This window comes from Paenibacillus sp. J5 (assembly GCF_054955055.1).
Genome location: NZ_JBUEDD010000004.1, coordinates 173,015 through 288,357 on the forward strand (window position 1 = coordinate 173,015; position 115,343 = coordinate 288,357).

101 protein-coding genes (2 of these 101 running past the window's edge) are annotated in these 115,343 nt (G+C 53.3%); 84 read left to right on the forward strand and 17 right to left on the reverse strand.

Translation table 11 applies throughout. From position 1 onward, the window contains the following. From ACY1JZ_RS08230 to ACY1JZ_RS08240, 3 genes are all read left to right on the forward strand, one after another. Positions 1–489: the 3' end of a hypothetical protein gene (locus ACY1JZ_RS08230; protein ID WP_462628813.1), read on the forward strand. 669 nt of this gene lie to the left of the window's left edge; the window shows 489 of its 1,158 coding nt (coding positions 670–1,158); its start codon lies beyond the left edge, outside the window; the stop codon is at positions 487–489. Between the two features lie 170 nt (positions 490–659). Further along, positions 660–2,783, forward strand: a complete 2,124-nt coding sequence (locus ACY1JZ_RS08235; RefSeq protein WP_462628814.1) for a methyl-accepting chemotaxis protein — start codon at positions 660–662, stop codon at positions 2,781–2,783. A 104-nt stretch (positions 2,784–2,887) separates the two neighbouring features. Next, on the forward strand, positions 2,888–4,597 hold the full coding sequence (locus ACY1JZ_RS08240) for a family 10 glycosylhydrolase (RefSeq protein WP_462628815.1): 1,710 nt from the start codon (positions 2,888–2,890) through the stop codon (positions 4,595–4,597). 153 nt (positions 4,598–4,750) lie between these two features. On the opposite strand, the gene ACY1JZ_RS08245 is transcribed toward ACY1JZ_RS08240, so the two are convergent. Beyond that, positions 4,751–4,960: a DUF2536 family protein gene (locus ACY1JZ_RS08245; RefSeq protein WP_270165370.1), complete on the reverse strand. Its 210-nt coding sequence runs from the start codon at positions 4,958–4,960 to the stop codon at positions 4,751–4,753. 307 nt (positions 4,961–5,267) lie between these two features. Between ACY1JZ_RS08245 and ACY1JZ_RS08250 the strand changes: the two genes are divergently transcribed. From ACY1JZ_RS08250 to ACY1JZ_RS08335, 18 genes are all read left to right on the forward strand, one after another. Beyond that, a complete protein-coding gene (locus tag ACY1JZ_RS08250) occupies positions 5,268–6,197 on the forward strand; it encodes a M15 family metallopeptidase (RefSeq protein ID WP_462628816.1) in 930 nt (309 codons plus the stop codon). A gap of 244 nt (positions 6,198–6,441) precedes the next feature. After that, positions 6,442–7,776, forward strand: coding sequence for an LLM class flavin-dependent oxidoreductase (locus ACY1JZ_RS08255; RefSeq protein ID WP_270165368.1), 1,335 nt, complete (start codon positions 6,442–6,444; stop codon positions 7,774–7,776). Between the two features lie 18 nt (positions 7,777–7,794). Continuing rightward, positions 7,795–9,465: an ABC transporter substrate-binding protein gene (locus tag ACY1JZ_RS08260; RefSeq protein ID WP_462628817.1), complete on the forward strand. Its 1,671-nt coding sequence runs from the start codon at positions 7,795–7,797 to the stop codon at positions 9,463–9,465. A 76-nt stretch (positions 9,466–9,541) separates the two neighbouring features. After that, complete coding sequence (locus tag ACY1JZ_RS08265) at positions 9,542–10,468, forward strand: ABC transporter permease (protein ID WP_462628818.1); 927 nt, start codon at positions 9,542–9,544, stop codon at positions 10,466–10,468. 101 nt (positions 10,469–10,569) lie between these two features. Then, positions 10,570–11,466, forward strand: coding sequence for an ABC transporter permease (locus ACY1JZ_RS08270; RefSeq protein WP_462628819.1), 897 nt, complete (start codon positions 10,570–10,572; stop codon positions 11,464–11,466). Between the two features lie 73 nt (positions 11,467–11,539). After that, on the forward strand, positions 11,540–13,741 hold the full coding sequence (locus ACY1JZ_RS08275; RefSeq protein ID WP_462628820.1) for an ABC transporter ATP-binding protein: 2,202 nt from the start codon (positions 11,540–11,542) through the stop codon (positions 13,739–13,741). A 110-nt stretch (positions 13,742–13,851) separates the two neighbouring features. Next, a complete protein-coding gene (locus tag ACY1JZ_RS08280; protein ID WP_462628821.1) occupies positions 13,852–15,207 on the forward strand; it encodes a M20/M25/M40 family metallo-hydrolase in 1,356 nt (451 codons plus the stop codon). 708 nt (positions 15,208–15,915) lie between these two features. Then, positions 15,916–17,691: a response regulator gene (locus ACY1JZ_RS08285; protein WP_462628822.1), complete on the forward strand. Its 1,776-nt coding sequence runs from the start codon at positions 15,916–15,918 to the stop codon at positions 17,689–17,691. Positions 17,692–17,695: 4 nt separating this feature from the next. Further along, a complete protein-coding gene (locus ACY1JZ_RS08290) occupies positions 17,696–19,498 on the forward strand; it encodes a cache domain-containing sensor histidine kinase (protein WP_462628823.1) in 1,803 nt (600 codons plus the stop codon). A gap of 97 nt (positions 19,499–19,595) precedes the next feature. Next, a complete protein-coding gene (locus ACY1JZ_RS08295; protein ID WP_462628824.1) occupies positions 19,596–20,975 on the forward strand; it encodes an ABC transporter substrate-binding protein in 1,380 nt (459 codons plus the stop codon). Positions 20,976–20,995: 20 nt separating this feature from the next. Next, the gene (locus tag ACY1JZ_RS08300) at positions 20,996–21,937 is read left to right on the forward strand and encodes a carbohydrate ABC transporter permease (protein ID WP_462628825.1); all 942 of its coding nucleotides are present in this window, start codon (positions 20,996–20,998) and stop codon (positions 21,935–21,937) included. Next, on the forward strand, positions 21,934–22,737 hold the full coding sequence (locus ACY1JZ_RS08305) for a carbohydrate ABC transporter permease (protein WP_462628826.1): 804 nt from the start codon (positions 21,934–21,936) through the stop codon (positions 22,735–22,737). Before ACY1JZ_RS08300 ends, ACY1JZ_RS08305 begins: the two co-directional genes overlap by 4 nt. A 284-nt stretch (positions 22,738–23,021) precedes the next feature. Further along, complete coding sequence (locus tag ACY1JZ_RS08310) at positions 23,022–23,405, forward strand: VOC family protein (RefSeq protein WP_462628827.1); 384 nt, start codon at positions 23,022–23,024, stop codon at positions 23,403–23,405. A 231-nt stretch (positions 23,406–23,636) separates the two neighbouring features. Next, positions 23,637–24,803 (forward strand): sn-glycerol-1-phosphate dehydrogenase, encoded by a 1,167-nt coding sequence (locus tag ACY1JZ_RS08315; RefSeq protein WP_462628828.1) that lies wholly within the window; start codon positions 23,637–23,639, stop codon positions 24,801–24,803. 52 nt (positions 24,804–24,855) lie between these two features. Beyond that, positions 24,856–25,776 (forward strand): ArsR/SmtB family transcription factor, encoded by a 921-nt coding sequence (locus ACY1JZ_RS08320; protein WP_462628829.1) that lies wholly within the window; start codon positions 24,856–24,858, stop codon positions 25,774–25,776. Further along, positions 25,773–26,636, forward strand: a complete 864-nt coding sequence (locus tag ACY1JZ_RS08325) for an AraC family transcriptional regulator (protein ID WP_462628830.1) — start codon at positions 25,773–25,775, stop codon at positions 26,634–26,636. Before ACY1JZ_RS08320 ends, ACY1JZ_RS08325 begins: the two co-directional genes overlap by 4 nt. A gap of 181 nt (positions 26,637–26,817) precedes the next feature. Then, positions 26,818–28,644, forward strand: a complete 1,827-nt coding sequence (locus ACY1JZ_RS08330; protein ID WP_462628831.1) for a tyrosinase family protein — start codon at positions 26,818–26,820, stop codon at positions 28,642–28,644. Continuing rightward, positions 28,644–29,387, forward strand: coding sequence for a hypothetical protein (locus tag ACY1JZ_RS08335; protein WP_462628832.1), 744 nt, complete (start codon positions 28,644–28,646; stop codon positions 29,385–29,387). The genes ACY1JZ_RS08330 and ACY1JZ_RS08335 overlap by 1 nt, the downstream gene beginning before the upstream one ends. 166 nt (positions 29,388–29,553) lie before the next feature. Here the strand turns inward: ACY1JZ_RS08335 and ACY1JZ_RS08340 are convergent, their stop codons facing one another. Further along, positions 29,554–30,726 carry an ROK family protein gene (locus ACY1JZ_RS08340; RefSeq protein ID WP_462628833.1) on the reverse strand — a complete coding sequence of 391 codons (1,173 nt, stop codon included), beginning with the start codon at positions 30,724–30,726 and terminating at the stop codon, positions 29,554–29,556. A gap of 428 nt (positions 30,727–31,154) precedes the next feature. Between ACY1JZ_RS08340 and xylA the strand changes: the two genes are divergently transcribed. Both xylA and xylB read left to right on the forward strand, forming a co-directional pair. Next, positions 31,155–32,468, forward strand: a complete 1,314-nt coding sequence (gene xylA, locus ACY1JZ_RS08345) for a xylose isomerase (protein ID WP_270165342.1) — start codon at positions 31,155–31,157, stop codon at positions 32,466–32,468. 151 nt (positions 32,469–32,619) lie between these two features. Then, entirely contained in the window at positions 32,620–34,116 is a 1,497-nt protein-coding gene (xylB, locus tag ACY1JZ_RS08350) for a xylulokinase (protein ID WP_462628834.1), read from the forward strand. A 378-nt stretch (positions 34,117–34,494) separates the two neighbouring features. Here xylB and ACY1JZ_RS08355 read toward each other — a convergent pair whose 3' ends face one another. Further along, on the reverse strand, positions 34,495–34,680 hold the full coding sequence (locus ACY1JZ_RS08355) for a type II toxin-antitoxin system antitoxin (protein WP_270165340.1): 186 nt from the start codon (positions 34,678–34,680) through the stop codon (positions 34,495–34,497). A gap of 14 nt (positions 34,681–34,694) precedes the next feature. Next, the gene (locus ACY1JZ_RS08360; RefSeq protein WP_270165339.1) at positions 34,695–35,561 is read right to left on the reverse strand and encodes an SPFH domain-containing protein; all 867 of its coding nucleotides are present in this window, start codon (positions 35,559–35,561) and stop codon (positions 34,695–34,697) included. 233 nt (positions 35,562–35,794) lie between these two features. Between ACY1JZ_RS08360 and ACY1JZ_RS08365 the strand changes: the two genes are divergently transcribed. From ACY1JZ_RS08365 to ACY1JZ_RS08375, 3 genes are read left to right on the forward strand one after another with little or no spacing between them, the layout of a single operon-like run. After that, on the forward strand, positions 35,795–36,514 hold the full coding sequence (locus ACY1JZ_RS08365) for an ABC transporter ATP-binding protein (RefSeq protein ID WP_462628835.1): 720 nt from the start codon (positions 35,795–35,797) through the stop codon (positions 36,512–36,514). Next, positions 36,514–37,764 (forward strand): ABC transporter permease, encoded by a 1,251-nt coding sequence (locus ACY1JZ_RS08370; protein WP_462628836.1) that lies wholly within the window; start codon positions 36,514–36,516, stop codon positions 37,762–37,764. The genes ACY1JZ_RS08365 and ACY1JZ_RS08370 overlap by 1 nt, the downstream gene beginning before the upstream one ends. Before the next feature lie 33 nt (positions 37,765–37,797). Next, on the forward strand, positions 37,798–38,139 hold the full coding sequence (locus ACY1JZ_RS08375) for a hypothetical protein (protein WP_270165336.1): 342 nt from the start codon (positions 37,798–37,800) through the stop codon (positions 38,137–38,139). Between the two features lie 68 nt (positions 38,140–38,207). On the opposite strand, the gene ACY1JZ_RS08380 is transcribed toward ACY1JZ_RS08375, so the two are convergent. After that, entirely contained in the window at positions 38,208–39,479 is a 1,272-nt protein-coding gene (locus tag ACY1JZ_RS08380; protein ID WP_270165335.1) for a BaiN/RdsA family NAD(P)/FAD-dependent oxidoreductase, read from the reverse strand. Positions 39,480–39,653: 174 nt separating this feature from the next. Here ACY1JZ_RS08380 and ACY1JZ_RS08385 point away from each other — a divergent pair, with 174 nt between their 5' ends. The 9 genes from ACY1JZ_RS08385 (at position 39,654) to mutY (ending at position 47,571) form a co-directional block, all read left to right on the forward strand. Further along, positions 39,654–40,376 (forward strand): HAD family hydrolase, encoded by a 723-nt coding sequence (locus tag ACY1JZ_RS08385; protein ID WP_462628837.1) that lies wholly within the window; start codon positions 39,654–39,656, stop codon positions 40,374–40,376. A 7-nt stretch (positions 40,377–40,383) separates the two neighbouring features. Further along, the gene (locus tag ACY1JZ_RS08390; protein WP_462628838.1) at positions 40,384–41,211 is read left to right on the forward strand and encodes an alpha/beta hydrolase; all 828 of its coding nucleotides are present in this window, start codon (positions 40,384–40,386) and stop codon (positions 41,209–41,211) included. A gap of 220 nt (positions 41,212–41,431) precedes the next feature. Beyond that, complete coding sequence (locus ACY1JZ_RS08395) at positions 41,432–43,087, forward strand: ATP-binding protein (RefSeq protein ID WP_270165330.1); 1,656 nt, start codon at positions 41,432–41,434, stop codon at positions 43,085–43,087. 77 nt (positions 43,088–43,164) lie between these two features. Then, positions 43,165–43,293, forward strand: a complete 129-nt coding sequence (locus tag ACY1JZ_RS08400) for a hypothetical protein (protein WP_270165328.1) — start codon at positions 43,165–43,167, stop codon at positions 43,291–43,293. 148 nt (positions 43,294–43,441) lie between these two features. Further along, positions 43,442–43,876, forward strand: coding sequence for a BrxA/BrxB family bacilliredoxin (locus ACY1JZ_RS08405; RefSeq protein WP_270165327.1), 435 nt, complete (start codon positions 43,442–43,444; stop codon positions 43,874–43,876). A 10-nt stretch (positions 43,877–43,886) separates the two neighbouring features. Continuing rightward, positions 43,887–44,696 carry an NAD(+) synthase gene (gene nadE / locus ACY1JZ_RS08410; protein ID WP_462628839.1) on the forward strand — a complete coding sequence of 270 codons (810 nt, stop codon included), beginning with the start codon at positions 43,887–43,889 and terminating at the stop codon, positions 44,694–44,696. Positions 44,697–44,804: 108 nt separating this feature from the next. Then, entirely contained in the window at positions 44,805–45,206 is a 402-nt protein-coding gene (gene acpS / locus ACY1JZ_RS08415; RefSeq protein ID WP_462628840.1) for a holo-ACP synthase, read from the forward strand. Between the two features lie 64 nt (positions 45,207–45,270). After that, positions 45,271–46,104, forward strand: coding sequence for a helix-turn-helix domain-containing protein (locus ACY1JZ_RS08420; protein ID WP_462628841.1), 834 nt, complete (start codon positions 45,271–45,273; stop codon positions 46,102–46,104). A 39-nt stretch (positions 46,105–46,143) separates the two neighbouring features. Then, a complete protein-coding gene (gene mutY, locus ACY1JZ_RS08425) occupies positions 46,144–47,571 on the forward strand; it encodes an A/G-specific adenine glycosylase (RefSeq protein WP_462628842.1) in 1,428 nt (475 codons plus the stop codon). Positions 47,572–47,710: 139 nt separating this feature from the next. Here mutY and ACY1JZ_RS08430 read toward each other — a convergent pair whose 3' ends face one another. Next, positions 47,711–48,325 (reverse strand): superoxide dismutase, encoded by a 615-nt coding sequence (locus ACY1JZ_RS08430; protein WP_270165322.1) that lies wholly within the window; start codon positions 48,323–48,325, stop codon positions 47,711–47,713. Positions 48,326–48,927: 602 nt separating this feature from the next. On the opposite strand from ACY1JZ_RS08430, the gene ACY1JZ_RS08435 reads away from it, so the two are divergent. From ACY1JZ_RS08435 to folE, 6 genes are all read left to right on the forward strand, one after another. Then, the gene (locus ACY1JZ_RS08435) at positions 48,928–49,350 is read left to right on the forward strand and encodes a GNAT family N-acetyltransferase (RefSeq protein WP_270165320.1); all 423 of its coding nucleotides are present in this window, start codon (positions 48,928–48,930) and stop codon (positions 49,348–49,350) included. 229 nt (positions 49,351–49,579) lie between these two features. Then, positions 49,580–50,134 (forward strand): DUF402 domain-containing protein, encoded by a 555-nt coding sequence (locus ACY1JZ_RS08440; RefSeq protein WP_270165318.1) that lies wholly within the window; start codon positions 49,580–49,582, stop codon positions 50,132–50,134. A gap of 1 nt (position 50,135) precedes the next feature. Then, the gene (lepB, locus tag ACY1JZ_RS08445) at positions 50,136–50,672 is read left to right on the forward strand and encodes a signal peptidase I (protein WP_462628843.1); all 537 of its coding nucleotides are present in this window, start codon (positions 50,136–50,138) and stop codon (positions 50,670–50,672) included. Between the two features lie 24 nt (positions 50,673–50,696). Then, complete coding sequence (gene queG, locus ACY1JZ_RS08450; RefSeq protein ID WP_462628844.1) at positions 50,697–51,893, forward strand: tRNA epoxyqueuosine(34) reductase QueG; 1,197 nt, start codon at positions 50,697–50,699, stop codon at positions 51,891–51,893. 91 nt (positions 51,894–51,984) lie between these two features. Continuing rightward, positions 51,985–52,200: a YneF family protein gene (locus ACY1JZ_RS08455; protein ID WP_270165313.1), complete on the forward strand. Its 216-nt coding sequence runs from the start codon at positions 51,985–51,987 to the stop codon at positions 52,198–52,200. A 26-nt stretch (positions 52,201–52,226) separates the two neighbouring features. Then, positions 52,227–52,820 carry a GTP cyclohydrolase I FolE gene (gene folE, locus ACY1JZ_RS08460; protein WP_270165311.1) on the forward strand — a complete coding sequence of 198 codons (594 nt, stop codon included), beginning with the start codon at positions 52,227–52,229 and terminating at the stop codon, positions 52,818–52,820. Positions 52,821–52,950: 130 nt separating this feature from the next. Here folE and ACY1JZ_RS08465 read toward each other — a convergent pair whose 3' ends face one another. Together ACY1JZ_RS08465 and ACY1JZ_RS08470 are read right to left on the reverse strand one after the other, a co-directional pair. Then, positions 52,951–54,042, reverse strand: coding sequence for a Fe-Mn family superoxide dismutase (locus ACY1JZ_RS08465; protein ID WP_270165309.1), 1,092 nt, complete (start codon positions 54,040–54,042; stop codon positions 52,951–52,953). 95 nt (positions 54,043–54,137) lie between these two features. Beyond that, on the reverse strand, positions 54,138–55,187 hold the full coding sequence (locus tag ACY1JZ_RS08470; protein ID WP_270165307.1) for an alpha/beta hydrolase: 1,050 nt from the start codon (positions 55,185–55,187) through the stop codon (positions 54,138–54,140). 701 nt (positions 55,188–55,888) lie between these two features. On the opposite strand from ACY1JZ_RS08470, the gene ACY1JZ_RS08475 reads away from it, so the two are divergent. From ACY1JZ_RS08475 to ACY1JZ_RS08500, 6 genes are all read left to right on the forward strand, one after another. Beyond that, a complete protein-coding gene (locus ACY1JZ_RS08475) occupies positions 55,889–56,119 on the forward strand; it encodes a lichenicidin A2 family type 2 lantibiotic (RefSeq protein WP_462628845.1) in 231 nt (76 codons plus the stop codon). 12 nt (positions 56,120–56,131) lie between these two features. Beyond that, on the forward strand, positions 56,132–56,320 hold the full coding sequence (locus ACY1JZ_RS08480; RefSeq protein ID WP_462628846.1) for a lichenicidin A2 family type 2 lantibiotic: 189 nt from the start codon (positions 56,132–56,134) through the stop codon (positions 56,318–56,320). A gap of 66 nt (positions 56,321–56,386) precedes the next feature. After that, positions 56,387–59,443 carry a type 2 lanthipeptide synthetase LanM family protein gene (locus ACY1JZ_RS08485; RefSeq protein ID WP_462628847.1) on the forward strand — a complete coding sequence of 1,019 codons (3,057 nt, stop codon included), beginning with the start codon at positions 56,387–56,389 and terminating at the stop codon, positions 59,441–59,443. A gap of 13 nt (positions 59,444–59,456) precedes the next feature. Further along, complete coding sequence (locus tag ACY1JZ_RS08490; RefSeq protein WP_462628848.1) at positions 59,457–60,170, forward strand: flavodoxin family protein; 714 nt, start codon at positions 59,457–59,459, stop codon at positions 60,168–60,170. Continuing rightward, complete coding sequence (locus tag ACY1JZ_RS08495; RefSeq protein ID WP_462628849.1) at positions 60,157–61,242, forward strand: M50 family metallopeptidase; 1,086 nt, start codon at positions 60,157–60,159, stop codon at positions 61,240–61,242. The genes ACY1JZ_RS08490 and ACY1JZ_RS08495 overlap by 14 nt, the downstream gene beginning before the upstream one ends. Then, positions 61,239–63,383: a peptidase domain-containing ABC transporter gene (locus ACY1JZ_RS08500; protein WP_462628850.1), complete on the forward strand. Its 2,145-nt coding sequence runs from the start codon at positions 61,239–61,241 to the stop codon at positions 63,381–63,383. The genes ACY1JZ_RS08495 and ACY1JZ_RS08500 overlap by 4 nt, the downstream gene beginning before the upstream one ends. Positions 63,384–63,795: 412 nt before the next feature. Here ACY1JZ_RS08500 and ACY1JZ_RS08505 read toward each other — a convergent pair whose 3' ends face one another. After that, entirely contained in the window at positions 63,796–64,089 is a 294-nt protein-coding gene (locus ACY1JZ_RS08505) for a hypothetical protein (RefSeq protein ID WP_270165306.1), read from the reverse strand. Positions 64,090–64,309: 220 nt separating this feature from the next. Between ACY1JZ_RS08505 and ACY1JZ_RS08510 the strand changes: the two genes are divergently transcribed. Together ACY1JZ_RS08510 and ACY1JZ_RS08515 are read left to right on the forward strand one after the other, a co-directional pair. Then, positions 64,310–65,377 carry a site-2 protease family protein gene (locus tag ACY1JZ_RS08510; protein ID WP_462628851.1) on the forward strand — a complete coding sequence of 356 codons (1,068 nt, stop codon included), beginning with the start codon at positions 64,310–64,312 and terminating at the stop codon, positions 65,375–65,377. A 273-nt stretch (positions 65,378–65,650) separates the two neighbouring features. Continuing rightward, positions 65,651–66,394: an IclR family transcriptional regulator gene (locus ACY1JZ_RS08515; protein WP_462628852.1), complete on the forward strand. Its 744-nt coding sequence runs from the start codon at positions 65,651–65,653 to the stop codon at positions 66,392–66,394. Between the two features lie 197 nt (positions 66,395–66,591). Here ACY1JZ_RS08515 and ACY1JZ_RS08520 read toward each other — a convergent pair whose 3' ends face one another. Next, a complete protein-coding gene (locus ACY1JZ_RS08520) occupies positions 66,592–67,164 on the reverse strand; it encodes a GbsR/MarR family transcriptional regulator (protein WP_270165303.1) in 573 nt (190 codons plus the stop codon). A 370-nt stretch (positions 67,165–67,534) separates the two neighbouring features. On the opposite strand from ACY1JZ_RS08520, the gene ACY1JZ_RS08525 reads away from it, so the two are divergent. The 5 genes from ACY1JZ_RS08525 to ACY1JZ_RS08545 all read left to right on the forward strand — a co-directional run bounded on the left by ACY1JZ_RS08525 (position 67,535) and on the right by ACY1JZ_RS08545 (position 72,287). Beyond that, positions 67,535–68,734 carry a quaternary amine ABC transporter ATP-binding protein gene (locus ACY1JZ_RS08525; RefSeq protein ID WP_462628853.1) on the forward strand — a complete coding sequence of 400 codons (1,200 nt, stop codon included), beginning with the start codon at positions 67,535–67,537 and terminating at the stop codon, positions 68,732–68,734. Further along, positions 68,731–69,564, forward strand: a complete 834-nt coding sequence (locus ACY1JZ_RS08530; RefSeq protein ID WP_270165301.1) for an ABC transporter permease — start codon at positions 68,731–68,733, stop codon at positions 69,562–69,564. Before ACY1JZ_RS08525 ends, ACY1JZ_RS08530 begins: the two co-directional genes overlap by 4 nt. A 22-nt stretch (positions 69,565–69,586) precedes the next feature. Continuing rightward, positions 69,587–70,468, forward strand: coding sequence for a glycine betaine ABC transporter substrate-binding protein (locus ACY1JZ_RS08535; protein ID WP_270165300.1), 882 nt, complete (start codon positions 69,587–69,589; stop codon positions 70,466–70,468). Positions 70,469–70,878: 410 nt separating this feature from the next. Next, entirely contained in the window at positions 70,879–71,844 is a 966-nt protein-coding gene (locus ACY1JZ_RS08540; protein WP_462629060.1) for a cation diffusion facilitator family transporter, read from the forward strand. A gap of 134 nt (positions 71,845–71,978) precedes the next feature. Continuing rightward, positions 71,979–72,287, forward strand: coding sequence for a hypothetical protein (locus tag ACY1JZ_RS08545; protein ID WP_270165296.1), 309 nt, complete (start codon positions 71,979–71,981; stop codon positions 72,285–72,287). Between the two features lie 259 nt (positions 72,288–72,546). On the opposite strand, the gene acnA is transcribed toward ACY1JZ_RS08545, so the two are convergent. Next, a complete protein-coding gene (gene acnA, locus ACY1JZ_RS08550) occupies positions 72,547–75,258 on the reverse strand; it encodes an aconitate hydratase AcnA (RefSeq protein ID WP_462628854.1) in 2,712 nt (903 codons plus the stop codon). A 215-nt stretch (positions 75,259–75,473) separates the two neighbouring features. Between acnA and ACY1JZ_RS08555 the strand changes: the two genes are divergently transcribed. The 6 genes from ACY1JZ_RS08555 to ACY1JZ_RS08580 all read left to right on the forward strand — a co-directional run bounded on the left by ACY1JZ_RS08555 (position 75,474) and on the right by ACY1JZ_RS08580 (position 81,714). Beyond that, positions 75,474–76,538 (forward strand): amidase domain-containing protein, encoded by a 1,065-nt coding sequence (locus tag ACY1JZ_RS08555; RefSeq protein ID WP_462628855.1) that lies wholly within the window; start codon positions 75,474–75,476, stop codon positions 76,536–76,538. 143 nt (positions 76,539–76,681) lie between these two features. Further along, the gene (locus ACY1JZ_RS08560; RefSeq protein WP_462628856.1) at positions 76,682–77,776 is read left to right on the forward strand and encodes a D-alanine--D-alanine ligase; all 1,095 of its coding nucleotides are present in this window, start codon (positions 76,682–76,684) and stop codon (positions 77,774–77,776) included. A gap of 22 nt (positions 77,777–77,798) precedes the next feature. Next, the gene (locus tag ACY1JZ_RS08565; protein ID WP_270165288.1) at positions 77,799–78,116 is read left to right on the forward strand and encodes a hypothetical protein; all 318 of its coding nucleotides are present in this window, start codon (positions 77,799–77,801) and stop codon (positions 78,114–78,116) included. Next, a complete protein-coding gene (gene uvsE, locus ACY1JZ_RS08570; RefSeq protein WP_462628857.1) occupies positions 78,113–79,102 on the forward strand; it encodes a UV DNA damage repair endonuclease UvsE in 990 nt (329 codons plus the stop codon). Before ACY1JZ_RS08565 ends, uvsE begins: the two co-directional genes overlap by 4 nt. 343 nt (positions 79,103–79,445) lie before the next feature. After that, positions 79,446–80,300: an inositol monophosphatase family protein gene (locus tag ACY1JZ_RS08575; protein ID WP_462628858.1), complete on the forward strand. Its 855-nt coding sequence runs from the start codon at positions 79,446–79,448 to the stop codon at positions 80,298–80,300. Positions 80,301–80,547: 247 nt separating this feature from the next. Further along, positions 80,548–81,714: a metallophosphoesterase gene (locus ACY1JZ_RS08580; RefSeq protein ID WP_462628859.1), complete on the forward strand. Its 1,167-nt coding sequence runs from the start codon at positions 80,548–80,550 to the stop codon at positions 81,712–81,714. Between the two features lie 97 nt (positions 81,715–81,811). Here ACY1JZ_RS08580 and ACY1JZ_RS08585 read toward each other — a convergent pair whose 3' ends face one another. Further along, positions 81,812–82,573, reverse strand: coding sequence for a sulfite exporter TauE/SafE family protein (locus ACY1JZ_RS08585; RefSeq protein ID WP_462628860.1), 762 nt, complete (start codon positions 82,571–82,573; stop codon positions 81,812–81,814). A gap of 216 nt (positions 82,574–82,789) precedes the next feature. Here ACY1JZ_RS08585 and ACY1JZ_RS08590 point away from each other — a divergent pair, with 216 nt between their 5' ends. From ACY1JZ_RS08590 to ACY1JZ_RS08620, 7 genes are all read left to right on the forward strand, one after another. Continuing rightward, positions 82,790–84,286: a hypothetical protein gene (locus tag ACY1JZ_RS08590; protein WP_462628861.1), complete on the forward strand. Its 1,497-nt coding sequence runs from the start codon at positions 82,790–82,792 to the stop codon at positions 84,284–84,286. Positions 84,287–84,534: 248 nt separating this feature from the next. Next, positions 84,535–85,938, forward strand: coding sequence for an NAD-dependent malic enzyme (locus tag ACY1JZ_RS08595; protein WP_270165282.1), 1,404 nt, complete (start codon positions 84,535–84,537; stop codon positions 85,936–85,938). A 363-nt stretch (positions 85,939–86,301) separates the two neighbouring features. After that, a complete protein-coding gene (locus tag ACY1JZ_RS08600) occupies positions 86,302–87,369 on the forward strand; it encodes a protein-glutamate methylesterase/protein-glutamine glutaminase (RefSeq protein WP_462628862.1) in 1,068 nt (355 codons plus the stop codon). Between the two features lie 130 nt (positions 87,370–87,499). Next, the gene (locus tag ACY1JZ_RS08605) at positions 87,500–87,946 is read left to right on the forward strand and encodes a chemotaxis protein CheW (protein WP_270165280.1); all 447 of its coding nucleotides are present in this window, start codon (positions 87,500–87,502) and stop codon (positions 87,944–87,946) included. Beyond that, the gene (locus tag ACY1JZ_RS08610) at positions 87,939–90,029 is read left to right on the forward strand and encodes a chemotaxis protein CheW (protein ID WP_462628863.1); all 2,091 of its coding nucleotides are present in this window, start codon (positions 87,939–87,941) and stop codon (positions 90,027–90,029) included. The genes ACY1JZ_RS08605 and ACY1JZ_RS08610 overlap by 8 nt, the downstream gene beginning before the upstream one ends. A 42-nt stretch (positions 90,030–90,071) precedes the next feature. Further along, positions 90,072–91,658 carry a methyl-accepting chemotaxis protein gene (locus ACY1JZ_RS08615; protein WP_462628864.1) on the forward strand — a complete coding sequence of 529 codons (1,587 nt, stop codon included), beginning with the start codon at positions 90,072–90,074 and terminating at the stop codon, positions 91,656–91,658. A 224-nt stretch (positions 91,659–91,882) separates the two neighbouring features. After that, entirely contained in the window at positions 91,883–92,407 is a 525-nt protein-coding gene (locus ACY1JZ_RS08620; protein ID WP_462628865.1) for an AraC family ligand binding domain-containing protein, read from the forward strand. Between the two features lie 63 nt (positions 92,408–92,470). Here the strand turns inward: ACY1JZ_RS08620 and ACY1JZ_RS08625 are convergent, their stop codons facing one another. Beyond that, positions 92,471–93,853, reverse strand: coding sequence for a Glu/Leu/Phe/Val family dehydrogenase (locus ACY1JZ_RS08625; RefSeq protein ID WP_462628866.1), 1,383 nt, complete (start codon positions 93,851–93,853; stop codon positions 92,471–92,473). Between the two features lie 159 nt (positions 93,854–94,012). Between ACY1JZ_RS08625 and ACY1JZ_RS08630 the strand changes: the two genes are divergently transcribed. Further along, positions 94,013–94,246, forward strand: coding sequence for a YwbE family protein (locus ACY1JZ_RS08630; RefSeq protein WP_462628867.1), 234 nt, complete (start codon positions 94,013–94,015; stop codon positions 94,244–94,246). On the opposite strand, the gene ACY1JZ_RS08635 is transcribed toward ACY1JZ_RS08630, so the two are convergent. Further along, on the reverse strand, positions 94,197–94,796 hold the full coding sequence (locus ACY1JZ_RS08635; RefSeq protein ID WP_462628868.1) for a TetR/AcrR family transcriptional regulator: 600 nt from the start codon (positions 94,794–94,796) through the stop codon (positions 94,197–94,199). The genes ACY1JZ_RS08630 and ACY1JZ_RS08635 overlap by 50 nt on opposite strands. Then, positions 94,765–95,508, reverse strand: a complete 744-nt coding sequence (locus tag ACY1JZ_RS08640; protein WP_462628869.1) for an MBL fold metallo-hydrolase — start codon at positions 95,506–95,508, stop codon at positions 94,765–94,767. Before ACY1JZ_RS08640 ends, ACY1JZ_RS08635 begins: the two co-directional genes overlap by 32 nt. 219 nt (positions 95,509–95,727) lie before the next feature. Between ACY1JZ_RS08640 and ACY1JZ_RS08645 the strand changes: the two genes are divergently transcribed. The 13 genes from ACY1JZ_RS08645 (at position 95,728) to ACY1JZ_RS08705 (ending at position 111,259) form a co-directional block, all read left to right on the forward strand. Continuing rightward, positions 95,728–97,536 (forward strand): sensor histidine kinase, encoded by a 1,809-nt coding sequence (locus ACY1JZ_RS08645; protein ID WP_462628870.1) that lies wholly within the window; start codon positions 95,728–95,730, stop codon positions 97,534–97,536. Further along, entirely contained in the window at positions 97,499–98,653 is a 1,155-nt protein-coding gene (locus ACY1JZ_RS08650) for a response regulator (RefSeq protein ID WP_462628871.1), read from the forward strand. The genes ACY1JZ_RS08645 and ACY1JZ_RS08650 overlap by 38 nt, the downstream gene beginning before the upstream one ends. 131 nt (positions 98,654–98,784) lie before the next feature. After that, on the forward strand, positions 98,785–100,086 hold the full coding sequence (locus tag ACY1JZ_RS08655) for an ABC transporter substrate-binding protein (protein ID WP_462628872.1): 1,302 nt from the start codon (positions 98,785–98,787) through the stop codon (positions 100,084–100,086). Positions 100,087–100,164: 78 nt separating this feature from the next. Continuing rightward, positions 100,165–101,049: a carbohydrate ABC transporter permease gene (locus ACY1JZ_RS08660; protein ID WP_270172605.1), complete on the forward strand. Its 885-nt coding sequence runs from the start codon at positions 100,165–100,167 to the stop codon at positions 101,047–101,049. Further along, entirely contained in the window at positions 101,049–101,873 is an 825-nt protein-coding gene (locus ACY1JZ_RS08665; RefSeq protein WP_462628873.1) for a carbohydrate ABC transporter permease, read from the forward strand. Before ACY1JZ_RS08660 ends, ACY1JZ_RS08665 begins: the two co-directional genes overlap by 1 nt. Positions 101,874–101,914: 41 nt before the next feature. Next, the gene (locus tag ACY1JZ_RS08670) at positions 101,915–103,936 is read left to right on the forward strand and encodes a beta-galactosidase (protein ID WP_462628874.1); all 2,022 of its coding nucleotides are present in this window, start codon (positions 101,915–101,917) and stop codon (positions 103,934–103,936) included. A gap of 222 nt (positions 103,937–104,158) precedes the next feature. Further along, on the forward strand, positions 104,159–104,383 hold the full coding sequence (locus tag ACY1JZ_RS08675; RefSeq protein ID WP_462628875.1) for a DUF1450 domain-containing protein: 225 nt from the start codon (positions 104,159–104,161) through the stop codon (positions 104,381–104,383). A gap of 85 nt (positions 104,384–104,468) precedes the next feature. After that, on the forward strand, positions 104,469–104,972 hold the full coding sequence (locus ACY1JZ_RS08680) for a ferritin (protein WP_270165264.1): 504 nt from the start codon (positions 104,469–104,471) through the stop codon (positions 104,970–104,972). A 307-nt stretch (positions 104,973–105,279) separates the two neighbouring features. Continuing rightward, positions 105,280–108,351 (forward strand): histidine kinase, encoded by a 3,072-nt coding sequence (locus ACY1JZ_RS08685; protein ID WP_462628876.1) that lies wholly within the window; start codon positions 105,280–105,282, stop codon positions 108,349–108,351. Next, positions 108,348–109,355 carry a TRM11 family SAM-dependent methyltransferase gene (locus ACY1JZ_RS08690; protein ID WP_462628877.1) on the forward strand — a complete coding sequence of 336 codons (1,008 nt, stop codon included), beginning with the start codon at positions 108,348–108,350 and terminating at the stop codon, positions 109,353–109,355. Before ACY1JZ_RS08685 ends, ACY1JZ_RS08690 begins: the two co-directional genes overlap by 4 nt. Positions 109,356–109,431: 76 nt before the next feature. After that, positions 109,432–110,163: a hypothetical protein gene (locus ACY1JZ_RS08695; protein WP_462628878.1), complete on the forward strand. Its 732-nt coding sequence runs from the start codon at positions 109,432–109,434 to the stop codon at positions 110,161–110,163. Positions 110,164–110,192: 29 nt separating this feature from the next. Further along, the gene (locus ACY1JZ_RS08700; protein WP_462628879.1) at positions 110,193–110,897 is read left to right on the forward strand and encodes a pirin family protein; all 705 of its coding nucleotides are present in this window, start codon (positions 110,193–110,195) and stop codon (positions 110,895–110,897) included. A 23-nt stretch (positions 110,898–110,920) separates the two neighbouring features. Then, positions 110,921–111,259: a hypothetical protein gene (locus ACY1JZ_RS08705; RefSeq protein WP_462628880.1), complete on the forward strand. Its 339-nt coding sequence runs from the start codon at positions 110,921–110,923 to the stop codon at positions 111,257–111,259. 9 nt (positions 111,260–111,268) lie between these two features. Here the strand turns inward: ACY1JZ_RS08705 and ACY1JZ_RS08710 are convergent, their stop codons facing one another. Further along, positions 111,269–112,225 (reverse strand): D-2-hydroxyacid dehydrogenase, encoded by a 957-nt coding sequence (locus ACY1JZ_RS08710; protein ID WP_462628881.1) that lies wholly within the window; start codon positions 112,223–112,225, stop codon positions 111,269–111,271. Between the two features lie 374 nt (positions 112,226–112,599). Here ACY1JZ_RS08710 and ACY1JZ_RS08715 point away from each other — a divergent pair, with 374 nt between their 5' ends. The 3 genes from ACY1JZ_RS08715 (at position 112,600) to trhA (ending at position 114,738) form a co-directional block, all read left to right on the forward strand. Further along, positions 112,600–113,667 carry an NADH:flavin oxidoreductase/NADH oxidase gene (locus ACY1JZ_RS08715; RefSeq protein WP_462628882.1) on the forward strand — a complete coding sequence of 356 codons (1,068 nt, stop codon included), beginning with the start codon at positions 112,600–112,602 and terminating at the stop codon, positions 113,665–113,667. A gap of 80 nt (positions 113,668–113,747) precedes the next feature. Next, positions 113,748–114,017: a hypothetical protein gene (locus ACY1JZ_RS08720; RefSeq protein WP_462628883.1), complete on the forward strand. Its 270-nt coding sequence runs from the start codon at positions 113,748–113,750 to the stop codon at positions 114,015–114,017. Positions 114,018–114,093: 76 nt separating this feature from the next. Then, positions 114,094–114,738, forward strand: coding sequence for a PAQR family membrane homeostasis protein TrhA (gene trhA / locus ACY1JZ_RS08725; RefSeq protein ID WP_462628884.1), 645 nt, complete (start codon positions 114,094–114,096; stop codon positions 114,736–114,738). 149 nt (positions 114,739–114,887) lie between these two features. Here trhA and ACY1JZ_RS08730 read toward each other — a convergent pair whose 3' ends face one another. Beyond that, positions 114,888–115,343: the 3' portion of an ArnT family glycosyltransferase gene (locus ACY1JZ_RS08730; protein ID WP_462628885.1), read on the reverse strand. 1,149 nt of this gene lie beyond the right edge of the window; only the last 456 of its 1,605 coding nucleotides appear in the window; the start codon falls outside the window, past its right edge; the stop codon is at positions 114,888–114,890.

The window sequence follows — 115,343 nt, forward strand, 5'->3', positions numbered from 1 at the left end:
TATATTATTTATATGAAGCTGTCTAAGGGGTTAATCGTTACCTATTATAAATTCAAGCGTGCAGATTTTACAATTGATGATGATACGTATCAGGATCTGGTTGAAGAGAAGGATATTTATCCAAACGTTTGGTGGCCAAAGCTATTCTTCATTAAATTAGTGCAGTATTTACTGTTTTTTTTAATAGGACTATCAACTCCTATGGTTAATTTTGAAGCTTTAAATGTGAGAGGAATTGTGTTTTTTGGGTTATTTATGCTTCTGCTGACCAAATGGATAAGCGTGTATGAAATTTCAGGGGGCATGAAATATTTGTATGCTGCATTTCTTGGCCTTTCTTGCTTTGGCATAATATTTAATTTTTCCTTTTTTATAATTGATAGCAACCAATTAGAAAATCATAATGCAGTAAAGCACTTCTCGCTTTCACTTTTTCCTATTATCTTTTGGTATTATTTTGATCTGTTCTCCTATCTTCGCAAGAAGTAACATGGCAGCCGGGACTAGTGTTAGATAAATTGAGGCAAACGATTCGTAAATCAACGGCGCCCCAATCAATGATGTAAATAATCTCAACTAGGAATTAAGAACTACTATTACATAAATGTCTGGATATGCCGATAATCTATGAATAACTAAAACGTTAAAGGTGGTAGATGATGGGGATTTTGTTGAAGCCATTTAGCTACGTCATGTCGCGACTCAAATATGCTCAAAAATTTATAGTGCTAAGCGTGATATTGGTAGCGCCGGCATTGCTCCTTATAAATATATGGTTATCCGAGCTGCAAAAAGAAGTTACATTCGCTAGTCAGGAGCAGGCAGGGGTAGCCTTCGCCAGATCGATTATGCCATTTATACTCCAGGTGCAGCAGCATCGCGGGTTGGCGAACGGCTATCTGAACGGCGATGTGGACTCGAAGTCCCGTCTTGAGGAATTGGGACAGCAGGCGAACAGCACCATAGAAAGCTTGTCTCAAGATCAGTCCCGCGTTGCGGCAAAGGCGCATGCTGATGATGAATTGGTTGAAATGGAGCGTCAGTGGAAGGAGCTACAAGCCTCTGTCGAAAGCCTGACGCCAGTCGAAAGCTTCCAGCGCCATGCTGACCTGATTCAATCCCTCATCGATCTGATCAAGCACGCTGCCGATCAGACGGGGCTGATGCTGGATGCGCATGTGGATTCCTATTACGTCATGGATGTCGTGGTGAATCGTCTACCCGTGCTTATCGAGCTGTCTGGGCAGGTACGCGGGCAAGGGAATGGCATATTGGCCAGGAAGCAGATGACCGATAGCGAGCACATCAACATGGTCATCATGCAAAGACAAATTGAGGATGCATTGCAGGGTATAGAAAAGGCTATGGCCAAAATTAAAGAGTATAACTCCGACTCGGCAGTAAAAATCGAGCAAAGCGGCGCAGACAGCATCCAATCGATTCAGCGTTTCCTGACCTCGATGGAGAAGCAGCTTCTACAGGGTGGTGCTCTGACGATGACGCCGGCGGATTTTTTTGCTGAAGGCACGAAAACGATTGAGGACGCAACGGCCTTTTTCCAGAAGGCGACGGATGAGCTGATGAGTTTGCTCGAGGAACGGCAAGATATGCTGGAGTCTGCGCGCAATACGATGCTGGTGATTATTGGCGCCTCGCTGCTGCTGGCGATGATGTTCTATATCGGTTTTTATACCAATGTCCGCCAGTCGATTCAAAGATTGAGAGAGGGCGCGGCTCTGATGGCCAGGGGGGATCTGACGGGGCGATTCGAGCTATACACGCGGGATGAACTGAAGTACGTCGGCGATTCGTTCAATGAAATGGCGGATGCGATGAACGAGCTGTTGCTGCGCAATCAGGAAATTTCTGAACAGGTGGCTGCTGCTGCCCAGCAACTGTCAGCGCTGTCTGTTGAATCGACATCGGTGACACATCAGATCGCACTATCTGTCACTAGCATTTCTGACGGGGCCGAGATGCAGCAGGCGGCTTCTGGAGAGAATGCACATGCCATGAATGAGGTGGCGGCTGCAGTTACGCGGATAGCGGAGACAGCCTCTGAAGCATCCGATTCTGCCTCAGAGGTTACGCAAGGCGCGATGATGGGCGAGGCGAAGCTGCAGGAGACATTCGTCCAGATGAATCATATTCAGTCATCCGTTGGCCGCTCCAGTGAGCTGGCAAGACAACTACAGGAGCAATCTGGAGAGATCGAGTCCATCGCTTCGGTAATTATGGACATCTCGGCACAGACACATCTGTTGGCTCTGAATGCCAATATTGAGGCAGCGCGCGCCGGAGAGCATGGCCGCGGCTTCATGGTTGTGGCGACAGAGGTGCGGAAGCTGGCAGAGCAGGCCACGCAGTCGGCACAGACCATCGGCTCACGGATCGGCACCATTCGGACGCTTGTTGCTCAGGTAACAGCAGCGATGGAGGAATCGACAGAGGTGACCAACAAAGGGATGGAGACGAGCAAGGAGGCGGTGGAGGCGATCGGTGTTATTCTGAACTCAATCGGTCTGATTGCCCAGCATATCCAGGAGGTATCTGCAGCCGCTGAGCAAGTGTCGGCGAGCACGGAGGAGGTTACAGCGGCTGTCAGTGAAATGGCTCAAATCTCCAAGTCAACCGCGGATGAGACGCAGGCTGTATCGGCCTCAGCAGAGGAGCAATTATCTTCGATGGAGGAGGTTCAGGCATCCTCCGAGATGCTCAGCGCGAGTGCCCAGCTACTCCAGGACGAGCTGAGCAAGTTCAAGCTGAAGGCTTCTGACAGATAATTCACTAAAAATCCTGCTGCGAAGTGAAACAAATAAACCGGACTAACGTCTATATTGGGAGGAAAGGTTTACTATATTTCATGGAAGCGGGAGGAAGCTGAAGAATGAAGGCAAGGAAATGGGCAGTATGGCTTGTAATGTCGGCGCTTCTTATGGCGCTGACTGTGCCCGTTACGGAGGCCGCGGGATTGGCCAGCGATGCCCGGCCAATCGAAATTGTGCTGGATGGGAAAGCGATTAACAGCGATGTCTCTCCGTATATCCTCCCTAAGGTATACGTTACGATGGTGCCGCTGCGCATCATTAGCGAGCAACTGGGGGCAACTGTCGGATGGTTGCAGAAGGAGGAGCAGGCCACTATTCGCGGCAGCGCGGGCCAGGTCATCGTGATGAAGCGGGGAGCGCCCAGCGCGCTGGTTAATGGCAGCAGCGTTCCGTTGGATGCCTCTGTGGAGCTCAAGAACGGACGCACGATGGTGCCGCTGCGCTTCGTAAGCGAGCAGCTAGGACTTGGCGTCCAATGGAGTGAGAAGGAGCAGCGTATTACACTGACTACTCGCAGCGGAAGCTCTACTGAAGGCACGGATACTGAAGCAGTGGGTGAGCACATCGGCGGGTCAGAAACGGGAGCTGGCCAATCAGCAGGCGGCTCGGTGGGGAGTCCAGCAGGCCCCTTGCCTGACCAGACAGGCGCTCAAGAAGAAACGGGACAATCGGCACAGGAGCTTAGGGGCGTATGGATCTCAACCGTGTACAATCTAGATTGGCCCTCGAAGGCTTCTTATGGGAAATCATTGCAGCAAATGGCCGAATACCGCACCTTGCTCGATGAGCTGCAGGCGCTTGGGATGAATGCTGTATTTGTTCAAGTACGTCCCGCGGCGGATGCTCTCTATCCTTCCCTGCTCGTTCCATGGTCGAAATATGTGAGCGGTGTGCAGGGACTTGCGCCGGATTATGACCCGCTGGCCTTCATGATTGAGGAGACGCATAAGCGGAAGATGGAGTTCCATGCCTGGTTCAATCCGTTCCGTGCCAGTGTCGATACGAAGACGGAGCAACTGACTTCCAGCCATATCGCCAAACAGCAGCCGGATTGGATCGTCAACGCAGGAGGCAAGCTGTACATTAATCCGGGCATTCCTCAGGCGCGCCAGCATATTATAGACACGATCATGGAGGTCGTGCGCGGCTATAATATTGATGGGGTGCATCTGGACGATTATTTCTATCCGTCCAATACCGAATTTGCGGACGACCAGACATTCAAGACCTATAATCCAGGCAAGACAGCATCCAAGGCCGACTGGCGCCGCGGCAATATCAATGCGTTCGTGCGAGATCTCGGACAGGCGATACATAAGGAGAAGTCTACGATCCGGTTCGGCATCAGCCCGTTCGGTGTCTGGCGCAATCAGTCCGTCGATCCGAGCGGTTCAGATACGAAGGCGGGCGTGACGACTTATGACAGCATGTATGCAGATGTTCGTACCTGGATCAAGCAGGGCTGGATTGATTATATTAATCCACAGTTGTATTGGAGCCTATCATTCCCTGCCGCCCGCTATGACAAGCTCGTCGATTGGTGGGTGCAGGAGGTCAAGGGAACGGGCGTTGACCTGTATATCGGGCATTCGCCTTACAAGCTGGGGACGAAGGAAGCGGGCTGGCAGAGCGCGCAGGAGATCATTAACCAGCTCGAATACAATAAGCGTTACCCAGAGGTCAAAGGGGACATCTACTTCAGCGCGAAGGATCTGCGCAATAATCCACTTGGCATCAAGGAAGCGCTCCGCTCTTATTACATGCCATAATTGATGCGCAGCGCCCGCTTCCGCAACCGTCAGAGCATGACGGTGAGGTAGCGGGCGCTGCTTGTCGCATCGCCTCGGGAAGCTCAGGGGAGAGCAAGATTACTACAACCAAGGGCTTTCGGCTATAGGCCAGGCGAGTTAGACAGAAGCCCTTCAGGTCTTCTGCTTGAAATGAACGACAGCGCTATAGTGCAGCTTGCTGCGGTTCGGGTCAAAGACGACTTGATGGGACACTGCATGTACATCCAGCAGAAGTGCCTTGTTCATCTGAATATGCTCGTCGATCTGTCTCTCCAAGGTCTTCAAGTCGTAGGCTTCAAAGCACTCAATTTTGGTTCCTATCGTCTCTAATATAAAATCCATCTGCTTACCTCACCTATTCCTTTTTGTCCTCTACCTGTTCGACAGGGGCACGGTCATTTCCTCTCTAAACAGCGAGAGCCTTGCAGAGGGAATACGGAAGGAGAAAGTTGCTATTCGCTCAGCATAGAACTGCTATAGCCGGTGGTGTATAATTAATTCGGGTTCAATAGAAGATTTCCCTGATGCTCCAGCCCATGATGCATGAGATATATGAGATACATGAAATACAAGAAATACTTGAGATACATTAGGTACATTTCATATTATTGCGTGATATTGCTTCTGCGATACCTTAGGAGGTTAACCAATGAACAAGCTCCAATCTGTACTATCCATTGTAGCTCTATGCGGCCTGCTGCTATCGGCCTGCTCCAGCCCACCGGCTGCGGATAAGCCTGGCAGCGCCACGACAACAACCGATTCCGGCTCTGGACAGAGCGGTGCGAGCGATAAGCCTGCCCAAGCAGGAACTGTCAGTGAAACGGATCACCCTGATGGTCAGAACAGCCACAGCAGCGGAAACGGCGGCCCGGTAGAGGGGGCGAAGGGCTCTGACGATGAGCAGGGACAGGGCGGAGGAGAGCAGCCTGGCGGGAAGCCGGAGCAGACAGAGGAGCCATCTGGCCAACCGGCTGTTGAGACAGCGGCCGACCCGGAGAGTATCGCAGTGCTGGTGAACAAGCAATTCAGTCTGCCGGAAGATTTTGAGCCTACCGATCTGGTCTATCCCGAGGTGCGCTTCACCTTCACGGAGAAGATTGAGAAGAGGATGCTCCGTAAGGAAGCGGCTGCTGCTCTGGAGAGCATGTTCGCCGCAGCCGAACAGGACGGCATCTATCTGGCCGGCGTATCGGCCTATCGCTCGCACTCTACCCAGACCGCACTATTCAATCGTTATGTGAAGCGCGATGGCGAGGAAAAAGCGAAAACGTACAGTGCAGTACCTGGGCACAGCGAGCATGAGACAGGGCTGGCGATTGACGTATCCGCAAGCGACGGCAAGTGTGCCGCAGAGGACTGCTTCGCCGACACGAAGGAAGCGAAATGGCTCGCCAAGCATGTCCATGAATACGGCTTTATCATCCGTTATCCCAAGGGAAAAGACGATATTACCGGCTATAAATACGAGCCATGGCATCTGAGGTATGTCGGCGATGACATCGCGCGCGATATTCAGGAGCGTGATATTACGCTGGAGGAATATTACGATGCGGTGCCGGTCAATAAGCCTGAATGATTCGAGCAAGAGCCTTGCCCATCCACAACGCCAGTGGAGGGTAAGGCTCTTGCTGTGTTGAGGGGGGCCGCCCGTTCGCTGTACCGTCCCTCATTATCTACGGCCTCTCTCCCTACACATAGACACTTTATTAATATTGGACGTATGAATAGATAATTTCAATTATACATTCTTAGCTTTCTATACTAGAATACCAAGTAAACCAATTTAAATAAGATGAATTAAAAGAGAGGAAGATCGATGAATGACACAACCTAAACAGTTAAAGCTGGGTGCAGCCATTCATGGTGTAGGCTCGAGTGTGTCTACCTGGAAGCATCCCGCGTTGCCGTCCGATGCCAGCATTAACCCTGACTTTTATATGGATCAGGCTCGCAAAGCAGAGGAAGCCAAATTCGATTTTGTATTTATCGCAGACGGGCTGCATATCACCGAGCAATCCATTCCTCACTTCCTGAACCGTTTTGAGCCGCTGACGATATTGTCGGCGCTAGGGGCGGTTACATCGCACATCGGTCTCGTCGGCACCCTATCCACCTCCTACAGCGAGCCGTTCAATGTGGCTCGGCAATTTGCCTCGCTCGACCATATCAGCCGCGGCAGGGCGGGCTGGAATGTTGTCACCTCGCCATCAGAGGGAGCATCGGCGAATTTCAACAAGGGCGTTCATCCTGATCACCAGACACGTTACAGAATTGCCGGCGAATATTTGGAGGTCGTCAAAGGGCTGTGGGATTCATGGGAGGACGATGCATTTATTCGTGATAAGGAGAGTGGTGTATTTTTCGACCCTGCGAAGCTGCATCCGCTGAACCATGAAGGAGAATTTTTCGCTGTAGCCGGGCCGCTCAATATCGGGCGCTCCCGCCAGGGACAGCCTGTAGTCTTTCAGGCGGGCTCATCTGACTCTGGTCGAGAGCTGGCGGCGAAGACGGCGGATGCGGTGTTCACACATCATGGCACGCTGGAGGAATCTCGGCAATTCTATGCGGATGTGAAGCAGAGAGCGGCGGCCTACGGACGTTCTCAGGAGGAGATTCTGATTCTGCCGGGCATTGCTCCGATCGTTGCAGTGACAGAGGAGGATGCTGAGCGCAAATATCAGGAGATTGTTGAACTGGGCTCTGTAGAGGATGCGCTCCAGTATTTAAGCCGTTTTTTTGACTATCATGATTTCACGCAATACCCGCTTGATGAGCCGTTCCCCGACCTGGGCGACTTCGGCGCCAACGGCTTCCGCAGCACGACGGATCACATTAAGAAGACTGCGCAGGAGCAGGGACTGACGCTGCGTGAGACAGCGCTGCGAACGGCGAATCCCAAGCCGGCCTTCTTCGGCACACCCGAGCAGATTGCTGACAAGATAGAGCAATGGTTCAAGCAGCAGGCCGTGGATGGATTTATCATCCTCTCCTCCGTGCCAGGAGGGCTGGAGGATTTTACATCGCTCGTCGTTCCGATCTTGCAAGCACGCGGCATTTTCCGCACGGAATATGAGGCAAGTACACTGCGAGGTCATCTTGGGCTGCCATTTCCAGAGAATCGCTATACGCAGCGGCCAGTGGCTCACCAAATCTAGAAATGGAGTGATTACAGCATGAATAGACGTGCCAGATGGACGCAATGGATGGCATTGATGATGACGATGGCTCTGGTGCTGTCGGCCTGCTCCGCTAGCCGCGGTGCTACAGACGGGGCTGCCCAGGGGAGCCGCTCTGGCGGTGTAGCCGCTAAGGAGGAAGCCGTAGCGTCTGTGGAGGAGAAAGGGGGCGACCTGATCTATGGGCTAGCGACATCACCCGACACTCTGGACCCGGCTCGCAGCGGTCTGGCGGTAGCCATTCGTGTCTACAGGACATTGTACGATAATCTGGTTGTCCGCACAGAGGATGGCACGATCAAGCCTTGGCTCGCTACGGAATGGACAGAGTCGCCTGACCATTTAAGCTACACGTTCAAGCTGCGTCAGGGCGTCACCTTCCACGACGGCACGCCATTCAACGCCGAGGCTGTGAAGTACAGTCTGGACCGAATTCTGGACCCGAATACGAAGGCGAGCAATGCGGCGGCGCAGATCGTCCCGTATGCAAGCTCGGAAATTATCGATGAGCATACGATTAAGCTCCATTTGTCTCGCCCCTCGCGCGCATTTCTTGGCAACCTGAGCCAGGCAGCGCTAAGCATCGTCTCTCCGGCAGCGGCAGAGCAGCACGGAGAACAGTTCGGCAAGCATCCGGTCGGTACCGGACCGTTCAAATTTGTAAAATGGGAAGAGAATGCCGAGCTGCGGGTAGAGCGCAACCCTGATTATAACTGGGCGCCAGAGACAGTGGAGAACCCGTCCGCACCTTATCTGAACAGCATTACCTTCAAGATCGTGCCTGAGGAAGCGACAAGAATCGGCAGTCTGCAGAGCGGGCAGGTCACTGCCGTAGAGACGGTACCGCCGCAAAATGTGCTGTCACTGCAAAGCGATGATAAATTCCAACTGTTAAAGGTGAATTCCCCAGGATTGCCGTATACGCTGTTCATTAACCAGAACAAGGCGCCATGGAATGAGCAGAAGGCGCGTCAGGCGCTTCAGCTTGGCATCGACGTCGGCTCGATTGTCAAGACGTTGTATCTGGGCACCTATGAGCAGGCATGGTCAGCGCTCACTCCGACCATCTTCGGCTACGATGCCTCGCTGGAAAATGTGGTGAAGCCCGATCCCGTGAAGGCTGGACAACTGCTGGATGAGCTGGGCTGGGTAAAGGGAGAGGACGGCATCCGCGAGAAGGCCGGACAGAAGCTGACCTTGCATTATGTTGATGGGTCGCCAAATCGCGAGAAGCGTAATGACATTGCCGTCATGGTCCAGCAGCAGCTCAAGCAGATCGGCATCCAGGTTAATGTTGAGATAACGAAAGACGTTGTGACCGTTGTGCTGACTAATGGCGACTATGATGTATATGGCAACAGTCAGGTGAATGGCGACCCGAATGCACTGGTCAGCTTTTACCGGACCCCTGCTTCAGGCGCGCGGGAGACATTGTCGAAGCTGTCCTCTGCCGAGGTGGATGAGTGGCTCGATCAGGCTGCAGTAGAATTTGATGATGCGAAGCGTGCAGAGCTGTACAAAAAGGTGCAGCAGTACATTCATGACCAAGCGATCATCATCCCCGTCTATATCTTCCCGTACACCGTAGGGGCATCTTCCTCGCTGCAAGGGCTGAAATTCGATTATCTCAGCTATCCAATCTTCAACGATGCCTATATTCAAAGCTGATTCATGTTCTTGGAGCGGCTGAGTAAGAGGGAAGCCGGACGGAATGAGAACGCGACGAAAGGAGGAGCAGGACTGCATGGCAAGAGCGATTATGTATAAAGTGTTGACGTCCCTGCTGGTTATTATTGGCTCATTGTTGCTGGTCTTCCTCATTCTATATCTGTTGCCAGGTGATCCGGTGGATTCCATGATTGATATAGGAATGGCGACACCAGAGGCTGTAGCCAATCTGCGGCATCAGCTTGGCGTGGATCAACCCTTTCACATCCAGTTGATGCGATATTTCGGTGATATGCTACGGGGGGACTTTGGCACATCCTTGCTTAACTCCGAGCCTGTGCTTCCCAAGATCATGACGCATTTTCCAGCGACGCTGGCGCTCACACTGGCGAGCGCCGCCATCGCCACGGTGCTGGGTCTTGTGCTTGGCGTGCTATCGGCGATTCACCGCGACAGGCCGATCGATGTCTTGGCGCGGGTGATAGGGCTGTTCGGCATCTCCATGCCGGCCTTTTGGTCAGGCATCCTGCTGTTGCTTATCTTCTCCGTGCAGCTTGGCTGGTTCCCGGCGATGGGCTCAGATGGCTGGCAAACCCTTGTGCTGCCGGCATTGGCGTTGGGTATGATCGGCGCGGGATTTATCGTGCGGATGGTACGCAATAGCATGCTCGAGGTAATGAATGAGCCGTTCATTGTTACGCTTCGCTCCAAAGGCCTGACGGAACGGTCGATCATGTATAAGCATGCGCTTCGCAATGCGCTCATTCCCGCGGTTACGCTGATCGGGACGTTGCTTGGCGAGTTGCTGACTGGGGCGGTAGTTATCGAAACGGTATTTGCCCGGCAGGGCATCGGCCGTATTATGGCGGATGCGATCATGGCGAAGGATATACCTGTTGTGCAGGGCGTAATCTTTTTCTCTGCGATTATCTATGTGACGGTAAATCTGCTGGTCGATATATCCTACACCGTGATTGATCCGCGCCTGCGGCGTTCGGTGTGATAAGCAGGGACAGTAGGAAACGTAATGCCAAAAGAGGCCGTAAGTGAGATGAGAATGGTGCGCTCAGGCAGTGAGCAATGAGGCAGAAAGGAGACCGCACAATGAAAGAAGCGACGGTTAACAGCGCAATATGGCGGGAGAGGAGGAGACGCAAGCCTCTTGCCATACATCACTTGCCGAAATTCTCGGTATCTGGCTTGTTCGCCGTCTTGGCCGGCATCTATATCGTGGCGGTTGTAGCCTGCGCCATGTTCCCACAGTGGATAGCACCCTATTCGCCGACAGAAATGCTTGCGGATCGGATCTTGCAAGAACCAGGCGCGGCGCATTGGTTTGGCACAGATTACTTCGGTCGTGATGTATTTAGCCTTGTCGTCTACGGCAGTCGCGATTCCCTGCTAATCGGCATCATGTCCGTCCTGCTCGGCGGGATAGCTGGCGGAACGATCGGCGCATTAGCTGGTTACATTGGAGGTGCTGTTGATGCATTCCTCATGCGAGCGATCGATATTGTAATGACGATTCCCGGCATCCTGCTCGCTCTGGCCATTGCAGCCGCACTCGGGCCAAGCTTGCGCAACATTGTGCTAGCTATCGCGGTGTCGGCTATTCCAGGCTATGCGCGGGTCATGCGCGGGCAAGTGCTTAGCATCAAGAACCGTCCGTTTATTACCGCATCACGGTCGATTGGAGTGCCGGCTCTGCGCATATTTGCCGTACATGTGCTGCCCAATACCTATTCACCGCTGCTCGTTATGGCTACGCTGGGCTTGGGCAGCTCCATTCTGGCAGGCGCTAGCCTTAGCTTTCTCGGACTGGGTGTGCTGAAGGAGATACCCGATTGGGGGACGCTGCTGTCTCAGGGGAGGGGGTATCTGACAGTCGCTTGGTGGATATGCACCTGTCCGGGGCTGATTATTACCTTGTTCGTGTTATCCGTCAACCTGTTGGGTGATCGGCTGCGCGACCATCTTGATCCAAAAAAAGGAGTCCAGTAGTGCCGCGTGGCTCCCGGCTAGCAGGACACAAGCAGCAGGCAGCCGTGCCCACGCAACAGGAGGAGGAAGGCAGATGACGCAACTGCTTGAAATTGAAAATTTGTCCATCGCGTTCCACCATAGCAGGGGAAGCGTGCAGGCACTGAACCGCGTCTCCTTGTCGATCGGACGAAAGGAAACGGTCTGTCTCGTCGGCGAGTCAGGCAGCGGAAAGACGGTGACCTCCAAGGCAGTGATGCGACTTATCGACTACGAGCATGGCCAGGTCACGGCAGGCAGCATCCGACTGGACGGTGTGGAGTTGACCGCCCTCTCTCAACAGGAGCTGCGCTCGCTTCGGGGGAAGCGAATCGCTATGGTGTTCCAAGAGCCGATGTCGGCATTCGATCCGATCTATACCATTGGACATCAGATTGTCGAGACGATCTTACAGCATGAGCGGTTGACGAGGAAGTCTGCCTGGGAGAGAGGGACGAGGCTGCTTGAGCGTGTCGGTATTCCTGAGCCCGCACTGCGTATGAAGCAGTACCCGGGCGAGCTGTCCGGCGGCATGCTGCAGCGCGCCATGATCGCTATGGCACTCTCTTGCTCGCCCGAATTACTTATAGCCGATGAACCGACAACGGCGCTGGATGTAACGATTCAGTCACAGATACTGAATCTGCTCCAGGAGCTCAAGGAAGAATTCAATATGTCGATTTTGCTGATTACACATGATCTGGGTGTGGCAGCAGAGCTGGCGGATCGGGTTGTCGTCATGTATGCCGGGCAGGTCGTTGAGCAGGCGGGGGCCGCTGAACTATTCGCTCGTCCCTATCATCCGTATACGCAGGGTCTGCTTCGTTCTGTGGCTTCACTGGATGCGGCGCATGGCGAGGGCCTGTATTCGATCGAAGGAGCTATCCCGAGTCTTGGAGCCTTGCCGGGCGGCTGCCTGTTCCATCCTCGCTGTCCGTATGCCACGGAGCAGTGCCGGATGGAGGAGCCTCCTCTGACGAATATAGAGGGTCGTGAGGTAGCGTGCTGGCATATGGATTCAGTAATCGGCTTAGCGGATCGGGGGCTTCCGCCTAACATGACGACTCCGGCGGAGCTTCCGGGTAACATGCCTGCCTCGGCTGTGCCTGCCTCTCTCGAAGCTGCCACGATAGAGAAGAGTCCACCTGTCGGTTCCCCCGTTATGTCAGAGCTGGAAGCCGTGGCTGTGGAGGCAGCTACGACAGATACGGAGAGCAGGCTTGCTAAGCTTGCCGGGAGGTCTGACGCTATCGCGGCGGGTACAACGATTCCTCCATCTGGACAGACGCCGCAGCAAGTGCTGTTCGAAGTGAGGGGGCTGCGCAAATATTATCCTGTCAACCGCGGCTGGACAGGTCGCCCCAGGACGCTGATTCGCGCAGTAGATGATGTAAGCTTCACGCTGCGGGCAGGGGAGACGCTTGGCCTGGTTGGCGAGTCAGGGAGCGGCAAATCCACGCTGGGCCGCATGCTGCTCCAGTTGGAGCGGGCGACATCTGGTGAGGTATGGTTTGGCGGACGGGAATTGACTCGACTGGGCGTCGGCGAGCTGCGCCCCATCCGGCGCGAGCTGCAGATGATATTCCAAGACCCCTATGGATCGCTTGATCCTCGCTGGAGGGTCGGAGACATCATCGGCGAGCCGCTTGCACTGCATGAAGGGCTGGCAGGCAAGGACAAGCTGCAGCGAGTCGCAGAGCTGCTGAGCGCAGTAGGTCTCGACTCCTCCTATGCGTCCCGCTACCCGCATGAGTTCTCGGGTGGGCAGCGGCAGCGGATTGCCATTGCCCGGGCGATTGCGCTGAATCCGCGATTTATATTGGCGGATGAGGCCGTATCGGCACTAGATGTCTCGGTACAGGCACAAATTGTGAAGCTGCTGCAGAGCTTGCAGCAGCAGCTTGGTCTCACCTATCTGTTCATTGCTCACGGATTGCAGGTGGTACGGTACATCTCCGACCGAATTGGCGTGATGTATCTTGGGCAATTGGTGGAGATGGCTCCCAGCGAGGAACTGTTTCTCCATCCGGCACACCCATATACCCGGGCATTGATCGCGTCGATTCCTCAGCCTGATCCAAGCCGTAGACGTCAGCCGCTTGCGATGCACGGTGAGCTGCCATCACCCGCCCGTCCTCCGTCAGGCTGCCGCTTCCATCCTCGCTGTCCGCTTGCGACAGCCAAGTGCCGCGAGGAGCAGCCGCAGCTTCAGCCGATCAGCACAGAGCGCTTCGTCGCTTGCCATTACCCGCTGTAATACTAGGTGGAGAGACGGGTATGCTGCCGGTTAGGGGAAATAGGGCACTGTACTATCCATGGATGATCCAACGGACTCATGGCAGATAGGTCTGCAAGGAGGAGAGCGGTATGCTTCATAAGCTAGAGGAATTGATTAGAGCGCGCAGGCAACTGTATCTTGACAGGCTGTTCCGGCTGCTGCGCCAACCGAGCATCAGCACACAAAATATCGGCATGAGGGAATGCGCCCAGCTCGTAAAGGAGCTTTTGTCCGACTGCGGCATCCACAATCGGCTATATGAGACGGCTGGTCATCCGATCATCTATGGCGAATGGGTGCACCCGGACAATCAGACAACGATTTTAATCTATGGTCATTACGATGTGCAACCGCCCGAGCCGCTAGAGCAGTGGCATAGTGATCCGTTCGAGCCGGTCATTCGTGATGGCAGAATCTATGCGAGGGGAGCCGGTGATAATAAGGGCCAATTCGTAGCGAGCGTACTGGCGATTCGGACCTATCTGGACGCTTGCGGGAAGCTCCCGGTCAATGTCAAGCTGCTGATTGAAGGAGAGGAGGAGATGGGCAGCCCGCATCTGGCGGAATTCGTACATCGGCACCGGGAGCTGCTTCATGCCGACCTGGTCTACACAGGCGATGGCTCCTCGCATGAATCCGGTGCGCAGTCCATTGTGCTAGGGGTACGTGGCGCATTGTTTGTGGAGCTTGTTGCCGAGGGGGCGCAATGGGACAATCATTCAGGTAATGCAGGCAATATTGTCCCCAACCCTGTCTGGCGGCTGATCGAGTTGTTACATACACTGCGTAGCAGCGACAGAGTAACGATCGAGGGGTTTTACGATGGCATCCAGCCGCCTACCGCCGCAGAGATAGCGGCGATCCGCGATATTCCGTATGATCTGGAGGCGATCCGCCGCAAGAGCGGATATGCGGAGCTGGACATGGATAGCGACACCTATCATCATAAGCTGATGTTTGAACCGACATTAAATGTATGCGGCCTGTTCAGTGGATATGGCGGAGAAGGGGGGAAGTCAATTATTCCGGCCCGCGCCACGGCCCGAATCGATATTCGGCTTGTCGCCGGACAGGAGCCGGATCATGTATATGAGACGTTGGCCCGCCATGTGCAGCGGTACGCTCCAGATGTCCGTCTACAGCGGCGCGGCTCTGTGCCGCCCTCACGAACCTCGGCGGATCATCCGGCGGTGCAGGCTGTAGCTGAGGCGCTGGAACGCTCTACAGGGCGTAAGCCGGTCATTTTGCCGAGCCTGGGCGGAACGCTGCCCGACTACATCTGGACACAGTTGCTCCAGGTGCCGTCCATCATCGTTCCATATGCGAATTATGATCAGAACAATCATGCCCCTGATGAAAATATCCGGCTCGACAGCTTCTTCGGAGGCATTCGCAGCACATGCGCTGTGCTGGAACAGCTCTCAGAGCGCAGTGGAGCAATCTGAGCTCACCTTCGCAAGCGTGATTAGCCCACATCAACTATGAACGGCGTCCTCAAGGCCTTGCCCTGTTCTTCCGAGGGTAAGGCCTTGAGTGCTTGGCGGGTGGGGCGTGTCTTCAAACCCGCTCAAGGGCATCGTTCACCGCCTTCTCGCCCCGTGCTGCGTTACGTTCTGTTGACGTGCCCCCGATACGCCTGTGAGAACGTGCCCTGCCCGGAACGGAAATTCGGCGATATCTGCTACCGTCGGAGTTTGAAGACACACCTGGAACGAAAATTCAGCGAATCCTGTCGGGGTTCGAGGAGACACCTGGTTTGGCGCACCACTGGAGGACAGTCAACGGAAGGCGCCTGCGAACTCTAGCCCAGCTCATTTTCTATGTGTACCGCCCTGGTAAAGAGTGAGTGGAACACAACTCAGCTTCCCATTTCATCCAACTAACCCTGCAAATTACCATTCTTTTCCTCGTTGCTCCCAAGCGTATCCTACTTGTGCAAACGATTAATCCTGTATACAATGCTGTGTATCAAAAGTATGCTGCTTCGGCGGAGGCTCAGGTGGTCTAATCAGAACTGGCCGGAGTAGCCGCTTGAGGTTCAGACCGGATGATGGGCGCCTTGGCTCAGGCTCCAATCCGTCATCTCGCTAAGTCCTATAGTAAGCGGTTACTGTAGGCAAGGAGTCTAATGAAGTTCGAAGGGGCGGGGGAAAATGGAGACGATTCGAGTCATCATCGTGGATGATGAAATATTGGCCATTCAGCATATACGCAGGCTGCTTAGCGCCGAGCAGCTCGGGTGCGAGGTGGTGGCGGAGTACACCCATGCGCGCCGTGCGCTAGAGGAGTTGACGGAGTACAAGCCTGATCTCATCTTTGCAGATATTAAAATGCCTGGCATGGACGGTATCGAGTTCAGCACGAATGCGTTGGCACTGCTCCCGCAGACGCGCATAGTGCTGCTGACCTCCTACCGGGAGTTCGAGTATGCCAAGGCCGCGCTCAAGCTGGGCATCCGCAGCTATCTGCTCAAGCATGAGGTGAATGAGCAGTTGCTTGCCAGCGAGCTGGGACAGATTCGCGAGGAGCTGCGGGTAGCCGACCGCAAGGAGCGGCTGCTGCGCATGCAACTGCTGTCGGAGCTGCTGCATCAGCCATACCTGGACAGCGAGCGCAGAGCGCTGGCTCTGGAATATTTCACCTTCCCCGGTCAGACTGTATCTCTGCTGCTGGTGGAGGCGGATCAGCCGCTTGCGCTCCTTGAGACAGAGGCGGTGCCTGACTCTGAGCCGCGGCTGGAGGAGGGGATTCGCCGCGGGGTAGAGCTAGCGGATGCGCCGTATACGTTCATGGAGACGGCAGCGATCCGGCCGGGGCAGTATGCGGTGCTGCTGGCTGGCCCGCGCTGCAATGGGCGCCGCGAGCTGCGCGAGCGCTGTCTGGCGATTGCGGCGAGCATCCAGCGCGAGGGCAAGGCAGCGTGCGGCGGCACGGTCTCGCTGGCAATCGCGGCGGAGGTCGAGGACGTCGCCAGCCTGCCGCGCAGCTTCAAGAGCGCGCAGCGGCTGCTCGCACAGCGGCTGTTCGCCGGCACGCACAAGCGGCTGCTCGTCGAGGACGGGCCGCTTGGCGCGGCGGGCGCGTCGGCTGCCGTGCCTGTGCCGTCGGCCGACGAGGTCGCGGCGTTGCTGCAAGCCGCGACCGCCGCCGCCGCTGCCGCGCAGCGCGCAGATGCCAGCGGAGCTGCTGGCGCAGGCGCTGCTGCGCGCGCCGCCGCCGATGGCGCCGCCAGCGGAGCTGCTGGCGCTGCGCCAGCAGCAGCGCCTGGCACCGGCGCTGGCGCGGCGGCGCAGGCCCGCGCCCGCTCGCGCAGCGCGGCAGGCGCCGCAGGCGAGCGGCCCAGCGCGCTGGATGCCGCGCTGGAGCAGCTATTCGCGCCGCAACTGGCCGCGGCCGAGCCGGAGCGCTTCCGCCAACTGGCGGCGACGCTGCTGCGGGTGCTCGAGGCGCAGCGTGCGCGGCAGCAGTTGGAGCCGCTGCCGGAGCTGCTCGCTAGCGGCGCGCTAGTGCCGCAGCGCGACTGGATGACCGCCGCACAGATTGTCGGCTGGTTCAAGGAGCTGTGCCGCGAGATGGCAGAGCAGGCGGCCGGGCAGGGCGGCTACTCGAAGAAGGTGCGGCAGGCGATGGACTGGATGCGGGAGCATTACCGCGAGGACTGGACGGCGGACAGCCTGGCGCTACAGCTTGGTCTTAGTGGCGATCGGCTGCGCCATCTGTTCAAGGAAGAGACAGGGCGTACACTGCTGGATTACATGACAGAGCTGCGGATCAGCCGAGCCAAGCGGCTGCTGGAGGAAGGCACGTACAAGATGTATGAGATTGCCGAGCTGACCGGCTATAAGAGCAGCCAATATTTCAGCCAAGTATTTCGCAAGGCGACAGGGATGAGCCCCTACGACTATGCGGAGCGCGGCGGCAGGCGGTGAGCGGATGCGGTGGAAGATTCGGACGAAAATTATAGCGAGCACGGTGCTCGTTGTGAGCATATCGCTAGTGCTGAGCGGATTTTTTACCTATGAATACGCAAGTGACGTCATCCGCAAGCAATCGGTGCGCGACAGCATGACGAAGCTGGCCCAGATCTCGGCTCAGGTTAATATGGTGCAAAAGCAGATCGTGAAGACCGCGGAATACATCGTGTCCGATGAGGAGATTAACCGGATGATCGTGCCGATGAGTCCGCCTGACCTGCAGCGGGACTACTACCGCAAGCTGGAGGTGCAGGAGCGGCTGAAGCGGTTCGCCGCGCTGAACGCCTATGTGCTCAATGCCATGATTATCCGCGCGGATGGAGAGGTATACTCGAACAATCCGGGGTATGAGGACTACTTCCAGGACTATCTGCAGCAGGACTGGTTTACTAACTTTCGCGCGCGCGGGGCGCGGACAGGCTTCACTGCTCCGCATAACTTCTTCTCGCTCAGCCGTCACCAGGCGGTGCTCAGCTATGTGGTCGAATACCGCAACCTGGAGCAGCCGCGGGAGCCTAATTATTTTCTGGTGCTGGACATTGCCCATTCCGAGATTACGGGTGCGTATGAGCAGAGCCGTGGCGACTTTGAGCAGTTGGTGCTATTTAACGGCTATGACGAGCCGCTGTTCGACAGCGGGTTTCAGGGCGCGGAGGCGGACGGCATCGAGATTGCGGAGGCGATCGCACAGCAGCAGGACTACAGCGAGAATGACAGCTATATAGTGATGAGCAGCAGCACAATGGGCGATCGCTGGCATCAGGCAGCCGTGCTGTCCAAGGCGCGTCTGTTCGCGGAGATTAATAAAATCTTCCAATACGATATGCTCATTATTTTGGCGAGCATAGCATTTATTTTGATCGTGTTTGTACCTCTGATCTTGACCTTCACCAGACCGATCTCACGGCTCGTGCAGGCGATGAAGCGGGTGTCGGTCGGCAATCTGAATACGAGCGTCGTCATTCGCAGCGGCGATGAGATGGAGCTGCTCGGGCAGGGCTTCAATAAGATGGTGACGGAGCTTAGAGAGCATGTGCAGGCATCGATTGATCATGAGAAGATGAAACGAACGATGCAGATGAGTCTGCTGATGTCGCAGATTAACCCCCATTTCGTCTACAATACGCTCAATACGGTCATCTACCTGTCCCATTCCGAGCAGAGCCGTCAGGCAGCGCAGATTACCGAGTCGCTGATTGCCATCCTGCAGGATACGGTCAAGACCGGGGACGGTGCTTTTTTTGCTACGCTGCAGGAGGAGCAGGGAATTGTTGGACGCTATATCGATATTCAGCATTGCCGCTACCCGGGGCAGTTCACCGTTCACTGGGAGATTCCAGATGAGCTGTGTCAGGCGGTCATTCCGCGTATGATGATTCAGCCGCTGGTTGAAAATGCATTGTTCCATGGTATCTGCCCCTATGATCGGCCTGGTAGCATCGCCATCCGCGCGCGTGCGGACGGACAGCAGCGGCTGGTGGTCACGGTGGCGGATGACGGAGGCGGAATGGATGAGGAGACGGCCGCAGGGCTGTTCACCCGGCGCGATAGCGGCATTCACGCTGACCAGATTCGCGGCATCGGACTGCTTAACATTCGCGACCGGATTCAATACCATTACGGCCATGGATATGGCGTAGAGATCAAGAGTAGCCGGGGGGAGGGCACCGCGGTGTCTCTGGTGCTCCCGCTGGACGATGGAGATGAAGTTCAGGAAGCGCATAATTGGGTGTCGAAACCGGATGTCGAGACCGGATTTTGAACAAAATAACCGTATTGTCTTCTTTTTGGCTGCTGAAAGCGCTGTTAATATTAGTAGTGCAAACGCTTAACAGCATCCATTCCAGAGGGGGATTCACATGAATAGGCAGAACAAACAATGGCTCATCACACTACTGGCAGCAATGATGATGCTATCGCTGCTCTCAGCCTGCGGCGGCAATAGCGGCAACAGCGGCACAGGCAGTACAAGCAGCACAAGTGGCGCTTCAGGCGGCAACACGGCTACAGAGGGCACTGGCGGCAGTGGCGGCGAGACACCGACGACCATCCGCGTATGGGATTGGGACGAGACCTATCTGAAAGAGATGATCCCGGAGTTCAATAAGAAATATCCGAACATTAAGGTTGAATATACCATTGTCAATCCGAATGATTATCTGCAGAAGCTGCAGAGCGGCATTGCCTCCGGCTCCGATGTGCCGGATGTCATCCTCGGCGAGACCGCCTACCGCGGCAAGCTGTTCGATCTGGGCGTGCTGGAGAATCTGGAGCAGGCGCCTTACAATCTCAAGCGCTCCGAGCTGCTGGATTACTTGGTGCCGCTCATGACCAATGAAGCGGATGAGCTCGTAGGTGTCGATCAGCAGATCGCTCCGGCTGGCCTGGCCTTCCGGCGCGACATTGCCAAGCAATATCTTGGCACAGATGATCCGAAGGAGCTGGAGGCGCTGCTGTCCGATTGGAATGCCTTCATCGGGCAGGGCAAGCAGGTGGCGGAGAAGAGCGGCGGCAAGGTGACGATGTTCCCTGGTCTTGGCGATGCATTCCTGGTGCTGCGCGGGCAGAGCGGGATGAATTACATTCAGAATGGCGAGATCGATCTGACGTCGCGTATGTCCGGTCCGCTGCAGATGCTGTTCAAGATGAGAGATGCCGGTATCCTCGGCAAGCATGAGCTGTGGACGCCAGCTTGGTCGACCTCGATGTCTACCGGTGAGAATCTGTTCTACCCGATGGCTCCTTGGGGGCCGAAATGGCATATCTCCGCCAATGACAAGGATGGCAGCGGACGTTGGGGGCTGGTGAAGGCGCCGGGCGGCAGCTTTACACGCGGCGGAACCTCGGTCAGCATCTACAAGGACAGCAAGGTGAAGGAGGCGGCATGGGCGTACATCCAGTTCTGCTATTTGTCTGATGAGGGCACGAAGCTGGCCTATGAGAAATTCGGGTTCACACCGGGCACTAAGGCTTTCTATGAGAACAACAAGGATCTGATTGAAGCCGGCTCGGAGTATGATGCCTTCTTCGGCGGGCAAAATCTGATGAAATACTTCATTGATGAGATCGTTCCGGGTGTCAAGGGCGAGAAGCAGACGAAATATGATTCGATCGTAGAAGGCGCATTCATGTCGCTCTATCCGCTGTGGACGAAGGATACGAGCATCGACGAGAAGGCAGCGATGGCGAAGTTCATTAGCGAGGTACAGGCGAAGGCGACTGACGCAACCGTGAAATAAACAGAAACGAGGGAACACCAATGACGGGCTCATCCTTACCGCAGGCTGCACCGCGCGTGAAGCGAACCATCCGCATCTGGCCGTACTTGTTTGCGTTGCCTTTCGTGCTTGCCTATGCTTTATTCCAGCTCTATCCGGTGCTGTATTCCTTCTATCTCAGTCTTAACGACTGGAACGGTGTCGGCGCCAAAACCTTTATCGGTCTGAAAAACTATATCGATCTGTTTACCAAGGACCCGCTGTTTATCAAATCAATCTACAACACGCTGATCATTATGGTGATGACTGTGCCGCTGCTTATTCTGATCGGCATGTTCCTGGCCTATACGATCTTTAATCTGACGAGGGGGAGACGGTTGTTCCAGACCGTCAACTTCCTCCCCTATATTACAACGCCTGTGGCGATCGGCTTCATCTTCTCGTTCATGTTCGACTGGCAGACGGGCACAGTGAATCAGTTGCTGCTCAAGCTGGGTGTGCTGGACGAGGGCATCTATTGGCTGCAGGGCGAATGGACGAGCCGCATCATTATTGCATTGATGGTGCTATGGCGCAATCTGGGCTACTTTCTGGCGATCTACCTGGCCGGGATGACGGCTATCCCGCAGGATGTGTACGAGGCGGCCAAGATGGACGGCTCCACCGGGCTGCATACCTTTACACGGATTACATTGCCGCTGTTGCGCAACATTAGCGTCTTCCTGGTCGTCACCTCAATCATCTCCGGCTTGCAGCTATTTGACGAGCCGAAGCTGCTGTATGGCGGCTGGTCAGGCTCGGTGCAGGTGGGCGGCCCGGATAATTCGGCGCTGACGGTCATCTGGAAGTTTGTCGACGATTCCTTCATCTCGGGAACCCGCTTTGGCTACGGCTCGGCTATTGCCTACTCGCTGTTCCTGCTCATCATCCTGTTCTCGATTGCCAGCTATCGCCTGACAGCAGGAAAGGGGGATGAACGATGAGATACGTTGTATGGACATTGCTGCTAATCGTTACCGTCATCTCGCTCGTGCCGTTCTATATTATGATTATGATGTCTACGTACTTCACGGAGGACATCTTCAAGGGACTGCCGCTGCTGCCTGGCAGCTATCTGCTGGACAACCTGCGGACGGTGTTCGAGTCGAACTTCATACAGGTGTACATGAACAGTCTGGTCGTCTCGGTCAGCGCAGTGCTGCTGGCAGGATTGACGAGCACCTTGATCGGCTATTCACTGGCCAAGTTTCATTTCCGCTTCAAGCGGCTGCTGAATTATTTCATTATTATCTCGATGATGGTTCCTACCCAGGTGGGAATTATCGGCTATATTATCGAGATGAAGCATCTGGGCTTTGGCAATACGCTGCTGCCAATCATCCTGGTCTGGGCGGCCTTCCCGTTCGGCGCGTTCTTTATGGTGCAGTTCATTAAGGATACGGTGCCCAATGAGGTGCTGGAATGCGCCCGCATCGATGGATGCTCAGAGCCGGGAATTTTCTTCCGCATCGTGCTGCCATTGATCAAGCCAGGTCTGGCGACGCTCGCGACGCTCGTATTTCTATGGTCATGGAATAATTACCTGCTGCCGCTGGTGACGATCAATGATTCGAGATGGTACACCGTGCCTGTATTTGTATCCAATCTGGGCATCGTGCATCGCACAGACTATGCGGCGCGCATGACGGCGCTGGCGATTGCCACGCTGCCTGTGCTGCTCGTCTTCCTGGCTGGCTCCAAAACCTTCATCAAGGGCATCACAGCCGGAGCGGTCAAGGGATGATTGGACATAAAGGATTCACTTAGCTGTGGAGGAGTGCAGATGGCGCTCTTTCACAGCTTTTTCTTGTAGGCGCGAACAGCAATTCGCACCGCGTGCAGTTCCAGTGTGCGGTGCATGGCTGCATGACGACGGTCGGTCAAACCACACGCAGAGGGCTGTCGCCCGCTCTATCAGCTAAGCTCAGACAGATGCTGCGGTCAGCAGCCGCAGCCATAGGTTATCGGAGCGTCGATTGCCTGAATGTGCTATACTTATCCAATCGAGAAGCAAAGGGGGAATGGGGAATGCAGATTGATGGCATTCATCATACATCAGTCGTAGTGCGGGACTTGGCGCGGGCCCAAGCCTTTTACGGCGGCATACTGGGGCTGAATGAGAGCGCGGAGCGGCCGGACTTTGATTTTCCTGGCGCCTGGTATGATATAGGAAATATGCAGATTCATCTGATCGTTCATGAGCCGGCACTGACTGTGCGCGGAACAACGACGATCGACACACGGGATGGTCACTTTGCGCTTCGCGTGAGGAGCATGGCAGAGGTACTGCAGCGGCTGGAGCAGCATGGCGTTCCATATAAGAACAAGCCGGACAGTATTACAGGCTGGCATCAGGTATTTGTTACTGATCCAGATGGCAATCTAATTGAATTTAATGCGAACAAGGAATAGCGGAAGGCGGAGCGACGAAGGATGGAGCAGGATAGTCGTGGACGTTTGCCTTAATATATTTTAATATTAGTTTAGGTATAACTAAATTCAACAGTCGATGTGATAGAGAGCCACGAAAGGGTGTGCCTCAGGCGCAGCATCCGAAAGTGCAGGGAAGGAAGTGGACTGCACGTCATCGTACCATAACGTTCAATTAACAGGAAGGAACATACCAAGAAGGGAGCCGACCAGATGCAGGATAACATTAACGCTTGGAATGAGCGCGCTGCTGCGGAGCAGGGAGCCCGTCACCCTATCGAGATCGACCGTATCATCATCGAGGCTGGAGCGTTGGCACAGGCTGCAGCGTATATAGCTGACCAAGGATTCAAGAACGTGCTGTTTGTTGCTGACAGCCGTACTTATGAGGCGGCAGGGAGCACAGTGGAGGCCGAACTGCGCGGGTGCGGGCTTGCGCCGGGCATCTGTCTAATCCCGCCTGATCATCAAGGGGATGTCGTCGCAGATGAACGCAGCATCGTCCATCTGATGCTGAACGTCTCCCCTAAGGAGACCGAGCTGCTGGTGGCGGTAGGGGCGGGCACGCTGCATGATATTACTCGTTTTGCCGCTTATAAGATGAACAAGCCGTTTCTCTCGATTCCTACTGCCCCCTCGGTGGACGGTTTTAATTCCAAGGGCGCGCCGATACTGATACAAGGACAGAAGATTACAGTTGCCGCCTCGGCCCCAATTGCGATCTTCGCCGACCTGGCTGTACTCGTCAAGGCTCCCCGAGCGATGGTGGCAGCGGGATTTGGCGATATGCTCGGCAAATATACGTCGCTGTTCGACTGGAGGTTTTCCAGTACGGTTGCAGGTGAGCCGTATAGTCCGCTTGTTGCCGAGATCACCGAGCAGGCGCTGAGCTCCTGTATACAGCATGTGGAGCAGATTGCTGCCGGAGATGAAGAGGGGATCCGAATTCTGATGACGGCTCTCATCGAGTCCGGGCTGGCGATGCTGATCTTCGGCCAGTCTCATCCCGCCTCCGGTGCAGAGCATCATCTGTCCCATTACTGGGAGATGGAATTTCTGAAGGAGGGGCGCAAGCAACTGCTGCACGGGGCCAAGGTTGGTGTCGCCTGTGCACAGATCGCGGCACTCTATCACCGTATCGCGGCAGAAGGGCCAACAGGCTTCAGTGAGGCCGTGCGCGACCGCTGGGAAGAGATCGCTAGCTGGCTAGCGCAGATTCCGCAGCCAGAGCAGCTACAGCAGTGGCTGCGCACGGCAGGCGGGCCGGATAATCTGCAGCAGCTTGGCATTGAGCCGGAGCTTGCGCAGCGCAGCCTGCAGCAGGCGCATCATGTCAGGGCTCGTTATACAATGCTGCGGGCATATAATGAGCGCGACTAGTCGAATCCGTGCTTAGATGATTTCAAATGATATTGAGGAGCGAGGTTTCCGCATGAAAGCTGACATCAGCAAAGCTTCCTTGCCCGTGTATGAAGCGCTTGCAAGTGAAGTTCGATTGAATATTTTGCGTCTAATCGCTGAGAAGCCCATGCATAACAAGGAGCTGGCGGAGACGCTTGGTCTTAGTGCCGCGATTATGACGATGCATGTGGGCAAGCTGGAGAAGGCGGGACTCATTCATTGCAAGATGGAACGGCATAACGGAGCTACCTATAAATTATGCTATCCAACGACCAATCATATCCATATCGAATTTCCCCAGGTCGAGGCCGTGCCACGGGAGAAGTATGAAATTACGATTCCCGTGGGCCATTTCACCGATTATAACGTCTATCCGACCTGTGGCCTGGCGACTCACTCCAGCATTATCGGTCAGTATGACGATCCGCGATATTTCATGTCGCCGGAGCGAATGAATGCCGAGATCGTATGGTTTGGCAAAGGGTTTTTGGAATATAAATTTCCGAACTATTTGCTGGCGGGTCAACAGCTAGAGGAGATTGAAATCTCGATGGAGATCGGCTCGGAGGCACCGGGAATTAATGAAAGATGGCCATCGGACATCTCCTTCACACTGAACGGGATGCCGCTGGGTCAATGGACGAGCCCAGGCGACTTCGGTCACGCTCGCGGGCGCTTAACCCCTGCCTGGTGGCATGATAATACGAACCAATACGGCATGCTCAAGATTATCCGCATTGGAGCAGACGGCACATTTCTGGATGGAGGCCGCATGTCGGATACGACGGTGGAGCAGGTCAATGCGGCAGGGAGCTTCTGGACGATCCGCTTCGAGGTGGCAGATGATGCGGCACATGTTGGCGGCTTGACGCTGTTTGGCAAGTCATTCGGGAATTACGAGCAAGACATTGTTATTCGCGTATATTACAAGAAGGAGCAAGGAACATCATGAGCACGACAACAGCTATGCCTCTACTACATTTTTTGGCTCCACCGCTGCCCTACTTCATAGAGGCTGATCATCGCCGCTACGAAGCAGGGCAGCTTCATCCCAGCCGAGCCAATCGGGGCACCTTCGACCTGCTGTATATCAGGCAAGGGGAGCTAACGATTGAGGAGGATGGCACTGTCTGGACGCTTGGCCCAGGGCAGATCGTACTGCTGCGACCCGACAGGGCACATCGCGGATATACGGGTTGCCCGGAGGAGACGGTGTTCGACTGGATTCATTTTCAGACGCCGGGCGTGTGGGAGGAGTGCCGCAGCGGCGCTGCTGCGACGCTGCATGGCGATCACTATCTATATACCATTCGACTGCCCAAGCACATGAAGCTGACCCGCCCGGAGGAGGCGGACAGGCTGCTTGATGCGTTGCGGCAGGCTGGAGGAAGTCCGATCGCCGAATCCTTCTGGCAATGTCAGAAGCTGTTCCTGCAACTGCTCCAGTTGATCGAGCAGGAGTGGCGTGCAGCGGCAGCGCCCACTGCCGTGAACGTCGCTGAGCGGGCGGCAGCCTATCTGAAGCGCAATTACCAGCAGCAGGTGACGAACAAGTCGCTGGGGGAGGAGCTGGGCTTGCACCCCAACTATATTGCCCGTTGCATGCTTGAGGTGTATGGAAGCACGCCGCAGCAATATTTGCTCCATTATCGTGTTGACCAGGCCAAGCTGATGCTGATCAAGACCGACTGGACGATAGCGCGGATTGCCGCCGAGACCGGCTTCAAGCAGACACCGCATTTCTCGCGCACCTTCTCCGAGCAATCGGGCTACCCGCCTCTGCAATACCGGAAGAAGTATGCATCTATGTAATTCAATATAAATACAAGTTATCCTTCGGCTTCAAGGGTTGAGGGATTTTTTTTTGTTGTTAAGAAGTATTTATTATTTTAATAATAATATTTTACATATATGTAAATTATAAAAAAGACGCTTGTATACACTTAAATTCGAGCGAAACTGGTTTCACAAGCCACTAAAAAGGAGTGTTCGTGTGTCTGACATCAAAATTAAAGAACTAAACCGCCAACTCGAGAAGTTGTTTGAGCATTCTGCTGCTGTCGTTCAGCATGTTTCTGATGGTGAAGCGGAGTCTTTGATGCCTGACGAAGAACAAGTAGGCTTGAGCCGTGCTGAGAGCAGAAGAGTTGCCATGGAGCATTTCTCGCCGTTCAATCTGAATCAAATGGACATCGCTGTTCAATTTTTGAAAAAATATGAGAATATCATAAACGCTGCTCTTTCGGAAGAAGAAGGAAAGCAACAGATGGTTCAAGCCTTCTCCCAAGATTGCTCCCAAAGCAACAAACCAGCCGCGTTGTATGGAATGACCTTGTTATTGATTCACCATCCCGAGCTGAAGCTGAATCTGCCAGTATTGGAGAAGCAGTACCCCCATTTATTTCAAACCAAGCATCGTCAACAGCCAATGGAGCAAGAAACGTTCGGTACCGATGAGAGAACGGTACTGGAGACAGGAGTCCAGACTTCTGAGCGGGATATTAGGCAGTTCCGAGAAGATGTATTGCTGAATGAGCATCATCTGCACTGGCATGCCGTCTATCTTAATGATCGAGTGCTTGACCGGGGGGGAGAAATGTTCTTGTATATGCATCGCCAGATGCTCGCCCGTTATAATGCCGAACGTCTGTCTGTAGGTCTTGAAGAAGTTGTTCCCTTTAGCGACTATAATGGAATTGTGGACACTGTGCATCCTGACGGAGAAGGAAAGAGAAGGCTCACAGGAGATCAAATCGATCTTTTAACACGCGGGAGAGATGCATTGCTTGCTAAACTTCCACTTTACTTAAAAAAGCCTGAGAAGGCAATTGATTTGTTGGGAAATGACACGGAGCCGAGACGTTCAAATGAACCGGAAAACAGGGATACTAATCTTAACTTTCACGGAGAAGGACATATGGCTGTCGCAGATTTATCTCTTGAAGATGAAATTATGGGCCACCCGGCGACCGCTTGCCGACATCCTTTTTTTTGGCGGTGGCATAAAGAAGTGGATCAACTCTATCATAAACTGGCAAGCCGCTTGCCTGCGCATCGCTTTAATGACAGCCCTGAGGTGAGAATGAACCATATTATATTATGTAGGGAAGACGGGCTGCCGCGTGAAGGGGATTTGCGGCAGCTTGCTACGGTTGCATTCGCAGACTGGGATTCGCAATTTACTGATGGGGTTTTTCAAGCAAATGGACCTTCCATTACGACAACCTGCGAATTGCATACATCCTACAAATCATATCAGGAGGTCACCTATTTAACCCATAGCGGCTTTGCCTATTTTATTCGGGTGGAAAATCTGTCCTCAAGGGAATTGAAGGCAGCAATCCGAATCTTCATTGCACCGAAGCAGACGAAAGCGGACTACCGTTCTTGGATAGAGATGGATAAGTTTGTTGCAACGCTTGCTCCGGGAAAAAATATCCTTTATCAGAACGCACGCGAGTCCTCTGTAGTAAAAAAGCCAGCTGTAGAAATGCCCTCAGAGAGCAGGAATGCGGACAAAAGTGAATGCCAGTGCGGCTGGCCATATACGTTATTATTACCCCGCGGCAATGAGGAGGGGATGGAATTTGAAATGCTGGTCATGCTGACAGACTGGGAGGAAGATCAACTACAAGAGAGCACCTGCGGCTCCATAAGCTTCTGCGGAGTGGCCAATGCCCAGGATCGTTACCCAGATGGCAGGCCTCTTGGCTATCCCATAGATCGTCCGGCATTACCTGATCTGCAAACCGTTCTTGCTACTAACCCCCATATGGCTACCCGAAGCTTCACGATCCGCCACCTGGGCTGGGAAAAGTAATGCGCATCGATATTGTTCGAGGCACAGACAATTATGCTCTGAACAGTCTACGCCAGTGCCTAAGGCAAGTATTAGCGCAGCAAAACAAGCTTAGCAACTGGTCAGAATGGATGGTTGGTGACCGAAGAATGCCGTCTTACATTAAGAGAAGAGGTCGACAAGGGTTATATATTAACGGGGTGATGGTATGGAAGCTCGCTGACAATATGCCGGATCCCTCCCCCTCTTTGCTTGGTGAGAAAATCACTGAATTGTCCCATTGTCCGGAGCCTAAGATAAAGAGGAGAACATCGTACCACTTAGCCACTTCTGTATTGCCAGCGATCGGCTTGATGATACTTCCCAAATGCGCGATATGCGGTTCTGTATATATTGGGCTTATGGAGTGGGTTGGGTTGAGCTTCAGCTACCTACCAGATCGTCCCTGGCTGCTGCCGCTTATGCTGCTGATGATGATCATATCAGTTGCTTTAATGGCAGTCCATGCTCGCCAGCGGCATGGTTTTGCTCCAGTTGCTCTGGCTCTGTTGTCCTCTCTTCTAATGATCGCCGGAAAACTTAACAACAGTAATGAAGAGCTGTATTTCGGTGGAGGGGTACTGTTGGCAGCAACGATCTGGAATATTACGCCCTGGCAAAGCGGCAAGAAAATAGAAGCAAAATTAAAGGCTTGGAGAAATAAGCAATGGGAATCTCTTCAGAAGAGCATCAATGTGCTGTGTGAAAAAATAATGATGAAGTGAATCGAGATAATATTAAAAACGGAACAAGAAACAGCACCTGTGATCAATCGACGCAGTCATGCAGCGATTACATCACTCGCCGGGATCTGCGCGCGGTGCGAGATAGGCACAGCAAACTAGAGTCCATGAAATCAGTACCTGAAGGAGGAACAGCGCAGCGTCTGCTTTATTGTTCCCCTTCTTTTATTTTGTGCAGGAAAGCACTGATCGCGAAGTAGGCTGCACCGCGGACGGCGGACTGCTCGCCCAGCTCGGCAAATAAAATGCGCGCATTGCGGCGGTGATAAGGCAACGCCCGGTTATTCACGGTTTCAGTTAGCGAGGGTTCGATCCAGCGGCGGGCGCGGCTTATCCGGTTGCCGATGAGCACAACATCAGGATTAAAGACATTCATAATATTGGCGATGCCAATCCCGAGATAGCGGCCAATGCCCGCAAACAGCGAGATGGCGTCCTCATGCCCCTCATCCGCCGCCTGCAAGAGCGCTGACAGGCGGGTGTAGCCTAATCCCAGCTCCGCCGCCTGAGCGAGCAGTGCATTCTCCGAGGCATACAGCTCCCAGCAGCCGCGGTTGCCGCAGCGGCACTGGCGTCCCGCCTGATCAATCGAGAGATGTCCCAGCTCCCCAGAGAAGCCTGATGCCCCCTTGTACAGCTCCTTGTTCAGAATGATGCCTGTACCGATCCCGATGCCGACACTGACATAGATCTGGTTAGCGATGCCGCGGCCCGCGCCGTAGCGCTGTTCGCCCTTGGCACCGGCATTGGCCTCATTATCGATAATAACTGGCAACTGGTAACGCTCCTCCAGCAATCGGCCCAGCTCGACCTGCTCCCATTCGAGATTGGGCGCCAGCAGCATCGTTCCCGACCCGTCGACGATGCCGGGCACACCCAGCCCGATGCCTACAATGCCGTAATCGCTGGCAGGAGCGAGGGCAGTCAATTCCTCTATGCAACTGTACAGCTCTGGCAGAACAGCGTCGAGCACGGTCGATTCCAGTGTTCGCTCTGCCTCTGCCGTAATCTCGCCTGCCAGATCGGTCAGTACGCCGCGGATGTAGTTAACACCCAGATCGATGCCGAGGGCATAGCCGGCTGTGCTGTTGAACAGCAGCATGACGGGCTTGCGTCCGCCGCTTGATTCCCCCGTACCGATCTCGATGACCAGATGGCGGTCCATCAGATCCTGAACGAGGCTGGACACGGTGGCCTTATTCAGTCCTGTCCGCTCGGAGATGGCTGCTCTGGAGAGCGGCGCCTGCTTGATAACGGCATCCAGCACAAGCGCAGTATTGATTTGTTTGATAAGTGCGGTGTCGCCGGTTCGTTTTCGCATCGTGTTGATAAAGCCCCCGTCCTTGTGCAATACATAATTGCTATATGGAAATTTAGTTGTAGTTTATATCCAACGTGTTCATGTACAACGCTCTCTATCCATCACCTCTGAGGTGCGAACCCCATGCTGATGTAAGCCGCTGTATCCTATGTAGAGGTAGTATACCACAAAATACTTCGTTCGTTTAATAAACAAACAAATAGACAAATTCCGCAATGGGGCGCAAGCAACTAACATTTCACAGAGTGGTGGCGGCCACATCCGCCTGAACCGTGCTAATTTCATTAAAACACATATCGACACGAATTATAAATATTTTCGCATAATCTTCGTTTGTTTAATAGACAAACTAAGTTGATTGATGTTACAATAGAGCCAGCAAGTGATGAAGCCAACGCTTATATTCACGATGAGGAGGAATTGAGACGATGACTTTTTTTAAGAACATTGGCAAGATTCAATATGAGGGCAAGGGTTCTGACAATCCACTGGCCTATAAACATTATAATCCGAAGGAAGTTGTGCTTGGCAAAACAATGGAGGAGCATCTGCGTTTTGCAGTAGCATACTGGCATACCTTCACAGCCAACGGCTCCGATCCGTTCGGTGTTGGAACCGCTGTCCGCGCTTGGGATAACCTTGATCCGATGGATAAAGCGAAAGCTCGCGTCGAAGCGAACTTTGAATTTATGGAGAAGCTGGGCGTACCTTACTACTGCTTCCATGACCGTGATATTGCACCAGAGGGCGCTACACTGCAAGAGACGAACGCGAATCTTGATGTGATCGTTGGCCTGCTGAAGCAAGGCATGAAGGATACTGGAGCCAAGCTGCTGTGGAACACGGCGAATATGTTCAGCAACCCGCGCTTTGTACATGGCGCAGGTACGACAGTAAATGCTGATGTGTACGCTTACGCTGCGGCACAAGTGAAGAAGGGTCTTGAGGTCGGCAAGGAGCTGGGCGCAGAAAACTACGTATTCTGGGGCGGACGCGAAGGCTATGAGACGCTACTGAATACCGATATGGCGCTGGAGCTGGATAACCTGGCGCGCCTGTACAAGATGGCGCTTGCCTATGCGAAGGAGATCGGCTTCGACGCCCAATTCCTGATCGAGCCGAAGCCGAAGGAGCCTACCAAGCACCAATATGATTTTGATGCTGCAACAACGATTGCATTCCTGCAAAAATACGGACTGCAAAACGATTTCAAGCTTAACCTGGAAGCGAACCATGCGACCTTGGCTGGTCACACCTTCGAGCACGAGATCCGCGTAGCTGCTATTAACGGCATGCTGGGATCGCTGGATGCGAACCAAGGCGACCTGCTGATCGGCTGGGATACCGATGAATTCCCTACCGACCTGTACTCGACGACACTGACGATGTATGAGATTATCCGCGCTGGCGGTATCGGACGCGGCGGTATCAACTTCGACGCGAAGGTACGTCGTGGCTCGTTCGAGGACGATGATTTGTTCCTGGGTCATATCGCAGGTATGGACACCTATGCTTGGGGATTGAAGGCAGCGGCGAAGATGGTCGAGAGCAAGTTCTTCGACAACATCTTGAACCAGCGCTACCGCACCTTCTCCGAAGGCATCGGCGCTGACGTGGTGTCGGGCAAAGCGACATTGAAATCGCTGGAAGAGTACGCGCTGCAAAATAATCCAATCGTCAATGAATCCGGTCGTCAAGAGCGCATCAAGCTGATGATCAATGAAATCATCTATAGTGTTTAATTATTAGATCGCTAATTGAACCAACATTTGAATGGATATACCAGCACGATGCGGCAAGCATCTGCTGACATACATCGCCGGGGCTGCTCGCTTGGAGCAGCCCCAGTTGGCGAATCTAGGCCCATCGCGGACATGAGAGGAGTAGTCGGCTATGTCATATGTAATTGGGATTGACTTGGGGACAAGCGCGGTCAAGGCGCTGCTGGTCGACCGCAGTGGAAATGTGAAGGCGGAGGCTTCGCGCTCCTACGAGCTGCAGCATCCGCATTCCGGCTGGAGCGAGCAACGGCCGGAGGATTGGGTGGAAGGTACGATTGCTGCAATTGCTGAGCTGGCTGCTGGACTTGGAGCCGAGGCGCAGCAGATTGAAGGCATCAGCTTCTCCGGGCAAATGCATGGTCTAGTGCTGCTGGATGACTCTAACGTACCTGTGCGTCCAGCTATTCTATGGAATGACACGCGCACAACCGAGCAATGCCGCGAGATCGAGCGGACATTGGGAACCCGCCATCTGGAGATTGCCCGCAATCCGGCGCTTGAGGGCTTCACGCTGCCCAAGCTGCTATGGGTGCGCCAGCATGAGCCAGAGGTGTTCGCGAAGGGGCAATGCTTCGTGCTGCCGAAGGATTATGTGCGCTACCGTCTGACGGGCGAGATTCATATGGACTACTCCGACGCTGCGGGCACGCTGCTGCTCGATGTAGGCAGCAAACGCTGGAGCAGCGAGCTGCTGGCAGCCTTTGCGCTGGATGAATCGCTCTGCCCGCCGCTGGTAGAGTCGCATGCCTGCACCGGCACACTGGTGCCAGAGGCTGCCGAGCGTACCGGACTTCCGGCCTCTACACGTGTATTTGCCGGCGGCGCCGACAATGCATGTGGCGCAATCGGCGCAGGTATTCTGCAGGAGGGCGTGACGATGGCGAGCATCGGCACATCGGGGGTAATCCTGTCCTCTGAACAGGATAAGGAGAAGAACTATGAAGGCAAGGTTCACTTCTTCAATCATGGCAAGGAGGATGCCTACTACGCGATGGGCGTGACACTGGCTGCTGGCTATTCGCTTAGCTGGTTCCGCAACACGTTCGCGGCCGGGGAATCCTTTAATGATCTGCTGGCAGGCGTTGGCGATATTGCTCCAGGTGCGAATGGTCTGCTCTTCACTCCTTATCTGGTCGGTGAGCGGACACCGCATGCGGATTCCGTCATTCGCGGCAGCTTTATCGGGGTGGACGGGTCGCATAAGCGGGATCATTTTGCGCGGGCAGTGATGGAGGGCATTACGTTCTCATTGCATGAATCTGTCGACATGCTGCGCCAGGCAGGCAAACAGATTGACAAGATTATCTCCATCGGCGGAGGTGCGCAGAATCCGGTCTGGCTGCAAATGCAGGCTGATATCTTCGGCGCTACAGTTGTCGCCCTCGAGAATGAGCAAGGACCGGGCATGGGGGCGGCGATGCTGGCAGCCTATGGCTGCGGCTGGTTCGACAGCCTCGAATCCTGCGCGTCTCAGTTCGTGAAGGAGGGAGCGGCGTATGAGCCTCAGTCTGAGGCAGCCGACACCTACGCGAAGCTGTTCCCGATCTATCAGCAGGTATACACGCAGACACGCGGGCTGAACGAGGCGCTGAGCGCGTTCAGGAAATAGTCTGCAAGCGCATAGCAGAAGTATCCCGTGGTCTTTCAGCCGGCTGGAGCTTCATGCTATAGGCACGCAGCATCAACGATTGGTTAGCAGGAATGCAAGGCGCTATGGCTGCATAGCAGGTACGTTACAGTCCTGGCTATGTACATCAATAGGGGATGTCCAGAAGGTCAGTGGAAGCTGACGGCTGGACATCCCCATTTTTTGTATCTGCGTGAATCGGCTAGACGTGGCGGCTCCATGAGCGCTTGGATATCTACGGCAGTATGGCTTCAATCGGGCATTATCCGCTGGAGCCAGACGCCTCGGAGCCCCATGCCTCGCGGCGATCTGTGGTGCATCGTGCTGCGCTGTCTGAAGACACCTGATCGGTCTCCTGTTCTATTCACTGTCCTCCTGCGGGGGCGGATAGAGCTGCTTGAGCCGACCCGCCTTGCGGGCGGCCTCGCGCAGCAGAAACTCGATATGCGCGTTGACGCTGCGGAACTCGTCTCCTGCCCATTGCTCTATAGCCCGGTGCAGCTCGGGGTCAAGACGCAGAGCGAATGCTTTTTTTTCCTTAGCCATTGGCTATCGTCCGGTTAGTTGTACAAGGTTCCGGTATTGATGACTGGCGTGGTGCCCCGTTCGGACACGATAGCCACCATCAGATTGTTCACCATGGCTGCACGCCGTTCGCCGTCAAGATCAATGCCCTTATCCCTCAATTGGCGCAGCGCAGCGTCAACCATCGTTACTGCGCCCTCCACAATCTTCTGCCTGGCGGCTACGATCGCCATCGCTTGCTGGCGCTGCAGCATCGCGCTGGCAATCTCCGGCGAGTAGGCCAGATGTGTCAGTCTCGTCTCCAGCACCGTGACGCCTGCGACGATGAGTCGTTGCTGCAGCTCGTTCAGCAGCTCTGCAGCGACCTCGTCCGAGTTGCCGCGAAGCGTCAGCTTCACTTCCTCCGAATATTGGTCGTATGGATAGTGGGCGGCGATGTGACGAATGGCCGTCTCGCTCTGAATCTCAACGAACCGCTCGTAATTATCCACATCAAACGTGGCTCTTGCTGTATCCTCGACTCGGAAGACGACCACTGCGGCAATCTCGATCGGGTTCCCTTCGGCATCATTCACCTTCAAGGTATGGCTGTTGAAGTTGCGGACCTTCAACGATATTTTCTTACGGCTGGATAGCGGGACAGTGAGCCAGAAGCCATCCTGTGATAGCGTCCCGATATATTTGCCGAAGAAAGTGACGATCTGCGCTTCATTGGGCTGGATGATGGTCAGACCGGAGGAGAGGAGAGCGCCGGCACCAATGAGCAGCGCAGCAGCCACGACAATGGCGGGATTCAAAGTGTCGATATTGGCTCCCAACAGAGCGGCAGCGGCACCCCACAAGATCAGTATCAGTATAATGGCTCCGTATCCAGTGATCTGCCATGCTTTACGTTCTTTCATCTGAACACCCCTTTGCATAATTGATGATATTCTTGTAATATAAATATGATATCACTTTATGAAATAATTTACAACCATGAGACAACAGAAACATGTTGTACGTTGCTTCCATTGGAGGACAACGTTAGCCTGAGCATGGCCACATCAACAGGCTGCAAGGTGAAGCAAGCTACTGACAGCAGTATGACGTTTAATGACCAGCCTAACGTTGAACCAGCAGAAGGAGGGGGAGCATGGATAGAACCAGGCACAACAACGTATTGAAGGTGAACCTTAGGGAGGCAGGCTATGAGCAGGGCAAGGCGGTTATTCGCAATGTCCAGCTCCAGGTGCAGAGCGGAGAGCTGATCGGCCTGATCGGGCCCAATGGCGCGGGCAAGAGCACAACGATCAAGTCGATCCTCGGTTTGATGCCTTATCTCCAAGGCGAGATAGAGTTGGGGGGCGCGAACCGCCGCTATGCATATGTGCCGGAGCAGCCGGTGTTGTATGAACATTTTACACTGTGGGAGCATCTGAGATTAGCGGCCTCCGCATACGGAATGCGTGAGGAGCAATTCGAGGAGCGAGCGCTTGAGCTGCTCGAACGCTTCCGGCTGTCCGGTGAGCGGCATCATTATCCGGTCAAATTCTCAAAAGGCATGCAGCAGAAGCTGATGTTGATTATCGGCTTCCTGCTGGAGCCGGATGTCTATATTGTGGACGAGCCATTCGTAGGCCTGGACCCGCGGGCGACCGGGGATTTTCTGGAGCTGCTGGAGGCGGAACGGGTGAGAGGAGCCGGGGTGCTGATGTGCACGCATGTACTGGATACGGCGGAGCGGATCTGTCAGGGGTTCATCTTAATTAATGACGGGACGGTCGTCGCGCAGGGGGGACTGGATGAGGTGCGTGTACAGGCAGGCAGCAGCAGCGATGCGAGTTTGTTCGAGTGTTTTCGGAGGCTGACCTGATGGCAGGAGCAGGAGGAAGACAGGAGATGCTGACGCCAGATCGGCTGTCTCTGCTGCGGCTGAGGCGGTACTATGCCGAGCAGTACAAGGTATGGAAGCAAGCACTGGACTGGACGGTATGCCTGTACCTGATCGTGCCGGCGCTGGTCATCGGTGGCGGGCTGTATATAGAATGGCTGGATGAGCCTCCAGCCTGGTCGCTGCAGGTTCCATGGTCATTGTTGCCAGTACTGCTGTTCTTGTATATGCTGCTTAGTCCGTTGCGGACCTTTGTCGAGGAGGCTGACAAGCTATTTTTGCTGCAACGTCCGGGCTGGATCAATAGACTGAGAGGCTGGGGCATGGTCTACACCGCTCTGACTGATGCGATCCTCTATGCGCTAGTGCTTGGACTTCTGTTTCCGTTCCTAACTGGGGTGCTGGAGCTGTCAGCAGCATCGCTGCTCTGGTGCTGGCTGTACACGGTGCTGGTATCCCTGCTAGTGAAGGTGGCGCAGCGTCAGTGGCTGGAGGGACGGCGTGGCTGGCGGAGCAAGCTAGCCGTACTCATGGTTCAGGCGCTGCTAGGAGCTATCTATGCTGTGCCGCTTGCAGCCCTGGCGTACCAGCCGATGTTGCTGGCAGGAGCCGTGGCGGTCGTTGTAACTCTACTAGCGGCTATTGTCCGCTCGCGCCTTCGTTCCCGGGGCAGCTTCGAGCTTGACATGCTGGCCGAGCGTAGCGCCCGCTTGTTCAGCACAAGCCTGCTCATGAGCCAGGTCGTAGAGAACAGGAAGCCGCTGATCAAGATGAAGCGCCCATTGTTCTTTCCACGATCGGGGCGATTATTCAAGTCGCAGGACGGCGGGGCGGTGCTGGCGGAGCTGCGGATAAAGGCATTTATTCGCAGCGGCGACAAGTTGTGGACTTGGGTAGGGTTTATCAGCTTAACCTCCCTCGCATTGCTGGCGCTGCCGCCGCTGCTCCGTTGCCTGGTCGTCCCGGGTTTTATCCTGCTTGGCATGTACTGGCAGTCGCTTCATTGGAAGGTCTGGACAGAGGAGCCGCTCCTGAAGCAGTTCAAATGGGAGGAGCAGGCACTCAGAAGAGGACGAGCGCTCTCCAGATTCTGGATGATTGCTCCTGCTACCCTGGTCTGGTCTATTGTGGCGGGTATGGGGCTGGGCGGTGCCGCTGTAGTATGGCTGCCGGCAATCGTGCTGCTGATATGGTATAGCAGTAATAGAACAGCGTTAAAACGGGCAGACTAGATTCATAGCTATTCATGATTAGAGGAAGAGGGGATGACATTGCATCCATCGGGTAGCATTGGATTTGAATTCTCTGACCCGCATAGCGCGAGCCTTGCCTGGAGCATGCTCAGGGAGCTTGGCTATGTGCCGGATCGGGTGGGCGAGCGGCATGTGCAGTTGGCGCTGCAAAGCGGGGATCTGATCTCTGCGTTGGAGATTGCTATGTCCTACGGCGGACGTCTGCTGGAGCGAACGGCTGGCGATGCCTATGAAATGAACGATACCGCATATGAGCTGGATCAAGTGTCGATCTCGATCCCGGCACATATGGTCAATGAGGATTGGGTCATGACGGAGGAAGAGAGCGGGAGCAACGGTGTACTCGAAGTATAGTGACTGCCAGAACGGGCTGTCTCCAGCGGTTTAGAAGCCGCTGGCGGCAGCCCGTTCCCTTGTCACTGTCAATGGGCGTTGGCAGAGCGGAGCGCGGCGCTCCTCCCGGCTGTGTAGCCAGTCGAGAAGGCAGCCGTAATATTGTAGCCGCCGGTATATCCGTGAATGTCCAGAACCTCCCCGCAAAAGTACAAGCCGTCCATTCGCCTGGAGGCCATCGTCTTCGGATCAATCTCCTTCAGATTCACGCCACCCCCTGTTACAAAGGCATCCTCAATCGACAGCGTGCCATAGACGCGCACCGGGAAATGCTTGATCAGACCTGCTAGCTCCTGCCATTTCGCACGCGGTACATTGTCATAAGTCAACTGCTCGTCCAGTCCGGCGCGAGCCAGCAACAACGGAACCAGACGCTCGGGCAGCGCGTTTTTGAGCACATTTTTCACTGCCTTCTTCGGTTCCTCCCGAATCATACGCAGTGTTTCCTGCCCGACCTCATCGCGGCTGTAATCCGGCATCAGATCAATGGCGACGATAACGTTCCTCTCCCCTGACTTCTTCAATTCCTTCCCTACGAACTGGCTGCAACGCAGAGCAATCGGCCCGGACAGGCCGAAGTGGGTGAACAGCATATCGCCACGGTGCCCGACAATCTTCTTGCCCTTGGCGCTCCAGACGGACAGCTCCACATCCCGCAGCGACAGCCCCTGCAGCTCCTTGGTCTGTATGAACGGCTCGTTCGAGGTGAGCGGTACCTCTGTTGGGAACAGCTCTGTGATGGTGTGACCCGCCTGCTCTGCCCACGGATAGCCATCTCCGGTTGAGCCGGTCTGCGGCACCGACTTGCCCCCGGAGGCGATAACAACGCATGTGCTATGGACAATCTGGCCGGATTTCAGCCGCACGCCTTTCACAGCCCCCTGATCGTATAGCACCATCTCGACCGGTGAGCGCACCCAGATGTCGACCTGCTGCTTCCTGACCTGACCGATGAGCGCGTCGACGACCGTCTTTGCCTTGTCGGATACAGGGAACATCCGGCCATTATCCTCCTCCTTCAGCTTAATGCCCAGTCCCTCAAAGAAAGCGATAATATCCCGATTCCCGAATTGACCCAGCGAACTGTACAGAAACCGCCCATTGCCCGGTATATGGCGAATCAGCTCATCCAGCTCCTTGGCGTTCGTGACGTTGCACCGCCCTCCGCCTGATATGCCTAGCTTGCGTCCCAGCTTGTCGCCCTTGTCGAGCAGTAGCGTCCTAGCGCCTTGCGCGCTGGCGGCGATCGCGCTCATCAGTCCTGAAGGCCCGCCGCCGATAATGATGACATCATAATTCATGGTTATCCCTATGCCTTTCACATTTTCATTCTTTTAGTTTACACCGCTTGGCATTCGTGGTAAACGTTAAGTATACCGTGTTGAGCGGCCCTTCGCTGGCTGCGCCTGCTTGAGCAATGCGCGGCGGCTTAGGGGGACGGAACTAAACTATCTAGACATAGGTGAGGGCAAGCGATGAATGAAGTGAAATTGCTGTTGTTTGATCTGGACGATACGTTGTTGCATATGGACGATTATTGGGGCAAGAGCATGTATGAAGCGTTCGCATCCTTTCCTCTTACGAAGGACATCGGGATGGAACGGCTGTTTCCTGTCTTTATGAAGTACGACCAGGAGCTTCATGAGCTGTGGATGGATGGCACCATTAACGGCAAGGAATTCCGGCTGATGAGATTCGTCAAAACGCTGGGGGAATTCGGTCTGTCGGTTGGCGCGGAGGAATCGGATGCGTTCGAGCAGTGGTTTCGGACAGTCCGTGCTGCATATATTCCTCATGACCCCCATCTAGTGGAGCGGCTGCAGCAGTGGAGCAAGCAGTGGAGCCTGGCGATTCTGACGAATGGCACGTTCCGGGATCAGCACGATAAGCTGTATCGGATGGGGCTGGGAACGCTGTTCAAGGAGGACAATGTGTTTACCTCTGAGGAGATGGGATTAGCCAAGCCAGCGCGCGAAGCTTATCTGCATGCAGCGGCTTCAATGGCGTGTGAGCCAGATCAAGTGTTGTTCGTCGGGGATTCCTGGCAAAATGATGTGGCTGGCCCGATCGCAGCCGGCATGCGGGCGATCTGGTTTAACCGCGGGGGCAAGGAGCTGCCGCCAGCCGAGGTGACGCCAGAGGCGGTCATTCGCGGTCTTGATGAGCTGGAGAGCTACATGAAGGAACGTTGGAGGTGAGCTGCAGATGCAGCATCAGGAGTTGGAGCTGGCAACGGCAGACGGGCAGCGACTCTATGCGCAGCAATGGCTGCCGCAGGGCATAGACATACGCGGAGTCGTCTGCCTCGTACATGGTATGGGCGAGCATAGCGGGCGCTACCATGGTGTTGCCGAGGTATTGACAGCGGCGGGCTGGATGGTGATGGCGCATGATCAGCGCGGGCATGGGCGATCGGGTGGCAAGCGCGGCCATGCCGAGGTGTCACTGCTTACAGAGGATGCTGTGGCGCTGGTCAAGCTGGCGGAGGAGCAGCAGCCTCATGTACCTCGCTTCTTGTATGGTCATAGCATGGGAGGAAACGTAGCACTCAGTTGTGCACTGAGGCGCCAGCCGGCGATTGCAGGGGTAATATTGACCAGTCCTTGGCTGCGTCTGGCATTCGAGCCGCCGGCTCCCAAGCTGTGGGCGGGCGGGCTGATGTCACGGATGTGGCCCTCCTTCTCCTTGTCGACAGGGCTGCGGGAGGTAGCGCGCGCGCAAGGTCTGAAGGAGAATATTATGGCGGATGAGCTGTCACATGATCGCATCTCGGCGCGCATGTTCTTCTCGCTGTATCAGGAGGGCGAATGGATGCTGCGCCATGCCGCGCAGCTTCAAGTGCCGCTGTTATTGGTCCATGGGAATCAAGATTATATTACCTCGCATGCGGCTAGCCACATGATGGCACAGACGGCTCCGGGCTGTACCTTCATCTCCGTTGCTTGCCCGCAGCATGAGCTCCACCATTCCGAACGCAAGGAGGAGCTCTTCGGCGCGTTGCTGAAATGGCTGGAGCAAGTGGCAGAACAGTAAGGCTGCAGAGGCGGGCTGCTGGATGACGGCGGTGCCGCCTTCTTCTTGTGCAGAGGCTATGCTGGCAACACATTTCTACACATTCTGACACGGGGCGGCATGGTTATATAAAATGAGAACGGATAACGCTCGACGCTTCGATTATTGTCAAATATCGTTACGTATGCTTTAATCGGTATTAGCAGGATTTTACAAATTGAAAGGAGGAGACCGTTATTTCGTGTGGAAGGATGTACTGTTGCAGGTGATGATCGCGTTAATGCCGGTTTTCATTTTCCAAATGTGGTTCAATCGGCTGGAAAGGTCGAGAGGCATTCCGATGTTTCTAGGCGGGTTCTGTCTGGTCGCCATGCTGCTGGGTATGCTCGTTTCCGTGGAAGACATTGAGGAGTATCATACAGGCTTTCATATGGTACCGTTGCTATTGGGTGCCCTGTACGGCGGGTTTCCGGTGGCGGTGGCGATCACAGTCTCCAACCTCGCAGTTTTGGCAGTACTGATTTCTGATTATTGGGATTATTTGCGATTTATCGGCATGTTGTTTGTAGCTACCCCATTGATCCTGATCGCGACCCCCAGGTTTAAGTATAAGGAAAAGGCGGACAAGCTCAAGCTGGTTACGGCTCTTGGGAGTGTCCTGCTAATCATCTATCAGGGGCTGCACTCCATCAAGGTTGTGCAGAGCGGGATAGTTAGGGATGATCAGTATATTGGGCTGCTGCTGCTATCCTGTATCGGATTCCTGCTGCTGATATGGATTTCGGTCGGTTTGATCGAGAGTGTGATAGAGAAGCAGCAGTTGCAGTATCAATTGCGGCATATGTCTACCAATTACCGTAATGAGGTGCAGAAGCTTCAACAGTTTATTGACATGATTCCAATGGGAGTCGTCATCGTCGATGCCAGGGGCATCGTGACTCATCTGAATGATCTGGCACTGGAGGCTGTGAGTGGGAATCGGAATGCCAGGGAGCCGTCGGAACTGATCAGCCAGCCGATTGCCCAGCTCAGCGATACCTTTTTGGAGGAGCCTCCGGGCAAGCTGCTGTCTAATGCGCTGGATGGCGGCGAGGCAGCCTCTCAAGTCGTGGAGATCGGCAGTAGAACATACATAATTACAGGCTTTAGTGTCCGCGATCTGCAAAGCCAGGAGATCATCGGCGCTACGCTGCTGTCACATGACATAACGGAAATATCCCAGTTAAGGGATGAGTTTGGACGGATGGAGCGGCTTAGTCTTGTTGGTCAGATGGCGGCGAGCATTACGCATGAAATTCGCAATCCGATGGCGGTCATCCGCGGCTTCATCCAATTGATGAAGGAGCGGAGCCCGGAGCATCAGCGGGAATATTTCCGCATCGTAATGGAAGAGCTGGATCGGGCTAATGCGATTATTAGTGATTTTCTATCTCTTGCACAAAATCGGGTCGTCCATAAGGAGAAGACCTCGCTTAATGATATTGTGAATGAACTGGTGCAATTGCTCTGGGCGGATGCTAATCTGCGAGGGCAGACCATCGAGGTGGAGCTGGATGAGCGGCTTCCGCTGCTGGAGCTGAATGACAAGGAAATTAAGCAGTTGATATTGAATCTGGCACGCAACGCCATGGAGGCGATGGGCAATGATGGATTGCTAAGTCTTCGCACCCGCACTCGTCCGAATATGGTGCAACTGATGGTGGCAGATAATGGCTGCGGCATTCCGCGGGAGAAGATGGAACGGCTGTTCGAGCCGTTCTACACGACGAAGACGAGAGGAACCGGGCTCGGCTTGCCATTATGTCTGAGCATCGTTGAGCGTCATCAAGGTCAGATTGATGTGACGTCACAGGAGGGAGAGGGCACGACATTTACGGTGTCCTTCCATGTGTCCTAAATGGCAAGGAGGGGATAAAGCAAATAGCATAGCTTGCCCATCAAGGGCGCATAATAGGCGCAAGGGAGGCGATATAATTGCGTACATCTAATCCGGGCAGACCTAACGAGCTCGCTCAGGAGAAAAAGGCCGCCCCTGCCGGCAAACAGCCGGAGCAGGCTGGCTTCGACAAGAAGCTGGATGGACCGAACCGTCCATCTACGTAGCATCCTCTGACCGCTTGCCCATTCTGGCAGGCGGTTTTTTGCTTTGCTTTCATCTTTGTTGAAGAGTATAATAATAATTAAAATCTAAGAATGATTTAAAATCCATATTTGTGGAAAATTTTTAAAACTATAGCAGGGAGTGTGGGATATGTCGATGTCTTTTGAGCGATATATGTTGGATATGGTTCAGCCGATGAGGGATGAGCTGACACGTCTTGGAATTACAGAGCTTCGCACAGCCGAGGAGGTAGAACAGAAGCTTCCGCAGGCAGAAGGAACAGCATTAGTGGTCGTCAATTCCGTATGCGGCTGTGCGGCTGGGCAATGCCGTCCGGGCGTTGCTGCTGCGCTGCAGCATGAGAATAAGCCGGATCATCTGTTCACTGTGTTCGCCGGGCAGGATAAGGAAGCGACTGCGCAAGCGCGCGAGTATTTTGCTCCATATCCGCCTTCGTCGCCATCCATTGCCTTGATGAAGGATGGACAGCTTGTCCACTTTATTGAACGTCACCAAATTGAGAATCGTTCGGCATCGGAGATTGCAGAGGACTTGACTGCGGCCTTCGATCGCTACTGCAATTAAGAGGCCGCTTATGAGCTTACAACAAGAGATTATTAAGCGGCTTGGTGTGAAGCCGCAGATCGATGCGGATGACGAGATTCGCAGACGGGTCGATTTCCTGAAGAGCTACGTGCGCGATGCGGGGGCGACCGGCCTGCTCATTGCAATCAGCGGAGGAATCGATAGCGCAGTTGCCGCCGGCTTGTGCAAGCTGGCGACCGATGAGCTGTCTGCGGAGTACGGTAAGGAGTACATGACGTTGGGTGTGTTCCAGCCTTACGGCACACAGGAGGACATTCATGACAGCTACGCTGTTGCCAAGGCATTCGATCTGAAGCATGTCGTGGAAACCAATATTGAGGATGCCGTCACTGAAATCGTGCTGGAAGTGGAGCATGGCTTCAAGACGCTGGGAACGCCGCGCCATATTAGCCGTGGCGGCAAGGGCAATGTGAAGGCCCGTACACGGATGGTTGTGCAGTATGCCCTTGCATTTGACTATAATCTGATTGTTGTTGGAACCGACCATGCTTCGGAGGCGATCACTGGCTTCTATACGAAGTGGGGCGACGGCGCAGTCGATGTGACGCCGCTCTCTTCACTGAACAAGCGTCAGGTGCGCCAGCTTGCTGCACGCCTCGGGGTGCCGGATAGTGTGCTGTATAAGGCGCCTACGGCCGGGTTATGGGAAGGTCAGACCGACGAGAATGAGCTGGGTATCAGCTACGAGGATAACAGCGATTATCTCGAAGGGAAGGAGATTGATCCTGCCGTTCGTGAGAAGCTGGAGAAGCATTATTTGCGAACTGAGCATAAGAGAGCGCCGATACCAGGCATTTAAAACCTCTGGGAGCCCCCAGGGGTTCTCTTATTTACTAATAAGATGTAATAAGATGTTGCAGCTTTCGCAGCAATGATATGCACTGCGGGAAGAATGGGGGAAGCTTGAGTGATTGGCGGGATCGGCCATGATTTGACGGAGGTGGATCGCTTTCGATCCGTATTGGCAGGCTCCAAGGCACAGCGCTTTCTGGAGCGCATCCTTACCGCTCGCGAACGTGAGCATGCGCGCAGCAAGGAGGGGCGGCTTGCAGAATTTGTCGCCGGACGCTTCGCCGCCAAGGAGGCGGTGGCCAAGGCGCTGGGCTGCGGAATTGGTAAAATAATTAGCTTTACAGATATAGAAGTATGGCCCGATGATAAAGGGAAACCGTGCATTCAATTATCGGCAGGGGCATGGGAGCGGCTCGGACTCTCGCCCCGGACGACCTGTCTTCATGTGAGCATTACACATGAACGTTCGCTGGCCTCTGCCTTCGCCATTGTGGAGCAACGGCAGGAGTGCGACTGATCCCATGTTGCTTAGGGCGATGCCGGCTGAGCAGTACACCAAATACTCGTTATGGGGAGGCTCAATGACAACAACGTACAGACAAATAATGAAGGGCTTATTCCAGCAGTTTGAAGTAGACAATGTAACGGCTGTCTGCATTCAAGCCTCTTCTGGCTGGGAGGAGGATTGGGGATGCCCTGATTTTTGCCGCTTTGTTCTGGTGGGACAGGGGGAAGCGACCATTGTGCTGGGTAAGGTGAGCCACGTCATCAGACCAGGACAATTAATGCTTGTGCCTGCCGGGATGCAACAGAAAGCGGTCTCTACTACAGGCGATCTGCAGCTATTTATCGGCAACCTTCGCGGCTTTGTGGGCAACGAGCTTTTTTTTAAGACGATGAACATGCCCTATCGCGTCCGGCTGCAGGACAGTGGCCAGGCAATCGAGCTGTTTCAGAAAATGATTCAAGCTCAGCAATCCACTAAAGTCCCCAATCTGCTGAGGGTGAGAAGCGCTCTGCTAGAACTGCTGGCCTGCTACCTGGAAAGCCCGGATATGAACATGGATGAGCTGGGTTATGGATCGGAGGCGGGTCAACTGAATCTGGTGCTTGATTACATTGAAGCTCAGCTTGACCAGTCGATTCATATCGAGGAGCTGGCACGGATTGCTTGTCTCCATCCGAATTATTTTATTGATTTTTTCCGAGCCAATATAGGTGTTTCCCCGATCCAATATGTTAATAATCGCCGACTGGAGCGGGCCAAGGCATTGCTGAAGGACTCGGATGTGCAGGTTGCCGATATTGCCAAGCAGGTAGGCTTGCAAAATCATTATCTGTCCCGTCTGTTCAAGCAGCAGACGGGCTTGACACCTAGCCGCTACCGCAAGCTGTACAGAAAGAATACCGATTAAAGATGTCTGAACGCCTCAATCACAAAAAAGGAATGTTGTATGATGGATGCCAAAAAATTTTTTAGCAAGGAGCTGCTGTCCTGGTTTCATATCCACAAGCGCACGCTGCCATGGCGGCAAAACCGTGACCCCTATCGCGTGTGGGTATCAGAGATTATGCTGCAGCAGACGAGAGTGGATACTGTCATTCCATATTATGAGCGGTTCATGGCGCGCTTCCCGACTGTCGCTGCACTGGCAGCGGCGCCTGAGGAAGAGGTGCTCAAATGCTGGGAGGGACTAGGCTACTATTCGCGTGCTCGCAATCTGCAGGCTGGAGCGCAGGAGGTTGTGGAGCGCTATGGCGGCGTCATCCCGGATGATGCGGAGGCAGTGGCTGGCCTCAAGGGGATCGGACCTTATACGCGCGGAGCCGTTATGAGCATTGCGTTCAATAGGGCAGAGCCTGCTGTAGATGGCAATGTGATGCGGGTGCTGTCCCGATACTTCTGCCTGGAGGATGACATTGCGAAGAACAAGACGCGCATCCAGCTCGAGAAGCTGGCGGTATCGCTCATTCCCGACGGTCACGCGGGCGACTTCAATCAGGCGCTCATGGAGCTGGGCGCACTCGTCTGCACGCCCAAGTCGCCAGGCTGCCTGACCTGCCCGGTTATGGAGCATTGTGCGGGGCGTCTTGCCGGCAAGGAGCTGGTGCTGCCGATCAAGACGAAGGCCAAGCCTCCGCGAGAGGAGCGACGGCTGGCGGCGATCGTGGAGGGGAGCGGCAGCCAGACAGGCAAGGTGCTCGTCAGGCAGCGACCCGAAAGCGGGCTGCTGGCACGGATGTGGGAGCTGCCTCATGTGCTGGATGGAGCGGCCGGTGCAGAGAGCAAGCCGGCTCGCGGCCGCAAGCGCACGGTGCGGACGAATCGTCCGCAGGAGCACACGGATGCACTGCCAGAGCAAGAGGTGCTGCGGATGGAGCGGCTTGGTCTGGCGCTGGCTGTGGAGTCGCGGCTGCTTGCAAGGCCGCTGGCACACTGGATGGAGGCAGAGCATGTGTTCAGCCATATCATATGGAAGCTCGATATATACCGCTGTGAGTTCGGCTTTGTGCTGGAGGAGGAAGAACGGCAACGGCTTGAGCATAGCTATGAGGTAACCGCTCGCGGTGAGATGCTGGCGAGCGAGGCGCCATCCAGCTATACGCTGCACCGGCTTGACGGAGAGTATCCAGGCACGGAGGATGCAGGTAGCTGGGCGTACACTGGAAGGGCTTCTGGGCTCCCAGACGAAGCGCTAACGGCTGCTGCGGGGATTGCAGCAGGGACATGGACCGAAGTAGAGGCCGAGGAGCTGCAGGAGGAGCGCCAGCAGCAGTTGCCGGAGGGCTACCGCTGGATTAGCAGGGAGGACATGAATGAGCTGGCCTTCCCCAATGTATTCCTGCGCATTCTGAACAGCTATTGGGAGCAGCAGTCATAACGTTAGATGACAGGTGCGTGGGGGAGAATGATTCCTATGCGGGTACCGCCTGATCTGCCATGAAGAAAGCCCCCGCGAGGCAGCTCTATGCAAAAGCTGCCTCGCGGGGGCTTGTACTATATCTGTGGTCAACGCCAGCTTACTTCACAGCAGCTTCGTAGCGCTTGCCCACTTCAGCCCAGTTCACTACATTCCAGAATGCAGCGATATAATCCGGGCGTTTGTTTTGATATTTCAAGTAGTAGGCATGCTCCCATACGTCCAGGCCGAGGATTGGGGTCTCGCCTTCCATAATCGGGCTGTCTTGGTTCGGCAGGCTGTATACTTTCAGCTTGCCGTCCTTGGATACCGCCAGGAATGCCCAGCCGCTGCCGAAGCGAGTTGCTGCTGCTTTGGCGAAGTCTTCCTTGAACTTGTCGAGGCCGCCCAGCTCGCTGTCGATTGCTGCTGCCAGTGCGCCTTCAGGAGCGCCGCCACCATTGGGGCCGATTGTTTCCCAGAACAGGGAATGGTTCGCATGTCCGCCGCCATTGTTGCGAACCGCTGTACGGATCGCCTCAGGAACGCTCGCCAGATCAGCGATCAGCTCGTTAATGGATTTGCCTTGCAGCTCAGGAGCGGATTCCAGTGCTGCGTTGAGGTTGGTTACATATGCGTTATGGTGACGCCCATGATGAATTTCCATCGTTGTTGCGTCAATATGTGGTTCAAGAGCGTCAGTTGCATAAGGAAGTGCAGGTAATTGATGTGCCATGATTATTAAAACCTCCCAATCAATTATGTAGTTATTCAATCCCAATTATACCTCTTCATTTGATAATAAAGCAACAATTATGTTTATAAAGTAAACTGCAGCTTTACAAATCAGAGGTTGGTGTCATGAAACCATGTACCCGCCATAGTGTGCCATGAAGCAGGAAGAACTATGCAATGCTATCGCAAACCGCTATAATATGGCAATAAGCTGCAATATACAAAGCGAATAAAAGCGACTATAATAGCAATACGAGGAAAAATGAGAAATCATCAATTTTTGTTACGAAAAAAGAAGGATTTCGTAAACTTATGTCGTATTTTTTAAATTCTAAGGGTATGTGTAGGTTTTGTAGTGTAAGCAAGTACCGCTGCCACGGCTAAGACGGAGGGCAGCCATTTGCGCTGGCCTTAAGGGAGCTCGCGCTGCCAGACTGCATGGTAGTGCGCAGTGAAGGGGTCAGGCCGTTATTGTGGGAGAGTCAGGGAGGACAGGCTGCCTGAGACTGTCCGAGGAGCCGGAGCATTGTAGCGCAGGTTGCAATGCATGCTGCCAGGCAACAATTCATGCTTCAAAAGTCTTACGTTAGAGGGGATCTTATGATGCACGTTCGTTCTTTTCAACTATCCGATTATCGGCCAGTCACCCAGTTGCTTGAGTCTGTACTTACTGAGGAATGTTACGAACAAACGATGGAGGCCTTTGCCAGACAATTGTCCTGGGACAGCGAGCTTGTACTCGTAGCCAGCATGAATGATCAGATTGTCGGCATGATTATTGGCACAATTGACAATAATAAGGGCTATTACTACCGTGTTGCGGTACATCGGGAATACCAGCGTCAAGGGATTGGCAAGGAATTGATCGCGGGTCTGCGCCAGCGCTTTGCACAGCGCAACGTGACCAAGATCATGATTACGGCGGACGAGCATAACGAGCCGATTTTGTCTTGGTATGAGTCGATGGGCTTTGCCGCGAAGGATTTTTTGCGTTCCATTCAAAAGCTAAGCATCGTTGCAGGCTAATCAGGCTTGTACAAGCTCAACGGGCAGAGTTGCCTTGGCTGCGGCTAAGCTGCTAACAAGCTGCTGAGCGGATACGAATGCGGTGCGAAGATGAAGCTTCTTTCTAACATGAAACGGGTGGCGCTCACGGATCTAGCACAGCGCCAGCCGTTTCTCCTTCTTTTGGAGCAGCCCTTCGTGCAGGCATAGCCATCTGCGCTTGTAATCGAAATCGAACTAGGAGCCTCATATGGATATGACCTATCAGCCGTGTATTATAAAAAGCTTCAAGCATGACGGCCATCTGCATCGGATGTGGCTCCAAAATTGGCTGGTGCCTCCATCCCGACTAGATGCGGCACATGTCTCTGAATCCATGATTGTGCTCATTAATCAGCAGACGCCGATCCAGGAGTCGGATCGTAAGGTGTGGGTAAGCAAGGTGCCAGCGGTCTCCTTCTTTATTCCGGGGCAATGGTTCAATGTGGTTGCGCTCATCGAGGACGCTGGCATCCGCTATTATTGCAATGTCGCCTCTCCGCCCTATCTGTATGAAGGGGTGCTGACGTATATTGACTATGATCTGGATGTCATCCGCACCTGGGATGGCTCGATGCATGTCGTCGATCGTGAGGAGTACGAAGCACATAAGCTCCTGTACCATTATCCAGGCATCGTGCAGGATAAGGTATCTGAAGGCCTGTCACGCCTGATTGGAAGGGTACGGGGGCAGAAAGCGCCATTTCAGGATGAGCTGGTGTATCGTTATTTTGATGAATGGAAAAACAGGGAAGAAGAGGGATAGTATGAGTCGTCCACCCTGGGCAAAGGAACTGCTGGACTGGTTGAAAACATTTGCGATTGCACTGGTGATTGTATTTTTACTTCATACCTTCGTATTCAATCTGTCCACAGTCAAGGGACAATCGATGGAGCCTACGCTTCAGGATGCCGAGTGGTTGTTTGTGAACAAAGTGGTCTACCTTCTTGGTTCGCCTGAGCGGGGGGATGTCGTCATTGTCGAAGACCCGGAGCATGAATTGAAAAAGTCTGAATTTTTGGTCAAACGGGTGATCGCTGTGCCTGGCGACAGGATTGAAATTCGCGGCAAGCGGCTGTACTTGAATGGCGAGCAGCTCGTGGAGCCGTACACAGACCTGGATATTGAGGACAACGATTATGGCCCGTTAACGGTGGAGCCGGGGAGCTACTTCATTATGGGCGATAATCGGCATGCCGGAGCGAGCCGGGACAGCCGTGCGTTTGGCACCGTGCCGGAGGGCATGATCAAGGGCCGCGCAGATTTCATATTATGGCCGATCACGGATATGAAGCGGCTCTAGGCCGGTACAGATAAGGAGGACAAGATGGACGTGGATACAGCAAGGGATAGTCGGTTTTATGCCGAACTGAAGCGTGAGCTGCTTGCGGCGCTGCCGGAGTTGGGCATTGACAAACTGGGTATTGCTTCCTGTGAACCGTTCGTTGCGCTCAAGGATCGGTTGCTGCGCCATCGGGAGCTGGGCTACGAGTCAGGCTTCGAGGAGCCGGATCTGGATAAGCGTACCGATCCGTCCTTGTTGTTCGACAGGCCGCAATCTATGATCTCGATTGCGATCGCCTATCCTTCCAAGCTGAGCAATGCACCCAAGTCAGAGCCGGGAGCACGGCGTGGGATATTAGCGCGGGCCTCGTGGGGCGAGGATTACCATAAGGTGCTGCGCGACCGGATGGAACGGCTGGAGCGCTGGCTGCGCGAGCGTGTGCCAGAGGTGCGCACCGAGAACATGGTCGATACGGGGGCGCTATCCGACAGGGCCGTCGCGGAGCGTGCCGGCATCGGCTGGAGCGCCAAAAATTGCTGCATTATTACCCCGGAATTCGGTTCCTGGGTCTATCTGGGAGAGATGCTGACGAATCTGCCGCTGCCGCCGGATACTCCGATAACGGATCAGTGCGGTAGTTGTACCAAATGTATCGATGCTTGTCCAACAGGGGCGTTAGTAGGTCCCGGGCAGCTCAACAGCAGCTTGTGCATTTCATTTATTACCCAAACCAAAGGCTTTGTGGAAGAACAGGTCATGCGCAAGATCGGCAATCGTCTCTACGGCTGCGATACCTGTCAGATTGTCTGCCCGGTGAACAAGGGCAAAAATTGGACGCATCAGCCTGAGCTCCAGCCTGATCCAGAGGTCGTCAAGCCGCTGCTTGTCCCGCTCCTCACGATTGGCAATAAGGAGTTCAAGCATCAGTATGGACACACCTCCTCCGCATGGCGGGGCAAAAAGCCGATCCAGCGCAATGCGGTGATCGCCCTCGGCAATTTCCGCGAGGAGAGCGCTGTACCGGATCTGATTAGCGTGCTGCTGCAAGATCCAAGGCCTGTGCTGCGAGGTACAGCGGGCTGGGCGCTCGGACGAATCGGAACCCCAGAGGCGCTAAGGGCGCTTGAGCAGGCCGCGGGCAGGGAGATGGATGAAGAGGCGCTGGCAATGATTCGCCGCGCACTGCAGCAGGATAACAGTGCACCAGAGGATGCTGCGCAGGGGGAGGGGCACGCCTGATTGTCATTATTATGGGCATGCAACTGGAAACTACCTGCCGATGCATGGTATGATAAGGTGCATTCATTATAGACGGAGGTTGATTTCACGCATGTTTTGGAATATTGCAATTCCGATTGTAACGCTCATATTGGGCCTTGTAGGCGGCTTCTTCATCGGTGTCTTCTATCTCCGCAAGCAATTGGAGAAGATGCAGAGCGATCCGGAGATGCTGCAGAAGATGGCCAAGCAGATGGGATATAATATGAACAAGCAGCAGATGCAGCGTGCCCAGCAAATGATGAAAAATCAACAGCGCCGCAAATAGTGTCTGCTCATTAGGAGGTCACGAAGTTGGCTGGTAAGAAAGATTATCTTAATTCCAATGTTGCCGCTAACCGGGACAAGCTGGAATATCATGTGAAAGAGATTTTGAAGCTGGTTGGCGAGGATGTCGAACGCGAAGGGCTGCTGGAAACACCTGCCCGCGTGACCCGAATGTATGAGGAAATCTTCGCGGGCTATGACGTTGATCCGCGCGAGGTGCTCGGTGTAACCTTTGATGAGCAGCATGAGGAGCTTGTCATCGTCAAGGACATTGTCTACTATAGCCAATGCGAGCACCACATGGCGCCGTTCTTCGGCAAGGCTCATATCGGTTATATCCCGAGCGGCAAGATTGCGGGTCTGAGCAAGCTGGCGCGCCTGGTGGATGCGATCACCCGACGGCTGCAGGTGCAAGAGCGCATTACGTCTCAGCTCGCTGATATTATGGAGGAGGTACTCCATCCGCACGGCGTGATGGTCGTCGTGGAGGGGGAGCATCTGTGCATGTGTTCACGCGGTGTGAAGAAGTCAGGCAGCATGACGATTACGTCGGCGGTACGTGGCGAATTCCGCACGAACGCTGCGCTGCGCTCTGAATTCATGTCGCTGCTGAAGCAATAAGACGAGAGAGAGTAGGGCAATCGCCCGCGTAACAAGGCTGCTTCTGCCGGCGCTGTGCTGGCTGTGAAGCAGCCTTGTTGTTCGTTGCCGCTGTCGTAGCTGTATAAGTGCTAAATTCTGTACAGTGTCCTTAGTAGGGCGTCCACCGCAGTTGACTGGCTTGCAGAAACCTCTCGTTAACATACGGCCAGTTGACCACATTCCACCAGTCCTTAATGTAGTCGGCTCGTTTGCTCTGATGCTTGAGAAAGTAGGCATGCTCCCACACATCCAGCGGCAGCAGCGGAATGACATCCCACTGGGACAGATTCTGATGCTTCTCTGCCTGGAGTATTTCCAGACGGTGGCTGCGCGGACTCCAGACAAGGATGGTCCACCCGCCGCCCTCGACCTTCTCTGCAGCTTGGCTGAATTGCTTCTTGAACCCTTCATAGCTGCCAAAATCCCGAATGATCTGCTCACCGATCGCTCCCGTAGCAGCTCCGCCGCCTTGGGGCGACATCGTCTCCCAGAACAGGGTATGCAGATAATGCCCGGCCCCGTTAAATGCAAGCTCCCGCTCCCAATGCTTGACCAGATCAAAATTCCCTGTCTTGCGTGCCTTCTCCAGCTCCTTCTCTGCCTTGTTCAGGTTCGTGACATAATTTTGATGGAGAATATCATGATGGATACGCATCGTCTCTTCATCAATATAAGGCTCCAGCGCATTGTAGGCGTAGGGAAGAGGGGGCAGTGTATGTCCGCCGATCGGAACGGCATCGGCACCAGGCGCAATGTCGGTTCGCCAGTCATCGAGCAGGAGCTTCCCGCTGTCTAATTTCTGGAGGTACCGATAAGATGTATCGCTAATATGCCGGAGAAGGGCTACTGCCACAGGGGAATAACGGTTCGCTGCGCTCTGTTGAAGGATGGCATCCAGATGCAAGGCAAATTGTCGTGTCTGAGCCATCGAGGCGTGAACCAGCTCTTGAATCCGTTCCAGAGACTCGGCTGGCAACGGTTGGGTGTGCTGTGCCTGAGACAACTGGCTGAGCCACTGTGCAGCTCCCTGCTCGGTTGCCGTGAATACATGCTGCCATTCCTGCATCAACTGGTTATATTCCGGCTCTAGGCCATCCGTAGCCTGCCTGATAAGATCGGTATGTCCAGCCTCCTCGGTCTTCCAACGTACAATTTCCTCCAGCCAGCGCAACGGCATCTGCTTTCCATAAATATATAGCACGACTTACGCTCCCTTCTGATCGTATAGCATCTTTACAGATGTATTCGGTATCATCGAAGCCTATGTCGTGCTATTGGAAATTTAATCCTGTATGATCAGCCAGGTTGCTGGGTTGAACGGGCAGCTTCCGATTCGACCTGGCTGAGAAAAACTGCTGCCCGCTGAATATATTCCTTCGGATGCGCCCGATATAACAGCTCATGCTGCCCTTCCTGCACAATCCAGGAGCGAGATAACGGATTGCGCTGCGCGCCGAATATCTGCTCTGCGACAGCTACTGGAGCTTTGGAATCTGCTGTGCCATGAATCATATAGATCGGAATCGAGTAAGCATTCTGCTTGACCTGTGCGGCTGGTATCGCATCGAGACTCGTGTTGGTCCACAGCGGCAGCAGCTTGTTGATCAGCGCCAGGGAGGGGTAGCGTGGCAGGTCAATGATCTGCTGAACATTATAGAACAATGTGTCTGGATCAGGCAGGAAGGTGCTGTCCAGAATCATCGCATCGATCTGGTTAGTCTGCAGTGCTGTCTGTAGCGCTGTCCCGGCCCCCATCGAGAAGCCCCAGACGACAACCTCTTGGGCGCCCGCACTGCGTGCATATTGAATAGCTGCCAGTAGCTGCTGGGATTCCTCCTGCCCTCCTGTAGCAGGGGACTTGTGAGCAGCGGAGGCGTAGCCGTAATCGAACATAAGCACGTTATACTTCAAGCGATGCAGCAGCTCGGCCAGCTCATACATCGGCACCCAGGTTTCCTCCCGGTTCGCACCGTAGCCATGGCTGAAAATAACGGTCTTTGCGGAAGCGTCCGCAGCAGGAATATACCAGCCATCGACAGTCGTCTTGCCGCTGGCACTGCTGAACTGCACATCATGATAAGGTAAATTTTTGGCAAGCATCGGATTGGAGGTGAGCGGAGCCACATATGGATAGGCCAGCATCCAGGCGACATACCCGTGAAAGGCAACCAGCGCAAACAGTATAAATACGACAAAAGACGACACGACGGCTATGGCGATGTGCCTAGTGCGCGCCAGCTCAGAGGCAGGCTCAGGCCGCCTTCCCGGATGAGGCTGCAGCACCGGCTGGGGAACCGGGGAGAAGCCTCCATCCAGCGGCACAGGGGACAGAATCGTGGTGTTCATGCAGATCCCTCCTGGCTGAAGATGAGATGTAGCGCGGAGTGCTACAGGACAAGCAATGGGGCGATGGAACTTGTCTATGAAAACGGTTTATTATTGCTGTTGATTTCATCGTATGACTTTTGTCCCATGGTGTCAATCGATGTAGACGTAATGTTAATCAGTTGTAATCTGCTTGTAAAATAAGGGCGAAATAAGGTCGGAATTGGCGAGCATCGTGCCATTTGAGGAGCTGTGCTGCTGAACGCACATAGGATGACTGAACGTAAATCGCATTGAGGAGAAGAGGGGGCAGGAGACTGGTGAGCCGATGGCATAGGGGGTTGTGGTTCGGGTCGGCGGCGCCTTGCGCAGCTCGCTGGACTGGATGCGATCCGTCTCTATGGATTGGGCGAATAGAGCATGATAGATGCTCTTAACGTAGTGGAAGGCTACGCCAAAGACATAGATCAGAAAACCCCAGAACAGTCCGGCTAGGCACTGAGAAAGTAGAAGTATGAATGAAAAATAGAGGATTTTTTGGGCGAAGTTCCTATTAGTTCTTGACAAGTACTGGATCAGATATGCTATCATTCTATATGAGCTTGTTGAAAAATATTTCATTAAATATCATTTTTTTTAAAAAAAAGAAATAAATGGTCAATATGGAATTTAAATTTTTAGGTATTTTTCAACAAGCAAAAAAATAAAGGGAGATGATAGTTGTGACTGAAAAAGAGATTCAATTAATGAATGCAAGCTGTGGTACAGGGCTACGGTCGCTTTCGGTAGAGGAAATGGAGAACATTTATGGTGCCTCAGACATAAGCCCTCAATGGACACCTGCCATATCCATCATTTCCAATAGTATCATCCGCAGCAGCAAAGTTTGCATTAGTGCGATTGGCAGTGCAATCAGCGGAATTGTATCGAACAACAAAAATTGTCTTGGATAGGAAGTGAAAGCGATGGAGAAGAATAACTCACCAGTTGGACAGAGCTTGAAGCGAATGACACCTGAGGAAATGAATCATATTTACGGCGGCGGTGACGGGAGCATTAAGCCTATGTCAACCCTCCTCTGTAGTGCGGGCATTTCATTTATAGCTTCATATTTGGGGTCAGCTGCACTTAAGTGTGGAAAAGATAACAAGTAAATGATAAGCGAGAGAGCGATAATCATTATTTATCGCTCTTTCAAATATTCCTCTGGAGTTGAGTTAATGAGCAGAATAAAAGAGATCTATAAATCCCTTACAATTGCTGAACGTTATGAGATGCTGGCTGGAACTAATCTCGTTGAGGACCACCATGCAGTACATATTTGGCGTAATGATATGAGTATCATCTCTAATGAAACATTTGAGACCATGCTAAATATTAATAATTATAGAAAAGACATTTTTTCAAATGCAGTACGTTACTATCCCTTGCAAGAACATATCCCGCAATTTGAAGAAATGGCGTTAAGTTCGGAGTGGTATGAATTTTTTGATGCGTCCTTACGATGTCTGAATGATGAAGCAAATGAAGAGGGGTTTCAAGATAATACAATGGAATACATAATACGGAATTTTAGCTTGTATTCCGAAAAAACAATAGTTCAGTATATCAAGGAAATGAATTTATATGCTTATATTCATGATGTAGCTGTAAAAAGTTTGATGCAACAGCTAACTCGACAGTTGATGGAGATTGCTAATAAGTGCTTGGTGCTGGAACTGAATCTGCAAAGAGAGAATGGTGAGCTTGTAGGGGAGAATTCTGAGGAGCGCTTCATTTATTTTGTTCGAACATTCAGAAATGTCGCAAAAATAGAGCAATTCTACAACAAATATGTAGTGTTAGCTCGTTTGCTATCGACATGTTCGCTATATTACATTGAATATATAAAAAAAATGATCCATAGGATCGTACAAGATCAGACAGAACTAAAAAAATATTTTGAAATAGATTCATTCATTGTTCAGAACATTACGACTGGTGAGGGAGATACACACCAGAAGGGCAATACAGTATCATTGCTTACATTTATAAATGGTACCAAGATAATTTACAAACCTAAAAGTATGGAAATTGATATCGCTTATAATAATTTGTTATCCTGGCTCAACACACATAGTCAACTGTTGGATAACGGTCAGGTCAAGACATTAGTCTACCAAGAATATGGCTACCAACAATTCATAGAATACAAGCCCTGTGAGAGTTGGGATCAGGTAGCAAATTACTACAGAAGGTTTGGACAGCTAATGGCAATTGTACAATTGCTAAATGGTACAGATATTCATATGGAAAACTTAATCTCCTATGGTGAATATCCTGTAGTCGTTGACCTGGAAACTTTGATTCAGCAACCAATGCCCATGGAGCATAGATTAGGTAAAACGATGGAAAGTGTGACGAATTCTTTGTTTCACCATGTCACCAGAACGCTGTTTTTACCTACGAATGGGGTAAAGCTAGCAGATCCAATTCAAGTTGATCTGAGTGCTCTGAACGGACGAGAACAGAAAATGCAACAAAAAGTGCTGCAGCCAGTTAATGCAGGCACAGACCAGATGAAATATGACTTCGCAGATTATGAAATTAAGGCATCCAATAATATTCCATTCATGAAGAATGAAGAAGTCACTATTGATTATAAAAACTACAAAGACACTATAATTCAAGGCTATAGGGATGTGTATAACGTATTTTTAGAATACAAAGAAGAATTAGTGCATGATAATGGAGTACTGAAGCCATTTAATGGAGTTCGGGTTCGTTGCCTGTTTAGAGATACCAACACGTATGCGAATATTATTGCCCATATGCAGCACCCTGAGATGTTAACAGATATGTTGGACCGCGAGAAGGCGATAGAAAATATGTGGGCCTACCCTTTCTCCGATAAGCAGTTGATACAATCTGAAGCTCGGGATATGTTGGTCAATGATATTCCTATCTTTTTTAATTCGACAGATACGCCTCATATATTGGATAGCTCTTATAGAGAAATTTCTAATTTCTATCGCACAGACTCCTATCATTATTTACGTGACACGCTATATAGGCTTGATACGCAGGAGTTGGAGAAGCAAGTAACGATCATCAAGCTGCATTTTGGAGATTTTTCTTCTTCTCAGAGATTAGAAAACGAAAAATTGATTCAATACAAAGAAAGTATACAGGAATTACATGAAGAACCAGTGGATTGGCTGGAGGAGGCCAAGGCAATTGCCGATCAAATTATCCATCAAGCTATTAAAGATGAAAAACTAAGCTGGATTATCCCTTATAATCATTCTGGTGAATTGTGGTCTACCATTCCGATTCAACAGGATTTATATAATGGCTCAAGCGGTTTATATTTATTCCTCTTAACTTTATATCGTGAGACAGAAATTAAGCGATATAAGGAATATGCAGATATGTTGTTGGAACAGTATGAAATCAACATGAGCGCAAGTCCAGAATTGGGGTTATCGGGTTATCCTGGAATGTTGTATGCCGCTTCCATTATTAATGAGGATGGTGATCACAAATTCAAGCTTTTGAAAATCATCAACGCACATTATGAAGTTATTGAGAAGCAAAAGCTGAATGATCAATTGGAGACGGATTATGTAAATGGCATTTCAGGATTCATCAATGTACTTATCCGATTGTACTCCAAAAGAAAAGATATCAAATTTCTTGAATTGGCTATGAAATTAGCGAACCATTTGGAAAAGCAATTGGCTGTAAGCGAATGGCGACCTGGAATGGCGCATGGAGCAATGGGCTATGCCTTGACATTGCACAGACTAGGCGAAATCACACAAATTGAACACTATTTACAAAGCTCACAATCACTGCTGGTTTTTGAGAATAAGCATTATAATGAATTGGTCAACAAATTAAGTTGGTGTAATGGAATCATAGGAGATGGGATAGCAAGATTGAACTGGGAAAAAACAAGGGGTTATCCGTGTGAGAAGGATGTCATTATCACCGAAATATATAAGAGACTGCTTAGTTCTTCATTACTGGATAATGATTGTATTTGTCATGGCAACATGGGAATTGCGGAATTTTTATTGGAATATTCGTTACATTACGACGATGAATTCAGCTATCATCTCGCTCAAAGGGTCGGACAGCATGTAGTTAAACTGAAAGGGTTGAATGGGCGTTACAAACTTATGGATGCTTCGCATTTTCCAGATATCACTCTATTCACTGGGATGGCGGGTATTGGATATCAGTTTCTGAGGCTCCATAATCCATCCACTATTCCTTCAATTTTAAATATATAAGAAGGTGAGTAGCATGAAAAACGTTTTTGTTTATATCGGCTCTAGAAATATTGATTCAAGGGTATTCAAATATACGATGAAAATAGTGGAGCAGTTGAAAGTTATTCAGAGTGAAAACGTGAAAATAGAGGTTTTCACGCCGCTTAATTCTTTTTTAATGCCGTCTACCGGATGCAAGAGTTGTTTTCAAAAGGGTATCTGCCCCAATGAAGAGCTGGAGAAGGATGAAGGGGTAATAATAAAACAAACAATGGAAAACGCGGATATTATCATTTTGGCTAGTCCTGTATATTCGCATAATGTCTCCTCTGATATGAAACTGCTGATTGATCGACTTTCGTACTGGGCACATCTGTTCAAACTTGCGGGTAAGCCTGGTGTAGTCATTGCTACGGCAGAAAGTAACGGAGCCAGCTATGTCTCCGGGTATTTAGATAAAGTTCTGACATATATGGGGGTCAAGGTAGAACATAAAGTTGATTTTGTTAACTCGGAGGATGACCTAGCAGAGCATTATATTAAGGAAGCTGTTGAGGCTATTTTAAAGCTGTGTGATAGCAATTATGAGTTTAGGGCAGCCAGTAGCCAAGAGTTGACCTTTCAAACGTTGAAAATGATATTAAAAGAATATCCGAAAGATCATTTTGAGTATAAATATTGGAAAGAAAATAATTTTTTTGAATTCAATTCCTATAATGAGCTGTTGAATCGCTATGTCAAAAATTAAGTATTGGTTTAGTCAGCCCTTACCGGTGCTCCTTTTGATTCAAACCACTTTATTTGTGCTTTATCATGTCTTTGCAGATGATACGTTTATGGTCATACAACAGTGTATCTGGGTTTCGATTGTGGCGGTAACGATTCATGAACTAGGACATTTAATTGTTGGTCGCTTCATGGGAATGGAGCTCCACTTTATGTCGGCCGGATTTGTATTACTAGTACCAGCATCTCAAAAGAATAGTAACCTTCGGATTAGACTAAATCGAGCGTTACCGCTATCTTTTGGCTTGACAAGTATGTACATGAATGACTCTTCGGAAAATGAAAGAAGGATGAGGAATCGGCTTATTCCTTATGTTTTAGGCGGTATCGCTGCCAATGTTTTGGTTGTTTTACTCTGTGTGCTGTTGAAGTACATGGTCGCGGGCAAGGATTTCCTACTAGAATGGCTGAATTATTTGATTACATTCAATGCGATCCTAGGTGTGGCAAGCGCTCTTCCATTTATTAGATTTACAGATGCTTGGGCATGTCTGCAGTTGTACAAAATGAATAAGGAATCTTTATTTTCCTTTCGCGTACGCAATCTGTATTTTCATCCCGACAGAATCATTGAAGATTCGGAGCTAAGAGAATGGAAGCAGAAAGCATGTGAGATGATGTCTACTGAAAGTATATATTATTTGGGACTGTTGGAGGCAACGAATCAAGTTCGTAACAAACATGATTTGCAAGCTATTCATTCACTTCAGATTAGTGCTGATATTCTTGAAGATGGATCTCAACAGATTCCTGCTACCGTTCTCCATTTTTATAGAATTATGCTGGCTTCGGCGTGTCAACGAGAAATGAATGAGAGTGATTTTAAAATTATTTCCAGTATATCGCTAATCTATGGGAAAATCTTTTATTTACTGAGTCGTGGGGTTATGGCGTGTCAGGAAGGTGATAAGCAGCTCGGACTAGCATTATTAGAAGATGCGCTAACGAGTAAGCATGAAATGATGGATTACAATCAGGAGGATTTGATTGAGTATATTGTAGGACGGATTAAAAGTGAGATGAAATCGGTATGAAAAGTAAAAAAATTAATTTTATTCAACAAATGGAATATAGTGAATGTGGCCTTGCTTGCCTTGCCATGCTACTTAATTATTATGGTCATCATGTGGATTTGAATGAGTTAAGAGAGGAGTATCCAACTCCAAGGGGAGGGTATTCTCTCACAAATTTGATGGAGATTGCCGCTGCTAAGCATTTAGATACTGGTGCCTTTTACTGTAACAAGGAAAACCTAAGCGAAGTGGAACTTCCCGCGATTCTCCATTGGGAAGGCAAGCATTTTGTTGTATTGGAGAGAATAGGCAAGGGCTCATATGTAATCTTAGATCCTGCAAATGGACGTAGAAGGGTATCGGCCGAAGAATTATCACGTAAATATACAGGCTACTTAATGAATGGAACACCATCCGTTCTTTTCGAGCTTCGCTCTCGAAGAAAAAATCATGTCTTAAAACATTATTTGAAGAAACATTATAAATCCTTGTGTATGGTACTGTTTTTAACCCTAGTCGTGCAAGCAATTATGGTGAGTATTCCATTATTTACGAAATGGTTGGTCGATCATGTGTTACTGATCACAGACATAGATGGAATGGGCGCTTCAGGGTTAATGATTGCAGGCATGTTGACGGCTTTTTTTATTGTTACAGGAGCCAGAGGAGTATTAATTTCACTTATTCAGACTCGATTAGATCATGACATTATGCATGATTTTATGGAAACACTATTGAGTTTGCCTTACTCGTTCTTTGATAATCGGAGCAGTGGCGATATATTATTTCGGGCAAACTCCAATGTGTATATAAGAGAAATATTATCCTCTAATTTAATTGCTTTATTTGTCGATTTGATACTCATTGTCGTGTATACAATCATTATGATCAATTATTCGATTCCTTTAAGTATTGTTTTGCTTGTATCCAGTCTTCTGTTGGGTATGATGATGTACTTAAATGCCAAAATAATTAGAAAATTGGTTGATGATGCTATTCGTGACAGGGTGAAGGTGCAATCCTTATCAGCAGAGATGATCTATAATATTCTGGATGTCAAGGTACTAGGAATCGAGCAGCGGTTATTAAGTAAATGGAAGCAAAAATATGAAAAGCAATTGAAGAGTACTCAGAAAATGAATATTTGGGAATCAGTTATTCAGACTACAACGTCTGCTGTACAAGTGATCCTCCCGATTTTTATTCTATGGTTAGGTGGAATTATAGTAATAAGAGGAGAACTGTCTATTGGTACGCTGGTGGCATTTAGCTCTATTGCAGGCTCTTATATTGCACCGGTTGTATCTATTAGCAATAACTATACCCAGTTGGTATCCTTGAGAGTTTACTTCAATCGGATAATTGATGTATTACGAACAAAAGCAGAACAACCAGTAAGGGAGAAGCTAATTCAACCCAAGAAGCTTGTTGGGAAAATTGAATTTCGCAATGTATCCTTTCGCTATAACCGATTCAACAGTGAAGTTCTTCGCAATGTATCGTTCACTATCTATCCTAAGGAAAGTGTGGCGATGGTGGGATATTCTGGTTCGGGAAAGAGCACGGTTGTAAAATTGCTGCTTGGCTTGAACAAGCCTACTCAAGGGGAAATCCTCATCGATGACATTTCGATAGAACAATATGATTTAAGCAGCTTAAGGTCATTAATAGGAGCCGTTCTTCAGGAAGCACAGCTATTTAACGGGACAATTGCTGAAAACATAAAAATGAATGCTAACGTATCAGAAGAAGAAATGATATCCGCGGCACATAAAGCGCATATTTATAATGATATTATGAGCACACCACTTGGCTTTGAAACCATTGTTACTGAGTCTGGCGGCAACTTTTCTGGTGGTCAGCGGCAACGTATATTGCTTGCAAGAGCTGTAGTTTCTTCACCTGATATATTGCTGTTGGATGAAGCTACAAGCAGTTTGGATAATATTACAGAAAAGTCAATTAAAGATAGTATTTATCGACAAGAAAGCACAAAATTAATATTAGCCCATCGACTGCACACCATTAAGGATGTGGACAAAATTCTGTTTCTCCATAATGGAGAAATAGTAGAAAGCGGAAGCCATGAAGAATTAATGAACCTTAATGGGTATTATTATGAGTTATATTATAAAAAAGATATTGTTGCACAACCACATTGAAGATGACTTTATAATAATTACTATTTTTTAGATATTTCCACAATAAATACCGAATTCTTAAAGCCGATGAAGACGAGTTCGGAGCGGCGTGAACGGATACCCGAATCGCGGAATACTATCATACCAGTAAAAGCACGGTGCGAAATTTGCGAAAACGACTGGTCGAAAAGGGCTTCCGTATTGGAGCGTGAAAAAAACCAATCAAGTGGACCGAGGTAAAGGATATCCCTGGCTTGCAGCGAGTCGATGACGTAGGGGGCTGTGATTCAACCACCGCCGCCATATAGCAAAGCACCGCGTGCTGGAAGCTGCACGCGGTGTTGAAGTATAGGCCTGTATGCCGCGGAAGACAAGTGTCCGGGTCTGGCTGCATGTCGTGCCACGGATCACACTATGCTAGCCGTCCTCTATACTATTTCTTGTCGGGGGGATTCATCTTGTAGCCTTCAAGCTTGCTCAGGCTGCGGGTCGGCGGCGCCTTGCGCAGCTCGCTGGACTGGATACGATCCGTCTCTATGGATTGGGCGAATAGAGCATGATAGATGCTCTCAACGTAGTGGAAGGCTACACCAAAGGCATAGATCAGAAAACCCCAGAACAGCCCGGCTAGCACCGTGAACAAGAAGGGGAGCTCCTCCACGACAATACCTAGCACCAGTCCGGCTATGGCACTGAGAACGCCGAGAAATTTAATCAAGATAGACAACGTGAACCCTCCTGATAAAAAGATAAATTAATTGTAGCAGATTTTGATTATCTTGGTAACAAAGGATGCATATATGGACACTCTCAAAAAGACATACTGGATGATCTGTTGTAAAATAGTAGTTATTGTATGCTGTAAGGTGAAATCTACACTGCGCTTGAACATCTCGATGTTAAATGTTTACGATGGATAAGAAGGTGAAAGTGTGAAGAGAAGCCAAATGAAAGCCTGGCTTAGTCAGCCTCTGCCGCTGATTCTCCTCGTTCAATTGTCTTTATTGCTCCTGTATTGGATAGTGAACGATACCATTTTTATTGTCATTCAGATCTGTATCTGGGTGGCGCTGGCCACCGTAACGATCCATGAGCTGGGGCATGTTATAGCCGGCCGCTTCATGGGCATGAAGCTGCACTTTATGTCGGCTGGCTTTCTCTTGTTGACCCCGCTATCCGATCAGACGAATACGCTTCGGCTTCGAGTGAATCAAGCATGGTCGCTTTCCTTCGGTCTGACGAGCATGTATATGGATGATTCCCGGGATACAGATACAACATTGCGAAATCGATTGATTCCCTATCTGTTAGGTGGCATCATCGCGAATGCAGCGGCGGCTCTGCTCTGTGCGGTGTTGAAATACGGGGTAGGGAGCAGCAGTGATTGGCTGAGTTATATGGTCATATTCAACACGATCCTTGTGGTGGCAACGGGACTTCCGTTCATTCAATCTACAGATGCTTGGCAATGTCTGAAGCTGTATAAGATGGATGCAGAGACCTTGCTCTTATTTCGCATACGCAACCTGTATTATCATGGCGCAGCAGCCGCTGATGAATCGAAGCTTGCGGAATGGAAGCAACAGGCTTACACGTTGAAGTCTGCTGATAGCATCTATTATGTTGGGTTATTGGAGGCTGCCTATTATTGTCGCAACAAGCAGGATGGGCAGGCTATTCATTCGCTTCAAGTCAGCGCTGATGCGCTAGGCAGCGGGGAGCAGCAGCAGATCGCTGCAACGGTGCTCCATATCTATAGAGGCTTGCTGACTTATGCTTGCTATGGAAAGCTAAGTGAGAGTGACAGGCAACTGATGCTTAGTGTTACGCCATATTATGGGGAATCCTTTCTTGCATTGAGCCGCGGGGTGCTCGCCGATCTGGGGGGTGATCGCGAGCTCGGCCTTGCGCTGTTACAGGCTGCAGTTGAGACCCGGTATGAGCTGTTGGATCACAACCAGGCTGCCATGATCGAGTATATTGCTAGTCGGATTGTAGAGCTGCGCCAATCATAACGTCGAGCTATCAGTCCCCCAAAAGGGAATGAATACCTTGATAGTGGATTACCCACACATTACCCACATAAAATCACTTCAAACCCTCTCAGGTGTAGTGTACTAGAGGGAGTTCACAAGAGGGCAAGAGAGGCAACCTTCTCCCGTGATCAATCAGCGCTGCGGCTGATTTCACGGAAAAACCTTTCGCGGGATGACTACCCCTGACCTACCCGTTATGTTATACTAGGTGTAATTAAGTTTCATTGTGTGAAACAGGGGAGGCTCTTAATTATGGAAGAGCACAAGACTACCGTGCGCTCCGTAGAGCGGGCGCTTGATATATTGCTATGCTTCACTGCGGGGACGGATCTGGCCATGAGCGAGATTGCTGAGCGAGTCGGCCTGCATAAGAGCACCGTGCACCGGATGCTGGCTACGCTTGAGGAGAAGGGGTTCATCGCACGGGACAGCGCTTCGGATCGTTATCGACTCGGGATGCGCATATGGGAGCTGTCCACGCATCTGTCGAACTATGATGATCCGGCGATTCTGCTGCTGCCAGAGATGGAGCGGCTGCGTGATCAGTTGGATGAGACGGTCAGCCTGTATGTGCGGGATGGCGAGGATCGGCTGCGCATTCAGGCGGTGCAGAGCGGTCAGGCGATCCGCCGGGTTGCACCTGTAGGCGCGCGAATGCCGCTATATGTCGGCGCATCCAGCAAGGTGCTGCTCGCCTTTGCGGCTGAGGCAGAGAGGGAGGCGGTCATGGCAGCCAAGTCGTGGCCGGCTTCGGTGAGCCGCAAGCAATTCATGGAGCAATTAGAGGAAATTCGTCGTCTCGGCTATGCTACGAGTGTGGAGGAGCGGGAGAGTGGAGCGGCCGCAGTCGCCGCGCCGATCTTCCATCGCTCCGGGCGGCTTGCTGCAGCGCTGTCTGTGTCGGGCCCCGCGTCGCGTCTGACGCTGGAGAAGATGAGCGAATATATCCCCGTCATGATGAATTCAGCGCGGCTGATGGGGACGATGGTCAAATAAGTCCTTAAGAATAAGGTTCATCCCGATTGTGCAAGACCCCTTCGTTGCCGACAGTTACAGATAACTGGGTAACGAAGGGGTCTTTTCGCGAGTGAAGCGGGGATGAAGGTCTTTTTGACATCGATCGAGGGGCAAGGCAGCCTGACAACAGGGCAGTGAGATGCCTGAGGCGTCAGGCTGCCTGTGCTGCGCTTAGGCTAACGCTGTGAGTCGCTATCCTCTAGCGGAACGAGGTCATAAATTTTACCTGATTCCAGGGAGTCGATGAATCTCAGCAGCCATTTGTAATAGCTCAGTGCATCATGAATCTTGCTCTCATCCTGCTCCAGCACGGCCAGAAGCTGCTCGTCTTCGGCGTAGTCCGCACGCATGTCGTGAATTTCCTTCAACGACTTGCGCAGAGCATTCGAGTTGGCCTCCACAGCCTTGCGCCAACGGATGGAGAAGTAATCGGTGAAGTTCTGGTGCCAATCCGGCACAACCTCGTACAGATCCTTGCGACTGCCCTTTCCCCAGACCTTGTTAATCATCTTCAGATCCAGCAGCGTCCGCATACCGGTGCTCATGGATGTCTTGCTCATGCCCATCGTCTCGCTCATCTCATCCAGCGTCACAGGCGCACCGTTAAAATACATATTGCCATACAGATGCCCAATCGATAAGGTGATTCCGTATAAGTCCATGTTCTTCCCGATGGATTCGATGACCCGTTGGCGGGCTGTTCCTATTCTGCGTTGTTGCTCGTCTGTCAATGCTTCCATGTATTTCATGGTACCCTCCAGAGTACAATATTCATTCCTTTCCTTCCACAGGGCTTCACTATCATTCCACTTAAAAAGCGCATGTTCTCATTGGCTCCATCATGCAGCAGCTTTTACGGTTTCATTCATCGGATCGTCTGTTTCAGGCCGCCTATTGCGGTGTATAACATGTATTGAAGCATAGCGGGTATGAAATGTAAAGAAGGTCTTGCTATCGGAAATGGGAGAAATGCAGAGTATACAGTACGATAAGTTTATAAAGTTAAAACTGTACAAAGTATATGAAGGTATTTGCCTTTTGACGAAATTAGCCATTTCCCACTAAACTGTTACCAGTCGGGCAACAGTAGACAAACACATTTGTTAAAGGGGGGATAACATGCCAATCATCGAAGTTAAGCAACTGACGAAAATTTTTGGAAATGATCCGAAGCGTGCGCTTCCGTTGCTGAAGGAAGGGTGGAGCAAGGAGAAGATTCATAAAGAAACGAAGCTGACTGTCGGGGTGAACCGCGCCAGCTTCAGCATCGAGGCCGGGCAGATCTTTGTCATTATGGGCTTGTCGGGAAGCGGCAAATCGACGCTGGTCCGTCTGCTGAATCGGCTGATCGAGCCGACAGGCGGCGAGGTGCTCTTCAACGGCACGGATGTACTCAAGATGAATTCAGAGCAGTTGCGACAGTTCAGACGCAAAAACATGGGCATGGTATTCCAGAAGTTCGCCCTGTTCCCACATCGGACGGTTCTGCAAAATGCAGAATACGGGCTGGAGGTACAGGGTGTAGAGAAATCCAAACGACGGGATATGGCGATGCAGTCACTGGAGCTTGTCGGTCTGAAGGGCTGGGAGAACAGCTACCCGGATCAATTAAGCGGCGGTATGCAGCAACGGGTTGGCTTGGCCAGAGGACTGGCTAATGACCCGGATGTACTGCTTATGGATGAGGCATTCAGCGCCCTGGATCCGCTCATTCGCAAGGATATGCAAGATGAGCTGCTGGAGCTGCAATCCAAGATGAAGAAGACGATCGTCTTCATCACGCATGACCTGGATGAGGCGTTGCGTATCGGAGATCAGATCGCCTTGATGAAGGACGGCAGCATCGTCCAGATCGGTACGCCGGAGGAGATACTGATGCAGCCGGCCAATAAGTATGTGGAACGTTTTGTGGAGGATGTCGATCTGTCCAAGGTATTGACTGCATCCCATGTGATGCGCAAACCGGAGACAATCACGGCAGAGAGAGGGCCGAGGGTTGCTCTACAGCTGATGCGCGAGCGAGGCGTATCCAGTCTGTATGTTGTCGATAAAGGCATGAAGCTGATCGGCGTCATTACAGCGGAGGACGCATCCGGTGCGATTAAGGAAGGACTTCAGCTTGAGAGCATCATTCAGCGCGAGCTGCCCTCCGTGGCTCCCGATACATTGCTTAACGATCTGTTTGAGCTCATGGGGGGCATCAGGCTGCCGGTTGCTGTCGTGGACAGCGCGGGCAGATTGAAGGGGATTGTAATTAAAGGGGCGGTATTGGCTGCACTCGCAGGCAATGCTGATCTGGGGGCAGGTGAAGGCGCATGAATCTGCCCAAAATTCCGCTCGGTAGCTGGATTGAAGCCGCCGAGGACTGGCTTGGAGCCAATCTGAACCCTGTATTCGGTTCAATCAAATATGTCATCAACGAAATCGTAGGCGCGCTGGAGTTCGTGCTGCGGGGCACGCCATCTCTGGTGCTGATCCTCCTCCTGGCGGCTCTGACCTGGTATATGGCACGCTGGAGGATGGGACTATTCGCCCTCGTTGGGCTGCTGCTCATCGACAATCTGGGCTATTGGGATCATACGATGCAGACACTTGCGCTCGTACTGACCTCGGCGCTGATCTCCGTGGTGCTGGGCGTTCCGCTCGGCATCCTGTGTGCCCGCAAGAGAGCGGTGCAAAATATCGTGACACCGATCCTCGACTTCATGCAGACGATGCCGGCCTTCGTCTACCTGCTGCCGGCCATTACGTTCTTCTCGCTCGGGACAGCGCCAGGCGTCATCGCCTCGATCATCTTCGCGATACCGCCGACGATCCGGCTGACCAATCTGGGCATTCGACAGGTTCCAGCCGAGCTGGTGGAGGCAGCGGATGCCTTCGGCTCGACACCGATGCAGAAGCTGTTCAAGCTGCAACTGCCGATTGCGATGCCGACCATTATGGCGGGCGTGAACCAGACCATTATGCTGTCGCTCTCTATGGTGGTGATCGCCTCGATGATCGGAGCGCAGGGCGTGGGCGCAGATGTGCTGCGAGCTGTGCAGCAGACGAAGACAGGCATTGGCTTTGAGGCGGGTCTGGCGATCGTCATTATTGCCATCTTGCTTGACCGCATCTCGCAAAATATAGTGAAACGCAAAAAATCCTGAAACCAAACAAGGGGGAAATACATTGAAAAAATTCAGTTTGCTGTTGGCGGCCGTGATGCTCGTCTCGGTATTGGCAGGGTGTTCATCCTCAGGAGAGACGACAAAGGGAGATAGTAAAAAAGAGATCAAGCTGGCTTACGTGGCATGGGATTCGGAGATTGCCAGCACCTATGTCGTCAAGGAAGTGCTGGAGACGAAGCTTGGCTATAAGGTAGAGATGCTGCAGGTGGACGCAGGCCCGATGTTTGCGGGTATTGCCGATGGCAGCGCGGATGCGATGGTAGCTGGCTGGCTGCCTTCGACGCATCAATCCTATATCGAGAAGTATGGCGACAAGCTGGTGGATCTGGGACCGAACCTGGATGGCACCAAGATTGGTCTGGTCGTGCCGACTTATATGGATATCAACAGCATTGAAGATTTGACGAACGCGGAGACAGGTGCAGCGCTCGATTATAAGCTGATCGGCATCGAGCCGGGAGCCGGCCTGATGATGGCGACAGAGAAGGCGCTGGATGAGTACAGCCTGCGCGACCAATGGACGCTTGTGGAGAGCTCTTCGGCAGCGATGGCGCAGGAGCTTGACAAGGCGTATAAAAACCAGCAGCCGATTGTTGTTACAGGCTGGACGCCACACTGGATGTTCGCCAAGATGGAGCTGAAGTACCTGGAAGATCCGAAAAATGTCTACGGCGGCGATGAGCAGATTCATACGCTCGTTCGTAAGGGGCTGGATGCGGACAAAGCGGATGCTTACGCGCTGCTGGATGCGTTCAACTGGACACCGGATGATATGGCGGCTGTAATGGTCGAGGTCATCGAGGGCAAGTCGCCTGAGGAGGCCGCCAAGGCTTGGGTGGAAGCGAACGCGGATAAAGTAAACGCCTGGCTGCCAGCACAGTAATATCTGCCTATGACCTCGCAGAGAGCAAGCTGGATGACATGGTTATCCTAGATATGTAATAGTTAACCTACAGGGGTGCCTTGGCTCAAGCTGAGGCGCCCCTGTTCGTCATAGCAACAGACATGGAACACCCCGGCTTGCATACAGTGCTGAGGCTTGGACATTAGCTAGATTGGCATCTTGCTCGACTCAGGCAGCAGCGTGCAGCGAATTTCTGACTCGCCTGTAACAAATGTCATTGACTTTGCTCTGTTTACAATATTATAATTATTTTAAATAAATAATTATTTCTATCTTGAGAATCAATTTCAACGTAGAAGAGAGCTGCCACTTTGCTGGCAGCTTTCGTGCTATATGGGGGATGATTTCGATTCTCAACCTAGAGCAGGGAGGAATGGACAATGAAGAAGATGCACACGGTGCCTTATGATTTTCACCATTTGGAGCATGTGAAGGAACAGACCGCCTCGAAAAAAACGCTATGGATTACGCTGTTGCTGACCTTGTTCTTCGCAATTGTGGAGGTGGTGGGCGGTCTTCTATCCCGTTCGCTGGCGCTGTTGTCGGACTCGATGCATATGTTCTCCGATGTTGTGGCGCTGGGATTAAGCATGACCGCGATCTACCTGGCATCCCGACAGCCCAACCGCAGGTTTACATTTGGCTTTCTGCGTTTTGAAGTGATCGCCTCTCTGCTGAATGGTCTGGCGCTGGCGGTGATCGCGCTCGGCATATTCTATGAGGGCATCCGGCGGATGTTCAATCCGCAGGAGGTGGAGCTAGGCTTCATGCTCGTCATCGCAATTATTGGCCTGCTGGTCAATGTGACCCTGACGATCGTGCTGAGCCGCAGTATGAAGGAAGAGGATAATCTGAATGTACGCAGCGCGCTCTGGCACTTTATCGGTGATCTGCTCAGTTCCATTGGTGTGATCGTATCGGCAGTGCTGATCTATTTCACCGGCTTCACCGTGCTTGATCCGCTCATTAGCATCGTGATTGGCTTCATTATCTTTGCAGGCGGGGCCAGAATCATTCGGGAATCGTATCTGATTATTATGGAGTCGGTGCCGGAGCAGTTCAATCTCGACGAGCTGCGCCAAGCGATTCGCGGCGTAGAGGGGGTCGAGGATGTGCATGAGCTGCATCTGTGGACGATCGCCACGGGACATTACTCGCTGACGGCGCATGTTCTGGTGCGCGAGGATATTCAGCCCTACTGCGCGGTGCTGGCAATCAATGAGCTGCTGAAGGAAGCATACGGCATCGCCCATAGCACAATCCAGACAGAGACCCTGCTGCTTCATTCACACGGCGAGTACGGGGACAGATTGAGACAGCAGCTTGACGAGCGTCAGAGAGTGCAGCCGGTGTAGATAATTACTAGCTTGCGGGAGGCTTGCGGCGGCGCATCCAATGGTGGTGCCGCCGTGTATAATTCACTTTACACATCAGGAGGGATATAATACAATTTTACTTAAATTAACAAATATAGGTGGTGAAATCAAGGGTGGATATAGATGTTGAGCAGCTACTGTTCTATAGCAATGCACTTGGTATTTTTGCAGTGCTGATTTGTCTGCTCGTCATGATCCTGGTGACGCGGCCTATGGACAAGGATGAACGGGCTTATGTGATCTCATACCGTGTGAGCAGTTGCATGTTCTATGCATTGGCGGCTCAGATTCTATTAGCAGGCGGAGCGGGATGGGGCAGGCAATTGAGCGGCATGGAGTATCAGAGGCTTGTGATGACGATGTTCGCTTTGAGTGTCGTGGTAGGTACTGTCTATTTATTCATGATTAAGAAGCGTTATTAAGATGCGGTGCTTCGCTGCATGTGAGCGGTCGGTTGAATCTCTCCTAGAATCGGCTAGCTGCTAAGGAGCATCTGGCCTGGATGCAAGGAAGGCACTTGTAATGCGAGGCAAGATAGTGTATTCTATATCTGAAAATGATTCTCATTATCGAGATGATAAATAAGAATGGCGGCTCCCTCTGCGCTCACGGCCTCAATTGGCTGCATAGACAAATGTAAAAAAACCGGACTCGGCGTGCAGGCCGAATCCGGGGTTTGAATTACATAGCTGCGATCATCTGGCGCAGCACAGTTTGCAGAATGCCGCCATTGCGGTAGTAATCGACGTCAACCATCGAGTCCAGACGAGCAATGACTTTGAAGTCGAAGGTCGAGCCGTCCTCGCGGGTTGCCGTTACGGTCACTTCCTGGCCTGGCTGCACATCATTGGACAGACCTTGGATGTCGAACGTTTCGCGGCCAGTGATGCCCAGCGAAGACCAGCTTTGGCCCGCTTGGAACTGGAGCGGCAGGACGCCCATGCCAACCAGGTTGGAGCGGTGAATCCGCTCGAAGCTCTCAGCGATGACCGCCTTGACGCCCAGCAGGAAGGTGCCCTTCGCTGCCCAGTCACGGGAGCTGCCTGTTCCGTACTCTTTACCTGCGATAACGACGAGGTTTTTATCCTCTGCCTGATACTTCATGGAAGCATCATAGATGGACATCACTTCATCGGTCGGCAGATAGGTGGTTACGCCACCCTCGGTGCCAGGAGCTACCTGGTTGCGGATGCGGATGTTCGCGAATGTACCGCGCATCATCACATCATGGTTACCGCGGCGGGAGCCGTAGGAGTTGAAGTCCTCACGCGCTACGCCATGCGAGATCAGGAATTGTCCGGCTGGGCTGTCTACCTTGATGTTGCCCGCAGGAGAGATATGGTCGGTCGTTACGGAATCGCCCAGCAGAGCCAGTACGCTCGCACGCTCGATGTTGTTGATGTCGCCCGCTTCTGCGCCCAGATCGGTGAAGAACGGCGGGTTGGCGATGTAGGTCGAGTTCTCATCCCACTCATACAGCTCGCCTTGCGGTACTGGAATGTTGTTCCAACGCTCGTTCTGCGTAAATACATTCGCGTATTTCTCGCGGAACAGCTCAGGGCTCATCGCTACGGAGATCGCATCCGCAATTTCCTTGGAGGTTGGCCAGATGTCCTTCAGGTAGACAGGCTCATTGTCCTTGCCGTAGCCGATCGGGTCCTTGGACAGGTCGATGTTGACATTGCCAGCCAGCGCATAAGCTACAACAAGCGGCGGCGAGGCCAGATAGTTCGCTTTCACTTGCGCATGAACGCGGCCCTCGAAGTTCCGGTTGCCGGACAGTACGGCAGCTACCGTCATATCGTTGTCAGCGATCGCTTCGCTTACTTCATCCGGCAGCGGACCGGAGTTGCCGATACAGGTTGCGCAGCCATAGCCTGCAACGTGGAAGCCCAGCGCTTCGAGCGACTCAAGCAAGCCGGCTTTCTTCAGGTATTCGGTAACGACCAGCGAGCCTGGAGTCAGGGAGCTCTTCACATAAGCAGGCTTCACGAGACCACGCTCTACCGCCTTCTTCGCCACGAGACCTGCGCCCAGCATAACGCTCGGGTTCGATGTATTGGTACATGATGTGATGGCTGCAATAACGACAGCGCCTGTGCTCATCTTGCTCACTTGGCCGTCCTTGTGATTCACTTCCACCACTTCGCTGATTTTCTCTTCGGACAAGCCGTAGCCGCCTTTGTCGATCGGTGTGCGCAGGATGCTGTTGAACGCATCCTTCATCGCGGTCAGCTCGACACGGTCTTGTGGACGCTTCGGACCAGCCAGGGATGGAACGATCGTGGACAGATCCAGCTCAACCACGTCGGAGAAGACAGGGTCTGGCGTCTCATCGGTGCGGAACATGTCTTGCGCCTTGTAATACGCCTCCACCAGCGCGATCTGCTCTTCCTCGCGTCCAGTGCTGCGCAGGAAGTCCAGTGTCTCGCCGTCGACCGGGAAGAAACCGACAGTAGCGCCGTATTCCGGAGCCATGTTCGCCACGGTTGCGCGGTCAGCCAGGCTGATGTTGGACAGGCCAGGGCCGAAGAATTCCACGAATTTGCCTACGACACCTTTTTTACGCAAAATCTGTGTAACCGTCAGCGCCAAGTCTGTTGCGGTTGCGCCCTCTGCCAGGCTTCCGGTCAGCTTGAAGCCAATAACCTCAGGGGTTACGAAGTAGAGCGGCTGCCCCAGCATGCCTGCTTCCGCCTCAATCCCGCCAACACCCCAGCCTACAACGCCCAGACCATTGATCATCGTCGTATGCGAGTCCGTACCAACCAGGGAATCCGGGTAGACTACCGTCTCGCCGTCCACGGTTTTGGTAGCCGCTACAGACGCCAGATACTCCAGGTTGACCTGGTGAACGATACCCGTTGCCGGAGGTACAGCACGGAAATTATCGAACGCTGTTTGCGCCCAGCGCAGGAAGCGGTAACGCTCTTCATTGCGTTTGAATTCGATCGTTTCATTAAACTCCAGCGCATCCGGCGTGCCGAACGCGTCAACCATTACCGAGTGGTCAATAACAAGGTCAACCGGTACGAGCGGGTTGATCTGTTTAGGATCTCCGCCAGCTTTCTTCACGGTATCGCGCATAGCAGCCAGATCGACAACGACAGGTACGCCAGTGAAGTCCTGCAGCACGATACGTGCCGGGATGAAAGGAATTTCCTTGTCTTCACGGCCGTTCGCCCAATTGGTCAGTTGCTTGACATGCTCAGCCGTAATCGCCCGTCCGTCGAATTGGCGGACAGCAGCTTCCAGCAATACCTTGATGGAGAAAGGAAGCTTGGAAATATCGCCCAGACCTTGCTCCTCCAAGCCGCCCAGCCGGTAGTAGGCATACGATTTGCCGCCCACATCAAGCGTCGTGCGGACGGAGTACTGATTTTGTTTCGACATCGTAGAGTTCCTCCTTAAGCGCAGTTCATCTGTTTCATTCTGTGAAACAAGATTTCATGTTTGATGCTACCTATAGTATATCGTTAATTTGGGGCTTGCGTAAAGAGGGTTTTCATCATGAGACCATCATTTATCTCATATAATGAACCAGTATATGCCAATTCACATTGAGAATCGGGTTTCTCCAGTCAAGCCAATGTCAAGGAGGTATCGCGGTGGCGCAATCCAAGGGAACAAAGCGCGCTCCCCAGCGCTTGAGCGGCTGGAGGGCGGTGATTGATGAGTACATCCGCCAGGTGAACCAGGCTGAAATTGAGCATGATGGCACGCCACTTGCACAAGCGCTGACAGATGCTGGTCATCTGGAGCGAGCCTGCCGCAGGCTCGTTCGCACCGGGCAGCGAGAGAAGCAGCGGCTGGCAGCATCGGTGAAGCATGAGACGAAGGGGCGGCTGCTCCGCGCCAGCGAAGCGGGCAATGAGGCGGCAGTTCTGCTGTGCTGCGAGCATGAGCGGACGCTGAATCAGCAGGGCAGCGTCTACGTGGAGCAGCGCCGCGATTATGAGCGCGTATGGGTGCAGAACCAGGGTGGCCGCTGGCAGATCGTTCGGATCGAGCCAGTCATCGCTGAGCGGCGGCCCAAGTACGGCAGCACCCTTCACTCGCCGCTGCAAGATGACAGGCTGTATGAGCAGGCGCTTGAGGAGCGCGGGCCAGGTGTGCCTTATTTAAATGTGGACATTTTTCGGAATTTTACTCCTCGTCCCAAGCAAGCTATCTATCACCGGGATATGGCCGTAGCTTACGCCGACAAGTGGTGGAAGGAAGCGAATCCCGAATATGAGGAATTTGAAGTCAATTGTACCAATTACATTTCCCAGTGTCTCTTTGCAGGGCGCGCCCCGATGGACTATACTGGTAGAAGGGAAACGGGCTGGTGGTATAAGGGCCGCGACAACGGCAAGGAGTGGTGGAGCTATAGCTGGGCGGTATCCAATGCGCTGTACAGCTTCTTGTCAGGCAAGCGCGCAAGCGGCCTGCGGGCAGAGACCGTAGCCGCGCCAGAGCAGCTACGCCTGGGGGATGTGATTGTCTACGATTGGAATGGTGACGGCAGGTTCCAGCATAGCACGATTGTAACCGCTTTTGATGTGGACGGGATGCCGCTCGTCAATGCGAATACGGTTGCCAGCCGCCATCGTTATTGGGACTATCGCGACTCTTATGCGTGGACGGAGCAGACACAGTACCGTTTTTTTCATATCGCTGATCAATTGTAATTGGAGACACATGGCCTGCTGACGCAGATTCAGCATTCCCCGCGAGGATAACACAGGAAATGTGCCAGAAGGTGGGAGTTGTCGTTCTGCGGGTATGGGTTTGCTTCAAGCAAGGGAAATTATAGGGTAGCGGAGGAAAACCAATGGGGAAGAAAGTGCGAGTTGGCTTAATTTATGGGGGCAGATCGGGGGAGCATGAAGTATCGCTGCAGACGGCGTTATCCGTGCTGCAGGCATTCGACTTCAATCGCTATGATATTCAGCCCTTTTATATAACGAAGCAAGGGGAGTGGCTGACGGACGGATTTCTGTCATCGATGCCAGCGTCGGTGGAGGAATTGAAGTTCAGCCACTTGGGGACAGCCGGCTCGCAAGCAGCGATTGCATCGCTGTTCGAGGGATTGGGAAGCGATAGCCAGTCACGGAAGCTTGATGTTGTGTTTCCACTGCTGCATGGCACCTTCGGGGAGGATGGAACCATCCAGGGCTTGCTGGAGATGGCGAACATGCCGTATGTCGGTGCGGGTGTCATGACGTCTGCAGTGGGCATGGACAAGATTATGATGAAGAAAATCTTCGCGCAGGAGGGATTGCCCCAGTGCGTCTATCGTTACTTCAACCGTACCCAATGGGAGAAGGACCCGGCGTTCTTCATTATGGAGATTGAGGTTTCGCTCGGCTATCCATGCTTTGTGAAGCCGGCGAACCTCGGTTCCAGCGTCGGCATCTCCAAGGCTCGCAATCGCGATGAGCTGCAGGCGGCTGTTGCTTATGCGCTGCGCTATGACCGCAAGGTCGTCGTCGAGGAGTTTGTCCATGCGCGCGAGATCGAAGTGAGCGTGCTGGGCAATGAGGAGCCGCGTGTCTCTGTGGTGGGCGAGATTATCAGCTCCGGTGAATTCTACGATTATCAGGCCAAGTATGTCGACGGCAAGTCGGTTATGCAGATTCCGGCGGAGCTGCCGGAGGAGACGGCTGAGGCGTTACGCAGCATGGCCCTGCGCGCTTACCTGGCGATCGATGGCACGGGCCTGTCGCGCATGGACTTCTTCATGCGCAAGGAGGATGGCAAGCTGTTCATCAACGAGGTGAACACGATGCCGGGCTTCACGCCGTTCAGTATGTACCCGCTCATGTGGAAGGAGAGCGGCATCTCGTATCGTGAGCTGCTCGATACGTTGATCACGCTGGCGCTGGATCGTCATGAGGCCAAGCAGAAACTGGAATACAGCAATTAAATTTGATGGTGGGGTGCGATGCATGGGCTTTGAGGCAGAATATAACTCAGTATGCAAATTCAAATCTGAGCAGGAGTTGTACGAGCTGCTCGAATATGGCCGGGGCAAGATGGTGAAGAGCGGCTTTCGAATCTACCCGACAGGGCAGAAGGTGATTGCTTACACGCCAGACAACAAGGCGATTGGCATCGTGAAGATATTGGTGTCGATTGCAGAGATTAATTTCCAGGGAGAGGAAATTACCCAGGTTGAAATGGAACTCGTGCGCAAGCTGACAGAGGAGGAGTCGCGTATTCAGACGGCTCTGGCGCATGAGATGTACTTCGGCGAGCGCGAATGATTGTCCGCTTCGGCTTCGTGGCGATGAGCATGATGCTGGACAATGCATCCGTCTCGCGCACGATGACCTACCGCAATTTCTCCAGGCTGGCTGATCGGGGAGCAGCCGTGCGCAAGCTGGAGCGAATTGCGGAGGAGAATCTGCAGCATACGCTGCGGCTTCTGCGGCATTGCGCCGCACATGATATTCGAATCTATCGCTTTTCCTCCAAGCTCATTCCGCTCGCTACACACGGCGAGCTGGCAGATTGGAACCCGTTCCCTGCGTTGCAGGAGGCATTTGCTGCGGTCGGAGATTATGCGCGCCGACAGGAGATGCGTGTATCGTTTCACCCGGACCATTTCTGTGTGCTCAACACGCCGCGCCCGGATGTGCTGGAAAGCTCGGTGCGCGATCTGGAGCATCATATTCGCATGCTGGAGGCAATGGGGTTGGGCGAGCAGGCCAAATGCAATATTCATGTCGGCGGCGCCTACGGGGACAAGGAGCGGGCAGGGGAGCGATTCCTGGAGCAGTTCGCCCCGCTGAGCGATCGATATAAGCGGCGGATAACGCTGGAGAACGACGACAAGACGTTCACTGCAGAGGAGACGCTGCGCATCGCCGAGCAGAGCGGGGTGCCAATGGTGCTGGATATTCACCATCACGCAGTCAATGATGGCGGAGTCAGCATGGAGCAGGCGGCCAGCACGCTCTGGCCGCGCATCGTCCGCACCTGGGCGCAGCACGGCGATGGGCTGCCGCCCAAGATTCACGCCTCCAGTCCACGCAGCACCAAGGATGTCCGCAGCCATGCGGATCTGCTGGAGCCAGGGCCGCTGCTGCAATTTCTGCGGGATGTCGCAGGCTCGACGCCGCGGCTGGATGTGATGCTGGAGGCGAAGCACAAGGATGCCGCGCTGTTCGCGCTCATGGATGAGCTGCGACAGCACGAGCATGCTGGCGGTTACCGCATTGTGGATGGAGCCAGCATCGAGCTGTCATAGCTAAGAACAGTACATGCAAGCTTTAAGATGGGCTGCAGCCAAGATGGTTGTGGCTCCTGGGCGTATCCCCACCCCTGCAAGGTGTGAGGACACTCTAACGATCTATAGCACCTGTGTTAGCTTGGCATGTGCCACGATCGGTGAGCCACGGCCGGATCAGGCTGAACCAGGCCGTAATTTGGGCAGGGACAAGCGTCTGTTAGTTGAAACTTTCAGACAAGCCTCTGCGTATAATAGAACAATGATACTACGTCAAGCAGCACAAGGCTGCAGTGTATTCGCTGCGCGGGGTTGCCTTATTGCAAACGCCATGTGCCTTGACTGGAAAGCGAAGTGATGTACAGTGAGTGAGCAGCGGAACGAATCGGTAGTGGGCAGCAAGAGCTTCACTGCCGTCGCGATCAACTGTGCGGCCAAAGCCGGAGAATGGATCAAAACGAAGCTCGGAGCCTACTCCAATCTGGATTTGAAATATTCATCCCATGATCTTGTAACTGAAGTGGACAAGGGCTCCGAGAAGATGATTCGCAGTCTGATTCGAACCCACTTCCCATCCCATTCCTTTCTTGGGGAAGAAGGGGTGGAGGCGGGGCCGGAGGCTTCGGCGCAAGCGATTGCACAATTGCGTGATGAGGAATATTTATGGATTGTTGACCCGATAGACGGAACAACCAATTTTGTGCATGGCTTCCCTTATTTTGCGGTATCGATAGCACTGGCCTATCGCGGGGAGGTCATCGTAGGCGTCGTCTATGATCCGTGCCGGGACGAGCTGTTTTTGGCCGAGAAGGGCAAGGGAGCTTACGTTCATGGGAAGCGGATGCAAGTAAGCAAGGAGGCGACGCTGCGCGAATCGCTGATTGCGACAGGCTTCCCGGCTGATCATCGCTATGCGCTGCCTGTCAATATGAAGGGCGTGCAGGCGATCGCTCCGCAGGTGCGCAACCTGAGAGTTGCCGGGTCGGCTGCGCTCCATATGGCTTATGTAGCTGCAGGTCGGCTTAGCGGCTTCTGGGAGATCGGACTTAATAGCTGGGATCTGGCGGCTGGCGCGCTCCTCATCCAGGAGTCTGGCGGCAAGGTGACCGACACCGCAGGCTCGCCTTACCATCTGGGTGTTCGTCATGTCACCGCCTCGAATGGGCTGGTGCATGATGAATTGGTAGCTGCGCTGGGCGCTGCAGGAGCTGCCGAATAGGAATGAACGCTTCTAAGTGATGCATAATAGCGATAAATATACATGAGAAACCCTCCTTCGAGCCATCCTAATCGAAGGAGGGTTTTTCTTGTTTCGTGACACGAACCTTGGCGCCAAGGACGGCGACAGCCGATTGCGGTTGTTTCACGGCACGGGCTTTGGCTCTTCAAGAACGGCTAAGCCGTGAGCGCTTGAAATGGTAGAAAGCATACGTTGCACATGTATTCTAGGAGGAAGGGGCGGTTAGATGGCGGGCAACAGGAGAAGATTGGCGAGGCAAGGAACGTATCCACGTATACGGTTCAAGGCGGCTGCTGCGCTATGCATCGCCGGACTCGCAGGGCTGATCGTAGCATGGACGTCGACACTTGCGATCGTTCCGCATCGGTGGTCCCCCTCCTCCGTGCTTGCGGCGCTGCGGGGGGCTGCCGGGAGCCTGGAGCATTTACGGGAAGAGTCTGCAAGCGCTACAGCTATAATCACTACACAGGGCAAGGGCGCTCAGTCCTCCGCCTGGCGCGATGCCAGGACGTCGCTGCGCAGGAAGCTTCCGCCCTATGATTATGCTGTGGCATGGCTGTCCGATACGCAATACTATGCACAGAGCTACCCGCGAATTTTCCGACAGATGACGCGCTTCATTGCGAATCATCATCGGGAGCTGAATATCCGGTATGTCGTACATACAGGGGATATTGTCAATCGTGATCAGGCAAGGCGGCAATGGAGGCGAGCAAGCGATAGCATGGCTGTGCTGGATCGGGCGGGTATTCCCTACGGGGTACTGGCGGGCAATCATGATGTGAATACCTCGCAGCCCTCCTATGTCCAGTTCAGCCGCTATTTTGGCGAACAACGATTTAGCAGGCAGGCCACCTACGGGGGGAGCTATCTGGATAATCGCGGGCACTATGATCTGGTGCAGGCAGGCAAGCAAAAGCTGCTGTTTGTCTACATGGGCTGGGAGATCGGGGAGAATGAGCTGCGATGGATGGAGCGCATCCTGAAGCGCCATGCGGGCTATCGTGCTATATTATGTCTGCATCATTATATGAATGCTGCCGGAGAACGGTCGGCTGTCGGTGAAGTGGTCTATGAGCGCATCGTTGTCCGTCATCCTAATGTAGCTGCTGTATTGTGCGGACATGAGCATAATGCAGCACTGCTAGTTAACTATATGGATGATAATCATGATGGAACACGGGATCGCACGGTCTATCAACTGCTTGCGGACTACCAGAAGGGTCGGCTTGGTGGAGAAGGCTATATGCGTCTGCTATTGTTTGATGAGCAGAGCGGACAGCTCCATGTACGGACTTACTCTCCGTTAATCGGCCAGTTCAATTACTATAAGGGAGAGCTGTCCACGAAGGATGAATTCAGTCTGCCATGGCCGCCGTGGCCTTCGGCTTGACCGCAACCATCACAGTGCGATCAAGCTGCTCCCTGTACAGGCAAGAGCTTGGCCGTCAATCAGCATGGGAGACAGCATGGGCTCTGCCTGTCAGGGGCTACAGCAGCTTGAGCCCGCTGACGAGAATGATGCCCGCCATCGCCGTCTGCAGCGGCTTCCCAGGAATGAGCGTCGCCAGTCTGCTGCCCAGCATGACGCCGGGAATAGAGCCGACTAGCAGTTGGAGCGTCAGCGCATAGTTGACATGCCCCATCCCGGCGTGCATCAGCCCGGCTGCGGTGACGAGCAGGAACGCATGCACGATGTCTGTCCCGACCAGCTCGGAGGCCTTGAGCCGATAGAACATCATCATCGCCAGCGCAAACAGCGAGCCGGAGCCGATCGAGGTGAGAGCGACGATACAGCCAAGCGTGGCGCCGATGCCGATGGTTAGCCATTTTTTCTGATAGAGCGGCTTCTGCTGCCACGCGTTCGGCTGTCCGTCCGTCATCCACAGCTTGGCGAGCTGCAGCAATGAGATGCCGATCAGCATAACCCCGAGCGCATGGGTAATGATTCTGTCCTGATAGGCATGCAGCGGCGGATAATATTTGAGCGCCATAATTGTAATTATGGCAGCCGGCACACTGCCAGCAGTAAAGTGCAGCACCAGCAGTCCATTTACCGTCCGCTGCCTTATATGCTGGATGCTGCCGAACAGCTTTGTAATCGAATTGTAGAACAGATCGGTTGCGACGGCCATTGTCGGCTGGATCCCGGTTGCAATCAGCAATGGCGTCAGCAGCGAAGCGCCGCCTACACCAGTCATGCCAACCATCATGCCGACAAAGCAGCCAATGAGTGCGTAATGGATGTCCATCTTATCGATTCCCCGCTTTCCACTCGTCCTCTCTTGCTCCTATTGCTTGCCCTTCTCACCCCATACAAGGGTCTGGAGTGGATCGGCCAGAAGCTTAGACCTTGTACATCTAACTATATGCTTGTCTGGGCTAATCAATATCCTAATCTTCCGCATAGGGTATAAGGACACGACTGTATAGGCTGGAGCTTGTACAGTGGGAAGCGGGGGAGGCCTATGTTGACTGCATCGCATCTGCTGTATGCGCTGGTTACGATAAGTGTTATTGTAGTGATGTTTTTCCGCAAGGGGGTAGTCATCCCCACTTTGCTGGGCACCTTCATCATCGGCTGGGTGTATGCGGGTGACGCAATTAGTGGCTTCAAGGCGGTCTATCTGTCCAATCTGTCGGCGGCCAAGGAGCTATTCACGATCTTTCTGATTATTGCCTTAATGACGGCGCTGTTGGCTTCCCTGCGTGATATTGGCGCAGACCGGAGGATGATTATCCCGATTCAACGGATGATGGTCAATGGGCATGTGGCTTATATCGTGCTGGTGCTGGTGACCTACGTCTTGTCGTTGTTCTTCTGGCCGACACCTGCCGCTCCGCTCGTCGGGGCGCTGCTGCTGCCCGCGGCAGTCAAGGCCGGGCTTAGTCCGATGGCAGCCGCTGTCGCGATCGCGCTGGCGGGCCAGGGCATGGCGCTGTCCTCCGACTATATTATGCAGGTAGCGCCGATGCTAAGTGCAGTTGCCGCAGGGGCTTCGACAACAGTCATCGCCGACCGGGCGCTGGTGTTGTCGCTCATTACCGGCGGGGTCGCCATCACGCTGGCTTATATGATGTACTGCCGATCTCTGAAGTCCAGGCGGGCAGCGCTACCCGCCTCCACGCATGGGAGGGAGGGCGCTGTCTCGGAGTCGCAATCGATGAGGCGGCATGTGCCGATAGAAGGCGTCGATGATGGAGCTGTTGCCGTTGGATTGCCGCCTGAGGAGATGGCGCGCCACCGATGGCGCATGCGCTGGTCGAAGCTGCTCGCCGTGCTGGTGCCGCTGTCGCTGCTCGCCATTATGGCAGTGATGACAATGAGCAAGCTGGGAGAGAGCGGACTGGGAAGCTTCGAGGGCGGAGACGGCGCCGCCTTCATCGGCGGCGTGGCGACGCTGCTGCTTATCATTTCCTGTGTCGTCTCCAATCCGCGCAAGGCGCTGGACCGCATTAGCGATTATATTATCGAAGGGTTTCTGTTCGCGTTCCGGGCGATGGGGCCGGTCATTCCGATCGCAGGCTTCTTCTTCCTCGGCAGCTCGGATTTCTCCGGCAGTATTCTTCCGGTGAAGGATGGGCTGTCCGCGCCGGCCTTCCTGTTCGATCTGGTCGCTTCGATCCAACATATACTACCGTCCAGCGGCTATCTGGCTGCATTTTGCATGCTGCTGATCGGCATCATTACCGGCTTGGACGGTTCGGGCTTCTCCGGGCTGCCGCTAACGGGCTCGTTGTCTGGCGCGCTAGCGTCGACAGTCGGGCTGGAGCCGGAGACATTGGCAGCGGTCGGGCAGATGGGTGCGATCTGGGCAGGCGGAGGTACACTGGTGGCCTGGTCCTCGCTTGTGGCTGTGGCAGGCTTCGCAGGTGTTTCGGTGATTGAGCTCGCTCGACGAAACTTCATCCCTGTGATGACGGGACTAATCATCTCCACGATTGCGGCCTTGCTGTTATGGTGAGAGACGTCAGCACGTTAGCGTGGAGGCACGCTCAGCAAGAAGGCTATAGACAGCGAGTACGCATGGAAGCAGCGGGCAGATGATGGGCTATCTGCCGATGGGCTGTCTGTCGACGGCGGCTGACAACTGAGGAAGCCGCCGTCGAAAGCCTGGACACCCTGAGACGCAGAGTGGAATATTGGAAATGTAAATTGCTATAATAGGAAAGAATAGCATGCAGCACTATCATCTGACTCGGGGGGATGAATATGGCATTCAACAGCATTATTTTGCGGCTTGAATTGGATCATCGGCATGTGAATTTCGGAGATGTGGCCACGGCAATCAGCAATGCGGGAGGAGATATTGTCTCCATTGACGTCATTCGTCCAGGGCCGGAGCAATCGGTACGGGATATAACCGTACAGGTAATCGAAGCAGCGGAGAGCCGAATTGTAGAAGCGCTGAAAAGCCTGGAGGGCGTGCAGATCGTCAACGTATCGGACCGCACCTTCCTGGCGCATCTGGGCGGGAAGATCTCCATTAAGCCCAAGCTGCCGGTTAAAAATCGCGATGATCTCTCGCGAGTATACACCCCTGGCGTAGCCCGCGTCTGTACCGCTATCCATGAGAGCCCGGAGAAGGCCTATTCACTAACGATCAAGCGCAATACAGTCGCGGTGGTTACCGATGGTACAGCCGTGCTGGGGCTGGGAGACATCGGCCCGGCAGCCGCGGCCCCGGTTATGGAGGGCAAGGCGATGCTGTTCAAGCAATTAGCCGATGTCGATGCGTTCCCGATCTGCCTGGATACGAAGGATACCGAGGAGATCATTCGCACCATTAAAGCGATCAGCCCGATCTTCGGCGGCATTAATCTGGAGGACATCAGCTCTCCGCGGTGCTTTGAGATCGAGCAGCGGCTATCGTCCGAGCTGGACATTCCGATCTTCCATGATGACCAGCATGGGACAGCCGTTGTCGTCCTTGCCGGGCTGCTCAATGCACTCAAGGTAGTGGGCAAGCCGATTGGCCATATTCGGGTGATCGTCAATGGCATTGGAGCAGCCGGAGTGTCCATCTGCAAGATGCTGCTTGCTGCAGGCGTGCAGCATCTGATCCCCGTCGATCGCGAAGGGGCGATCGTGCGCGGGGGGGCGTATACGCATCCGATGTGGCAATGGCTGGCGGAGCAGCCGCAAGTGGAGGACAAGCCCGGCAGTCTGAAGGAGGTTATCGTCGGTGCGGATGTGTTCATTGGGGTATCGCGTGGGGGCGTACTGAGTGGAGCCGAGGTGGAGACGATGGCGCAAGATCGAATCGTATTTGCGATGGCGAATCCAACGCCGGAGATTGATCCGCTTGAGGCGCTGCCACTCGTGCGCGTGTTTGCGACTGGACGCAGCGACTACCCGAACCAGATCAATAACGTGCTTGTCTTTCCTGGCATCTTCCGCGGCGCGCTCGATTGTCGCGCACGCATGATCAATGAGCCGATGAAGCTGGCGGCGGCTCGGGCGATCGCCGATGTGGTAACCGATGCCGAGTTGAATGAGCATTACATTATTCCGAGTCTGTTCAATGATCAGGTCGTCGCCAATGTGAGAAGAGCGGTCATTGAAGCCGCCATTCAGACAGGAGAGTCCAGACGGACACCGCCCGATTTTCGGTAAGCTGTGTTAGTCATGCAGTGCCGCAGGGATGGACATGCCATGTCGCTCCTCTGCCGCCCATGCTTCACGGTCTGAATGTCAAGCGGCTGAGGAACCAACGCAGTAGAAGAGAGAAGGAGCAGAGGAGACGCGGGTTATAAATAGAGGCGTATGAGGCATCGCGACCCCAATTGGGGGAGGGCGATGTCTTTTTTACGGTCAGGCTTCATACTCTCGAAGCCCTGTTACGCAATGAAGTTAGTCATTGACAAAACTTGTTAGCCATCGTTTAATAGAAAAAAGAATCGGCAATTTTTTACTTATATCGACAGATTTCGACTTTTTTTATTCGGATGAAAAAATATCAAATTTATTGGGGGGCTTATGCCGATAACAGTATTAATAGTGGACGATTCGAGCTTCATGCGCAGGATGATTGCCAAGATTGTAGATGCTGATCCAAACCTGAAGGTTGTAGGAACAGCAGCCGACGGTATGGAGGCCATCCGGCAAATCAAGGCGCTGCGGCCACAGGTTGTAACACTGGATGTGGAAATGCCTGTATTAGGCGGATTAGACGCGCTGAAGGAGATTATGCGCGACTGTCCCGTTCCGGTGGTCATGCTCAGTTCGCTAACCGAGTCCGGGGCAATGGAAACGATTAAGGCACTGCAATATGGTGCCGTAGACTTCATACATAAGCCATCGGGGGCGCTGTCGATCGATCTGATCAAGATTCAGCAGGAGATACAAGACACGATCAAAGCCGCCTCCAAAGTGGATGTGGGCAGATTGCGCTCCGCGCTGCTCAGACAACCAGGCCAGCTCTCCAAGGAACGGCAGCATTCGATGAAGCCACAGCCTACCCGGGCAGGAGTCAGCCAGATTGTAGCGATCGGAGCTTCTACCGGAGGGCCACAGGCACTAACCAAAATATTGTCGGAGCTGGGCGGTGCCTTTCGCCACCCTGTAGTGATTGCCCAGCATATGCCGCCATCCTTCACCGCTTCGCTGGCAGCGCGTCTTAATCTGTTGTCACCCCTTCATGTATCGGAGGCTGTGCATGATGAGTGGCTAGAGAACGGCCGCGTCTACATTGCCCCCGGAGACTATCATCTGAATGTCGTTCCGGTGCAGGGCGGCTACAAAATCCGGCTGCACCAGAGGGAGAACGGCAGCAGACATCGACCATCGGTAGATGAGCTGTTCGCATCAGTGGCGGCACTGCATAGCCTGAAGCGGCATTTTGTATTGTTGACAGGCATGGGCAGGGACGGCGCAGCAGCAATGGGGGAGGCGAAGGCGTCAGGAGCCGCTGCGACTACAATCGCGGAAGCGAAGGATACCTGTGTCGTCTACGGAATGCCGCGCGCAGCCATAGAGGCGGGAGAAGTGGATAAGATCGTGCCGCTGCCTGCAATTGCCGGAGCCATCATGCGCGCATGCCAATGACAGACGGTCAGGGAACACAAGAGAGAGGCGCAGTGTATGGCAGAGCAGCCAATCTGAACAGACAGCAGCTTATTATTGTTGGAGATATTTGAAAATTCAAAAAAATAAAGTCAATAAGGGGGCGCGGTGGATGAATTCCAACCGGGAGCAGTACGTAGAGTTCGGAATTGGCAATGAGTACTATGCCATTCCGATCGCCGAAGTGCATGAGATTATACGTATGCAACATATTACAGATATTCCTCATGGGCGTTCCTATATTATTGGGGTGATCAATCTGCGGGGAAGCATCGTTCCGGTTGTCAGCCTGCGCAGCTTGTTCGATATGGGCGAGAAGGTACCTGACAAGGCTGTTCGTATCGTCGTTGTGAAGCATAAGGAAGAATCGATCGGCATCATGGTCGATTACGTCAAGCAGGTCACCTCGTTTGCAGATATTCAGCCGCCGCCAGAGAGGCTGGGCAGCCTCCACGGCGCTTTCTTTACAGGAATAGGCGTTACAGATGCAGGGCTGGTCGGCATCCTCAAGCTGGATGAGCTACTCATTGCGGAGCAAGGGAGCCAGCCGTATGCATGATATGTCGGAATTCCGGGCGGTCTATCTGGAGGAGCTGGAGGAGCAATTGCAATGCATTGAGGAGGAGGTGCTTCAGCTTGAAAGGTCGGGCACGTCGGCGGAGGGAGTCAGCCGATTGTTCCGCGCAGCACATACCTTGAAGGGCTCCTCCGCCGCCATGGGATATGAGCGCATCAAGCAGTTGACGCATGAGATGGAGCATCTGCTTGATAAGGTGCGCAATGGACAGATGAAGATAAGTGCTGCACTGACCGACCTGCTGCTGGCTTGTCTGGATGGGCTCAAGGCACTGCAGAGCGATATTCAGACCCATGACCGGGAGTCATGGGAGATTACAGGTCTGGTGCAACGGCTACGTGATTATGGGCAAGCTGCTGGCAGCGTCGATGAGGGCGTCACGGGCAAGGCTAACGTGACCCCAGTGGTCACGGCAGATTCCGGGCTGCTGGAGACGATGCAACTGAACCCGCAAGAGCGGGAGCTGCTGCGGCAGAGCGCTGCCGGCTCCCGCACGGTATACTCTTTGCGACTTGTGCTCAGCGAAAGCTGCCCGATGAAGGTTGTACGCGCCTGCCTGATCGATGTCGAGCTGCGCGCGGAGGAGGCGGTCATCCATACCGACTTTAACCCTGAGCAGATGGAGAACGACACGGTTCGGGAGTTTACGTGGCTGCTTGCCAGCAGCAGAACGGCGGAGGAGCTCGCAGGCCGGGTGCGGCAGCATACAGATGTTGAACGGATCGAACTGAAAGCGGCCACAATGCCGGAATGGTTGGCAGAGGATGAGGAGCAGGGGAAGGAGCAAGAGCAAGAGCAAGAGTGTACGGCAGCACCTGAGGCGTTGGCAGCTCCGGAGGGCTATGGGGGGCCAGCGATGCCGGAGAAGCATCGGTCGCAGACCATACGCGTCCATGTGGATAGGCTGGAGCAATTAATGAATCTCGTCGGCGAACTGGTCATTGATCAGACCGGACTGGCTGAGGCGGACAAACGGTTAAAGCAGAAGTTCGGGGGAGATGAGGCAGTCAGCACAATGAGTGATCTGGCGGATCATCTGACCCGGACCATCAGCGAGCTGCAGGATAGCGTCATGAAAATCCGCATGCTGCCGATGGAGCAACTGTTCAATCGCTTCCCTCGCATGGTACGGGATCTGGCCAAAACATTGGGGAAGCAAGTGGAGCTGATCATTGAAGGACAGGAGACAGAGCTGGACCGGACACTGATTGAGGAGATTGGCGATCCGCTCATTCATTTGATCCGCAATGCTGTCGATCATGGCATCGAGGCTCCAGGGAAGAGAAGTCATGCGGGCAAAGCAGCATTTGGTCGGCTTGTGATCAGCGCAGCGCATGAGGATAACCAGGTATTAATTACAGTCGCCGATGACGGAGCGGGCATCGATGCCGCGGCCATTACGGCATCGGCTGTGCGGAAGGGGCTGATTACTGAGGAGGATGCCGCTGTCATGTCCGACAAGCAGGCCATCGCGTTGATCTTTCACCCTGGTTTCTCGATGGCGGCGACAGTCAGCGAGGTATCTGGTCGTGGAGTCGGTATGGATATTGTAAGAACGCAGATCGAGCGGCTGAACGGCTTAATCGATATTGAGACAGAGCGGGGAAAGGGAACGATATTCCGCATCCGAATCCCGCTGACACTGGCGATCATTACGGGCTTGGTCGTCCGGTCGGCTGGTCGAACATTTATATTGCCTATGAATAACGTCATCGAGATCATTCGCTGCGCGCCGGGCGAATTTCATCTGATGCAGGGAAGACCGGTGCTGCAATTCCGCAATCAGGTGCTGCCTGTATTGAGACTGGATGCTACGCTTGGGTATCCTGCGCCGGAATGGGAGATGCGCAATATCCCTGTCGTCATTATCGGTCGCGGGGACAAACGGGTTGCGCTGGCGGTCGATGAATTGGCTGGCAATCAGGATATTGTCATCAAGTCGCTGGGCGCATACGTCGGCAAGATCGGCGGTGTTGCGGGAGCGACCATTATGGGCAATGGGCGGGTAGCTCTCATATTGGACATCGGCGGCTTGATCAAGCTGTCCGAATGGAAGTCTCTCTAACCCCATAATTGAACCATCAAACTTCTAAGGAGTGACTTCGTCATGAGTTGGTATCTCAATCTGAAGACCAGTGTCAAGCTGGTGTCTGCTTTCCTTATTCTTGCTTGTATTCTTGGATTCGTGGGTATATATGGGCTGAATAATCTGGGGATTATGAATGACAGCCTCAACCGGATGTATTCGGACAATCTAGTACCCGTGTCCAATGTGAGTATCGTGAAGTCGAAGGTGCTGGAGATGCGGCTGGTTTATCGCGATATGAATATGAATAAAGACGTGATGAGCGTCAGTCAGTTTCAAGCGCGTTACGCGCAGTCGAAGTCGGAGATGGAGAAGGCGCTTGACGATTTCCGCAACTCATGGATGAGTGATGAGGCGAGAAAGGTATTCGAGCTGCTCCCTCCTGCCTGGGAGGCGCATGAGAAGCTGTCGGATCAAATTATTGAGCTTGGTGCAAATGGACAATATGATCAGATGTTGGATCTAATCAACACAAAGGCCAAGGATAGCGGCGATGAACTGATCAGCGTAATTGACCAGAATATCGAAGCGACCATGCGCGATGCCAGAAAAGAGCTTGATAATGGCGCCCAATTGTTCTCGACTTCAAGAACAGCGACAATCACTATCATTGTTGTTGCCGTCCTTCTCTGTATTGTGCTAGGCATCGTCATCTCGCAGATTATATCCCGCCCACTGTCCAAAATCGTCAACATTGTGTCCGAGGTGGCCCAGGGTGACCTGCGTCAGTCAGCCAATATTAGAACCAGGGATGAGATCGGGCAATTGGCGACATCGGTGGATCAGATGACCGATAATTTGCGCGGCATCGTCGGCAGCATCACCTCCTCCTCGCATAGTGTAGCGGCCGCGGCGGAGCAGATCTCCGCCAGCACGCAGGAGATTGCGGGCTCCACGACCAACCAGGCTGGCGCGGCCCAAGCCATTAATGAAATGTTTGCCGAGCTGTCCTCTGCCATTCGAACCGTCGTTGGCAATACGGAGCAGGCCTCCGAGCTGTCGGAGAAGACGATGCATATCGCCAAGGAAGGCGGCGAGGTGGTACAGTCTTCGATTGACAGCATGCAGACGGTAAGCACGCAGGTGTCACGGCTGGAGGAGGATTCTGCGAAGATTGGCGGCATCATCGAAGTCATCGAGGACATCTCCGATCAGACGAATCTGCTGGCGCTCAATGCAGCGATCGAGGCAGCGCGCGCAGGCGAACAGGGACGCGGCTTCGCGGTTGTAGCGGATGAGGTGCGGAAGCTGGCAGAGCGCAGTGGCGAAGCGACCAAGCAGATTGCCTCCATTATTAAGGGGATGCAGGAGAATACACGGCGCAGCGTAGGCGCTGTACAACAGAGCGCGGAGCTTTCCCGCAAGACAGGGGAGGCCTTCCATACGATATCCGAGATGGTGAACCAGACTGGGGCACGGGTGGGAGAGGTTGCGGCAGCAAGCGAGGAGCAAGCCAGCCAAGCCAACGAAGTGCTGACCGCTGTCGAGAATATATCTGCTGCTACAGAGGAAGCGGCAGCCAGCAGCGAAGAGACGGCTGCGACGGCGCAATCACTGGCACAGCTAGCCGATGATCTTCAACGCGCAGTGCAAACCTTCAAATTATAATCGACAGGCTGTTCAGCCCCCTCACAGTGTTTATGAAGCCGTGTGAGGGGGCTGCTTGTGTTATATCGGACATGATTTGGAGATGGGGGTTTTAAAAGGGATTGCTTTTTGATATAATTTAATTAATAATGATAATTATTATCAGTTATATTATAGTTGCAAGGACACAGCGACGATCGACACGGGTTTTACCCCTAACTATACGAGTGCGAGGTGTATAGGCGATGATTCCTTACGAACTGAAATCACCAGAGAGTACAGCAACCGAACTGGACGGCATGCTGTTCAAGCTGCGCGATGCGGCATTGCTACGGCATGGACAGAGCTTCCGGGCTCAGCCAAGGCTGATGATCTCTCATGTGTTGCTGGCCATTAAGGACGGCCACGGTGCGATAACGATCGATGGCGTGGAGCACAGCCTGAGGCCAGATACAGTATATGTGTGCAAGCCAGGCCAGCGATTCGGTCTGGAATCGGCCAGCGGCAACATATTGGAGCTGTATATGTTTCGTTTCGATATCTTTAGCGAGACAGATCGCAGCCGCAAAAGAATGCAGATGGTAATGGAGGGCGAGCTGCGGACGGATCGCGGCTGTCTGCCTGTGCCACCGGCTGTTGATGTCAGCGAGCTATGCGGAGCTGTACATGATTACTGGCTTAGCAGCAGCGGCTTGCAGCGCTTCCGCAGCTCGCTGGCCTTCCAGGAATTGCTGTACTACATATTGGAAGGTCATAGCGAGTATGCGTGAAGCGAAGCACCGCGCGCCAAGGAGCTGCGCGCGGTGCGAAGAGCATATCTTATAGCCGGTTATCTAATAAAGCTTGCCTTGCAAATAGAGCATCGTAGCGAGCTTGCCGACCGCCTGCATGTAGCAGCATTCGCGCAGCGTCATGCTCTCCTCTTCAAAATACAAGGGCAAAATTGTGCTCATGGTGGACTTCATCTTGATCGCTAGTCTGCGATCGATCTCTTCATGGGAGTAGAACTGTGTCTCGCGTCCTTGAAGCCATTCCAGATAGGAGACAATAACGCCCCCGGCATTAGCAAGAATGTCCGGGATAATGATCACGCCACGATCGCTTAGTATGCGATCGGCCTCGCCTGTCACGGGCGCATTGGCTCCCTCCACAATAAGTCGCGCCTGCACACGCTTCACATTGTCCTCCCGAATCTGATCCTCCAATGCGGCAAGAATCAGTACATCAACGTCCAGATACAGAATCTCTTCACGTCCCAGCGCCTCGCCCTGGATGCCTGCTGCAGCAAGCTGCTCCGAGCTTGCAGGCAGATCGCCGCGATTATGCCGCGCCCATTCAATCAGCGCCGGAATATCCAGTCCGTCCGGGTGATAGAGTGTCGTATTGCGATCGCTGACGGCCACGACTTTATTGCGCAGCTCCTGACAGCTTGCAGCCTGCAGCGCAGCGACGGAGCCGACATTGCCGAAGCCTTGTACAGCCACGCGCAGCTCCTTGCTAGACAGCTCGACGGCTGTAGCGGCAAAGCGGCTGCTGCTGCCTGTCATCAGGGTGCTGTGCTCCTTGAGAAAGCCGGATAGCAGATAGCTCATCGTCATATAGACGCCCTTGCCTGTCGCCTCGCGCCGTCCAAGCGAGCCACCGTTGGTGACGCTCTTGCCGGTGAAGCTGCCCAGATAAGGCTGACCCGGATGGATGCTCTTATATTCGGCGGTCATCCAGTCCATCTCTCGCTCTCCTGTGCCTACATCGGGGGCAGGAATGTCCTTATCGGGTCCGAGGACATCGGCAAAGTATTGGACGTATTTTTTGCAGATCAGATAGAGCTCGCGGTCAGTGAACTCGCGCGGGCTGATCGCGACTCCACCCTTGGCGCCGCCGAAGGGCACCTCATGGAGCGCGTTCTTGAGCGTCATAAGCGCCGCCAGATTCGTGACCTCCTCCTCGTTAACCGATTCATGGAAGCGGATGCCGCCCTTATACGGGCCTAATGTATCATTATGCTGAATTCGGAACGCCGGGATGCGCACCACCTCACCCTTGTCCAGCGTTATGCGCAGAAAGGACTTGTGGATTTTATTCGGGGTGGATAAAATAGCTCCTAGCGACGTGAACGCTTGGGTGCGCTCCGCACCTTGCAGATGATGCAGGAAAGCTGGGCTGCCAAGCAGCTTGTTGAGAGATTGTTGTACGATTGCTCCGGTCTGACTGGCCATGTCGACATTACCTCCTCTTTGCTATGGATAGATGTTGGATCGATGCAGGATATGTAAATCCTTCCTGTCCATTCTATCATACGGGGAGGGGTGTACCCAAATGGCAGGCCGTAGCAGCAACAGATAGAAATCAAAGGAATGAAAGAGGCGAGTGAATTAATGAATGGAAATGTTCGCGCAAGTGTGCGGCCAGGCTTAACGGTCGATATTGTATTGAAGCAGGATCAGCGGACTGGCAAGCTGACCAGAGGAATCGTCAAGGATATACTGACGAATTCCCCCCAGCATCCTCACGGGATAAAAGTACGGCTCCAGAGCGGACAGGTCGGCCGTGTCAAAACGATCATTGCGGCTGGCGAAGCTGCTCCAGACCAGCCAGGTACACCTCGATAATCGTGCGGAAGGAGGCATCCGTGTCGATCGGCAGGCCAAATCCTCCGGCTTGCTTGAGAGCGACGAAGCCGTGCATCAGGCTACGCAGCCCCCGAACAGCATGAATCGCGGCCGTCTCCTCCAACTGGTAGGGAGCAAGCAGCTTCAGTACGAGTAGGACGAGCCGCTCGCTCCATTCCTGCAGTCGGCTGTTGCCCGGGTCGGGCGCTTGCAGCGTAGCCTCATAGACGCCGGGATGCGAACGTGCATAGGAGACGTAGGCAAGGGCAAGAGCCATGATGGCCTCCTTGCCTGGCGGGAGAGATTGTGACGCCGCTTCGAGCCGCAGATAGAGCTGCTCCAGCCCGTACACCGCCAGCTCATTGCGCAGTCCCGATAAACCGTCGATATGATTATAGAGCGAGGGCGAACGCATATTGAGTTGCTTGGCGACATTGGCGAGAGTGACCTCGCGCAGCCCCTGCTCATCAGCTAACTGCGCAGTGGCCCGAACGAGCGTAGGCAGATCAAGTCCGATTCTAGGAGATATGGCTGCCGCCCCCTTGCGCATCGATCTTCTTCAGGCTCGCCTCCGCCTCCGCAATCGCTTGCTTCATCGCTTGCAGCGGCTGCTTCAGGAACGAGCCGTGTCCGACCGCCAGCAGGGAGGGATGGAACGCTGCTAGTCTGATTGCGCTCTCCAGCGCTACGCCGGGCTGCCAGGTAGCCAGCGCCGGGAAGGGGAACCAGGGCATGACCTTGCCGGATACGGCGATCCCGCCCCGCAATTGAAAGGCATCGCCTGCGATAAGCGCCCGCGAGCGCAGATCGAGGAAGGCCATGGAACCGGGGGTATGTCCCGGAGCCGCTACCGCTTGCAGTGATCCGATCCGATCGCCATCCTGTAGCTGTACATCGGGCCGAGTGCGCAGCTTGGATGGGATGCCGCCACGAATAGGGGACTGCGGCTCATGCGGTTGCAGAGATAAGTCCCCCGCAAGCAGCCGCGTATCCCTGGCAGACAGGTAGACACGCACGTCTGGTAGCGCCTGCTTGAGCGCATCCAGTGCGCCGACATGATCGTTGTGAGCGTGGGTGAGCACAATTGACCGAATCGGCTTGCCGATCTGCTTCGCCGCTCTCAGAATGCCCTGGGCACTGTATGGGAGCGCGCAGTCGATCAGTGTCAGCTCGTCCTGCTCCTCGATCAGATAGCAGTTGACTGGAAACAGGCGGGGCATAAAGCTCAGTTGATACAAGGCGCCTTCTTGTGTCATCTTCATTGTTATCATCCCTTCGTCAAAAACTAATGGTATTAGTTTTATTGTAGCGGTTGATGATGATATTGTCTAGCGTCCATTTAACGGCATCATTACGCTCACCTGAAAAATGGATTGAAACCGTCTTCTTTTTTGTGTAGATTGATATACACAGCGCTAGCGTCCTTTGGGCAGACGTACAGGGAGAACAGAGTGCATCAAGTTTAGGGGAGGGAGCAGGGATTGAACAGGCTGAGCGCTTGGCTACGGCGGATGACGGAGCCGTTCCGCAGAACGATTCGCAGCAGGTTGATATTCATTATGGTATGCATCGCGGTCATTCCGGCAATCACGGTGACATGGCTTGCAGCCGGCAACACGCGCCGGGCGCTGGAGCAGGAGGTCATTCAGTCGAACCTGTCGCGCATCGCGTGGGCCGGGGAGGCAGTAGGGAGCCATCTTACTCAGTTGAATAATTTAATCTATACCCTTATGATCAGCCCCGCCTTTGGCGAATACACAGCCGGTGAGGAAGGACAGAGTCTGTCCGCCCAGTTCACAGCGCAGCGCAACCTGATCAATACAGCGACAGCCATCTATTACTCCAGCCATAGCAGCCTGGTGGAGATTGAACTGTACTTCAAGGAGAAGAATCGGCTGCTGACGGTTAGCGAGCGTGACAACATTCAGTCTCCGCCCTCTGAGCCGGCTGTCTGGAGGGAGCTTGTGAAGCGCAATGCCGATTACCTCATCCAGAGCAGACCCGGCGTGCCGGAGGAGTTCACGCTGACACGGAGCCTGAACAAGTTCGAGAACAAGAGCCGCTTCGGTTCCATCTCGCTCAAGGTGAAGTGGAGGATGATGGATAATGGTCTCGATCTGCTTCGCTCCGAGAGTGAAGCGGGCGTATTCCTGCTGGATGAAGCCGGTCAGGTGATGTACCAGCCTACCTCAGGCAGCTTGCCTGAGCTTCAGGGCTTACATCTGAAGCAGAGCGGGGCAGGCTATGAGCGATTGCCTGACTACTATCTGTTCTACTACCAGCCCGACGGCTGGGGGCTTACGGTCGTCAAGGCGCTGCCGGTCAGCTACATTGACCAGAGCGTAGCGACCACACAGAAATATGGCTTGATCGTGGGGGTTGTGTCCGCTGCGTCGGCTGCCTTGTTGGCAGCATTGCTCGCGTATACCGTATCCCGCCCGATTATTCGATTGGCCCGCTCGATGCGCGGTATGAACTGGCTGCGCGAGGAGGAGGGGCCTTCTCCGAACCGCTATGATGAGATTGGGCTGCTGGAGCTGCGCTTCCACACGATGTCGAGCCGCATCCGTGAGCATATCCGCAATGAGTACAGCATTAATCTGGAGAAGCAGACTGCCCAACTGAAGGCGCTGCAGGCGCAGATCAATCCGCACTTTCTGCAAAATACGCTACAGTTAATCGGCAGCATGTCCTTCTCGAAGGCGCCGAGCGACATCTATCGCATCATCCAGTCGCTGAGCGAGATGTTCCGTTATGTTATTCGCGAGCCGGACGAGCTGGCGACGATTCGGATGGAGCTCAAGCATCTGAGCAACTATATGCATATACAAGGCCAGCGCTACAGCAACAAGCTGAGCTATGAGGTCGAGGAGGCTGGAGAGTACGCAGACTGTCTGCTTCCGAAGCTGTCCTTGCAGCCGATTGTGGAGAATGCCTTCATGCACGGCTTTGACCGGAAGAAGGGGAATTGGGAGCTGCGAGTACAGCTTGTTCCCAATGAGGAGGGTCTGTGCATCCGCATCACGGACAATGGGCTAGGCATGAGTGCCGCAAGGCTGGACGAGGTGCGTGCACGAGTGGGCAGCCCATCTGGTCTGCTGTGGACAAGCGGCAGCTCCATCGGGTTGTATAACGTGGCGGCTCGCATTCGCCTGCACTTCGGTGGCGCTTATGGCTTAACTATTGATTCTAGTCTGGGAGCGGGAACAACGGTAAGTATCTACATTCCTATTCGTAAGAAGGGGGAGGCACATGACGCAGAACAGCAGTCATTTAACCAGCAACAGTGACAACAACAGACTGGAGAGCAGCGACATTAGTGCAAGCTGCGGTCATTCTATGGTAGTCCATGCGATCATTGTGGATGATGAGCAATGGAATCGGGAAATGATTAAAACCTTTGGCGCGTGGGATACGCACGGCATCCATCTGGTGGGTGAAGCGGAGGATGGCGAGGAGGCCATCCGGCTGCTGCACGAGCAAGAGGTGCACATCATCATGACAGATATGAATATGCCTGGCATCGATGGCATCGGTCTGCTGCAGTATCTGAATGAGTATTATCCTGCTGTGCGGATCATCGTCATTAGCGGCTATGATGATTTTCATTATACCCGTCAGGCTATTCGCTCGAAGGCGGATGAATATCTGCTCAAGCCGGTTGATCCGCAGGAGTTGAATGCGGTGCTGCTCCAGTGCCGTGACAAGGTAATCGCCTCGCTGCAGGAGGAGCGTATATTGACGGCTGCGCCGAGATTGGAGCTACTGCATGCGCTGCAAGCGATCAAGCCGGTGCTGGCCGCTCATTACAATGATCTGAACGCAGCCGGCGTGCAGGAGAGTCTAATGGAGCTGGAGAGGCAGATCGCAGAGCTTGGCGCTGCGCCGGAGGAGCTCCATCGTATTGCACAAGAGCTGGAGCTGCTGCTGGACGAGCTGCGGCAGCTCAATTCCCAGCCGGAGGCAGGGAGCGAGCATCCACAGCTTCAGCAGGCGTCTACCTGGAGCCAACTGCTTCAGCAGGCGCTGCAGCTCTATGCCGCCTCGCTGGAGCAGCTAACGGCTCAGCGCCGTAACAAGAATCGAATTAATCTGGAGGAGATTCGGCGTATCCTCGACGAGCGCTGGGCGGAGAATATGAAGCTGGACGCGCTCGCGAAGACATTCTTTGTCAGCAAGGAATATCTGAGCAAGGCGTTCAAGCAGGAGTACGGTGTCAATCTGACCGATTATTTGACCCGACTGAGGATGGAGCATGCCCGCAGGCTGCTGACGGAGGAGGGGCTGTCGATCAAGTCAGTCGCCGAGCTGTGCGGCTATGAGGAGCTGGGATATTTCTATCGCGTATTCAAAAAGCATTATGGACAATCTCCAGGCGAGATGCGCAAAGGAGAGCATAAGGTTTAAAAAAGTACAATGAAAGGGGTTAAATGCATCCAATTAACCGCTTTCATTTTTTTTGTATAATGAAAGCGTCAACAAAAACAAATTAAGAAATAGCAATTCGTCCAACATATTGATTAGGGGGTAATAACAGAATGAAGAACCGATGGAAAGTGACATGCAGCGCTGTAATGGCCGTGACCTTGCTGGCGGGATGTGGAGCGAATAGCAGTACGCCGGGCAATAATACTGCGGGGCAGACAGGTGGGGAGAGCACGGGTACAGCGAAGACGGTTAACCTGAAAATGTTTATCGCCCAGCCTCGCTTCAAGGAGCAGTACGATAGCTATATCGCGAAGTTCGTGGCCAAGGAGAAGGCAGAGAAGAACATTGACGTCAAGGTACAGATGGAGATGCCGAATCCGGACAATGCGTCGCAAATATTGAAGACAAGACTGGCATCCAATGATGCGCCAGACATCTTCGCCCTCCATGCGATCAACGAGCTGCCATCCTTCTACAAGGCTGGATATGTCGAGGATCTGTCCAATCAGCCATTCGCTTCCAAGCTGCTGGATAGCGTGAAGCCTTCGGTGACCCTGGACGGCAAAGTGCTGGCCTTGCCGCTGGAAACCCTGTCATGGGGCTACCTGTACAACAAGAAAATTTTCGCTGATATGAAGCTGACTCCGCCAACCACATTGTCCGAGATGAAGCAAGTGGTGGAGACACTGAACAAGAACAACATTACACCATTTGAGCTGTCCTATAAGGAAGCATGGGTGCCGCAGCTATTCCTGCCGCTTGTGGTGGGCGGACTGATGAATACAGGCAATAAGGACTTCACGGAGAGCATGAATAAAAATGAAGGCTCCTTCACCGAGATGAAATCGATGTTCGATATTGTTGACCTGGTCAACTCCAACGGCACACCAAAGGCGCTGGAGACGAGCCCGGATGATGGTGCAGCCGCCTTCGCTAATGGCAAAGCAGCCATGTGGGTACAAGGCCCGTGGTATGCCGAGACGATCCTGAAGAACAACCCGGATGTCGAATTCGGCGTCGCTGCGCTGCCGATCAATGACGATCCGAACGCGACCCTGATTAATCTGAGCGCCTCGACCTCGCTCGTTGTATCCCCAACTAGCAAGAACAAGGAAGTGGCGCTTGATTTCATCAATTATGTGCTGGATGACAAGGATTCGAACGAGCTGTTCCAGAGCCTCAAGTTCAACCCGGTGGCGACCGTTCATACGTATGAGAGCTATCCATGGGTGACGGATGCGATGGAATATGTGAAGGCTGGTAAGTCCTATCAGGACCCGTCGATCCCGCAATCGGTCAAGGATGAGGTAGGCAAAGGGCTGCAAAGCTACTTCTCCAAGCAGATGAATCAGGATGAGGTGCTCAAGGCGCTCGACAAGGCCTGGAAGGACTACAACAAGGTGAACAAATAATAAACAGATGGGGAGAGGCACGAACGGTTCTGCCGTGCGCAGCTCTCCCCTGCTTGATTACAAGCTGCGAGGGGGTACATCATGTTTAAAAGCTATCGAAAATCGTTGTCCTTGCTCTACTTTGTAGCGCCGGCCTTTGTTATATATGCCGTATTCTTGCTCGGTCCGACCCTTGGCGGCATGTTCTACAGCTTCACCGACTGGAACGGGCTGAATCGCACCTATGACTTTATCGGCCTGGCTAACTTCGCGGAGGCGCTGGGCGAGGATCCGGATTTCATCAACTCCTTATGGTTTACACTCAAATATGTGCTGGTCATGGTGTTTCTGCAAAATGGTCTGGCGTTGCTGCTGGCGCTGCTGATTGAGACGCGTAAGCGGTCTAAGGGATTTTTCCGCACCATCTTCTTTATGCCCAATATGATTAGTATTATTATCTCGGCGTTCATGTGGACGTTCATCTTCACCCAAGTGATGCCGCAACTGGCAGAGAAGACGATGATGACCTTCCTTGACCAGTCCTGGATTGGCGATCCGCGCTTCTCCTTCATCTCGATCATCGTCGTATCGCTCTGGAACGGAGTCGGATACATGATGATTATCTATCTGGCAGGCTTGCAAGGGGTGCCGCAAAGCTTGAAGGAGGCAGCGATTATTGATGGGGCGAATGCCTGGCAGAGTCTGCGCCATATTACATTGCCGATGATCTCGCATGCCATTACAATCTGCTTCTTCCTGACGCTTAATGGGGCGTTCAAGGTGTTCGAGGTGGTGTACGGACTGACGGGAGGCGGACCAGGTCGCAGCACCCAGGTTATTACGATGAATATTTATGAGGAAGCCTTCTCTAACAACTTCCGGTATGGGTATGCAAGCGCCAAATCGGTCATTCTGTTCATCATTATTTTGGTGCTGACCCTGATTCAGATTCAGGTGATGAAAAGAAAAGAGGTGGAGGCCTAATGACACGCAAGCTTTCCAGTACTATTATATTGGTGGTGCTCGCTGTCGGAGCGGCGCTATCCTTTTTTCCCATCTACATGGCGATTGTGAATTCCTTTAAGACACAAGGCGAAATATTCAGTTCAATCTTGTCGCTGCCTACGCAGATTAACTTTGACAATTATGTAGAGGCCTTCGGAAAGATACGGCTGCTCAATAGCGCAAAAAACTCTGTCATCGTCTCCGCACTGGGCATAGGGGGCATACTGCTATTCGCCTCGATGGCGGGCTATAAGCTGTCACGGACGCCGGGCAAGCTGTCGGGATTTATATTCTTCCTGTTCATTGCCTCGATGCTCGTGCCGTTTCATTCCATTATGATCTCGCTGTCGCGCGTGGCGAAAACTCTGTCCGTTCAGGGCAGCACCTATGGCCTTGCATTAATCTATATCGGTCTGGGCGTCAATATGGCGATATTCCTCTACCACGGGTTCGTCAAGTCGATTCCTAGAGAGCTGGAGGAGTCGGCGCATATGGATGGTTGCGGAGAGTTCCAGACCTTCTTCAAGATCATCCTGCCGCTGCTGATGCCGATTACGGTAACGATTGCGATACTCGATTTCCTATGGATATGGAATGACTTCCTGCTTCCATTGCTCATGCTGACAGATGTCAATAAATATACGCTCATTCTGTCGACCAACATGCTGTTCGGCGAATACAACAAGGAGTGGCCGCTTATTCTGGCGGCGCTGGTGCTCACGGCGGTTCCTGTCGTGTTGATCTATGCCTTCTTCCAGCGCTTCATTATGGAAGGCATCACAGAAGGGGCGGTAAAGGGTTAAGCAAGCAGCCTGACGCCTGCAATTGAAGGGAGCAAGCAATAGTGGAGAAATTATATTACGGTGTCGCCTACTATGACGAATATATGCCTTATGACAGGCTGGACAAAGATATTGAGATGATGAAAGCGGCAGGCATCAATGTCGTGCGGATTGCCGAATCGACCTGGAGCACGCATGAGCCGCACAACGGCGTGTTTGATTTCACCTCTGTCGACCGGGTGCTGGATGCGATGCATCAAGCGGGCATTGCCGTCATTGTTGGCACGCCAACCTATGCTGTGCCGACCTGGCTCGTGAAGGAGCACCCGGAGGTACTGGCCGAGACCCCCAAGGGCCCCGGTCGATATGGAGCAAGACAGATTATGGATATTACAAGCCCGGCTTATCTGTTCTATGCAGAGCGCATCATCCGCAAGCTGATCAGCAGGGTGAAGGATCATCCTGCTGTCATCGGCTACCAGACGGATAATGAGACCAAGCATTACCATACGGCAGGCCCCAATGTGCAGCAGCGCTTCATCAAGTATATGAAATCACAATTCGGCACAGTCGAGGCAATGAATGCCGCCTACGGTCTGAGCTATTGGAGCAACCGGATTAATAGCTGGGAGGATTTCCCTTCGGTCGTCGGTACAATTAACGGCAGCTTGGGGGCGGCATTTGCTCGCTTTCAACGGGAGCTGGTGAATGAATTTCTCGCCTGGCAGGTATCGCTGGTGAACGAATACAAGCGACCGGATCAATTTGTTACGCAGAACTTCGACTTCGAGTGGCGGGGATACTCCTATGGCATCCAGCCCGATGTGAACCATTTCGAAGCCTCGCGTCCCTTCGATATTGCTGGCGTGGACATCTACCACCCCTCGCAAAGCGAGCTGACAGGCACCGAGATTTCCTTCGGTGGAGATGTGGTACGCAGCCTGAAGCAGAGCAATTATCTGGTGCTGGAGACACAGGCACAGGCATTCCCTCACTGGACGCCCTATCCGGGTCAGCTTCGCCAGCTCGCCTTCAGCCACCTCGCCTCCGGGGCGAATATGGTCGCCTATTGGCACTGGCATTCCATTCACAACTCGTTTGAGACCTATTGGAAGGGACTGCTCAGTCATGACCTGGCTTCCAATCCGACATATGAAGAGGCAGGGACAGTCGGCCGGGATTTTGCCAGATTATCGTCCAAGCTGGTGAACCTGAGGAAGCAGAACCAGGTCGCTATCCTGGTCAGCAATGAGGCGCTCACTTCGCTGGAATGGTTCCCACTGTCGCCGCCAGGCGTGGACAGTAAGTACAAATATAATGATATTGTACGCCGGATGTACGACCAGCTATACCGGATGAATGTCGGGTGCGACTTCGTCTACCCAGGCAGCGAGCAGTTGGAGAGGTATCGGCTGTTAATCGTTCCTGCACTCTATACAGCTAGCGACGAGCTGCTGGAGCGTCTGAACCGGTATGTCGAGCAGGGCGGACACATCGTCTATACGTTTAAGAGCGGCTTCACCAACGAGCATCTTCAGGTGCGCTCGGCGCAGCAGCCGGGCATCATTCATGACGCTTGCGGTGTCGTATATAATCAATTTGTAGAGCCTAAGCAGGTTGGTTTGCTGGATAATCCGTTCGGCGTCGAGGAAGAAGATAATCAGGTGGAGGCATGGATGGAGCTGCTAACCGCGACGACGGCTGAGATCGTGGCTCGTTATGACCATCCGCATTGGGGCGCTTATGCGGCGATTACGCGCAACCGCTACGGGCAAGGTCAAGCCACTTACATCGGCTGTCTGGTCAGCGCAGCCGTCATGCGGCATCTGCTGGAGCAGGAGGTCAAGCTGGCGGGGCTATGGGGCGTGGATCAGCAGCTCGCTTATCCGCTGATTGTCAAGTCTGGGGTGAATGAAGCAGGGCGAACGATTCGTTATTACTTCAATTATTCGGATGAGTTGCAGCGCTTTACGTATGCCGGGCCGGGTGGCATGGAGCTGCTGGAGGGCGCCAGCATTGCTCCGGGGAGCGAGGTTCTGCTGGAGCGGTGGGGCGTAAGGATTATCGAAGAGAACCAGCAATGACATCAAAGCAGTTCAAGATAGCCGGGTAGGCGAGCAGGTTGTACACTGCCGCCTGGCCCGGCTGTTTTGCTGATCGTTGCCCATGAAGTATGATTCCTCCCGTATTGAATATACTAACGTAACGACACCTCTGGAACCGAGGGTGAAAAAAGGATTGACATACGATAATGAGAACCATTATCATATGAAGTGATTGAACCTGGAAGGTGTCGGTGATATGGGATGAAGAAGATTACTTATTGCTGCAGAAACCTGAAATTAGGCTCCAAGCCGGTATATAAAGCCATGAAAAGCAAATTTCCAGAGCTGAAGCACAAAAAGAAGGACTGTCTGGGCAATTGCAAAATGTGCTCAAGGGAGTTTTTTGTGCAGGTGGGCAAATCCAAGGTCGTATGTGAGCCTTCGGCGAAGAAGCTGTACAAGCGGCTGAGGGAATTGATTGGCTAAGATCCCAATTAAAAATTGAACATTCAGGGTAACTATTATATGATATTACAATAACATACCACGCAACCTACAGGAGTGATTGATGATGAATGATGCTTTGCACCAGGCCTTGAATGATCAGATGAACTATGAGTTCTATTCCTCTCATGTATATCTGGCGATGGCGGCTTACCTGTCAGGCGAGAGTCTCGACGGCTTTGCCAACTTCTTCATTGTGCAGGCTGAAGAGGAACGCTTCCATGCGATGAAAATCTATCAGTTCCTGAACAATCGTGGCAAGCGCGCCACCTTGATTGGCATGGATACACCGAATAACGACTACAATTCCGTCCTGGAAGTATTCGAGCATGGCTATAAGCACGAATTGGAAGTGACCAAGCGCATCTATCATTTATCTGACCTGGCCATGAACGACCGCGAGCATGCGACCATTCAATTTTTGAAATGGTTTATTGACGAGCAGGTGGAAGAGGAAGCCTTGTTTGATTCGATCATTAATAAGCTGAAGCGAATTGACAAGGACAGCAACGCCTTCTTCATGCTGGATACTGAGTTTTCGCAACGTTCGTTCACGCCTCCGGCTGAATAAAGGCTCTGTACCATTTCTAGCAATACATCTACTCCCTGGTTCTGTTGAACCAGGGAGTTTTTGTACAGGGATGCAGGGGGAATTCTGCGACAGCAAGACAGCGCACACCGTCTGTGTTTGGCGCTTGTCGAACAAAAGCAACTGTACTATGATGAGAATAAACGGATCGCAGGAACAAAAAGGAGGCCCACTTGTTGCACGCCTACGCCTATATCAAGACGATAATACATAAGAATTGTAAACCTGCGTTGCAGACCCTTGCTGCTTGCAAGCCTTCCGACGACAGGCTGTTCAGGGCAAGCGTTCTATGACATGGACAGCCTTCTTGCATCAGCGCAGACGATGGTGGCTGGCTGCAGCTATTATCCTGTTCATTTCTTTGGTCACACTCGTATATTCAACGAAATTCTGGATTGAGCCTACCTTCCCAAGCGAGCATCCGCAGGCCATGAATGGTGTGATGGAGCTGCGCGAGCCACTGAATGACCAGGAGGTTGTTCCCTTGACGGGCGAGTGGAGATTATATCCCCATCAGTTCCTGTCCCCGGAGCAGGTGGACTGGAATGCTGCGGCTCCTGTGGCATTGACCATACCTGGAGGCGGCTGGGATGAAGCACTGGGATCTTCGCTCGGACGCGGCACTTACGCGCTGGAGATTCGACTGGCAGAGGCCGAACAGTTGATCTCGCTTAAGACCATATCGATCCGCATGGCCTACAGGCTCTATGTGAATAACCAACTGGTTGACCAGCGTGGAACGCTGTCAGATGTGGGGGAAGCTCGTGCAGAGAATTATCCGAGCCGAAGCTATATTGCGGTCGATTCGAAGGTCGTTCGACTCGTCATCCAGATCGAGAATCTGGACTATGGCGAGAAGGGCGGCATTGTAGCTCCGATTATGATGGGTACGCCGCTGGCGATGGATAACTATTCCTTCGTGACGGTCGGCTTCGATATATTCCGCACACTCAGCTATCTGCTTGGCGGCATTATGTTTCTCTGCTTCTATTTTATGTGGCCCAGTCGCAAGTACCCGCTGTATATCGGCGGGCATCTGCTGGCGCTGTCCTTGTTCGCCATGACCCATGGCGAGAAGGTGCTAGGCCAGTGGCTGCCAAGCATTCCCTATCAACTGTTTCTCATGCTGCAGTTTATTTCGGTGCTGGTTGGTACCTATACCATATCTGTCTATGTCCATAAGCTGTATCCTTCCCGCAGCGGAGCACGGCTCAAGCAGATCATTACCTATAGCTGCATTGCAATCGGGCTGATAGGGCTAGTGGTTCCCTATCGAATCATTAGTCAGTATGATGCGGTATTCGGCATTCCGGTGCTGATCGCCTATTGTCATGGTGCTTATCGATTCTGGCTGGCAGCTTATCAGAAGCGGGATAATGCGCTGCTCTGCTTCTTTACCTCCTTGCACTTCATTATCCTGTTTGTGAATCAGTCGCTAAGCATTAATGGACTGCTCTCCAACAATGCTTTTCCGCCATGGGATGCCATTACGTTTATGCTGCTGCAGTTGATGCTGATCGGCAAGAGGTTTGCCAATGTATCGAAGCGCACAGAGCAGCTCTCACGCAAAATTGTGGAGGTTAGTGAAGCCAAGCAGGTATTCATCCGCCAGAACGCCTATCGGCTTCAGGAGCCGCTGTATAAGGCAGACAAGCTGATTGAGCTTGTACTGGAGCAGACTACTGCTCCTGGAGGCAAGCTGCTGAATTCGCTGGAAAATGCACGCATGCTCATCCTTCAGCAGCTTGATCATGTGCATGATCTTGTGGATTGGGTGGATCTGCGCGAGGCCAGGAGTACGGAGCGCTCTCCGATGCTGGTGAAGGAAAGTCTGCGCAGCGTATTTCGCAATCTCAGCTATATGCCGGAATGCAAGGGCGTGGAGCTGCGGCAGGAGCTGGAGCTGGACTTCCACGTAGCGCTTGGTGACGAGAGCCGCTTCCGCCATGTAGTACGCAAGCTGGTTGTCGCCTCAGTAGAGCCAGGATCTGTCGTACTGGCTACCGCAGAGCGTCTGACAGATGGTCAGCTTGTGCTGCGTATCTCCATTGCGAACGCTGCTTTATCAGCGGAGGAAGCGGGCAGGCTGATGCGAATGGATGTGCATCAGAAGGCCTCCTACCAATCCCGAGCGATGCATCTCATTATGGCCTACCAATGGATGCAGCAGCTCGGGGGTGAGCTCTCTGCCTGCCCATCTGCGCGGTCAGAGGAGCTTGTCTACGAGCTGGTGTTCGGAAGTGTCCAGACGGGCAGCAAGCATCCGGTTGCCCAGATGTTCGCAGGCGATGGAGAGCTCGGGGACGAGCATGAGCATGCGGCAAGAAACGAGAGTGCAGCAGCCGAGGAGCCGTTCCAGCAACAGGCGCGCATCATGATTATTACAAAGGATGAGGTCAATCGCGACATCGTCACAGCGATTCTGAGCGGCCATGCCTATGAGATGCTTCACTTCACATCGACGCACGCGGCACTAAAGCAGGTGATGAAGGAGCAGCTCCCGGACTTGATTTTATGTGACCAGTTAGTGGAGGGACGGAGCGGGATCGAGCTATGTGCCCAGATTCGCCGATCCTATTCATCTGCTGTGCTGCCGTTTCTGCTCATCGTGTCGCCGCTGGAGCCACAAGAGCGGCTGGCGGCGTTCCGGGCGGATGTGAATGACATCGTTGTCTTTCCGTTTGAGGCAAGCGAGCTTCGCGGCCGTGTGCGCAATATCATCTCGATGAAGCAGTCGATGGAGACCGCTGTCCAGATGGAGCAGGCTTTCCTGCAGGCCCAGATCAAGCCGCACTTTTTGTATAATGCGATGAATTCCATTCTGTCTCTATCGTACAGTGATGTTGCCAAGGCACGGCAGGTTATTTTTGATTTGTCGGCATATCTGCGCTACAGCTTCGACTTTGGCAATACGAAGCGCTCGGTGCCGCTGCGTCAGGAGATGGAGCTGGTCGAAGCGTATCTCAATATTGAAAGTGTCCGGTTCGGAAGCAGGCTGCACTATGATCTGGACTGGGATGAGCAGATCGTAGCTCAGATCCCGCCGCTGACGCTGCAGCCGATTGTGGAGAACGCGGTGCGACATGGCATTGCGCCAACGGTAGCCGGCGGTTCGATACGGATCAGCATACGCAAGTCCGATGAACATGTCATCGCTGTCATCGCTGATGACGGTGCAGGCATAGATGAGCAGCGACTGGCGCAGATTCGCAAGGACGAGCTTCAGGGCGGCCATGTCGGCCTATTAAATATCCGCAAACGGCTAAATCGGCTATCGGCTGCGATGACGATCGAGAGCAGGCTGGGAGAGGGAACGAGAGTCACCTTGACTTTGCCAATTAGAAAAGGAGAGCAAACGTGAGCACAGAGCAGTGGAATGGGGTTGGCAACAGTAGGGAGGCGAGCGAGCCAATAACGCAGATGGAAGCGGGGCAGCCCGTCAGCTTGTATACCTATGTCTGCCATGAGAGCGAGCAAGAGCTATGTGCGCTTGAATTGCGGGAGCTGCTTGGCGTGCAGGGCAAGGTTCAGGGCGGCAGCGTGGAAAGTGCAGTGAGGATAGCGCCGGATCGCAGTCCGTTCCTCAAGCACCGGCTCGATGTGCTGCTGTGCGCAGGCACGCTGGATGAGCTCCGCGAGCAGGCAACTGGACTTGCGCCAGTGGAGCTGCCGTTCAAGGTCATCTGTCTGAAGACGAACGACGGGCCTGACTATGAGGGAAGGCTCTCGGTAGAACGGCTGCTCGGCGCTGCAATCCGCGGCGTCTCTAGCATGAGAGAGCCGCGCGTCAGGCTTGGAGCAGCCCGGCACGCTGGACGGTGGGTGCTGGGCTCGCTGCATGAGGCGGATGCATCATGGCTGAGGCATCAGGACAAGCCACGGCAGTATTCAACAGCACTGAGTGTCCGCATGGCCAGAGCAGCGGTCAATATTGCGATCCCTCGCCCGGAGGGGATTGCTGCGGTCGATCCGTGTTGCGGGATCGGTACCGTGCTGCTCGAGGCGCTGTCTATGGGAGTGCGCATCGACGGCTTTGATCTCAATCCGCTCGCTGTGCGAGGCGCACGTGAAAATCTTGCTCATTTCGGTTATGCTGGTAGTATCGGCATCGCAGATATGCGAGGCCTGCAAGGACATTACGATACCGCCATCATTGATTTTCCGTATAACCATTGCTCACGCCTTAGTAGGGAGCAACTGCTGGAGATGCTGCTTGCCGCCAGACGTCTTGCTGACCGCTCGCTGTTCATCTCAGCAGCGACCCAACCGGTAGCAGCGCTGCTGGACGCTGCTGGCTGGAGCCTGCTGGGGGAGTGCACGGTCAGCAAGGGGCGGTTCGCCAGACATCTGTTGCTGTGCGATTAGGACGCTGCGGCATGAATGGAGGCCGTACCGCCTGCCGCATACTAATCCTCAATGAACATTTGAGGGTGGGATGGAGATGGAAGCAAGCCACAGCAATACAACTCAGGTTGAGAGAATGCGGATTGTGCTGCTCGCCGGCATCGCGACAGCGCCCCAGTTCTTTGGGCGCTGCTGCGATTGGGTGGCGTCGGTCGCACGGCAGGCGGGATGGCTGGCGAGGGTGGATGCCATCTATCCCTATGGCGACCACAGCCGCAGCGTCTGGAGGCAGGTGGGTGAAGTATCCGGTGATCTGCCGCATCGGTTGAGCCTGCTCCGGGTGGGCGGCCGGGCCGCAGCGGATCATATCCGCAACAGCTATGATGGGGAGCAGCTCGTACTGATCGGACATAGCGGCGGCGGCGCTGCCGCTTATCAGGCCGTTCGCATCCTGCTCAAGGAGCAGAAGCTTCGCCCGGAGAACTGCCGGATTATTCAGATCGGCTCTCCGAAGATGCCGATAGCGCCGGAGCTTCGCCAGCATGTGTATTACATTCATGCGGTTGACGACCACGGCAAAGCCAAGGATCCGATCACAAGGCTGGGAAGCTGGGGAGGCTGGTCAGCGGGGCGCTTCCGCCTGCCGGGGTGGAATGCCAGCAAGTATGCGCCCGCACATATTGAAGGCATCGAGCTGATAGGCGGTCATGCCGATTACTTGCGCCATGACCAGCCATTTGTCGATGAGCAGCAGCAATCGAATCTGGAGAAGACGCTTGGTCGTGCCTGGCAATGGGTACAGCAGAGCATGAACGCACCCAGGCGCTAACATTCCGATGAGGAACGGGGGAAACGAAGATGATTACGATTCATAGGGCAGAGGACAGACATCATGCAGATAAGGGGTGGCTCAAGAGCCATCCAAGCTTTTCATTCGGGGAGTATTACGATACGGATAATACGCATTTTGGCGCGCTGCGCGTATTTAATGATGATATTGTTGCCGGGGGACACGGCTTTGGCGCCCATCCGCACCGGGAGATGGAGATTGTGACGATCGTGCTTCGCGGCGAGATCAAGCATGAGGACAGCACCGGTCATACAGCGGTGACCGGCTTCGGCGGTATCCAGCGCATGAGTGCTGGCACGGGCATTATTCATTCGGAGATCAATCCCCATCCTGATCAGCCGGTTGAGCTGCTGCAGGTATGGATTACACCGGAGCGTGCGGGGCTTGAGCCTTCCTATGAGACCTCTCGCTATCCGGTAGCCGAGCTGCGCAACCAGCTCCTTCCCATCGTCTCCAATCATTCCAAGGAGGGGGAAGTGGCTCATATTCATCAGGATGCCACCTTCTACCTGTCCGAGCTGGATGCGGGAGCAGAGGTGAGCTTTCAGCAGAAGGAAGGGCGCCGTATCTATCTGTTTATTATCGAGGGTTCGGTGAAGCTGGCTGACGGAACCGTACTGGCGCGGCGTGATGCCGCACGTATAACCGAGCTGTCCGAGCTGAAGCTCCATGCTGAGCAGGAAGCACAACTGCTGCTGATCGATCTGCCATAATACGTAAGGGGAGGAGAGGGCATATGAGTGAAACAATCCAATATCGTCTGCTGATCAAGCAGGTCATCGGCAGATTGCTGCTCGATACGGTGAAGGCGGGCCTTTCATTTACACTGGATGAGCACGAGGAGGGATGGCGCATTCGGGTGGAAGGTGTGCCACAGGAGAAAGGGCAGGAGATTATCGCGCTGGTTGATGATCTGAATCTGTTCTATTTTGAAGAGAATCCATCCGATCCATCAGCGGTTCGCAAATGGTGGCTCTACGGAAAGCAGCGACCCCGCCATAGCTATGACGAGGCCGGACAGACGTTGGAGCTGATCGTAGATTCAAGAGTCGGGTACTCGAATCAGAGCGTGTAGTAGCCGCTCCTAATATTCGCTGTTATAATCGACAATATTGCGCATGAGCTCCGGCTTGCCTTGGGCATACAGCGCCAGATTGCTTATGAACAGTTGGCTCGCTCTGGCATCGTAGTAGGGGCTGGCACCGCCGATATGCGGCGTTAGGATAACCTGCTCCATCGACCAGAGCGGATGATCCTCGGGCAGCGGCTCCGGCTCGATCACATCCAGTCCCGCAGAGCCGAGCTGTCCGCTCTCCAGCGCCTCCACCAGCGCGGAGGTCACTACGGTCGCACCGCGGCCGATGTTGATGAAGCAGGCTCCGCGCTTCATGAGGCCAAACCTTGCTTCATCGAACAGATCCCGCGTCTGTGCGGTAAGGGGGAGGATGTTCACGATATAATCGCTGCGCCGCAGCACGGTATCCAGTTCGTCCAGACCATACATCTCATCCACCTCCGGCGTTGGCTGTCCGCTGCGCCGCACACCGAGCACGGTCATGCCGAATGCGCGGGACAGCCTGGCGATCTGCCGGCCGATCTCGCCGGCACCGATGATCCCGACTGTGGAGCCGTGCAGCTCTCGGAAGGAGCCACCCTTGCCCCAGACGGCTGCGCTCTGATCACGCACCGCCTGCTGAATATTGCGGTTGAGCCCCAGCATGAGAGCGAAGGCGGTCTCGGACATCGGAACCGGATGGATGCCGCTGGCATCGGTGAGCCGGATCCCCTGCTTGCGGAATAGCTCCAGCGGGAGCTTGTCTACGCCCGCTGCCCAGCTCTGCACCCAGCGCAGCGGGACGTCGCGTCCCAGTGTCTCTTGAGCGGCGATCGAGCTCCAGCCGCATATGACCTCAGCCTCACGGAATAACTGTGGATCAAGCTCCTTGGCTTTGCCAAATATACAGCTCCAGCCTGGCGCTGCTGCGCGAATCTGTTCCTGAGCTTCCAAAGTAACCTGCTGCAATACAAGTAAAGTCGGCATGTAGTATCGTTCCTCTCTGTAGGTTGTACGAGCTTAATGCGCCTATCCGTATGGTAACACGTAGATTGCGCGCGCGAAATAGCGCTTTTTCAGAATGCGGCCTTGTTGAAGATAAGGCTCAACCTAATAATCAGTGCTTGACAGAAGACAGAGCTTAGCGGAGGGGCGGAGGGATTCTGGAGAAACGTCAGTGTTCGCCTTTAAAGACCGATTCCCACCATAGTCCTCATATAAATAAAAGGAATCGGGCTTTAACAGCGATCGGAAGAACCCTCTGTCCCGTAGCGTCTCATCTCGGCCCAAGTCAAGAACTGATTTCTGGTTTGAGCCGAAGATAATCAAGCTAATTATTTTGATCGATAGGAGGTTATAAGATGAGCCATCTCGATTCACCATTTACATGCAAGGGGTTGACCCTGAAAAATCGCATCGTTATGCCGCCTATGTGCCAGTATTCCGCCAATGCCCGCGACGGCATGCCGACCGAATGGCATTACGTGCATTATGTCACGCGCGCTGTAGGCGGAACCGGCTTGATCATCATGGAAATGACCAATGTGGAGCCAGATGGCCGAATTACCGATCATTGTCTGGGCTTGTGGTCGGACGAGCACATCCCGGCATTCTCCAGAGTGATTCGCGAATGCCAGTCCTATGGAGCCAAGGTCGGCATTCAGATTGCCCATGCCGGACGCAAGGCGCAGGATGCGCCGGAGCCTGTCGCTCCATCGTCGATCGCGGTGGATAGCAGCTACAGGCAGCCTAGAGCGTTGTCCACCGCAGAGGTGAAGGCTATGGTGCAGCGCTTCAAGGATGCGGTGCGGCGGGCAGTGGAGGCCGGCGTGGACACGATTGAGCTGCATGGAGCGCACGGCTATCTGATCCATCAGTTTCATTCTCCGCAGCTTAATCGCAGGGAGGATGAATATGGTCGCGATCTGGCGTTGTTCGGCGTGGAGGTCATTCGTGCTGCCAAGGAAGTGATGCCTGAGGACATGCCGCTCATTATGAGAGTCTCGGCAGTCGAATATATGGATGGCGGCTATGAGCTGGAGCATATGCTGAAGATTGCCGCACGCTATATGGAAGCCGGGGTCGATCTGTTCCATGTGTCGAGCGGGGGAGAGGGCCCGGCCGGGAAGCTGCGGCAGCCCGGCAATTATCCGGGGTATCAGGTTGATCTGGCCAAGTCGATGAAGGCAGCGCTCGGCCTGCCGGTCATTGCGGTCGGCCTGCTGGATGACCCGCGCCTTGCAGAGCAGGTGGTGGCCACGGGAGCGGCTGATCTTGTTGCAGTCGGCAGAGGGATGCTGCGTGACCCATACTGGGCGGATCACGCCCGGCTAGCATTGCTGGAGGGAGCGGATGGTCAGCAGGCGGGCAACGCTGCGGGCAGTGCCGCTGCTGTAGTGGTGCCGCTTCCGTATGTCCGAGGCTATTGACGTTTATAGAGACGGGTAGCATTCGGCAGCAAAAACAGATAAACTAAAGTTAATTCCTTCTATAACGAGGTGAGATGAACATGACGGACAATCAGCCAATCAACGAGAGTGAAGCTAATGCAGTGGAAGGTGCTCAGACGGAGGCAGGCGAAACGGCAGAGAACGGTACTCAGGCTCAGCCCCGCAAGGTGTCACTGGCGGAGGCGATGAAGCAGAAGCTGGCGCAGAAGAAGCAGGCGCAGGCGGAGGGGAATAAGTCGAAGAAGCATCAGGCAGCAGGCAACCAGCCGAAGATGAAGAGCCAGAATACGAAGAAAATTAATAACCAACGCAAGCGTATGGGCGTATAATAGGTCAGATACAGAGCATCGGCACGGTGGCGTCACAGTCATGTCCGATGGAACAGGATAGAAGGGGGAATGAGATATGGCGAATACCCATACTTATACCCGGCGGGAAGAGGTGGCCAATGCCATCACACATGGCATTGGAGCGCTGCTCAGCGTAGCGGCACTGGTGCTGCTGATTGTATTCGCCGCCATGAAGGGAACAGCCTGGCATGTTGTGAGCTTTACCATCTACGGAAGCGCGATGCTGCTTCTGTATGTATCCTCGACACTAGTGCACAGCTTCCCAGAGGGCAAGGTTAAGAATTGGTTTGAAATTATGGATCACTCCTGCATCTATATCTTTATCGCAGGTACCTATACACCAATCTTATTCAATGTCGTGCAGGGAACGACCGGCTGGGTATTGTTCGGCATCGTGTGGGGGGTAGCGCTGGCGGGCGTAGTCTTCAAGTCGTTTTTTGCCTCCAGATTTTTGTTCACCTCCACGCTGCTGTACATCGCGATGGGCTGGATTATCGTGTTTGCCTGGGGTCCGCTGGTGGACAATCTTGCCCCGGGAGGATTGAAGCTGCTGATCGGCGGAGGGCTGCTGTACACGGTCGGGACAGTGTTCTATATGTGGCGCAGCTTTCCATACCATCACGCCGTATGGCACTTGTTCGTGCTAGGGGGCTCGGTGCTCCATTTCTTTGCTATTCTGCTATACGTATTGCCGCATTAGAAGCGTCAGCCATGTCATACGGCAGGCGCGCACAAATGCAAAAGACCAAAACCCGAAGAATGCGACAACGTTCTTCGGGTTTTGGTCTTTTTGGTGATCAGGAGAGAAGGCGAACAGCAAGGCATTCGATCATACTATGCTATACCGTGCTACTGGATAGCTCCTCTTTGCGGTTCCGGTTCATGAACTTTGTACAGCCGCCATTGGTTATCGAAGTCGTGATACAGCGTAGCCCATGCGCTTCCCTTATCGTACAGGTCGGGATAGGTCACATTGATGGTGCTCTTCGGCCCATTGCGTAGAGGAGACGGAATGAGAATATAGTCCACCTTATACTTCAGCGGATCAAGCAGCGCCGGCCTGAAGTCATAGTCGCTCGTAATGAGAAACTTCTTCGCATTGGTGCTGTTCACTAAGATCGTAAAGGCATTCGAGGAGTCGGTCAGGATCGTCTCGGTGGTGAAGTGATCGTCTATCCACTGGGCAATGGCACGTTCCTCGCGCTGCTGCCTCGCGAATTCATTGGTCTCAATCGTCAGGAAGTTGTGCTCATCCGGCGCAATGTCGGGCTGGGTAATGGCATAGCTTAGCAATCCAGCCGTTCC

Bases quoted from the DNA above. Each gene is read 5' to 3' on its own strand.
- ACY1JZ_RS08565 (WP_270165288.1), top strand. From the start codon at position 77,799: ATGGGCTTTGAGGCAGAATATAACTCAGTATGCAAATTCAAATCTGAG.
- ACY1JZ_RS08370 (WP_462628836.1), top strand. From the start codon at position 36,514: ATGGCAGGAGCAGGAGGAAGACAGGAGATGCTGACGCCAGATCGGCTG.
- ACY1JZ_RS08625 (WP_462628866.1), bottom strand. From the start codon at position 93,853: ATGGCCAGTCAGACCGGAGCAATCGTACAACAATCTCTCAACAAGCTG.
- ACY1JZ_RS08280 (WP_462628821.1), top strand. From the start codon at position 13,852: ATGCTTCATAAGCTAGAGGAATTGATTAGAGCGCGCAGGCAACTGTAT.
- ACY1JZ_RS08495 (WP_462628849.1), top strand. From the start codon at position 60,157: ATGTCAAAAATTAAGTATTGGTTTAGTCAGCCCTTACCGGTGCTCCTT.
- ACY1JZ_RS08620 (WP_462628865.1), top strand. From the start codon at position 91,883: ATGATTCCTTACGAACTGAAATCACCAGAGAGTACAGCAACCGAACTG.
- ACY1JZ_RS08245 (WP_270165370.1), bottom strand. From the start codon at position 4,960: ATGGATTTTATATTAGAGACGATAGGAACCAAAATTGAGTGCTTTGAA.
- ACY1JZ_RS08480 (WP_462628846.1), top strand. From the start codon at position 56,132: ATGGAGAAGAATAACTCACCAGTTGGACAGAGCTTGAAGCGAATGACA.
- ACY1JZ_RS08240 (WP_462628815.1), top strand. From the start codon at position 2,888: ATGAAGGCAAGGAAATGGGCAGTATGGCTTGTAATGTCGGCGCTTCTT.
- ACY1JZ_RS08525 (WP_462628853.1), top strand. From the start codon at position 67,535: ATGCCAATCATCGAAGTTAAGCAACTGACGAAAATTTTTGGAAATGAT.
- ACY1JZ_RS08610 (WP_462628863.1), top strand. From the start codon at position 87,939: ATGCATGATATGTCGGAATTCCGGGCGGTCTATCTGGAGGAGCTGGAG.
- ACY1JZ_RS08305 (WP_462628826.1), top strand. From the start codon at position 21,934: ATGAGATACGTTGTATGGACATTGCTGCTAATCGTTACCGTCATCTCG.
- ACY1JZ_RS08390 (WP_462628838.1), top strand. From the start codon at position 40,384: ATGCAGCATCAGGAGTTGGAGCTGGCAACGGCAGACGGGCAGCGACTC.
- ACY1JZ_RS08440 (WP_270165318.1), top strand. From the start codon at position 49,580: ATGGATATGACCTATCAGCCGTGTATTATAAAAAGCTTCAAGCATGAC.
- ACY1JZ_RS08285 (WP_462628822.1), top strand. From the start codon at position 15,916: ATGGAGACGATTCGAGTCATCATCGTGGATGATGAAATATTGGCCATT.
- ACY1JZ_RS08600 (WP_462628862.1), top strand. From the start codon at position 86,302: ATGCCGATAACAGTATTAATAGTGGACGATTCGAGCTTCATGCGCAGG.
- ACY1JZ_RS08585 (WP_462628860.1), bottom strand. From the start codon at position 82,573: ATGGACATCCATTACGCACTCATTGGCTGCTTTGTCGGCATGATGGTT.
- ACY1JZ_RS08250 (WP_462628816.1), top strand. From the start codon at position 5,268: ATGAACAAGCTCCAATCTGTACTATCCATTGTAGCTCTATGCGGCCTG.
- ACY1JZ_RS08355 (WP_270165340.1), bottom strand. From the start codon at position 34,680: ATGGCTAAGGAAAAAAAAGCATTCGCTCTGCGTCTTGACCCCGAGCTG.
- ACY1JZ_RS08710 (WP_462628881.1), bottom strand. From the start codon at position 112,225: ATGCCGACTTTACTTGTATTGCAGCAGGTTACTTTGGAAGCTCAGGAA.
- ACY1JZ_RS08510 (WP_462628851.1), top strand. From the start codon at position 64,310: ATGAAAGCCTGGCTTAGTCAGCCTCTGCCGCTGATTCTCCTCGTTCAA.
- acnA (WP_462628854.1), bottom strand. From the start codon at position 75,258: ATGTCGAAACAAAATCAGTACTCCGTCCGCACGACGCTTGATGTGGGC.
- xylB (WP_462628834.1), top strand. From the start codon at position 32,620: ATGTCATATGTAATTGGGATTGACTTGGGGACAAGCGCGGTCAAGGCG.
- ACY1JZ_RS08235 (WP_462628814.1), top strand. From the start codon at position 660: ATGGGGATTTTGTTGAAGCCATTTAGCTACGTCATGTCGCGACTCAAA.
- queG (WP_462628844.1), top strand. From the start codon at position 50,697: ATGGACGTGGATACAGCAAGGGATAGTCGGTTTTATGCCGAACTGAAG.
- ACY1JZ_RS08655 (WP_462628872.1), top strand. From the start codon at position 98,785: ATGAAGAACCGATGGAAAGTGACATGCAGCGCTGTAATGGCCGTGACC.
- ACY1JZ_RS08295 (WP_462628824.1), top strand. From the start codon at position 19,596: ATGAATAGGCAGAACAAACAATGGCTCATCACACTACTGGCAGCAATG.
- ACY1JZ_RS08580 (WP_462628859.1), top strand. From the start codon at position 80,548: ATGGCGGGCAACAGGAGAAGATTGGCGAGGCAAGGAACGTATCCACGT.
- ACY1JZ_RS08700 (WP_462628879.1), top strand. From the start codon at position 110,193: ATGATTACGATTCATAGGGCAGAGGACAGACATCATGCAGATAAGGGG.
- ACY1JZ_RS08315 (WP_462628828.1), top strand. From the start codon at position 23,637: ATGCAGGATAACATTAACGCTTGGAATGAGCGCGCTGCTGCGGAGCAG.
- nadE (WP_462628839.1), top strand. From the start codon at position 43,887: ATGAGCTTACAACAAGAGATTATTAAGCGGCTTGGTGTGAAGCCGCAG.
- ACY1JZ_RS08595 (WP_270165282.1), top strand. From the start codon at position 84,535: ATGGCATTCAACAGCATTATTTTGCGGCTTGAATTGGATCATCGGCAT.
- ACY1JZ_RS08640 (WP_462628869.1), bottom strand. From the start codon at position 95,508: ATGAAGATGACACAAGAAGGCGCCTTGTATCAACTGAGCTTTATGCCC.
- ACY1JZ_RS08310 (WP_462628827.1), top strand. From the start codon at position 23,022: ATGCAGATTGATGGCATTCATCATACATCAGTCGTAGTGCGGGACTTG.
- ACY1JZ_RS08275 (WP_462628820.1), top strand. From the start codon at position 11,540: ATGACGCAACTGCTTGAAATTGAAAATTTGTCCATCGCGTTCCACCAT.
- ACY1JZ_RS08685 (WP_462628876.1), top strand. From the start codon at position 105,280: ATGACATGGACAGCCTTCTTGCATCAGCGCAGACGATGGTGGCTGGCT.
- ACY1JZ_RS08715 (WP_462628882.1), top strand. From the start codon at position 112,600: ATGAGCCATCTCGATTCACCATTTACATGCAAGGGGTTGACCCTGAAA.
- xylA (WP_270165342.1), top strand. From the start codon at position 31,155: ATGACTTTTTTTAAGAACATTGGCAAGATTCAATATGAGGGCAAGGGT.
- ACY1JZ_RS08680 (WP_270165264.1), top strand. From the start codon at position 104,469: ATGAATGATGCTTTGCACCAGGCCTTGAATGATCAGATGAACTATGAG.
- ACY1JZ_RS08340 (WP_462628833.1), bottom strand. From the start codon at position 30,726: ATGCGAAAACGAACCGGCGACACCGCACTTATCAAACAAATCAATACT.
- ACY1JZ_RS08635 (WP_462628868.1), bottom strand. From the start codon at position 94,796: ATGCGCAAGGGGGCGGCAGCCATATCTCCTAGAATCGGACTTGATCTG.
- ACY1JZ_RS08430 (WP_270165322.1), bottom strand. From the start codon at position 48,325: ATGGCACATCAATTACCTGCACTTCCTTATGCAACTGACGCTCTTGAA.
- ACY1JZ_RS08265 (WP_462628818.1), top strand. From the start codon at position 9,542: ATGGCAAGAGCGATTATGTATAAAGTGTTGACGTCCCTGCTGGTTATT.
- ACY1JZ_RS08530 (WP_270165301.1), top strand. From the start codon at position 68,731: ATGAATCTGCCCAAAATTCCGCTCGGTAGCTGGATTGAAGCCGCCGAG.
- ACY1JZ_RS08665 (WP_462628873.1), top strand. From the start codon at position 101,049: ATGACACGCAAGCTTTCCAGTACTATTATATTGGTGGTGCTCGCTGTC.
- ACY1JZ_RS08385 (WP_462628837.1), top strand. From the start codon at position 39,654: ATGAATGAAGTGAAATTGCTGTTGTTTGATCTGGACGATACGTTGTTG.
- ACY1JZ_RS08485 (WP_462628847.1), top strand. From the start codon at position 56,387: ATGAGCAGAATAAAAGAGATCTATAAATCCCTTACAATTGCTGAACGT.
- ACY1JZ_RS08515 (WP_462628852.1), top strand. From the start codon at position 65,651: ATGGAAGAGCACAAGACTACCGTGCGCTCCGTAGAGCGGGCGCTTGAT.
- ACY1JZ_RS08650 (WP_462628871.1), top strand. From the start codon at position 97,499: ATGACGCAGAACAGCAGTCATTTAACCAGCAACAGTGACAACAACAGA.
- ACY1JZ_RS08695 (WP_462628878.1), top strand. From the start codon at position 109,432: ATGGAAGCAAGCCACAGCAATACAACTCAGGTTGAGAGAATGCGGATT.
- ACY1JZ_RS08675 (WP_462628875.1), top strand. From the start codon at position 104,159: ATGAAGAAGATTACTTATTGCTGCAGAAACCTGAAATTAGGCTCCAAG.
- mutY (WP_462628842.1), top strand. From the start codon at position 46,144: ATGATGGATGCCAAAAAATTTTTTAGCAAGGAGCTGCTGTCCTGGTTT.
- ACY1JZ_RS08335 (WP_462628832.1), top strand. From the start codon at position 28,644: ATGCGCATCGATATTGTTCGAGGCACAGACAATTATGCTCTGAACAGT.
- ACY1JZ_RS08615 (WP_462628864.1), top strand. From the start codon at position 90,072: ATGAGTTGGTATCTCAATCTGAAGACCAGTGTCAAGCTGGTGTCTGCT.
- ACY1JZ_RS08705 (WP_462628880.1), top strand. From the start codon at position 110,921: ATGAGTGAAACAATCCAATATCGTCTGCTGATCAAGCAGGTCATCGGC.
- ACY1JZ_RS08420 (WP_462628841.1), top strand. From the start codon at position 45,271: ATGACAACAACGTACAGACAAATAATGAAGGGCTTATTCCAGCAGTTT.
- ACY1JZ_RS08500 (WP_462628850.1), top strand. From the start codon at position 61,239: ATGAAAAGTAAAAAAATTAATTTTATTCAACAAATGGAATATAGTGAA.
- ACY1JZ_RS08590 (WP_462628861.1), top strand. From the start codon at position 82,790: ATGTTGACTGCATCGCATCTGCTGTATGCGCTGGTTACGATAAGTGTT.
- ACY1JZ_RS08375 (WP_270165336.1), top strand. From the start codon at position 37,798: ATGACATTGCATCCATCGGGTAGCATTGGATTTGAATTCTCTGACCCG.
- ACY1JZ_RS08490 (WP_462628848.1), top strand. From the start codon at position 59,457: ATGAAAAACGTTTTTGTTTATATCGGCTCTAGAAATATTGATTCAAGG.
- ACY1JZ_RS08520 (WP_270165303.1), bottom strand. From the start codon at position 67,164: ATGAAATACATGGAAGCATTGACAGACGAGCAACAACGCAGAATAGGA.
- ACY1JZ_RS08290 (WP_462628823.1), top strand. From the start codon at position 17,696: ATGCGGTGGAAGATTCGGACGAAAATTATAGCGAGCACGGTGCTCGTT.
- ACY1JZ_RS08320 (WP_462628829.1), top strand. From the start codon at position 24,856: ATGAAAGCTGACATCAGCAAAGCTTCCTTGCCCGTGTATGAAGCGCTT.
- ACY1JZ_RS08255 (WP_270165368.1), top strand. From the start codon at position 6,442: ATGACACAACCTAAACAGTTAAAGCTGGGTGCAGCCATTCATGGTGTA.
- trhA (WP_462628884.1), top strand. From the start codon at position 114,094: ATGGCGAATACCCATACTTATACCCGGCGGGAAGAGGTGGCCAATGCC.
- ACY1JZ_RS08260 (WP_462628817.1), top strand. From the start codon at position 7,795: ATGAATAGACGTGCCAGATGGACGCAATGGATGGCATTGATGATGACG.
- ACY1JZ_RS08380 (WP_270165335.1), bottom strand. From the start codon at position 39,479: ATGAATTATGATGTCATCATTATCGGCGGCGGGCCTTCAGGACTGATG.
- ACY1JZ_RS08455 (WP_270165313.1), top strand. From the start codon at position 51,985: ATGTTTTGGAATATTGCAATTCCGATTGTAACGCTCATATTGGGCCTT.
- ACY1JZ_RS08630 (WP_462628867.1), top strand. From the start codon at position 94,013: ATGAATGGAAATGTTCGCGCAAGTGTGCGGCCAGGCTTAACGGTCGAT.
- ACY1JZ_RS08365 (WP_462628835.1), top strand. From the start codon at position 35,795: ATGGATAGAACCAGGCACAACAACGTATTGAAGGTGAACCTTAGGGAG.
- ACY1JZ_RS08435 (WP_270165320.1), top strand. From the start codon at position 48,928: ATGCACGTTCGTTCTTTTCAACTATCCGATTATCGGCCAGTCACCCAG.
- ACY1JZ_RS08360 (WP_270165339.1), bottom strand. From the start codon at position 35,561: ATGAAAGAACGTAAAGCATGGCAGATCACTGGATACGGAGCCATTATA.
- ACY1JZ_RS08405 (WP_270165327.1), top strand. From the start codon at position 43,442: ATGTCGATGTCTTTTGAGCGATATATGTTGGATATGGTTCAGCCGATG.
- ACY1JZ_RS08470 (WP_270165307.1), bottom strand. From the start codon at position 55,187: ATGAACACCACGATTCTGTCCCCTGTGCCGCTGGATGGAGGCTTCTCC.
- ACY1JZ_RS08270 (WP_462628819.1), top strand. From the start codon at position 10,570: ATGAAAGAAGCGACGGTTAACAGCGCAATATGGCGGGAGAGGAGGAGA.
- ACY1JZ_RS08605 (WP_270165280.1), top strand. From the start codon at position 87,500: ATGAATTCCAACCGGGAGCAGTACGTAGAGTTCGGAATTGGCAATGAG.
- uvsE (WP_462628857.1), top strand. From the start codon at position 78,113: ATGATTGTCCGCTTCGGCTTCGTGGCGATGAGCATGATGCTGGACAAT.
- lepB (WP_462628843.1), top strand. From the start codon at position 50,136: ATGAGTCGTCCACCCTGGGCAAAGGAACTGCTGGACTGGTTGAAAACA.
- ACY1JZ_RS08325 (WP_462628830.1), top strand. From the start codon at position 25,773: ATGAGCACGACAACAGCTATGCCTCTACTACATTTTTTGGCTCCACCG.
- ACY1JZ_RS08300 (WP_462628825.1), top strand. From the start codon at position 20,996: ATGACGGGCTCATCCTTACCGCAGGCTGCACCGCGCGTGAAGCGAACC.
- ACY1JZ_RS08540 (WP_462629060.1), top strand. From the start codon at position 70,879: ATGCACACGGTGCCTTATGATTTTCACCATTTGGAGCATGTGAAGGAA.
- ACY1JZ_RS08720 (WP_462628883.1), top strand. From the start codon at position 113,748: ATGACGGACAATCAGCCAATCAACGAGAGTGAAGCTAATGCAGTGGAA.
- ACY1JZ_RS08560 (WP_462628856.1), top strand. From the start codon at position 76,682: ATGGGGAAGAAAGTGCGAGTTGGCTTAATTTATGGGGGCAGATCGGGG.